The sequence below is a fragment of the Streptomyces sp. CC0208 genome (assembly GCF_003443735.1).
Taxonomy (GTDB): Bacteria; Actinomycetota; Actinomycetes; order Streptomycetales; family Streptomycetaceae; genus Streptomyces; species Streptomyces sviceus.
The window spans coordinates 7,700,548-7,815,890 of record NZ_CP031969.1; the positions used below are offsets into that span (position 1 = coordinate 7,700,548).

The following is a 115,343-nucleotide window of genomic DNA, read 5'->3' on the forward strand; positions in this document are numbered from 1 at the left end:
CCGCTGCGCCGCTCCGGCGCCTACACCCTCCCGGACTTCGCGGAGGCCCGGCTCGCCTCGCAGGCCGTCAGGCGGCTCGCGGGCGCCTTCGTCGTCGGCGTCGGCTGGCTCTATCTGCTGCCGCAACTCCAGGGCGCCGGGCTGACGTTGACCGTGCTCACCGGGGCGCCCCAGTGGCTCGGCGGAGTCATCGTCGCGGCCGTCGTGGTCGCCACGGTCGCCGCGGGCGGCATGCGCAGCATCACCTTCGTGCAGGCCTTCCAGTACTGGCTCAAACTCACCGCGCTGCTCGTCCCCGCCCTCTTCCTCATCCTCGCCTGGCAGGGCGACGGCGCCCCCAGCCACGCCTTCGAGGAACCGGCCACCTTCCGCGAACAGCGCGTGGTCCGCGTCGACTCCACCCTCGACCTCAAGCTGGAGAGCCCCCTGACCGTCACCGTCACCGGCACGGTCGACGGCCGCCGGCACGACGACCACAAGCTCGAACTCCCCACCGGCACCCACCACATCGAACGGGGCACCCGTCTCACCTTCGCCAAAGGCACCACGGTCCCCACCGCCGACCGCGGCACCAGCGACGGCATGTCGACCTCCCTCGCCGCGGGCCGCGAGGACCGGCCCCTGTACGCCACGTACGGACTGATCCTCGCCACCTTTCTCGGCACCATGGGCCTGCCGCACGTCGTCGTCCGCTTCTACACCAGCCCGCACGGCGTCGCCGCCCGCCGCACCACGGTCGCCGTCCTCGGCCTGATCGGCTGCTTCTACCTCCTGCCCCCGGTCTACGGCGCCCTCGGCCGCCTGTACGCCCCGGAACTCACCCTCACCGGCGACGCCGACGCCGCCGTGCTGCTGCTCCCCGAGCGCATGATCGGCGGACTCGGCGGTGACCTGCTGGGCGCGCTGGTGGCGGGCGGTGCCTTCGCGGCCTTCCTGTCCACGGCCTCCGGACTCACCATGGCCGTGGCGGGCGTCCTCACCCAGGACGTCCTGCCCGCGCGCGGCGTACGGCACTTCCGGCTCGGCACGGTCCTCGCGATGTTCGTCCCGCTCGCCGCGAGCGTCCTGGTCGGCGGACTGCCCGTCGCCGACGCGGTCGGGCTCGCCTTCGCCGTCTCCGCCTCCTCGTTCTGTCCGCTGCTGGTGCTCGGCATCTGGTGGCGGCGGCTGACCCCGCCCGGCGCGGCGGCGGGCATGCTGGTCGGCGGCGGCTCCGCCTTCCTCGCCGTGGCCGCGACCATGGCCGGCTTCCCGGCCGGCGGCCCGCTGCACGCCCTGCTCGCCTGGCCCGCGCTCTGGTCGGTGCCCCTCGGCTTCCTCACCATGGTGCTGGTGTCCCTGGCCACCGCGAGCCGGGTACCGGCGGGCACGGCGGCGATCCTGGCCCGCTTCCACCTGCCGGAGGAACTGCGGGCGGAGGTCAAGGCATGAGACGGGTGACGGCATGAGCGGATTCCTGGCCGGGCTGTGCGTGGCGATCCTCCCGCTGCTCGCCGCGGGCTTCTGGCTGGGCCGGCGCACGGCCCACCCGCAGACCCTGGGCGGCCTGGGCACCCCCGTCGAGCACGCCACCTTCGAGACCCTGCACACCGCCTCCCTGGCCGCGCCCCCGCTGCGGGCGGGGCTGACGGAGGAAACCGCCCGCAAGTCGGCGCGCAGACTGCGCTCCCTGCTCGGCACGGACGCGCTGTGCCTCACCGACCAGAAGCAGGTCCTGGTCTGGGACGGCGTGGGCAGTCACCACCGCACCGAGATCATGGAACGCCTCGCGGGCCCGCTGGAGACCGGCCGCGGCGAGGCCTTCCCGCTGACCTGCGACGCCCCGGACTGCCCGGTGCGCTGGGCGGTCGTCACCCCGCTCACCGTCGACGACCGCGTCCACGGCACCCTGGTCGCCTGCGCGCCCCGCGAGTCGGCCGTCCTGGTCCGCGCCGTCGGGGAGGTCGCACGCTGGGTCAGTGTGCAGCTGGAGTTGGCGGACCTGGACCAGTCCCGCACCCGGCTGATAGAGGCCGAGATCAAGGCACTTCGGGCCCAGATCTCCCCGCACTTCATCTTCAACTCGCTCGCGGTGATCGCCTCGTTCGTCCGCACCGACCCCGAGCGCGCCCGCGAACTGCTCCTCGAATTCGCCGACTTCACCCGCTACTCGTTCCGCAGGCACGGCGACTTCACCACCCTCGCCGACGAACTCCACGCCATCGACCACTACTTGGCGCTCGTCAGGGCACGCTTCGGCGACCGCCTCGCCGTCACCCTCCAGATCGCCCCGGAGGTCCTGCCCGTCACCCTGCCGTTCCTGTGCCTGCAGCCCCTGGTCGAGAACGCCATCAAGCACGGCCTGGAGGGCAAGACCGAGAAGTGCCGGCTGCAGATCACCGCCCAGGACGCCGGCGCCGAGGCCCTCGTCGTCATCGAGGACGACGGCGCCGGCATGGACCCGGTCCTGCTCCGCCGTATCCTCGCGGGCGAGGTCAGCCCCTCGGGCGGCATCGGCCTGTCCAACGTCGACGACCGGCTCCGCCAGGTGTACGGGGACTCCTACGGACTCGTCATCGAGACCGCCGTCGGCGCGGGCATGAAGATCACCGCCCGGCTGCCCAAGTACCAGCCGGGCGTGCACTCGGCGGGCCGTCTCACGGACGGCTGACGTCAGGTGCTGCGGGTGGCCACCATGCCGAGGGTGATCAGGCCCAGCACGACCCAGCCGAACCACAGCCAGCCGTTGCTGCCGAGCGCCACCGTGTAGGCCGTCACCGCGACGAGACCGCCGACGGTGAGCACCCCCATCGTTCGGGTCGAGCCGTCCGTGGAACCGCTACCGGGCATCGCAACACCCTCCTCAGGATTCGTCCCCCTCCATGGTGCCCCCGTTCTGCCTGCGCACAGTGCAGACGACGAAATGTGTGCCGTTCTTCCAAGGGCCCTCGCTGGTCCAGGAGCCCGCCGTGTACACGGACGGATCGAAGCCGTAGTCGCCCGGCGGCACGTCCCGCGCGCATGCCGTGTCCGACTCGGTCCGCGCCTCGGACAGCGTGACGTCGGGGGCCAATCGGGTGAACCCGAGCACCTGCTCGTCGTAGGAGCCCTCGCAGGAGACCAGCCGGGCGTCCCGGTTGGAGCGCACGTCCAGGCAGTCCCGCCGCTCCATGGTCGCCGTGTCCGCGAACCCCGAGCCCGTCCCGCGACGGCTGCCGATCGGCCCGTACAGCGGCCCGCTCCCGCCGAGCACCAGACAGGCGGTACGCCGTCCCGCGGCCTCGAACCCCCCGTCGGTCGGTACGACGGCCTGGCTGCGGACGTCCGCGAGCCGGCCCCGGATCTCCCGCGTCCGCTCCTCGCACTCCGCCGCCCCCGTGCGCCGCGCCTGGTCCGCGGAGGCGGCCGGGGCGAACGCCGTCACCTGGCCGTCCGGGGCGGTGCCGCAGGTGGGGTCCAGCCGCAGCCGGGGCGTCCCCCGGAACCGCTCCGAGCCCGGCCAGTCGGCGATCACGCAGTCGCCGTCCCGCAGGGGGCGTGTGAGCCCGACCGTCCCGCCGTACGGCTGCCGCGCGGCCTGGGGCCCGCCCACGCCGTCCGGCGACCGGTCGGCCATGGCGTACCACACACCGCCCAGGGCCAGCAGCAGCCCGAGACCGCAGGCGAGGACGGCCCGCAGGGCGTGCGAGCGCTCCCGCCGACGGCTGCCGCCCCGGGGCGGCAGCGCCTCGGTGTGCGGCCGGTGTCCGTCCAGGGGCGGCGACACAGGCGGCGGCGCCTGCACCGCCGCCCAGGGCGGCTGGGAACCGAGGTCGGTCTGCGTCCGGACGTACGGCTCGGCCTGCGGGGTCATGATCCGCGACAGCGCGGTCTCCGCCTCCGCGGCCGACAACCGCTGCCCCGGGTCCTTGGCGAGCAGCGCCCGCAGTACGGGACCCAGCGCACCGGCGCGCACGGCGGGCCGCGGCTCCTCCATGACCACCGCGGTCACCTCGGCGAGATGGGACTCCCGCTCGAAGGGACCCATGCCCTCCACCGCGTGGTACAGCGTGCAGCCCAGGGAGAACAGGTCGGCGGCCGGAGTGGGCGTGCCGCCAGTGGCCCGCTCCGGCGCCAGATAGCCCGCCGTGCCCACCAGCACCGACGCCAGCGTGTACCGGGGCTCGCCGGCGTCCGGCTGCACGGAGATGCCGTAGTCGGTGAGCAGGACACGGCCGTACGGCGATCCCGCGCGGTCCGGCGCCAGCAGGATGTTCGCCGGCTTCACGTCCCGGTGCAGCACGCCCCGCTGGTGCCCGGCGGTCAGTGCGTCGAGCACGGCGAGTCCGATGCGGGCGCACTCCGCCGGGGCGAGCGGTCCGTGCGAGGCGACCAGGTCGCGCAGGTCCACGGCGTCCGCGACGTACTCCATGACGATCCACGGCAGCCCCTCGTGCTCCAGCACATCGTGCACCGTCACCACGTGCGGGTGGCCGCGCAGCCCCGCCGCGTGCCGGGCCTCCGCGCGGGCCCGCGCCACCCGGGCCTCCCGCTCGTGGTCCGCCTCCACCGGGTCACGGAACACGATCTCCTTGAGCGCGACCTCACAGACGAGTCTCTGGTCGTGGGCGAGCCACACATGGCCCATGCCGCCGCTGCCGAGCGGGTTCAGCAGCAGATACCGGCCGGCTATGAGCCGGCCCACTCCCGACGTCGGTGATCCTGAAGGCATCCGGTGACTCCCCGGTTCTGCGGGACGCTAGGTGGCGAGGGTGGTGCTCGGTCCGTCCGTGGCGGGCTCGCTGGTCGCCGGACCGCTCGTGAGGGGCGCACTGGTCGTCGGCGGAGGCGGCGGAGGCGGCGGAGGCGGCGGAGGCGGTGGGGGCGGAGCGGGCGCGCTGCTGGTGACCGGGGCGCTGGTCGGCGGCAAGACGGTCGAGGGCGGTGGGCTAGGGCGGCTGCTCGACCTCTCGGGCGACGCCGAGCCGGGAGCCGTACTCGACGAAGGCGGTGACGGAGACACCGCGGGCCTGCCGCTCGACGAGGACGGAGCCGACGGTCCCGTCGGTCCCGACGACGGTGGCGTACTCGTGGGCGGTGTCCTGGGCCCGGAAGGCGGCGGTGGGGGAGTGGTCGGGGGCCCGCTCGTCACGCCGGAGGCACCCGTGCCACCCCCGGCCACGGTCAGCATCACGTACCGCCCGAACGGCAGCTCGGTTCCCGCGGGCGGATCGGTCGCCGTGACCTTCGCGTCCCCGGACGGCGCCCTCTGTCCGGCGTACCCGGCCGCCAGACCGGCGTCGATCAGTTCCCGGGCGGCCTGGGCGAAGCTCCGCCCGGCGAGGTCCGGCACCGTGCGCCGCTGCTTCGCGTCGAAGGGGGTGTCCTTCTCGCCGGTGGTGCCGACCGGGCGGTCGATGCCTCGGGCGGGTTCCTGGACATCGACGAGAGCGACCCGTTCCAGTTTCCGCGGCGCGGGTTTCACGGCCACCACGGACTCACGTTCGTATCCCGCCCACTTCTTGTTGCCGTCCTCGAACCGGACGGAAATCCGGCCGGTGTCCCCCTCGAAGGGCCGCAGTGGATTTCCGCACGAGCACTTCACAGCCGGAAGCCCTTGTTCATCGACGAGAATCGCGATTCCCGCCTGGAGCAAGGAGTTGTACGGGACGGCCTTTTCCTTTTTGTAGTCGTGGTTCTTGACGAGAGTGTCGTGACGCAACAGGACCGGTGTGAGCCGATCGAGATATTCCGGTATCTCTTCCGTGCCGATGTGCAGCACCCCGGCCCACGCCTGTGCCTTCGCGTGATTCCTGGTGTCGGTGAGGAATCGTTCGAGTCGGGTGACGTCACAGACGGTCGGCTTCTTGCTGCCGCCGTACAGGCCGGGCGTGTCCCCCTGCTGGAGACTTCCTCGCACGGGCTGCGCCCGCACGGCGACGGCGTCCTCGCCCAGTCCGCTGTTCTCCTCGAAGAACGGTGCGAGCGAGGGCACGCCGACGGCGACCGCCTTGACCACCGTCAGTGGATTTCCCCTCTCACAACCGCTCAGCAGCAGTGAGAAAACCGCCAGAACAGCGATCCTGTGCATAAACGCGCGAAGTGTCATGACCGCTCCCCCCGGCGGCGGTTCCCCCAACGCGCTTCATGCTACTGAATGCTCCGGAAAGGCGAAGCCTTTAACGTTCGTGGGTGCTCAATGAGGCCAAATATGCGTTGTACGCCTCGAGTTCCTTGTCGCCGTCCCGGTCCGCGGCCCGGTCGGTGCGTTTGGCCTGCCGCTGTTCGGAGCCGTACCACTGGAACAGCAGTGCGATCAGAACCAGGACGGAGGGAATCTCACTGAACGCCCAGGCGATACCGCCGGCGTAGTTCTGGTCGGAGAGCGCGTCGATGCCGAGCGAGGCGGGCGGGTTCTTGAACGTCTCCACCATGGGCTCGGACGCCATCATCAGCGCGATGCCGAAGAACGCGTGGAACGGCATCCCGGCGAACAGCTCCAGCATCCGCATCAGATAGCCGGGCCGGTGCGGCCCCGGGTCGACGCCGATGATCGGCCAGAAGAAGACGACACCGACGGCGAGGAAGTGGACCATCATCGCGACGTGCCCGGTCTTCGACCCCATCAGGGAGTCGAAGATCGGCGTGAAATAGAGGGCGTACAGGCTCGCGATGAACAGCGGAATGGTGAACGCGGGATGCGTGACGATCCGCATGTACCGGCTGTGCAGCAGCGCCAGCAGCAGCTCGCGGGGCCCCTTGCGTCCCTTGCCGGCGACGGGCAGCGCCCGGAGGGCCAGGGTGACCGGGGCGCCGAGCAGGATGAGGATCGGCGACAGCATGCTGATCACCATGTGCTGCACCATGTGCACGCTAAACATGACCATGCCGTAGTCGTTCAGCTTCGTGCACATCATCAGCCCGATGGACAGCACGCCGAGCACATAGGACACGGTCCGCCCCACGGACCACGAGTCCCCCCGCCGCCGCAGTCGCACGACTCCCCAGGCGTACAGGCCGAGCGCGAGGAGGCAGGCGACGAGGAAGAAGGGGTCGGCCGACCACTGAAGCCCTCGTCCCAGCGTGAACGGCGGCAGATCGTGCGTCATGCCGTGCCCGCTGTGGTCCATCGCGGCGGCTCCTGATTCGTGGGGGTTGTACGAGTCTGTCCGCCACACAGACTAGAACCGCCCCCGGCTGATCTTTCAGCCGGGGGCCACGGTCGCGGGAACTAGAGCACGCACTCGGCTTCCGCGTACCGGTCCTCCGGAACCGTCTTCAGCGTCTCCACGGCCTCCGCCAGCGGCACCATCACGATGTCGGTCCCGCGAAGAGCCGTCATGTGACCGAACTCGCCCCGGTGCACGGCCTCCACCGCGTGCCAGCCGAACCGGGTGGCGAGCACCCGGTCGTACGCGGTGGGCGTACCGCCGCGCTGCACATGCCCGAGGATGACCGGCCGGGCTTCCTTCCCCAGCCGCTCCTCCAGCTCGATCGACAGCTGGCGGGCGATCCCGGCGAAGCGCTCGTGCCCGTAGATGTCCTTGGCGCCCTCGTCGAAGGCCATGGAACCGGGCGCCGGCTTGGCGCCTTCCGCCGCTACGACGATGGCGAACCGCTTCCCGGCCTCGAACCGCTCGCCGACCCGCCGGGTCAGCTCCTCGATGTCGAAGGGACGCTCCGGTACGACGATGGCGTGCGCGCCGGCCGCCATCCCGGAGTGCAGCGCTATCCACCCGGTGTGTCGCCCCATGACCTCGACGACGAGCACCCGCTGATGGGACTCGGCGGTGGTCTTGAGCCGGTCGAGCGCCTCGGTGGCGACCCCGACGGCCGTGTCGAACCCGAAGGTGACGTCCGTGACCGCGATGTCGTTGTCGATCGTCTTCGGCACGCCCACGATCGGCAGACCGGCGTCCGACATCAGCCGGGCCGCCTTGAGTGTGCCCTCGCCGCCGATGGGGATGATCGCGTCGAGCCCGAGCTCCTCGACATGTCCCCTGGCCCGCTCCACGCCGTCCCGCAGATGCGAGGGCTGGACCCGGGAGGAACCGAGGATCGTGCCGCCGCGGGCCAGGATGCCGCCCACCGCGTCGAGGTCGAGCTTGAGGTAGTCGCACTCCAGGAGGCCCTTCCAGCCGTCCCGGAAACCGATGACCTCGTCGCCGTGGTCGGCGACGGCACGGTGCACGACGGACCGGATGACGGCGTTCAGGCCGGGACAGTCGCCGCCGGAGGTGAGGACACCAATGCGCATAGCCGCAAGAACCTTCTCAGCGAGTGAACGGGGCACGGGTCCGGACCACGCTGTCCGGCTCGAACCCCGCCACCCTAGCGGCAGGAGGGGGCGGGGCCGAAGCACGCGTCCGCCAGCTGGACGACCCCGCTCACCTGTGCGGAGACCTCGTCAGACGGGCTGGTGACACCCGCCTGGAACCGAGGTGAACTCTGTGCTCAGGCGGGCTGCTGAGCGGCCGTGATGCGTTCGTTGCGCAGGGCCTCGTACCAGCGGTCGTCGGTCGGCGGCAGCGCGTTCACGTCGAGCGCCAGCTTCAGCAGCAGGTCGGCGATCAGCGGGTTGCGCGCGAGCACGGGCCCGTGCATGTACGTGCCGAAAACCGTGTCGTTGTACGCCCCCTCCGTACCGTCCCCGGTGCCATTGCCCTTGCCCAGCTTGACGTTGGCGAACGGGCGGGCGGTGGGGCCGAGGTGGGTGACGCCCTGGTGGTTCTCGAAGCCGGTCAGCGGGGGCAGGCCGAGGCGCGGGTCGATGTCGGCGAGCACGTCACCGACACACCGCTCGCCCTCACCGCGCACGGAGACCACGTCGAGCAGGCCGAGGCCGGGCTCGCGCTGGCCGAGGTCGTTGATGAACTCGTGGCCGAGGATCTGGTAGCCGGCGCACACCGAGAAGACGATCGCGCCGTTGCCGACGGCCCGGTGCAGACCGCCGTCCCGGCGCAGCCGCTCGGCCGCCAGCCGCTGGGGCCGGTCCTCGCCGCCGCCGATCAGGTAGATGTCACCGGAGGTCGGGATCGGCTGGTCGCTGCGCACGTCCAGGCGGGCCACGTCGAGGCCGCGCTGGCGGGCCCGGCGCTCGATGACGAGGGCGTTGCCCTGGTCGCCGTAGGTGCTGAGCAGGTCGGGGTAGATCCAGACGATCCGCAGTTGGTTGTCGCTCACAAAAGTCCCCTGTGTCTCAGTTGCCGACGCGGCGGCGCAGGTCCTGGAAGGCGGTGTAGTTGGCGATGACCTCGATGCGGCCCGGCGGGCTCATCTGCACGGCCTGGTCGAGGTTGTCGCAGACCTGGAAGTTCTGGTTCGCGACCTCCAGACGGACCGCGAGGTCCAGCTTGCGGTCGCCGATCACGCAGATCGGGTGGCCGGTGAGGCGCGTGTAGTCGACGTCCCACAGCCAGGAGGTGTCGGTGCCGTCGGCGCCGCGGGCGTTGACGGAGAGGATCACGGGGGTCGGCGGCGGGTCGATCAGGCTGAACGTCTCGAGCCAGCCGGCCGGGTTCTTCGCGAGCAGCAGGCGCAGGTCGCGCTGCTGGAACTGGACCACGTCGTAGCGGCCGGCCACGGCCTGCACCTGGTACATGCGTTCCAGGGCGACCTGCGGCGGTACACCGAAGACGGCGGCCACAGCGGCGGAGGACGCGGCGTTGGCCTTGTTGGCGCGGCCGGGCAGCTGGAGGTGGATCGGCCAGGCGGAGCCGTGCGGGTCGAGCACATGGTCGCCGGAGAGCGCCCAACTGGGCGTGGGCCGCCGGAACCCGCACTCGCCGCAGAACCAGTCGTCGCCCGGCCGCTGCATCACGCCGCCGCAGGACGGGCAGGACCAGGCGTCGTCCTTCCACATCTGTCCGGCGGCGACCCAGATGACGTTGGGGGAGGAGGAGGCGGCCCACACGACGAGCGGGTCGTCGGCGTTGGCGACGACCACGGCCTTCGAACCCGCCAGCCCCTCGCGCCAGTTCTCCGCGAGCATGCGGGTCTCGGCGGCACGGTCCAGCTGGTCGCGGGAGAGGTTCAGCAGCGCGATGCACTTGGGGTCGGTGTCACGGGCCACGCCCGCGAGGTACTTCTCGTCGACCTCGATGACGCCGTACCGGGCCTCCGAGCCGCCGGCGAGCGCCGAGGTGATACCGGCGGGCATGTTGGCGCCGAGGGCGTTGGAGACGACGGGTCCGGCGGCGCCCAGCGCCTCCGCGATCAGCCGGGTCGTGGTGGTCTTGCCGTTGGTCGCCGAGACGAGGACGACGTCCAGGTTCTGGGCGAGCCGGGCAAGGAGGTCGGGGTCGAGTTTGAGGGCCACTCGGCCGCCGATGACCGAACCGCTGCCGCGACCCGCGGCTCGGGATGCCGCCGCGACGGCCTTGCCCGCCGTCACGGCCAGCTTGGCCCGCGGCGAGAGCGGGTCCGAGTTGCCTGTCATCAGATCTCGATCCTCCTTGCGTACGCGCCGCGCCTCAGCCTCCGGCCACGTGGTGTGGACCTCAGCCTATCGAGATCCGTAGGCAGTCCCGAATCGCCGTACCCTTGCGGCCATGCGAAACGGCTCCATTCCGGGCACCCGTGGCCGGGTCCGGCCCCTCTCCCTCCTCGGCAGCCCCGTGCTGCACGAACCCTGCGAGGACGTATCGGACTTCGGCCCGGAACTGGCGACGCTCGTGGAGGACCTGTTCGCGACGATGTACGCGTACGAGGGGGTGGGACTCGCGGCGAACCAAGTGGGCGTCCCTCTGCGCGTGTTCGTGTACGACTGCCCCGACGACGAAGAGGTCCGCCACCTGGGACATGTGGTGAACCCACGGCTGGTGGAGACGGACGGTGTGGTGCTGCGGGGCCCGGAGGGCTGTCTGTCCCTGCCGGGCCTGGAGGCGGGAACAGAGCGGTACGACCATGCGGTGGTGGAGGGTTTCACGGTGACCGGAGAGCCCGTGACGATCCACGGCACGGGCTTCTTCGCGAGGTGCCTGCAGCACGAGATCGACCACCTGGAGGGGAAGGTCTACGCAGACCACCTGACGGGGTGGCGCAAGCGAAAACTCATGCGCCAAGCGGCCCGGACTTCTTGGCACAGGGCAAGTGATCCCACCTAGGGGCGCGGGGAACTGAGCGACCAGCCCCCACCGGCCGGCAGCCCAGAGCACACCGTCAGAACCCCGGGCCCCCCACCCTGTCCCCCACCGCCGCGAGCCGCCCCCACAGCAGGTCAGCCATGTTCCGCACCAACTCGGCGCGGGAACACGGCCGTTCCCCGAGCCACCAGTCGCCCGCCGCGTACATCATCCCGACGATCCCGTGCCCCCACACCCGGGAGAGCAGCTGACTCATCGGGCCGAGATCCAGCCGGTCCTCGATGACCTGCCCCAACTCTTCACCCATTCTGCGCAGCAGGGGCGCGGAATGCTGGCCGACGTCGAACCCCTGGTCCCCGGCCTGGCCCCCGTCGGAGGGGTGCATCAGGAACCGGTAGACCTGCGGCCGGGCCTCGATCGCGGCCAGGTACGTGTCCAGGGTCGCCTCGACCCGCTCGCGCCGGTCCGCGGGAGCGTCCAGCGCCGCCCGCAGCGAGTCCAGCAGGGCGTCGGTGTGCCGCTTGGCGAGCGCGGCGTAAAGTCCCCCCTTGTCACCGAAGTGCCGATACAGAATCGGCTTGGTGATGCCGGCCTCCGCGGCGATGGCGTTCATGGAGGCCTGCGGGCCGTCGCGCAGCACCACTCTGTCCGCGGCCTCCAGCAGCTCGCGCCGACGGCGGTCGGCGGACCGCTGCTGATCGGTCCGCTGTGTGGTGTCCATGAGCTCTCCCCACCCGTGCTGAATCGGTAACGCCTGCGCAAACTAACACCCGACCGATGATGGACATCGAACAGGCTGCTGACTGGTCTGTGGGAGTTGACTTTTCCTACCCGTGGGTAACAGACTCGAGTTACCGCAAGTAACATGCACGTGCGTCGCCGCTGGAGGGGACATGGCCGAGTTCACCATGGAGCTCAACGACGAACAGAAGGAGGTCCGGGACTGGCTGCACGGCTTCGCCGCCGACGTCATCCGCCCCGCGGCCGCCGAATGGGACGAGCGTGAGGAGACTCCCTGGCCGGTCATCCAGGAGGCCGCGAAGGTCGGCATCTACTCCCTCGACTTCTACGCCCAGCAGTACTTCGACCCCACCGGGCTCGGTATCCCGATGGCGATGGAGGAGCTGTTCTGGGGCGACGCGGGCATCGCCCTGTCGATCGTAGGCACCGGACTCGCCGCTGTCGGCGTTCTCGCCAACGGAACCGAGGAACAGATCGGCACCTGGATCCCCCAGATGTACGGCGACGCGAACGACGTCAAGGTCGCCGCGTTCTGCTCGTCCGAGCCGGACGCCGGTTCCGACGTGGCCTCCATGCGCACGCGTGCCGTGTACGACGAGGCCAAGGACGAGTGGGTGCTCAACGGCACGAAGACCTGGGCGACCAACGGCGGCATCGCCAACGTCCATGTCGTCGTCGCGGTCGTCGACGCGGAGCTCGGCTCCAAGGGCCACGCCTCCTTCATCGTGCCGCCGAACACGCCGGGGCTGTCCCAGGGCCAGAAGTTCAAGAAGCACGGCATCCGCGCCTCGCACACGGCCGAGGTCGTGCTGGAGAACGTCCGGGTGCCCGGCTCCTGCCTCCTGGGCGGCAAGGAGAAGCTCGACCAGCGCCTCGCCCGGGCCCGTGAGCGGGCGAAGACCGGCGGGGAGCGGGTGAAGAACGCGGCGATGGCCACGTTCGAGGCCTCGCGGCCCGCCGTGGGCGCCATGGCCGTGGGCACCGCCCGCGCCGCGTACGAGGTCGCCCTCGACTACGCCAAGACGCGTGAGCAGTTCGGCCGGCCGATCATCGACAACCAGGGCGTGGCCTTCCAGCTCGCCGACATGCGCACCTCCATCGACGCGGCCCGCCTCCTCGTCTGGCGTGCCTCCTGGATGGCGATCAACGGCAAGCAGTTCACCGCCGCCGAGGGCTCGATGTCGAAGCTCTTCGCCAGTGAGACGGCGAAGACGGTCACGGCGCAGGCCGTACAGATCCTGGGCGGCAACGGCTACACGCGCGAGTACCCGGTGGAGCGCATGCACCGCGACGCCGCGATCTACACCATTTTCGAGGGCACGAGCGAGATCCAGCGCCTGGTCATCGCCCGGACCCTGTCCGGCATGTCCATCCGCTGACGTCCGTCACCACGTCACCGGGAGCGCCTCGGGGCCGCGGATCGACGTGCCCTTCTTGAAGGGCACGTGCTCCGGCGGCACCGCCGGCCTCAGGCCCGGCACCCGGTCGAGCAGCGCCTCGACCAGCAGCCCGGTCACCAGCCGGGCCAGGGTCCCGCCCGGGCAGCGGTGCGGACCGGAGCCGAACGTCATGTGCGGGTTGGGGCTGCGGGAGAAGTCGATCGTCTCCGGGTAGGGGAAGACGTCCGGGTCCCGGTTCGCGGACAGATACGACACGTAGATCGCGTCGCCCGCCCTGATCCGTACCCCTCGGATGCCCACGTCCTCCAGGGCGATCCGTGCCAGCCCGACCGTGTTGCGGTGCGGTATGTAGCGCAGTAGCTCCTCGACGGCCCGCGGGCGGATCTCCGGCTCGGCGCGCAGGCGTTCGGCCAGGGCGGGCCGGGCCAGCAGCAGGTGGAACAGCTGGCCGCTGTTGTCCGTCACCGCCGCGCCGCCGAGCTGGAGCAGCACCGCGAACCCCGCGGCCTCCTCAAGCGTCACCTCGCCGCGGCCCACGGCGGCCCCGAGGAGGCAGGCCACGTCCTGACCGGTGCCGCCCTCCCGGAGACCGATGAGGTCGGCGAAGTAGGCGCCCATCTCCTCCCTGGCCCGCTCACCGGCCTGGGCGCCGTGCCAGGAGGACAGGATCAGCCGGGTCCAGGCGTGCATGCGGTGCCGGTCGGCGGCCGGGACGCCCATCAGCTCGCAGAGCACCGCGGCGGGGAAGGGGCTGAGCACCGCCGCGGTCAGGTCGGCGGGCGGGCCGTCCTGGAGCAGCTCGTCGACCAGTTCGTCGAGCATCCTGCGGGACGTGTCCCGGACCCGCTCCACACCCTCGGCGCTGAAGGCTGCGGCCACGGAGCGGCGCAGCCGGGTGTGGTGGGGCGGGTCGAGGAAGGTGACCGCTCCGCGCCCTGGGGTGCCATGCCGGTCGAGCCGGGTGACCGGCTGGTCCGTGACGGCCTGGCGGCTGAAGCGCGGGTCCTCGGTCACCGTCCGTACGTCGTCGTACCGGGTGACCAGCCAGGCCCAGCCCTCGCCGTGCGGCAGCCGGATCCGGGTGACCGGCCCCTCGCGCATCAGCTCGGTCAGCACCGGGTCGAAGTCGACGCCCTTCAGGTCGAGCGCCGGCCAGTGCCGGATCGGGGGCAGGATCTCGGTGATCGTCTCTTCGCTCATCGCACGCCGTCCCGTCCCGGAACCGAAGACTGGTCCCGTCCACGATCACCTGACGGGCGGCCGACTTCGCGCCGGGTTGCGCCGAACGCGGGATGCCGAGGGACGCGCCGGTACCTCCTACGGCGCCCCGCCGCTGCTGTGCGCGATGCACGCGACGTCGATCCGGTCGGCGAGCTTCGCGAGCTCGATCGTCAGTGCGGCGACCGTATCCTCGTCCAGCCCGTCGGCGCCGGCCTCGACCAGGTGCAGCCACCGCCCGCCGAGACTGCGGAGCAGCTTGCTCACATCGGCCGCAGCCACCTGCAGGGTCCCGCGGTCGTCGACGATCAGAGGCAGAGTCACTTCGCGGTTCACACCCGGGATGTTAGCCGCGCAAGTGTCACGCTCCGTGCCAAACCGTCGTGATGTTGCAGAACTCCCTGATTCCGTGCCCGGACAGCTCACGCCCGTACCCGGACCGCTTCACCCCGCCGAACGGGAACGCCGGATGCGAGGCGGTCATCCCGTTCACGAACACCCCGCCGGCCTCCAGGTCCCGTACGAACCGGTCGACCTCGGCCTCGTCCCGGGTCCACACGTTGGAACTCAGCCCGAACGCCGAGTCGTTGGCGATCAGCACCGCCTCGTCGAGGTCGGCCGCCCGGTACAGCGTGGCCACCGGACCGAAGGTCTCCTCGCGGTGGATGCGCATCTCGCGGCTCACGTCGGCGACGACGGTCGGCGGGTAGTACCAGCCGGGTCCGTCGGGCCGCTGCCCGCCGCACAGCACGCTCGCCCCGCTGCGCCTGGCGTCGTCGACCAGTTCCTCCAGGTCGGTCCGTCCCTGCTCGCTCGACAGGGGTCCGACCTCGGTGTCCTCCTCCAGCGGGTCGCCGACCTTGAGGGCCCTCATGCCCGCGACGAACCGCTCGGCGAAACGGTCGTAGACGTCCGTGTGCACGATGAACCGCTTGGCGGCGATGCAGGACTGCCCGTTGTTCTGCACCCGCGCCGTCACCGCGACCTCGGCGGCCCGGTCGACGTCCGCGGACGGCATGACGATGTACGGGTCGCTGCCGCCGAGCTCCAGCACGGTCTTCTTCACCATGTCCCCTGCGGTGGAGGCGACCGCCCGGCCCGCGGGCTCACTGCCCGTGAGCGTGGCCGCCTTGACGCGGTCGTCGCGCAGGATCTCGTCGATCGCGCCGGACCCGACGAGCAGGGTCTGGAAGCAGCCCTCCGGGAACCCCGCCTGATGGAAGAGGTCCTCCAGGAACAGGGCGGTCTGCGGCACGTTCGAGGCGTGCTTGAGCAGACCGACATTCCCCGCCATCAGCGCGGGCGCGGCGAAGCGGATCACCTGCCACAGCGGGAAGTTCCACGGCATCACCGCGAGCACGGGCCCCAGCGGCCGGTAGCGGACCAGGGCGCGGGAGGCGCCGGAGTCCTTGACGTCGTGCGCGGCGGGCTCCTCGTCGGCCAGCAGTGACTCCGCGTGCTCGGCGTACCAGCGCATCGCCTTGGCGCACTTGGCGGCCTCCGCGCGGGCCTGCTTGACCGGCTTGCCCATCTCGGTGGTCATGACCCGGGCGATGTCCTGCTGGGCGTCGTCGAGGAGCTCGGCGGCCCGGTTCAGGAGACCGGCACGCTCGGCGAAGGACGTCGTGCGGTAGGTGCGGAACGTCGCCTGGGCGAGCTGGAGCCTGCGTTCGATCTCCTCCTCGCCCATGGCCTCGTACGTCTTGAGCGTCTCGCCGTTCGCCGGGTTCACCGTCGCGATGGGCATGACCGACCTCCTGAAGAGCTGACTGTGCTTCGACCTTCCCGCGCGGCGGGGGCGACCGCAACGCGTGGACGTCAGCCCGAGTGCTCAGCCAGCCGGTCGAGAAACGCGGCCTGCGCCTTGACGATCACGGTCCGGGCCCGGTCCAGGCCGAACCACTCGACGCGGTCCAGCTCGGGGAACTCCTGGGTCCGCCCGGACTTCGGCGGCCACTCCATGCTGAACACCCCCGGCACCACGGTCGCCGGATCGAGGTCGGCCTCGATCGCCCAGGCCGTGACGACCTTGCCGTTCGTCTGCCGGACCTCACCGAGCGGTACGGCCTTCCCGTCCGGCGGCGGCAGCCCCAGCTCCTCCTGGAACTCCCGGCGGGCCGCGTCCCAGGCCGACTCCGACTCGGGCCCGTACTCGCCCTTCGGCACGCTCCACGCCCCGGAGTCCCGGCGCGCGAAGAACGGGCCGCCCATATGGCCCAGCAACACCTCAAGGCCGTCGGACGTGTGCCGGAACAACAGCAGCCCGGCGCTGGTCTTCACGGCTTCACCTCCGGGTGTGCGGCCAGCAACGTCTCCACCGTGTCTGCCTCCTCCGGCCGCTTGTCCTCCCGGTAGCGGACCACACGGGCGAACCGGAGGGTGACCCCGGCCGGGTAGCGGGTCGACCTCTGGAGGCCGTCGTAGGCGATCTCGACGACGAGTTCGGGCCGTACGGTCACCACGAAACCGCTGCTGTCCACCGCCAACTCCTGGAGCCGCTCGGTCTGCCAGGTGAGCATCGCGTCGGTCATGCCCTTGAAGGTCTTGCCGAGCATCGCGAAGCCGCCGTCGGCCGTGCGGGCGCCGAGGTGCAGGTTGGAGAGCTTGCCGGTACGCCGGCCGTGGCCCCACTCAGCGGCCAGCACCACCAGGTCCAGGGTGTGCACGGGCTTGACCTTCAGCCAGGACGCACCCCGCCGGCCCGCGCTGTACGGGGCGTCGAGGGACTTCACGACGACGCCCTCGTGGCCGCGCTCCAGGGTCTCGGCGAGGAACTCCTCGGCCGTCCCCAGATCCTGCGGCCCGGACACCAGCGTGCGCCGCACCCGCATCGGCTCGGGCACCAACCGGGCCAGCTCCGCGTGCCGTTCGGCGAACGGCAGGTCGAGCAGGTCGCGGTCGTCGACGGACAGGGCGTCGAAGAAGACGGGGGAGACGGGCACCGCCTCGGCGGCCGTCGTCACGTCCACCCGGGAGCCGACCCGGCCCGCGGTCTCCTGGAAGGACCGCGGGCGCCCTGCCTCGTCGAAGGCGATCACCTCGCCGTCCAGGATGAACCGCTCACCCCGCAACTCCAGTGCGGCGGCGGTCAGTTCGGGCAGCCGGTCGGTGATGTCGTCGAGAGTGCGGGTGTACAGCCGTACGGCGTCGCCGTCCCGGTGGACCTGCACCCGGATGCCGTCCAGCTTCTCCTCGACCGCGCAGGTGCCGAGCTTGTCGACCGCCTCGGCCACCGAGGAGGCGCTGTGCGCCAGCATCGGCAGGACCGGGCGGCCGACGGTGAGGCGGAACCGGTCCAGGGCGGGCGGGCCGTCGGTGAGCAGGGCCTCGGCCACCGTCTGGAGCGAGCCCGCGAGCATCACGGCACGGCGTACGTCGGCGGGAGGTGCCTGCGTCGCCTGGGCGAGCCCCTCGACCGCCACCGCGTCCAGCGCCCCCTGCCGCACCTCGCCGGTGATCAGCCCGAACAGGAACCGTTGCTCGTCCTCGGTGGCCGCGCCCATCAACTCACCCACCAGCCGGGCGCGTTCGGCCTGCGAGCCCGCGCCCGCGACCTTGCCGAGGTCGCTCAGCAGGGCGTCCACCGCGTGCACGGTCAGGGTCGGCCCGGCGGCCGGGGCGACCGGGCGGCTCAGCACCTTCCAGCCGACACCGAGCCGGCCCTGCGGGAGCCGGCCCGCAAGATACGGGATGACGATCGGGACGTCGTCCGCCTCGGCCTCCCGGAACAGCTCGGCGAGGAGCGCGATCTTCCGGGACCGGGCCGAGGTGGCGGCGACCTCCTGGGACACGTGTGCCAGCCGGGCAAGCAGCATGCATCCAGGGTGCACCGCAGGGGCCGGGTCTACACCCCGGCGGCCGCGTCGAGGTCGCTCATCAGCAACTCCCCGTTGAGGGTGGCGGCCGCCCGGTACCCGGCGCTCGCCGCGTTGATCACCTGTTCCCCGAAGCCGGCCGCGTTGCCCACCGCGTACACGCCGGGCACGGTCGTCCGCCAGTTCCCGTCGACCACGGGATAGTTGCCGAAGGGCGTCTCCTGGAACCCGGCTCCGAGCCGCTCCAGCAGGTCGTTCCGCGGGACGGCCCGAGGGGCGGTGAAGACGACCTCGCGCGCGTGCGTCGTGCCGTCCTCCAGCCGTACGGCGGTGAGCCGGTCGTCCGTCACGACCAGCTCGGCGACCTCGCCCGGCACCACCCGGACGCCGGCCGCGGCCAGCCTGCGCAGGTCGTCGTCCGAGAGCTCGGACTCGGCGACCGTGTGCAGGAACAGGGTCACGTCCTTCGACCACTGGGAGACCATCAGCGCCTGGTGCACGCTGAGCGGGCTCGTGGCGAGCACGCCGAAGGCCTGGTCGCGGACCTCCCAGCCGTGGCAGTACGGGCAGTGCAGGACGTCCTTGCCGAAGCGCTCGGCGACGCCGGGCAGGCCCGGGAGCTCGTCCCTGAGGCCGGTCGCGACGACCAGTCGACGGGCCCGGACCACACGTCCGCCCGCCAGGGTCACGGCGAAGCCCGGGGCGATGTCGGTCACCCGGTCCCGGACCAGCTCGACGCCGTACTCCTTGATCTCCTCACGGCCGATGGCCAGGAACTCGGCGGGCGGCATGCCGTCCCGGGTGAGGAAGCCCTGAAGGTGGGCGGCGGGCGCGTTGCGTGGTTCGCCCGCGTCGACGACCAGGGTGCGACGCCGGGCCCGGCCCAGGACCAGGGCCGCGGACAGGCCTGCCGCGCCGCCACCGACAACGATCACTTCGTATGTCTCGCCGTAAGTCTCGCCGTGTGTCTCCGTCATGCCGCCACGGTCGCTCCGCGGACGCGGGATTGACAAACAACTTTGCCGATTCTGCAATACGGGTATGAGTACCGACGACGTTCTCGCCGAAGTGGGACCCAGGCTCAGGCGGCTGCGCAAGGACCGGGAGGTGACCCTCGCGGCCCTCTCGGAGACGACCGGCATCTCCGTGAGCACGCTCTCCCGGCTGGAGTCCGGTCTGCGCAAGCCCAGCCTGGAGCTGCTGCTGCCGATCGCGCAGGCCCACCAGGTGCCGCTGGACGAACTGGTCGGCGCCCCGCCGGTCGGCGACCCCCGGGTGCGGTCCGCGCCGCTCGAACGGCACGGACGCACCTTCTGGCCGCTCACCCGGCAGCCCGGCGGCCTCCAGGCCTTCAAGGTGCTGGTGCCGCGCCGCGAGGAGGAGCCGGAGCTGCGCACCCACGAGGGCTACGAGTGGCTGTACGTGCTGGCGGGGCGGCTGCGGGTGGTGCTGGGCGACCATGACGTGGTGATGTCGGCGGGTGAGGCGGCGGAGTTCGACACCCGGGTGCCGCACTGGTTCGGGTCGACGGGGGAGGGGCCTGCGGAGTTCCTCAGTCTCTTCGGGCCGCAGGGCGAGCGGATGCACGTACGGGCCCGCCCCCGGAAGGCGTGAAGAACTGAGACAACTCGACGACAGCCCAGGTAAGTTCACCGGGTGGACGAAATATCGCCCTGGGCGCACTCCGCTGCACGGCAGGCTGTTCGGTGACGAGCAGTGACCTGACCTCTTCCCCTGTCGTCGAGGCCCCCGCTCAGACAGCGCCCCGGGACTGGCAGGCGCGGCTTCGCCGGTTCGGGTACACGGCCCACCCGGCGACCGAGCTGCGCGAGCGTCTCGTTCCGCGTTTCCCGAAGGCGTCGGTGTGGGACTGGCTGGGCCCGTTGCTCGTCGCCGCCCTGGCCGGGGTGATCCGCTTCTGGCACCTGGGCCGGCCGCGGGCCGTGGTCTTCGACGAGACCTACTACGCCAAGGACGCCTGGTCCCTGCTGCGGCTCGGTTACGAGGGCACGTGGCCGGACCGCAAGATCGCCGACCCGCAGATCCTCGCCGACCCCCAGGTCGTCTCGCTCTCCGACACGGGGACGTTCGTCGCGCACCCGCCCATGGGCAAGTGGGTGATCGCCCTAGGGGAGTGGATGTTCGGCCTCACCCCGTTCGGCTGGCGCTTCATGACGGCGGCCCTGGGCACCCTGTCGGTGCTCATGCTGTGCCGCATCGGGCGCCGGCTGTTCCGTTCGACCCTGCTGGGCTGCCTGGCGGGCGCGCTCCTCGCGATGGACGGCCTGCACGTGGTGATGAGCCGTACCGCCCTGCTGGACCTCGTCGTCATGTTCTTCGTCCTGGCGGCCTTCGGTTCCCTGCTGGTCGACCGGGACCGCGCGCGGTCCCGCCTCGCGGCCGCCCTGCCGGTCGGCGAGGACGGCCGCGCGCGCCCGGACGTGCACACCGGCGACCACGCCGGGACCGGATCGCGTCCCTGGCGACTCGCCGCCGGCGTCTTCCTGGGACTGGCGGCCGCCACCAAGTGGAACGGCCTGTACGTACTGGTCTTCTTCGTGGTCCTCACGGTGCTGTGGGACGTCGGCTCCCGCCGCGTGGCCGGTTCCCCCCGCCCCTACCTGGCGGTGCTGAACAGGGATCTCGGCTGGTCCCTCCTGTCCCTGGTCCCGGTCGCCGTGGCGACCTATCTGGCGACCTGGACCGGCTGGTTCCTGTCCGACGACGGGTACGACCGCCACTGGGCCGACGGCCGCGACGGCACCTGGTCGTGGATCCCCGCCCCGCTGCGCAGCCTGTGGCACTACGAGACCAACGTGTACGACTTCAACGTGGGCCTGCACAACCCGCACAAGTACCAGTCCAACCCCTGGAGCTGGCTGGTCCAGGGCCGGCCTGTGCTGTTCGACTACCAGTCGCCGAAACCCGGACAGGACGGCTGCACCACCGCGGTCGACTGCTCCCGGACCGTCCTCGCCCTCGGCACCCCGCTCCTGTGGTGGTCGGCGTGCGGTGCCCTGCTCTATCTGCTCTTCCGCTGGGCGCTGCGCCGTGACTGGCGGGCCGGGGCCGTCCTGTGTGCGGTGGGCGCCGGTTACCTGCCCTGGTTCCTGTACCAGGACCGCACGATCTTCTCTTTCTACGCGGTCGTCTTCGTGCCGTACCTGTGCCTGGCCGTGGCGATGACGGTGGGCGCGCTCCTGGGGCCACCGGGGGCGGACCGCACACGGCGCACACGGGGCGCGGTGGCCGCGGGCACCCTCGTCCTGCTCATCGCCTGGAACTTCATCTACTTCTTCCCGCTCTACACCGGCGCGACGATCCCGTACGCCGACTGGCACTCCAGGATGTGGCTGGACACCTGGATCTGAGGGCGGGGGTTCCCTGATACGTTACGGAGCTTCTGCCGCCCGACGACAAGAGACCGAACCCAGTGACCACCGTCGCTTACCAAGGTGAACCCGGATCGAACTCGGCGACCGCCGCGCACACCCTCTACCCCGGGTGCGCCGAGCAGCCCTGCACGGGTTTCGAGCAGGCGCTGGATGCGGTGACGCTCGGCACCGCCGACGTCGCCGTGATCCCAGTGGACAACTCCGCCGCCGGACGGGTGGCGGACGTGCACCATCTGCTGCCCGAGTCGGGGCTGTTCATCATCGCCGAGCACTTCCTCGGCATCCGTTTCGACCTGATGGGCGTGCCCGGGGGGACACCGGACCAGGTGGAGTGCGTACGCAGCCATGTGCACGCCCTCGGGCAGTGCCGCAAGGTGCTGCGGGAGGGTGGCTGGCGCACCCTGGTCACCGACGACACGGCCGGAGCGGCGCGCGAGGTGGCCGAGCTGGCGGATCCCCGGCACGCGGCGCTCGCCCCGCCCGCCGCGGCCGGGCTGTACGGCCTCGACGTGCTGCGCTCCGGGGTCGAGGACGACCCCGACAACACCACGCGGTTCGTCGTCCTGTCCCGGGAGGCCGGCGTCGCCCCGGACGCCGGGGAGCCGACGATGACGAGCCTGTTCTTCTCCGTGCGCAACATCCCCAGCGCCCTGTTCAAGGCGCTCGGCGGGTTCGCCACCAGCGGGGTCAACCTCACGAAGATCGAGAGCTATCAGATCGGTGCGGGGCTGAACGCGAGCCGCTTCTACGTCGAGATCGAGGGCCACCCCGACGAGCCGCATGTCGCCCTCGCCCTGCACGAACTGCGGTTCTTCTCCACCGAGGTACGCATCCTCGGCGTGTACCCGGCCCATCCGCACCGGCTGGAGCACTGAGCGCCGGCGCGGGGCCGGGGCGGGTTCGAGGCCGTTCGGCGGACTCAGCCCCCGTGCTCGGCCTGGAACATCCAGCTCTGCTTCTCCAGCTCGGCGGTGAGGCCGATCAGCAGGTCCTGGGTCACGGCGTCCGCCGGGCCGGTCTGCTCGATGCGTTCCCGTACCCGTTCGACGACCGCGGAGAAGGCCCGCACCAGGGCGCCGACGGCGTCCACGTCCTTCGTCCAGCCGGGTGAGAACTCCGGGACGCCGCTGGTGGCCGCGACGGTGGCGGCCCGGCCGTCCGGGCTGACCCCCAGGGCCGCGGCGCGTTCGGCCACCGTGTCGGCGTATGCGCGGGCGGTGGTGACCACCTCGTCGAGCTGGAGGTGGATGGAACGGAAGCGCGGCCCGTACAGGTTCCAGTGCGCCTGCTTCGCTACCAGGGACAGGTCGAGCAGGTCGACCAGGGTCGCCTGCAGGGCGGTCCCCGCGATGTCGCGTTCCTTGTCCGGCAGCGGACTGTTGATGACCGTCATGTGCGCGGGTCCTTTCCGGGGATCGTCGGGGGCCGCCCGGTGGGGGACGGGTGCCCGACTCGTCCCTGTCACCCTGTTCAGGCTCACCGGGTCGCGCAACCGCTGCGCGGCCCCTCGGTGTGCAGGCCCACACTTTCCCCGCGGACTGTTCCCTGATCGGCAAGCGACCGCTTAGTATGCGGAGGACCCCGGTCAGACCCCGGCATGACGACGCAGTCCCGTGGAGGCCCCCCATGCAGGCTTGGCAAGTGCACGAGAACGGCGAGCCGAGCGAGGTGATGCGCCTCGCGGAGGTGGCGCGGCCCGTACCTGGCGACGGCCAGGTCCTGCTGAAGGTGCGCGCCGCGAACATCAACTTCCCGGACGTGCTGATGTGCCGCGGTCACTACCAGGTCCGCCCGCCGCTGCCCTTCACGCCCGGCGTGGAGATCTGCGGCGAGACCGAGGACGGCCGGCGCGTGATCGCCAACCCCGCGCTGCCGTACGGCGGTTTCGCCGAGTACGCCGTCGCGGACGCCGCCGCCCTGCTGTCCGCGCCGGACTCGCTGGACGACGCCGAGGCCGCCGCGCTGCACATCGGCTACCAGACGGGCTGGTTCGGACTGCACCGGCGGGCCCGTCTGGAAGCCGGTGAGACGCTGCTCGTCCACGCTGCCGCAGGAGGGGTCGGCAGCGCGGCCGTGCAGCTCGGCAAGGCCGCCGGCGCCACCGTCATCGGTGTCGTCGGCGGCGCCGAGAAGGCCGCCGTGGCCCGCGAGCTGGGCTGTGACGTGGTGGTCGACCGGCGGAGCGAGGACGTCGTCGCCGCCGTGAAGGAGGCCACCGGGGGCCGGGGCGCGGATGTGATCTACGACCCGGTGGGCGGCGAGGCCTACACGCAGTCGACCAAGGTCGTCGCCTTCGAGGGGCGGATCGTGGTCGTCGGCTTCGCAAGCGGCACCATCCCGAGCCCGGGCCTCAACCACGCCCTGGTGAAGAACTACGCGATCCTGGGCCTGCACTGGGGCCTGTACAACACCAAGAACCCGAAGCTCGTCCAGCACTGCCACGAGCAGCTCACCGAACTGGCCGCCCGGGGCGCGATCAAGCCGCTGATCAGCGAGCGGGTGCCGCTGGCCGGGGCCGCGGACGCCGTGCAGCGCCTCGGCGACGGGGTGACCACGGGCCGGATCGCCGTCGTACCCACGGGAGCGCAGGCATGACCGACGCAGCCGAACTCCAGCGCCGCACCGCAGAGTTGCTGGCCGCGCATCCGCCCGCGAGCACGGACCGGCTCGACTTCCTCAAGGCCCGCTTCGACGCGGGGCTCGCCTGGGTGCACTACCCGGAAGGCCTCGGCGGACTGAACGCGCCCCGTTCCCTCCAGGTGGTCGTGGACGCCGAGCTGGAGGCCGCGGGCGCTCCCGACAACGACCCGCGGCGCAACGGCATCGGCCTCGGCATGGCCGCGCCGACGATCCTCAAGTACGGCACCGAGGAGCAGAAGCAGCGCTATCTGCGGCCCCTGTGGGTGGGCGAGGAGGTCTGGTGCCAGCTGTTCAGCGAACCCGGCGCCGGATCCGACCTCGCCGCGCTCGGCACGCGAGCGGTGCGTGAGGATGGGGGCCCCTCCCGCTCGAGCGAAGCCGAGAGCGGGGGAGACTGGGTGGTCAACGGGCAGAAGGTGTGGACGTCCGGCGCCCACAACTCGCGCTGGGCCATCCTCATCGCCCGCACCGACCCGGACGTGCCCAAGCACGCGGGCATCACCTACTTCATCTGCGACATGACCGACCCCGGCGTCGACGTCCGCCCGCTGCGGCAGATCACCGGCGAGGCCGAGTTCAACGAGGTCTTCCTCACCGACGTCCGCATCCCCGACTCCCGCCGCCTCGGCGAGATCGGCGAGGGCTGGCGGGTCGCGCAGACCACGCTGAACAACGAGCGCGTCGCCATCGGCGGCATGCGGCTGCCCCGCGAGGGCGGCATGATCGGCCCGGTCTCGAAGACCTGGCGCGAGCGCCCCGAACTGCGCACCCAGGACCTGCACCAGCGCCTGCTGAAGCTCTGGGTCGACTCCGAGGTCGCCCGCCTCACCGCCGAACGACTGCGCCAGCAGCTCGTCGCCGGACAGCCCGGGCCCGAGGGCGCCGGCATGAAGCTCGCCTTCGCCCGCCTCAACCAGGAGATCAGCGGCCTGGAGGTCGAACTGCGCGGCCAGGAAGGCCTGTTGTACGACGACTGGACCATGCGCCGCCCCGAGCTGGTGGACTTCACCGGCCGCGACGCCGGCTACCGCTACCTGCGCTCCAAGGGCAACAGCATCGAGGGCGGGACCAGCGAGGTCCTGCTGAACATCGTCGCCGAGCGCGTCCTTGGCCTCCCGGCCGAGCCGCGCACCGACAAGGACGTCGCCTGGAAGGACCTGGCCCGATGAGCACACAGCCCGACCTGCTGTACTCGGAGGAGGAAGAGGCGGTGCGGGCCGCCGTACGGGACCTGCTCGCCGACCACTGCGACGCGCCGGGCGTGATCGCCCGCACCGAGTCGGACACCCCGCACGACCTCGCGGCCTGGAAGGCCCTCGCGGACGGCATGGGCCTCGCGGGACTCCTGGTCCCGGAGGACAAGGGCGGTCAGGGCGCCTCGCACCGCGAAGTCGCCGTCGTCCTGGAGGAGTTGGGGCGCGCGGTCGCTCCCGTTCCCTATCTCACCAGTGCGGTCGTCGCCACCGAGGCGCTGCTCGCCTGTGACACCGGCGACCTGCTCGCCGAGCTCGCGTCCGGGCGCCGGATCGGTGCCCTCGCCGTCGCGCTGAACGTCGCCCCGGGCGGCGCCTACCAGGTCGTACGCCATGAAGGCGGCGCCCTGCACGGGGAGTTGACCGCCATCGCGGACGCCCAGGCGGCCGATGTGCTGCTGGTGCCCGCGGACGACGGCGGGCTGTACGCGGTGGACGCCTCCGCCGCGACCGTCACCCCGCAGATCCCCTTCGACCTGACCCGGCCGCTCGCGACCGTCAGCCTCGACGGGATTCCGGGCCGCCTGCTGGGCGACGCCGAGGTCGCCGTGCACCGGGCCCTGCGGGCCGGGGCCGGGCTGCTCGCCTCCGAGCAACTCGGGCTCGCCGAATGGACCTTGACCGAGACCGTGCGCTACCTGAAGGAGCGCAAGCAGTTCAACCGGCCCGTCGGCGGCTTCCAGGCGCTCAAGCACCGGCTCGCCCAGCTGTGGCTGGAGGTCGTCAACCTCCGGGCCGCCGCCCGCAACGCCGCCGACGCGCTCGCGACGGGTGAGGACACCGACGTGGCGGTCGCCGTCGCGCAGGCCTACGCGGCCTCCGTCGCCGTGCACGCCGCCGAGGAGGCGCTCCAACTGCACGCCGGGATCGGCATGACGTGGGAGCACCCGATCCACCTGTACCTCAAGCGGGCCAAGGCCGACTCGATCGCCTACGGCACCGCGGGCGTCCACCGCGCCCGGTTGGCCGAACTCGTCGACCTCCAGGCGCCCTGAGCGTCACCCGGCGAACGACGGTGAAGCCCGCCCCACCTGGGGCGGGCTTTTCCGTGCGGCTGCGCGGAAGGAGTGAACGGGTGGCGGCGGTCCGGCCAACTCCTGGCACGTACAGGTCCATTGACGGCCGAAGGGCCCCATACTCCCTGTGGTTCCGACCCGCCCCACAGGGAGGCAGAACATGGCCCTCATCACCCGTCGCAGAGCCCTCACCACCCTCGGCGCCGCGGCCGCGGCGACCCTTGCCCCGCCCGCCGCCGGTGCGTGGGCCGCCAGCCCCAAGCACCGCCCCCGTCCGCTGTGGCGCGCCCACGCCCACAACGACTACGAACACCCGCGCCCCCTTTTCGACGCTCTCGACCACCGTTTCGGCAGCGTCGAGGCGGACATCTTCCTCGTCGGCGACCAGCTCCTCATCGGCCACACCGTGGACGACCTCGACCCGACGCGCACTCTGGAGTCCCTCTACCTCGACCCGCTGGCCAGGATCGTCAAGGCCAACCACGGGTCCGTGTACCGGGGTTACCGCCGTCCGCTCCAACTGCTCGTCGACATCAAGACCGAGGGCTCCTCGACCTACCTCGAACTCGACCGCCATCTGCGGCGGTACAGGCACCTGTTCACCACGTACGTGCACGGCAAGGTCGTCCCCGGTCCGGTCACCGCCGTGATCTCCGGCGACCGCGCCGCCCGCGTCCCGCTGGAGGCCCAGCGAGTGCGCCGGGCCTTCTACGACGGCCGGCTCGCCGACCTCGGCACCGCGGCGCCCGCCTCCCTCATTCCGCTGATCAGCGACAACTGGACGCTCAACTTCACCTGGCTCGGCGAGGGCGCCTTCCCCGACACCGAGCGGCAGAAGCTGCGGAGCATCGTCCGGCAGGCCCACACGCGCGGGCAGAAGGTGCGGTTCTGGGCCACTCCGGACCTGGCCGGCCCCGCCCGGGACGCGCTGTGGACCGAGCTCCTCGCCGCCGACGTCGACTACTTCAACACCGACGACCTGGCGGGCCTGGAGGCCTTCCTGGACACCCACCGATAGACGCCTGCGAGCGGGCGCGGACACCACTCGTTCGGAGGACACCTCAGCCGCCCGGACGAACCCTCCGCTACGCCACACTTGCGGCCGAACGCCGCGAAACGGACCCGGCGGCGTGGCGGAGGAGGCTGTCCATGGCGATTTCCATCTCGGTACTGGTGCTGCTGCTGATCCTGGCGGTGATCTTCCTGCGCAGCGGCGGACTCAAGTTCTCGCACGCCCTGGTGTGCGCGCTGCTCGGGTTCTATCTGGCCGGTACGAGCCTCGCGCCCACCATTCACAGCGGCGTCACGGCGACAGCCGACATCGTCAGCGGTCTGCGTCCCTGACCGGGGCCGCGTCAGGTCGTCGAGAAGACTCCGATGCCGTTCGGAACGGGCCGTTCGGCGCCGCCCGAGGGGTGGTTGAGGGCGGTGACCGTGCTGGTGCCCGGCTTGCGGGCGGCCATGGTCGTGGAGCCGCCCCCGTCCAGGCTGAAGGCGTCCACCGCGCCCAACGTCCGCATGGCGTCGGCGACTTCGGCGATCGTCAGCCCACTGCGATAGTCGGCCGCCCCGTCCAGCGCGAGGAGATACAGCCGCCGGCCGCTGTCCGCGATCCCCACCGCCGTGCGCACGGCCGACGTCGAGTCGTCGAGGCCGGGCAGCGGAAGGCCGCCGTACAGCACCGGATAGCCGCCGAGCGCGAAGCGGTACGCGATTCCCGCCGAGGCCGCGACCAGGCGGTGCTGCACGGTCACCGCCGAGCCGACCGAGAGCTTCCGCAGATGCTGAGCGCCCGCCTCCCGGCCCACGAGCACGGTGGTGCCGTCGGCGATCGGCCCGCTGCCCGGGGAGTCGGCCGCGGCGACGACCTGCCCGCCCCGGACCGTCACCTCGTAGGTGTCCGTGCTGCACGGGGCGGCCCGGTCCCGGTCCGTCCCGCAGATCGCGCGCACCCGGGACGCGCTGCCCCAGTCCGAGGTGAACGCCCCGACCGAACCGACGGGCAGCGCGTACTGGTTCAGCCCGCCGAGCGGCAGTTGCCCCTCGGGGGTGCGCACGGACCCGTCGAGCGCCAGGTCGTCGAGGCGGGCCCGACGGTCGGTGCCCACGCCGAACACGTCCCTGGTGCTCGTGCCGGGCGGCAGCGCGGGCCCGAAGCGCTGCCCTTTCGGCACCGCCGCCTTGAGGTCACGGCCCTGCGCGATCGCGGGGCCCACACTCGCGCCGGTGGCCTCGACGCCGGGATGCTGGGCCTCCGAGATGTTGAAGAAGTCGCCGTTCACCCCGGCGAGGGCGCCCTGTGCGGTGGCCAGCCGGGACACCGTGGCCCGCGCGGCCACCGCCCCCGGATACAGCAGCTCCACCCGCACCCCCGGCTCGCTCAGATCCACTCGGATCACATGGGCGTGCGCCGGCCCCGCGGCCGCGGAGATGTCGAACTGCTCGTACTGCACGCCCGTCGCGAGCCGTGTCCACCCCGGCGCGGCGCCGGCCGGGGCCGCCCCCACCAGGGCCGCGCCGGCCAGCGTGCCGAATGCCGCGAGAAACGTGAGTACCGATCTGCCTGCGCCGGAACGTCTTTGACGGTGCGTCACAGCTCTCCCCTGAGGTCGTGTCAACTGTCCCAGAACTCAGGGGAAGTGCACCAGACGACGGCGACCCGAGGGGCTACTCGGCGTCGACCACACGCGAACGGATGAGGAAACGCACCCCCTCGGGTGCCTCGAGAGAGAATCCACTGCCCCGGCCGGCGACCACATCGACGATCAGCCGGGTGTGGGCCCACACCTCGTACTGGCTCCTCGACATCCAGAAGGTCACCGGTTCCCCGACCCCTTCCACGTCCAGCTCGGCGAGCAGCACGTCCGAGCCGCCGGTGCGGAACTCGCCCTCCGGGAAGCACATCGGGGCGCTGCCGTCGCAGCAGCCGCCCGACTGGTGGAACATCAGCGGCCCGTGCGCCCCGCGCAACCGGCGCAGCAGTTCGGCGGCCGCGGGCGTGAGCTCGACGCGCGGCACCTCGTCGTACACGGCAGGTCCGGAATCCTCGTCCATGGTCGCCGAGTGCAGCACGGGGAAGGTTGCGAGGGGGTTGCACGGTCCGGTACTCGGGCGGCGGGCCTCAGGACAGGTCGACGGGCGCCGGGTTCCACTTGTACCGCGAGTCCTCCTCATCCTTGAGCAGAACTCCGGCCTGCGCCATCCGGTCCAGGATGTCCACCAGCATGTCGCCCAGCGGATACCCGTCCACCCAGAACATCCGCTTCACCGAGGAGAACTTCTGGTCACGCGGAAAGGCGCCCAGAAAGACACCGAGCCGGAACGCCGCGACGTCATAGTCGAGCCAGTCGGCCAGCACATCCTTGAGCTCGATACGGTCATCCGTTCTCATCAGGTTTCCTCTCGTCGGAGGCCTCACCGCGTGGCACGCACTAGCACGAGGCGAAGTCGCAGCCGAAGTCGAGGAGGAAGAAGAAGCCAAGAACGGGCCACAGGATGGCAGCTGCGACGAGACACACCGCCATCCGGCGCGACCGCTTGCGGCCGAGCTGCTGCAGGCGGTTCGGGTCCTCGCCCTGTGCCACGGCCGGCTGCCTCCACTTGGCCGACACTGACCAGATCACGAGTAGGCCGATCCAGACAATCGCATCGGACTCGCCGAACTTCTCGCTGAGTTGATAAACGGTCTGGCCGCCGGCGATGAAGAGCACGGACCGAGTGTAGGTCTCTGCTCCGTGAGCCCAGGGAGCGGGCGGGCCGCGACGGGGCGAGCGTCGCCCGTCACGGCGTCAGTGGGCGTACGGCGTGAAGTGGGCGGGTGTGTGGTCGATCGGCAGGTCCGGGCGCCAGGCGGTCAGACCCTGGGCGCTGCACACGAACAGGTTCTCCGGGAGCCGGTCCAGGGCGAACCAGCGCCAGTCGCCGACGCGTTCGTCCGGCTGGTCGCAGGGCTCGCCCCGCCACGCGGTGACCTGTGCGGCCACGGTCATCCGCACCACGCCGTCGACGTCGTCGAGGAGCGTGCCCAGCAGCCGGACGTCGGCCGGCCGGGCCCCGATCCCGGTCTCCTCCCGGAGTTCGCGTACGACCGTCTCCCGCAGCGACTCCCCGGGCTCCACCGTGCCGCCGGGCAGCTCCCAGGTGCCGCGCCGGTGCCGGCCGAGAAGCAACCCCTGGGGGCCGTGCAGGATGGCGCCGACCCCGATCGCCGCGTGCGGCACCGGACCCCGATCGGTGCGCGGACGGGAGGAGACCCGGACGGGCCGGGTCACCCGGAAGATCCGGTACGAGGCGTGGTTGCCGTCCTCCGGCGCGTCGAGGACGTCGACGCCCTCGACGCGCAGACCGTGCTCGCCGAGCAGGTCCGTCCAGAGCTCCGGAGTCAGCACCCACATCCGTACGGTCGTCTCGCCGCCCCCGGCGAGCCGCAGCAGCTCGGGCCGGGACTCGACGACGCGGGAGGGGCCGTCGCCGCGCGAGTTGGTGTGCAGCACGGTGAAGCACAGCGTCCCGCCGGGCCGGAGCGCGGTGGCGAGGGCGGGCAGCAGCCGCCGGGGATCGATGTACGGCACCGCGTTGACGGAGTAGACGACGTCGTACGGTTCCGCTGTGCCGAGGTGTTCCACGGCGTCGGACCTGATCAGGCGCAGACCGGACAGGGAGTCGTAGCGGGCGCGGGCGCGTTCGTGCTGGGTGGGGGAGGACTCGACCGCGTCCACCGAGGCGCCGTACGTCCGGACGAGGTGCGCCGCGTGCCGGCCCGGTCCGCAGCCGAGGTCCAGCACCCGCCGCCCGGCGAGGTCACCGAGGATCCCGGCGCCCGGGCCGGTGCCTGCCGGGCCCCAGTCGAACCGCTCCAGCTCCGGCAGCACGGTGCCGCGCCGCAGATGGTGGTCGCCGTAGGCGTGCCAGGCCTCGGCGTTGACGGCCTCGGGGTCGACGGGTCGCGTGGTCAACGTGCCTCCCAGGTGCGGTGGTCGAGGTTCGGAACCCTATGCGCGGTCGCGGCCCTTTGCCGTCGCGCATCTTGACGTGTACTTGACGGAGTGGCTCTATGGGAGCGCTCCCATGCTTTCCTCCCGACTGCCTCGCCCACCTCTGGAGCCGCAATGAGAAGAACGAGAACGAACCCCTTAAGGACCCTCCTGGCCCGGCTGGCGGCCCTCGTCGGGCTGGTGGTGCTCGGCGCCCTCTGTCCCGGCACGGCCCAGGCCGCCCAGGAGCCCGGCGTCCAGGCCGCCGGTCTGCACATCAGCAACGGCCGCCTGGTCGAGGGCAACGGCAACGACTTCGTGATGCGCGGTGTCAACCACGCCCACACCTGGTACCCGAACGAGCTGGGGTCGCTGGCCGACATCAAGGCGCAGGGCGCCAACACCGTCCGCGTGGTCCTCGCCGACGGCCATCGCTGGACCGCCAACACCGCCTCGGACGTGGCCGACGTCGTCGCCCAGTGCAAGGCCAACCGGCTCATCTGCGTCCTGGAGGTGCACGACACCACCGGATACGGCGAGGACAGCGCCGCCGGCACCCTCGACCAGGCCGCCGACTACTGGATCGGCCTGAAGAACGTGCTCGCCGGCCAGGAGAACTACATCGTCATCAACATCGGCAACGAGCCCTGGGGCAACACCGACCCGGCCGGCTGGACCGCCCCGACCATCGCCGCGATCCAGAAGCTGCGGAACGCCGGCCTCGCGCACACGATCATGGTGGACGCGCCCAACTGGGGCCAGGACTGGCAGCAGGTCATGCGCACCAACGCCCAGTCGGTGTACGCGGCCGACACCACCGGCAACCTGATCTTCTCGATCCACATGTACAGCGTCTACGACACCGCGGCGGAGGTCACGGACTACCTGAACGCCTTCGTGAGCGCCAAACTGCCGATCGTGATCGGGGAGTTCGGCGGGCCCGCCGACCAGTGGGGCGATCCGGACGAGGACACCATGATGGCCACCGCCGAGCAGCTCCACATCGGCTATCTGGCCTGGTCCTGGAGCGGCAACACCGATCCGGTCCTCGACCTGGTGCTCGACTTCGACCCGGCGCGGATGACGTCATGGGGTCAGCGCGTCTTCAACGGTGCCAACGGCATCGCCCAGACCGCCAAGGAAGCCACGATCTTCGGCGGCGGCTCCACCGACACCCAGGCCCCGACCGCCCCCGGCACTCCCACCGCCTCCGCGGTGACGGCGACCTCGGCCCGGCTGACCTGGACGGCGTCCACTGACAACGTTGGCGTGGCCGGGTACGACGTCGTCCGCGTCAGCGGGGGCACCGAGACCAAGGCCGCGGCCTCCACGACGAACTCGGTGACCGTGACCGGCCTGACCGCGGGCACGGCCTACTCCTTCGCCGTCTACGCCCGGGACGCCGCCGGCAACCGGTCGGCCCGCTCGGCTACGGTCGGCGTCACCACCGCCAACGCGCCCGCCGGGAGCTGCTCCGTCGGGTACCGGGTCGTCGGTGAGTGGCAGGGCGGCTTCCAGGGCGAGATCGTCATCCGCAACACCGGCACCGCCGCGATCACCGGCTGGAAGCTCGGCTTCACCTTCGGCGACGGGCAGACGGTCTCCACCATGTGGGGCGGGACCGCCGCACAGAGCGGTGGCTCGGTGACCGTCACACCGGCCTCCTACACCAACACCATCGCCGCCGGAGGTTCGGTCACCGTCGGGTTCATCGGCACCAAGGGCGCCACGAACACCGCCCCCGCCGCTTTCACTCTCAACGGAGCGGCCTGCGTGAACGGTTGATGACCCCCAGGTATCAGGTCAACTGTCCCGGACTCTTGACTCGGAACGCGCTGGGTCGCGATCCTCGACGCATCTATTGCGCCGGTCATGACAACTCCAAGGGCAGTCAAAACGCCCTCGGTCGACGGCGCCCCCGCCGACCGAGGGACGTGGGCCATGGCTGGACGCTCCTGCCGCAGAGGCAAGAACAGCAGACGCAAGAAGATGACCGTCGTCTCCGTGCTCTTCCTGGTGCTGGCCGCCATCCTCGGCCCCACGCCGAGTTCGGCGGCCACCGACTGGTGGACACCGACGGCCAGGCCCACCCCCGACGCCGGGGTCAACGTCACCGGAGCGCCCTTCACCGGCACCAACTCCGCCGGTGAGGTGAAGGGGTTCGTCGACGCCCACAACCACCTCTTCTCCAACGAGGCCTTCGGCGGGCGGCTGATCTGCGGCAAGGTGTACTCCGAGTCCGGAGTTGCCGACGCGCTCAAGGACTGCCCCGAGCACTACCCCGACGGCAGCCTCGCGCTCTTCGACTACATCACCCACGGCGGCGACGGCAAGCACGACCCGACCGGTTGGCCGACCTTCAAGGACTGGCCGGCGTACGACTCGATGACTCATCAGGCGAACTACTACGCCTGGGTGGAGCGGGCCTGGCGCGGCGGCCAGCGGGTGCTCGTCAACGACCTCGTCACCAACGGCATGATCTGCTCGGTCTACCCGTTCAAGGACCGCAGTTGTGACGAGATGACCTCGATCCGCCTCCAGGCCAGGATGACGTACGACCTCCAGGCCTTCGTCGACAGGATGTACGGCGGCACCGGCAAGGGCTGGTTCCGGATCGTCACCGACAGCGCGCAGGCCCGACAGGTCATCGAGCAGGGCAAGTTGGCGGTCGTCCTCGGCGTCGAGACCTCCGAGCCGTTCGGCTGCAAGCAGATCCTCGACATCGGCCAGTGCAGCAAGGCGGACATCGACAAGGGGCTCGACGAGCTCTACGGCCTTGGCGTGCGCTCGATGTTCCTGTGCCACAAGTTCGACAACGCCCTGTGCGGTGTCCGCTTCGACGAGGGCGGCCTCGGAACCGCCATCAACGTCGGGCAGTTCCTGTCCACCGGCACCTTCTGGAAGACCGAGACCTGTAAGGGCCCGCAGCACGACAACCCCATCGGTACGGCCGCCTCGGAGGCGGAGGCCGACCTGCCGGCCGGCACCGAGGTCCCGGAGTACGACAAGGCCGCGCAGTGCAACGTCCGCGGGCTCACCGATCTCGGCGAGTACGCCGTGCGCGGCATGATGAAACGCAAGATGATGCTCGAGATCGACCACATGAGCGTCAAGGCCACCGGCCAGGTCCTCGACATCTTCGAGGCCGCGAACTACCCCGGCGTGCTCTCCTCGCACAGCTGGATGGACCTCAACTGGACCGAGCGGGTCTACTCCCTCGGCGGTTTCGTCGCCCAGTACATGCACGGCTCCGAAGGGTTCGCCGCGGAGGCCAAGCGCACCGACGCACTGCGCGACAAATATGGCGTGGGCTACGGCTACGGCACCGACTTCAACGGCATCGGCGACCACCCCGCACCGCGCGGAGCGGACGCCGCGCACAAGGTGACGTACCCCTTCAAGAGCGTCGACGGCGGCTCGGTCATCGACAAGCAGACCTCCGGGCAGCGCACCTTCGACTTCAACACCGACGGGGCCGCCCACGTCGGCATGATCCCGGACTGGATCGAGGACATCCGGCTCGTCGGCGGACAGGGTGTGGTCGACGACCTGTTCCGTGGCGCCGAGTCCTACCTGGACACCTGGGGCGCCGCCGAGCGGCACCAGGCGTCGGTGAACCTCGCCGACGGGAGGACGGCGACGGCCAGTTCGTCGGAGTCCAACCCGTTCACCAGTTATCAGCCGGGACGGGCGGTCGACGGTGACGACTCCTCCCGCTGGGCGAGCGACTGGAGCGACGACCAGTGGTGGCAGGTCGACCTCGGCGCCACCAACCTGGTCTCCAGGGTCACGCTCGACTGGGAGCGGGCGTACGGGAAGTCGTACCGGATCGAGCTGTCGACGGACGGGACGAACTGGACGACCGCCTGGTCGACGACCGCCGGTGACGGCGGGCTCGACACGGCCAGGTTCGCGGGCACCCCGGCCCGTTACGTCCGGGTCCACGGTCTCGACCGCGGTACCGACTGGGGATACTCGCTCTACGAGGTGGGCGTCCACAGCGGCTGATTCACAGGACAGCGGGGGATCGCATGGCACGCATGCCGTCGGCCGAGCGGCGCAGACAGCTGACGGAAGCGGCGATCAGGGCGATGGCCCGGGACGGCGTCGCGAGGACGACGACCCGGTCCATCGCCGCCGAGGCCGGCGTGTCCCTGAGCGTCTTCCACTACTGCTTCGACTCCAAGCAGGCCCTGATCGAGGCCGTGATCACCACGCTCACCGATCAGTCGGTGAGCGTGGTCCAGGAGGCGCTGCGCCCCAGGGACACCCTGGAGGAGACCGTCGCCGCCGGTTTCCGGGCCTACTGGGACCACGTCCGCGCCCACCCCGAGGCGCACATGCTCACCTATGAGCTCACCCAGTACGCCCTGCGCGAGCCCGGCTTCGAGCACCTGGCCAGGCGGCAGTACGAGCTGTACGGCGAGGCGTACGCCGAGCTGATCGAGCAGCTGCGGGGGCACATGGATCTGGAGCTGCGCGTGCCCGTCTCCGTGCTTGCCCGCTATCTCGCGGCCATGACCGACGGGCTCACCCTGAACTACCTCGTCCTCGGCGACGCGGCCGCCTGGGAGGACATCCTCGACACCGTCACGGCGCACATCGCGGGCCTGGTGCGCTGAGACCGGCGGACCGGTCAGGATTCGAGAAGCGCGGGCCGGGGGGCCGTGGCTAGCGTGACGGACATGGACATCACGATCGGGGCGAGCTTCCTCCCGCACGACGACCCGGAGGCCTCCCTGGCCTTCTACCGGGACGTGCTGGGCTTCGAGGTGCGCGGTGACGTGGGCCAGGGGCCGGCGCGCCGGATCACTGTCGGCCCCGCGGGCCCGGCCGGCACCTCGGTCGTGCTGCGCCCGGCGGGCGAGGAGCCCGAGCTGCTGCTCGCCACCCCCGACCTCGACTCGGTCTTCGAGCGGCTCCAGGCCCGCGCCGAGGTGATCCAGGAGCCGATCGAGCAGCCGCACGGCATCCGGGACTGCGCCTTTCTCGATCCCGCGGGCAACGTGATCCGCGTCCAGGAGCTGCGCTGAGGCGCGCGCGCCGACGTAATGTTCGAAGCTGTCGAAAACGGGAGGACACGTCACCATGAGCAAGGCCACTGAGGGCGACCGGCACGCCGCTGACAGCCACGACCTGATCCGCGTGCACGGGGCGCGCGAGAACAACCTCAAGGACGTCAGCATCGAGATCCCGAAGCGCCGGCTCACGGTCTTCACCGGAGTCTCCGGCTCCGGCAAGAGCTCGCTGGTCTTCGACACCATCGCCGCCGAGTCGCAGCGGCTGATCAACGAGACCTACAGCGCCTTCGTGCAGGGCTTCATGCCGACCCTGGGGCGGCCCGAGGTCGACGTCCTCGACGGACTGACCACCGCCATCACCGTCGACCAGCAGCGCCTCGGCGGCGATCCGCGCTCCACCGTCGGCACCGTGACCGACACCAACGCCATGCTGCGGATCCTCTTCAGCAGACTCGGGACCCCGCACATCGGCTCGCCCAAGGCGTTCTCCTTCAACGTCGCCTCGATCAGCGGAGCGGGCGCGGTGACCATGGAGCGCGGCGGACAGACCGTGAAGGAGCGCCGCAGCTTCAGCATCGTCGGCGGCATGTGCCCGCGCTGCGAGGGCCGGGGCACGGTCAACGACATCGACCTCACCCAGCTCTACGACGACTCCAAGTCGCTCGCCGAGGGCGCGATGACCATCCCCGGCTACAAGGCCGGCGGCTGGAACTACCGCCTCTACAGCGAGTCCGGCTTCTTCGACGCGGACAAGCCGATCCGGAGGTTCACCAAGCGCGAGCTCCAGGACTTCCTGTACCGCGAGCCGGTCAGGATGAAGATCGCGGGCATCAACATGACCTACGAGGGTCTCGTGCCGCGCATCCAGAAGTCGATGCTCGCCAAGGACCGCGAGTCGATGCAGCCGCACATCCGTGAGTTCGTGGACCGCGCGATCACCTTCATGGTCTGCCCCGAGTGCGAGGGCACCCGGCTGAGCGAGGGGGCCCGGTCCTCGAAGATCAAGGGGATCAGCATCGCCGACGCCTGCGCCATGCAGATCAGCGACCTCGCCGAGTGGGTGCGGGCCCTGGACGAGCCGTCGGTCGGGCCGCTGCTGACGGCGCTGGGCGAGACCCTCGACTCCTTCGTGGAGATCGGGCTCGGCTATCTCTCCCTCGACCGGTCCTCGGGCACGCTGTCCGGCGGCGAGGCGCAGCGCACCAAGATGATCCGCCACCTCGGCTCGTCGCTCACCGATGTCACCTACGTCTTCGACGAGCCGACGATCGGGCTGCACCCCCATGACATCCAGCGCATGAACAACCTGCTGCTGCGCCTGCGGGACAAGGGCAACACGGTGCTCGTCGTGGAGCACAAGCCGGAGACGATCGTGATCGCCGACCATGTCGTCGACCTCGGCCCCGGGGCCGGTACGGCGGGTGGCTCGGTCTGTTTCGAGGGGACCGTCGAGGGGCTGCGGACCAGCGGCACCGTCACCGGCCGCCACTTCGACGACCGGGCCGGACTCAAGGACACGGTCCGCAAGGCCACCGGCGCGCTGGAGGTCCGCGGCGCGAGCACGCACAACCTCCAGGACGTCGACGTCGACATCCCGCTCGGGGTGCTGACCGTGATCACCGGGGTCGCGGGCTCCGGCAAGAGCTCGCTGGTGCACGGGTCGATCCCGGCCGCGGAGGGGATCGTGTCCGTCGACCAGGGCGCCATCCGCGGCTCCAGGCGCAGCAACCCGGCGACGTACACCGGACTGCTGGAGCCGATCCGCAAGGCGTTCGCGAAGGCCAACGGGGTGAAGCCGGCGCTGTTCAGCGCCAACTCCGAGGGCGCCTGCCCCACCTGCAACGGCGCGGGAGTCGTCTACACCGACCTCGCGATGATGGCCGGGGTCGCCACGACCTGCGAGGAGTGCGAGGGGAAGCGGTTCCAGGCCTCCGTGCTGGAGTACCGCCTCGGCGGGCGGGACATCAGCGAGGTGCTCGCGATGCCGGTGACGGAGGCGGAGGAGTTCTTCAGCACCGGTGAGGCGCGCACGCCGGCCGCGCACAGGATTCTGGAGCGGCTCTCGGACGTCGGGCTCGGCTATCTCACCCTCGGGCAGCCGCTCACGACGCTGTCCGGCGGTGAGCGGCAGCGGCTGAAGCTGGCGACCCACATGGGGGAGAAGGGCGGCGTGTTCATCCTCGACGAGCCGACCACCGGCCTCCACCTCGCCGACGTCGAACAACTCCTCGGCCTGCTCGACCGGCTCGTCGACTCCGGCAAGTCCGTCATCGTCGTAGAGCATCACCAGGCGGTCATGGCCCACGCCGACTGGATCATCGACCTCGGTCCGGGCGCGGGCCACGACGGCGGACGGATCGTGTTCGAGGGGACGCCCGCGGAGCTCGTCGCCGCGGGGGGCACGCTCACGGCGGAGCATCTGGCGGCGTACGTGGGGGAGTGACGGGGGTTCGGCCCCGGATCGGGGTTCGGGTCAGGAGCGGGGCACTCGCCCGGCCGGAACCGACCTCTTGACCCATGAGTCCTCCTCCTCGATGCTCGGTTGCGTATAGCGGCACGTGTCGCGAACTAGGCAACCGATTAGCGTCGTCGGAGGAGTGACCCATGGCTCATGAGGTTCGTGCTGTCGTCGCCCGCGGGAAAGGCGCCCCGGTCTCCCTCGAGACGATCGTGGTCCCCGACCCGGGACCCGGCGAGGCGCTGGTGAAGGTAGAGGCGTGCGGGGTCTGCCACACCGACCTCCACTACCGGGAGGGCGGGATCAACGACGACTTCCCCTTCCTTCTCGGACATGAGGCGGCCGGGCGCGTCGAAGCCGTGGGGGAGGGCGTCACCGGCGTCGAGCCGGGAGACTTCGTCATCCTCAACTGGCGTGCGGTGTGCGGCAAGTGCCGGGCGTGCGGCAAGGGCAAACCCTGGTACTGCTTCGCCACCCACAACGCGACCCAGCCGATGACCCTGCTCGACGGCACCCCGCTCGCGCCCGCCCTCGGCATCGGCGCGTTCGCGGAGAAGACCCTGGTCGCCGCCGGGCAGTGCACCAAGGTGGACCCGGCGGCCCCGGCGACGGCCGCGGGACTGCTCGGCTGCGGTGTCATGGCGGGCTTCGGCGCGGCCGTGAACACCGGCGCCGTCGGCCGCGGGGACTCCGTCGCCGTCATCGGCTGCGGCGGGGTCGGCATGGCCGCCGTCGCGGGGGCGCGGCTCGCCGGTGCGACCAAGGTCATCGCCGTCGACGTGGACCCGCGCAAGCTGGAGCGGGCCGCGGGGATGGGCGCCACCCACACCGTCGACGGCTCGACCACGGACGTCGTGACGGCGGTGCGCGAACTGACCGGCGGCTTCGGCGCCGACGTGGTCGTCGAGGCGGTCGGCCGCCCCGAGACGTACCGGCAGGCCTTCTACGCCCGCGACCTCGCCGGCACCGTCGTCCTGGTCGGTGTGCCGACCCCCGAGATGAAGCTGGAACTGCCGCTGCTCGACGTCTTCGGACGCGGTGGCGCCCTGAAGTCCAGCTGGTACGGCGACTGTCTGCCCTCGCGGGACTTCCCGGCGCTCATCGACCTCTACCTGGACGGGCGCTTCGACCTCGACGCGTTCGTCTCCGAGACCATCGGCCTCGGAGACGTGGAGAAGGCGTTCGAGAAGATGCACCGCGGCGAGGTGCTGCGCTCCGTGGTGGTCCTGTGAGAGGGGCCTCGGTGTTGTTCATCGTGCACGATGTTGCGCAGGGGGCAACACCGATGTTCGTGCGGGTCCGGCCTCTGGACGCCTTGACAAGGGTTTGCGGCCGCCCTCAAACTGACGTTGCGTTCAACGCAATCCGTTTCGCTATACGCACCGAGGTGTCATGATGATTCCCGCGTGCCGTCTCGTGGATCTTCCCCGAGGCGAGGCCTACCGGCTCGACATCGATCCGCCGGTCTCGGTGTTCCACACCGATGACGGCGAGGTCTTCGCCATCGACGACACCTGCACCCATCAGGACGCCTCGCTCGCCGACGGCTGGCTGGAGGGCTGCGAGGTCGAATGCCCGCTGCACGCCTCCAAGTTCGACCTGCGGACGGGCGCCGTGGACGCCCCGCCGGCCAAGCGCCCGGTCCGCACCCACGAGGTCCGTGTCGAGGACGGCATGATCTACGTCCGGTTGTCCCTGGACGCCCCCAACCTGCCGCCCTGCGTCACGGCCCGCCTCGCCGGCGGACCCGCGTGAGGACGGTCGCCGTGGTCGGCGCCTCGCTCGCCGGCCTGTCGGCGGCGCGTTCGCTGCGCAAGCAGGGCTTCGACGGGCGGCTCGTCGTCATCGGCGACGAACTCCACCGCCCGTACGACAGGCCTCCGTTGTCCAAGGAGTTCCTGGCCGGCGCCCTGGCCGAGGCGGATCTCGCGCTGGAACAGGACGACGAGGACCTGCGGGCCGAGTGGCTGCTGGGCGTTCGCGCCGTCGGCCTCGACGGCCCGCAGCGCGCCGTACGGCTCGCCGACGGCAGCGAGGTGCGGGCGGACGGCGTCGTCATCGCGACCGGCGCCGCCGCCCGGACCCTGCCCGGCACGGACGGACTGGCCGGGGTGCACACCCTGCGCACCCTGGACGACGCCCGCGCCCTGCGCGACGAACTGGCCCTCGGGGGACGGCTGGTGGTGATCGGCGGCGGGTTCATCGGCGCCGAGGTCGCCTCCACCGCGTACGCCCTCGGGCTCGACGTGACCGTCGTGGAAGCGGCCCCGACCCCCCTGGCCGGGCCGCTCGGCGAGACCATGGGCGGGATCGTCTCCGCCCTCCACGCGGACCACGGCGTACGGCTGTGGTGCGGGGTGGGCGTCAAGGGGCTGCGCGGCGAGAGCCGGGTCGAGGCCGTCCTGCTGGAGGACGGCCGCAGCGTCCCCGCCGACATCGTGGTCGTGGGGGTCGGCGCGCGTCCGTGCGTCGAGTGGCTCGCGGGCTCGGGGCTCGCCCTCGACGACGGCGTCACCTGCGGGGCCGACGGCCGCACCCGGCTGGCCGGTGTGGTCGCGGTCGGGGACTGCGCCTCCTGGTACGACCCGCGCGCGGGCCTGCACCGTCGCGTGGAGCACTGGACGGGTGCCCGGGAGCGGCCCGACGCGGCCGTGACCGCGCTGCTGGCGGGCGGCGCGGTGGAACCGAGCGCGCCGAGGCCGCCGTACTTCTGGTCGGACCAGTACGGCGTGAAGATCCAGTTCGCCGGTCACGCGGCCGCCGCCGACAGCGTGACGATCGAGGAGGGCGCCCGGGACGACCACAACGTCCTGGCCGTCTACCGGCGTTCCGGGCAGCCGGTCGCCGTGCTCGGGATGAACCAGCCGCGGCTGTTCACGCGCTGGCGCAAGCAGCTTGCCGCCGCGGCCTGACAGCACCGCCGCTGTCGCTCCGCGCAGAACGCCGTCCGCTCGTCGCGGCGTGCGTGCATCACCGGCCCACGACGTCCCTGAGGAGTGCACTGTGACCTCGACCAGCCTGCCGGACAGCCTGATCGCCACCCTCCCCGGCGCCTCCTACACGGATCCCGGAATCTTCGCCCAGGAGCAGGAGCACATCTTCGAAGCGATGTGGTTCTGCGCCGTGCGTGCCTCCGAGCTGCCCAAACCCGGCGCCTTCCGGACCGTGCAGGTGGGCCGGGAGAGCATCCTGATCACGCGGGCCCGGGACAACTCGGTGCGCGCGTACTTCAACGTCTGCCGGCACCGGGGCGCCAGGCTGTGCACGCAGGAGTCGGGGGAGGTCAAGCGGGCGTTCCAATGTCCGTACCACGCCTGGACGTACGACCTGACGGGCAAGCTCGTGGCCGCGCCGAACCTGACCAAGATGCCGGACGTGGGCCGGACCGAGTACGGCCTGGCGAGCGTGGCGGTGCGCGAGTGGCTCGGCTATGTGTGGGTGTGCCTCGCCGAGAACCCGCCGCCCTTCGACGAGGTCGTCCAGGAGGTGGTCACGCGCCTCGGCGACACCGAGTCGATCGAGCACTACGACATCGACAACCTCCAGGTCGGCCGGCGCATCACGTACGACGTGAAGGCCAACTGGAAGCTGATCATCGAGAACTTCATGGAGTGCTACCACTGCGCGACCATCCACCCCGAACTCACCGAGGTGCTCCCGGAGTTCGCCGACGGATACGCCGCCCAGTACTACGTGGGGCACGGCGCGGAGTTCGGTGAGGACATCCAGGGCTTCACCGTCGACGGCTCGGAGGGGCTGGACCGCATTCCGGGGGTCTCCGAGGACCAGGACCGCCGGTACTACGCGATCACCGTGCGGCCGCAGGTGTTCGTCAATCTCGTGCCCGACCATGTGATCTTCCACAGGATGTACCCGGTCGCCGCCGACCGCACCGTCGTGGAGTGCGACTGGCTGTACCTTCCGGATGTCGTGCAGAGCGGGAAGGACGTCAGCCGCTCGGTGGAGCTGTTCGACCGGGTCAACCGGCAGGACTTCGACGCGTGCGAGCGCACCCAGCCGGCCATGAGCTCACGGCTGTACGCCAAGGGCGGCGTCCTGGTCCCCAGCGAGCACCACATCGGCGCGTTCCACGACTGGGTCCAGGCCCGGCTGGGGGCTCAGCCCAGGTAACCCATCCGGTGGCTGATCTCCTCGGCGCCCTTGACCAGGACCGGGGCGAGCTCGTGCAGGCGCTCCTCGGAGAGCCGGTACGCGGGCCCTGAGGCGCTGAGCGCGGCGATGACCTCCCCGTCCCGGTCGCGGACCGGCGCGGCCATGGCGTGCAGGCCGAGCTCCAGCTCCTCCAGGGCCCAGGCGTACCCACGCTCCCGGGCCTCGGCGAGGTTCTTCTCCAGCTTCGTCTTCGCGGTGATGGTGCGCGGGGTGACCTTCTTCAGCCCTGTCTCCGTCAGCAGCGCGGAGCGCTCCTTGGCGGGCAGGTGGGCCAGCAGGATCTTCCCGCTCGACGTGGCGTGCAACGGGGTCAGCTGGCCGACCCAGTTCTGCGCGGTGACGGCACCCGGGCCGCGCACCTGGTAGAGGTTGACCGCGTAACGCTCCTGCATCACGGCGAGGTTCACGGTCTCGCCGATCTCCTCGGCGAGGTCCTCGCAGACCGGGCGGCTCTGCTGGGTGATGTCGATGCGTCCGGTGACCGCGCCGGCCAGGCGCACGATGCCGAAACCGAGCCGGTACTTGCCGCGCTCACCCGCCTGTTCCACCAGGCCGCGCGCCTCCAGGGCGCCGAGCAGACGGAACGCCGTGGACTTGTGCACGTCGATCTCGGCCGCCACCTCGCTGACCCCGGCCTCGCCGCGCTGGGCCAGGATCTCCATGACGTGAATGGCCCGGTCCACGGACTGCACTCCGCCGTTCGACGACCCTGTCGTTTCGTTATCCGGGTTGTAGTTGCTCACAACGCAACTATACGGGGGGTAAACAACAAGGACGTGAGTCTGTTTCGAGGACATGGTGCATGTGTCGTGCAAGTTGCGTGCTTCGCAACCTGGTGCGTATCACGCTACCCGTACTAGCATGCCGCGCGTATCGACGGCGCGAGCGAGACGAGGCACCATGGCTCCCCAGCAGTACGACTTCGTCATCGTCGGTGGTGGATCGGCCGGCAGCGCACTGGCCAACCGGCTCTCCGCCGACCCGGGCAACCGGGTGCTGGTCCTGGAGGCCGGCCGCCCCGACTACCCGTGGGACGTCTTCATCCACATGCCCGCGGCGCTGACCTACCCGATCGGCAGCCGCTTCTACGACTGGAAGTACGAGTCCGAACCCGAGCCGCACATGGGCGGCCGGCGCGTCTACCACGCCCGCGGCAAGGTGCTGGGCGGCTCCAGCAGCATCAACGGCATGATCTTCCAGCGCGGCAACCCCATGGACTACGAGCGCTGGGCCGCCGACCCCGGCATGGAGACCTGGGACTACGCGCACTGTCTGCCGTACTTCAAGCGCATGGAGAACTGTCTCGCGGCCGACCCCGACGACGAGTTCCGCGGCCACGACGGCCCGCTCGTCCTGGAGCGCGGCCCCGCCACCAACCCGCTCTTCGACGCCTTCCTCAAGGCCACCGAGGAGGCGGGGTACGCGCCGACCGAGGACGTCAACGGCTACCGGCAGGAAGGCTTCGCGAAGTTCGACCGCAACGTCCACCGCGGACGCCGCCTCTCGGCCTCCAAGGCCTATCTGAAGCCCGTCAGGAAGCGTCCCAACCTCACGGTCACCACACGCGCCCTCGTCACCCGCGTCCTGTTCGAGGGCAAGCGGGCTGTCGGCGTCGAGTACCGGCGCGGCAAGGGCGCGCCGCAGCAGGTGCGCGCCAAGGAGGTCGTCCTGTGCGGCGGCGCGATCAACTCCCCGCAGCTGCTCCAGCTCTCCGGCATCGGCAACGCGGAGGAGTTGCGCGCCCTCGGCATCGACGTCGTCCACGACCTGCCGGGCGTCGGCGAGAACATGCAGGACCACCTGGAGGTCTACATCCAGTACGCCTGCAAGCAGCCCGTCTCCATGCAGCCGTACCTCGCGAAATGGCGTGCCCCCTTCATCGGCCTGCAATGGCTCTTCCGCAAGGGGCCCGCAGCGACCAACCACTTCGAGGCCGGTGGCTTCGCGCGCAGCAACGAGGACGTGGACTACCCCAACCTGATGTTCCACTTCCTGCCGATCGCGGTCCGCTACGACGGCTCCGTGCCGGCCGGCGGGCACGGCTACCAGGTGCACGTGGGGCCCATGTACTCCGACGCCCTGGGCTCCGTGAAGATCAAGAGCAGGGATCCGAACGAGCACCCGGCGCTGCGCTTCAACTACCTGTCCACCGAGCAGGACCGCCGCGAGTGGGTCGAGGCGATCCGCGTCGCGCGCAGGCTGCTCAACCAGCCGGCCCTCGCCCCCTACAACGCCGGGGAGATCTCGCCCGGACCGTCCGTCGAGACCGACGAGGAGATCCTCGCCTGGGTCGCCAAGGACGGCGAGACCGCCCTGCACCCCTCCTGCACCTGCAAGATGGGCACCGACGAGATGGCCGTCGTCGACCCCGCCAGCATGCGTGTGCACGGGGTCGAGGGGCTGCGGGTCGTCGACGCGTCGGTGATGCCCTACGTGACCAACGGCAACATCTACGCGCCGGTGATGATGATCGCGGAGAAGGCGGCCGACCTCATCCTCGGGAAGGAGCCGCTCGCGCCCTCCGAGGCCGCGTACTACCGGCACCGGGACGCCCGGACGCAGGCGGGGTAACGCGGATTTTTCCCGGGACCGCTTGTCCCGGAAACCCGCCGGGTTCGAGCGGCGCGCAACGCGCCCGCGTGCCCAAACCGTCATCCCCCAACCCCTTGACGTGGGTTGCCGCAGTCTCCAGAGTGTTCCACCACAAGCAATGCGATGCGTCATGCGCAACGAAATCGCTCGAAGGGCTCCCGACGTGGCAGACCTGTACGTGGACGGTGAATGGCGGGATCCGGTGGCCGGAGGCCGCCGGGAGATCCGATGTCCCGCCGACGGAACGCTGTCCGCCACCGTGTCCGAGGGGACCCGCCCCGACACCGAGGCGGCCATCGCGGCCGCCCGCCGGGCCTTCGACGAAGGGCCCTGGCCGCGCACCCCCGAGCGTGAGCGGGGAGCCCTGCTGCTGCGCACCGCCGACCTGATCGAGCGCGACGCCAAGGAGTTCGCCCGCGCCGAGTCGCTGGACACCGGCAAGCGGCTGGTGGAGAGCGAGTACGACATCGCCGACGTCGTCTCCTGTCTGCGCTACTACGGCGGGCTCGGCGGCACCGACGCCGGCCGTGTGACCGACACCGGCCGGGACGACGCCGTCAGTCGCGTGGTCTACGAGCCGATCGGGGTCTGCGGACTGATCACACCGTGGAACTACCCACTTCTGCAAGCGAGTTGGAAGGTCGCCCCGGCCCTTCTCGCCGGCAACACGATCGTCCTCAAGCCCAGCGAGCTCACCCCCTCCACCTCGATCCTGCTCATGAGGGCTCTGGAGGAGGCCGGACTTCCCGCCGGTGCCGCCAACCTCGTCCTCGGCACCGGGCCCGAGGTGGGCGCGCCGCTCTCCGAGGATCCCCGGGTCGACATGGTCTCCTTCACCGGAGGCGTGGAGACCGGCAAACGGATCATGGCCACGGCCGCCGCGACCGTGAAGAAGGTCGCGCTGGAGCTCGGCGGCAAGAACCCCAACGTCGTCTTCGCCGACGCCGACTTCGAGACGGCCGTGGACTTCGCGCTCACGGCCGTCTTCCTGCACTCCGGGCAGGTCTGCTCGGCCGGTGCCCGGCTGATCGTCGAGGACTCCCTGCACGACCGCTTCGTCGACGAGGTGGTCCGCCGGGCCCGGCAGATCCGCCTCGGCGGGCCCTTCGACCCCGAGGCCGAGACCGGGGCGCTGATCTCCGCGCAGCACCTGGAGAAGGTCGAGGCGTACGTGGCGGCCGGTGTGGAGGAGGGCGCCGTCCTGCGCTGCGGCGGCGAACGGCCCGCCGGCCCGGCCCTCGCGAACGGCCACTACTACCCGCCCACTGTGCTCGACGAGTGCCGGCAGGACATGCGGGTGGTGCACGAGGAGTCCTTCGGGCCGGTGCTGACCGTGGAGCGCTTCACCGGTGAGGACGACGCCGTACGCATCGCGAACGACACCGAGTACGGCCTCGCCGGAGCGGTCTGGACGCAGGACGCGGGGAAGGCCCAGCGGGTCGCCCGCCGGCTGCGGCACGGCACCGTGTGGATCAACGACTACCACCCCTATGTGCCCCAGGCCGAGTGGGGTGGCTTCGGACACTCCGGTGTGGGCCGGGAACTGGGACCGACCGGACTCGACGAGTACCGCGAGCCCAAGCACATCTGGCAGAACATCCAACCCCGGCCGCAGCACTGGTTCCGCGGCTGAACGCCGAGAAGAGGTCGACCATGACCCCAACCCAGACCGAGGTGCCGCCGCGCCGCGGTACCCCCGAGGACGCGGCCCCCACGCCCGTCATATCCGTACGCGGGCTGTGGAAGGTGTTCGGGCCGAAGGCGGACCAGGTACCGGACTCCGAGGAGCTGAGCGGGCTCACCCGCCGCGAGCTCATGGACCGCACCGGCTGCACCGCCGCCGTGCGGGACGTGGACTTCGATGTCGCGCCCGGCGAGGTCTTCGTCGTCATGGGGCTGTCCGGCTCCGGCAAGTCCACCCTGGTGCGCTGTCTGACCCGTCTGATCGAGCCCACCGCCGGCGAGATCGTCTTCGAGGGCGAGAACATCCGGGACGCCGACGAGCGGCGGCTGCGCGAGCTGCGGCGCAGCAAGTTCTCCATGGTCTTCCAGCACTTCGGTCTGCTGCCCCACCGCCGCGTCGTCGACAACGTGGCGTTCGGGCTTGAGATCCGCGGCATGGGCCGGGCCGAGCGCACCAGGCGGGCGCTGGAGGTCGTCGAACTCGTGGGACTGTCCGGATACGAGAACTCCTACCCCGACCAGCTCTCCGGCGGTATGCAGCAACGCGTGGGCCTGGCAAGGGCGTTGGCCGGCGATCCGGACGTCCTCCTCTTCGACGAGCCCTTCTCGGCGCTCGACCCGCTGATCCGCCGTGACATGCAGAACGAGGTCATCCGGCTGCACCACGAGGTCGGCAAGACGATGGTGTTCATCACCCACGACCTCTCCGAGGCCCTGAAGCTCGGCGACCGCATCCTCATCATGCGCGACGGCAAGACCGTCCAGTGCGGCACCGGCGACGAACTCGTCGGCGCCCCCGCCGACGACTACGTACGCGACTTCGTCAAGGACGTGCCGCGCGGCGATGTGCTGACCCTGCGCTGGATCATGCGCCCGGCAACACCCGAAGACCCCCTGGACGGACCCGAGTTGGGCCCGGACGTGGTGGTGAAGGAGGCCACCCGGGCGGTGCTCGCGGCCGAGAAGCCCGTCAAGGTCGTCGAGAACGGCGAACTGCTCGGCATCGTCGGCGACGAGGAGATCCTCGCGGTGGTCGCCGGACAGGAAGGCGACGCGTGATGACCGTCGCCATGGAGAAACCCGAGACCTCGGGGGAGGCGCAGCAGTCCGTCCCGCCGCCACCCGTCGCCCCCGTACGCCGGATCAGCCGGGCCATGGTGGTCGGCGCGATCCTGGTGGTCTGGCTCCTCCTCTTCGCCGTACTGCGCGGACGGCAGACCCTGTCGCTGGCCGCGGCCGACCTCACCGATCTGCACCGCTGGCTCAACGACGTCAACGACTCCATCGGCGCCGACCGCAACTCCAACCCGCTGTTCCTGTACTTCTTCAACGAGATCCGGCTGGTCATCGACAACCTGGTGACCTTCGTCCAGGACCTGATCTCCCAGCCGTCCGGCGACCGCCCGGTCCCGCAGATCGGCTGGCTCGGCGTGGTGGGCCTCGCCGGCTATGTCTCCTGGGCAGTGGCCAACTGGCGGGTCGCGCTGCTGGCCGTGGCCGGCTTCACCTTCCTGGGGCTCCAGGGCCTGTGGCAGGAGAGCATGGACACCCTGTCGCTGACGCTCTCCGCGGTCCTCGTGGCGCTGCTGTTCGCGATCCCGCTGGGGGTGTGGGCGGGCCTGTCGGAACGGGTCAACCGGATCGTCACGCCCTTCCTGGACTTCATGCAGACGATGCCGACCATGGTCTACCTCGCGCCGCTCACTCTGTTCTTCCTCATCGGCGGCGCCTCCGCGACCATCGCCACCGTCATCTACGCGGCACCCCCGGCCCTGCGCATCACCGCGCACGCCATTCGCTCGGTGCCCCCGACGACGGTCGAGGCGGCCGAGTCCATGGGCGCCACCCGCAGGCAGTCCCTGCTGAAGGTGCTGCTGCCGATGTCCCGGCGGACCGTGGTGATGGGCGTCAACCAGACCATCATGGCCGCCCTCGCCATGGTGACCATCGCCGCTCTGATCGACGCCCCCGGCCTCGGCAAGACCGTCGTCCAGGCCCTCCAGTCCCTCGACGTCGGCACGGCCTTCAACGCGGGCCTCGCGATCGTCGTCATGGCGATCGTCCTGGACCGGGTCACCACTGCGGCGAGCGAACGGGCGGAGGCGGCCCGGCGGTCCGGCAACCCGCTGCTCAAGTGGCGGCGGCACCTGCTCGTGGCCGGGGGAGCGGTGGCGGCCGTGCTCGTGTACCTGTCCCACACCTACCTGTGGGCGGCCGAGTTCCCCGGCGACGGCGGCACCGGCAGCACCATCGCCAAGGCGGCGGACAACGTGACCACTTGGGCGCAGGACCACCTGTCCGGGCTGACCAACGGCTTCCGGGACGTCATCACCAACGGCCTGCTCAACCCGTTCCAGACGCTGCTCACCGACTCCCCGTGGTGGCTCGTCGGCGCCGCCCTGGTCGGGATCGCGGTGGTCCTCGGCGGGTGGCGTGCCGGGATCACCACCGCCGTGTGCGTGGGCCTGCTCGTCGCCACCGGCGTGTGGTCGGACGGCATGACGACCCTCGCCTCGACCGTCGTGGCGACCGTGCTCGTCATGCTGCTCGGCATGGTCTTCGGGGTGTGGATGGGCCGCAGCGCGCTGGTGGACCGGCTCGTGCGGCCCACCCTCGACGCGGCCCAGGTCATGCCGCCGTTCGTCTACCTTGTGCCGTTCCTCGCCCTGTTCGGTGCGACCCGGTTCACGGCCATCGTCGCCGCGATCGTCTACGCGGCCCCGGTCGCCATCAAGATCATCGCCGACGGGGTGCGTACCGTGCCCGCGGCCACCGTCGAGGCGGCCACCTCCTCCGGGTGCAACACCTGGCAGATCATCACCAAGGTGCAGCTGCCGATGGCCCGCAGCGCCCTGACGCTCGCGACCAACCAGGGCCTGATCTACGTGCTGTCGATGGTCGTCGTCGGCGGCCTCGTGGGCGCGGGCGCCCTCGGCTACGACGTGGTGGCCGGCTTCTCGCAGGGACAGCTCTACGGCAAGGGCCTGGCGGCCGGTCTCGCCATCGTCCTGCTCGGCGTCATGTTCGACCGGATCACTCAAGCAGCGGCTCGCCGCACCAGTAACTGAGGAGCACGACACGATGGCAAGACACTGGCGAGCCGGCGCGGCCGGCCTGGCCGTCCTCGGCCTCACCCTCACGGCCTGCGGCGGCGCGAAGGTCGGTGACTCCTCGGAGGCCGGCGGCTCGGGCAGCTCGGGCAAGTGCGGCACCTTCAACCTCGCGGTCAACCCGTGGGTGGGCTACGAGGCGGACGCGGCGGTCGTCGCGTACGTCGCCGAGCACGACCTGAAGTGCAAGGTCACCAAGAAGGACCTCAAGGAGGAGATCGCCTGGCAGGGCTTCGGCACCGGTGAGGTCGACGCCGTCCTGGAGAACTGGGGCCACGACGATCTGAAGAAGAAGTACATCACCCAGCAGAAGACCGCCGTGGCGGCCGGCTCGACCGGCAACAAGGGCATCATCGGCTGGTACGTGCCGCCGTGGCTGGCCAAGGCCCACCCGGACATCAAGAACTGGAAGAACCTCAACAAGTACGCCGCGAAGTTCAAGACCTCGGAGTCCGGCGGCAAGGGCCAGCTCCTGGACGGCGACCCGTCGTACGTCACCAACGACGAGGCGCTGGTGAAGAACCTCAAGCTGGACTTCAAGGTGGTGTACGCGGGCAGCGAGACCGCGCTGATCCAGGCGTACCGCAACGCCGAGAAGAACAAGCAGTGGGTGATCGGCTACTTCTACGAGCCGCAGTGGTTCCTGTCCGAGGTGCCCCTGGTCAAGGTCGACCTGCCCGCCTACAAGACGGGCTGCGACGCCGATCCGGCCAAGGTCGCCTGCGACTACCCCGTCTACGACCTCGACAAGATCGTCAGCGCCAAGTTCGCCAAGTCGGGCAGCCCGGCCTACGACCTGGTGAAGAAGTTCAACTGGACCAACGACGACCAGAACACCGTGGCCAAGTACATCGCGGTGGACAAGATGACGCCGGAAGCGGCGGCCAAGAAGTGGGTCGACGCCAACCGCGGCAAGGTCGACGCCTGGATCAAGTAAGCCTGACAGGGATCAGGCAAGCCTGTCAGGAAGCCCGGTGGGCGGCGCGCCCGGATGTGCGCCGCCCACCGGGCATTGCCGTTTCCGGAGCCGTTTCCCCGCCCGTTCCGCCACGTCACCGGGCCTCTTGACACCCACCCGCACGGCGGGCACATTGAGTTGCGCAGCCTGAATCGTGTTGCGCACAAAGCAACTTAACCGGAGGTGCGGCGATGGCGGGACCCCGAGTGGTCATCATCGGAGCGGGCGTCGTCGGCGCGGCACTCGCCGACGAGATCTCCGCGCGCGGCTGGACCGAGGTGACCGTGGTCGACCAGGGCCCGCTCCCGGCCACCGGAGGGTCGTCGTCGCACGCGCCGGGTCTGGTCTTCCAGGCCAACCCCTCCAAGACCATGACCGAGCTGGCCCGCTACACCGTCGAGAAGTTCTGCTCCCTCGACGTCGACGGACAGCCCTGCTTCCTCCAGGTCGGCGGCCTGGAGGTGGCGACCACCCCGGAGCGCGTCACCGAACTCCACCGCCGGCACGGCTGGCTCACCGCCTGGGGCGTCGAGTCGCGGATCCTGACCGCCGACGAGTGCGTCGAGAAGCACCCCCTGGTCAACCGCGACCGGGTCCTCGCCGGCCTGCACATCCCCACCGACGGCCTCGCCAAGGCCGTCCTCGCCGTCGAGGCGCAGATCCGCCGGGCCACCGAGCGCGGAGTGACCTTCCTGGCCCGCCACGAGGTCCTGGACGTGCTCCGGGCCGACGGCGAGGTCACGGGCGTCCGCACCGACCAGGGAGACCTGGCAGCCGACATCGTCGTGTGCTGCGCCGGCATCTGGGGCCCCAGGATCGCCCGCATGGTCGGCATGAACCTCCCGCTCACCCCGCTCGGCCACCAGCTCGCCTGGACCGGCCCGGTCCCGGCGCTCGCGGGCCAGAAGGAGGAGGCGGTGCGCCCGATCCTGCGCCACCAGGACGCCGACCTCTACTACCGCGACCGCCACGACACCCTCGGCATCGGCTACTACGGCCACCGCCCCATGCCCATCACCGCCGACGAGATCCTCTCCGTCGACGAGGCCGACACCATGCCCTCGGTCCTCAAGTTCACCGAGGACGACTTCGCGGACGCCTGGACCGAGACGCAGTCACTGCTCCCGGCCACGAAGGACGCCAAGGTCGAGGAGGGCATCAACGGCCTGTTCTCCTTCACCACCGACGGCCTGCCCCTGCTCGGCGAGTCCCCGGACGTCAAGGGCTTCTGGGTCGCCGAGGCCGTCTGGGTCACCCACTCCGCCGGTGTCGGCCGGGCCGTCGCCGAGTGGCTGGTCGACGGCCACTGCTCCTCCTTCGACCTCCACGAGTGCGACGTCAACCGCTTCGAGCCGCACCAGCTCTCCCCGGAGTACGTCCTGGCCCGCGACTGCCAGAACTTCGTCGAGGTCTACGACATCCTGCACCCGCTCCAGCCCTCCGGCGACCCGCGCCCGATCCGCACCACCCCCTTCTACGCCCGCCAGCAGGAACTCGGCGCCTTCTTCCTGGAGGCGAACGGCTGGGAGCGGCCGCACTGGTACGAGGCCAACGCGGGCTTGGTGGAAGGCCGTTCGATCGTCACCCCCAACGACTGGGCCGCCCGGTACTGGTCACCGATCGTCGGCGCCGAGGCCCAGACCACCCGCGAGACCGTCGCGATGTACGACATGACGGCCCTCAAGCGCCTGGAGGTGAGCGGCCGGGGCGCGGCCGCCTTCCTGGAGCGGCTGTGCACCGGCAAGGTCGCCAAGTCCGTCGGCTCGGTGACGTACACGCTGCTCCTGGACCACGACGGCGGCATCCGCAGCGACATCACCGTCGCCCGGCTGGCCCCCGATGTCTTCCAGGTCGGCGCCAACGGCAACCTCGACCTCGACTGGTTCACCCGCCACCTGCCCGCCGACGGCACCGTCCAGGTCCGCGACATCACTCCCGGCACCTGCTGCATCGGCCTGTGGGGACCGCTCGCCCGGGACGTCCTCCAGCCGCTCACGGACGAGGACTTCTCGGCGACGGGCCTGAAGTACTTCCGCGCCAAGCGCGCCCACATCGGGTCCGTCCCGGTGACGGCCATGCGCCTGTCGTACGTCGGCGAGCTCGGCTGGGAGCTGTACACCACGGCCGACCTCGGCCAGAAGCTGTGGGACACCCTGTGGCGGGCGGCGAAGCCGCTGGGCGGTATCGCGGCCGGGCGGGGCGCCTTCAACAGCCTCCGCCTGGAGAAGGGTTACCGCTCCTTCGGCACCGACATGACCTACGAGCACGACCCCTACGAGGCCGGGGTCGGCTTCGCCGTCAGGGCCGACAAGGAGGACTTCGTCGGCAAGGCGGCCCTGGAGCGGCGCGCGGCCGGCGTGCGGCGGAAACTGACCTGCCTGACCATCGAGGACCCGCGGGCCGTCGTGATGGGCAAGGAGCCTGTGTACGACGGACAGCGCGCGGTCGGCCACGTCACCAGCGCGGCCTTCGGCTACACCATCGGCAAGGGCATCGCCTACGCGTGGCTGCCGGCGGAGCTCACCGCCCCCGGGACCACCGTGCACATCGGCTACTTCGACCAGCGCGTGGAGGCGGTCGTGGCCGAGGAGCCGCTGTTCGACCCGGCGATGTCCCGACTTCGGGGGTGAGCGGGGCGCGGCGAAGGCGGGTCGTCAGCCCAAGTAGCCGAGTCGGCGGCTGAGTTCGTCGGCGCTCTCCACCAGCACCGGTGCCAGTTCGTGCATCCGCTCCTCGGTGAGCCGGAAGGCGGGGCCCGAGGCGGTGAGGGCGGCGACGACCTTGCCCTCAGCGGAACGCACGGGCGCCGCCATGGCGTTGAGGCCCTCCTCGTACTCCTCCACCGTCATGGCGTAGCCCTGCTCGCGGACCCGGACCAGCTCCGCCTCCAGCTCCTGCCGGGAGGTCAAGGTGCGTGCCGTCATCCGCTCCAGCCCGGCCGTGGCGACGAGTTCGTCCCGGCGCCGGTCGGTGAGGTGGGCGAGCAGGACCTTGCCGCTCGACGTGCAGTGCATCGGCGTCAGCCGCCCGACCCAGTTCTGCGCGGTGATGGCGGACCGGCCGCGCACCTGGTCGAGGTTGATCACATGATGGGACTCCAGGACCGCGATGTTCATCGTCTCGCCCAGCTTGTCGGCGAGGCGCTCGCAGATCCCGCGGCCGTGCTTGGTGACGTCGATGCGCCCGGTGACCGCGCCGGCCAGCCGCACGATGCCGAAGCCCAGGCGGTACTTCCCGCGCTCGCCCTCCTGCTCGACCATCCCGTGCGCCTCCAGCGCGCCCAGCAGACGGAACGCGGTGGACTTGTGGACGTCGATCGCCTCGGCCACTTCACTGACGCCTGCCTCGCCGCGCTGCGCGAGGATCTCCAGCACGGTGACGGCCCGGTCGACGGACTGCACCCCGCCGCCGGACGTGCCCCCGGACTCGGTGCCGTTGTTGCTCATGGCGGAACCTTATGCGAACAGGTCGCCGCTGGTCAGCGGAAGACCACCGTGCGATGACCGTTGATCATCACCCGGCTCTGGGAGTGCCACTCCACGGCCCGGGCGAGGACCTGCGCCTCGACGTCTCGCCCCAGGGTGACCAGACTCTCCGCGCTCTGCGCGTGGTTCACGCGGATGACGTCCTGCTCGATGATGGGCCCCTCGTCGAGGTCCGGGGTGACGTAGTGGGCCGTGGCCCCGACGAGCTTCACGCCCCGCTCGTGCGCCTGGACGTAGGGCCGCGCCCCCTTGAAGCTCGGCAGGAACGAGTGGTGGATGTTGATGGCCCGGCCTTCGAGCTGCTTGCACAGGTCGTTCGAGAGGATCTGCATGTAACGGGCGAGGACCACGAGGTCGATGTCCAGCCGGTCGACCAGTTCGAGCAGCCGCGCCTCCGCGTCCGCCTTCGTCTCCGGCGTCACCGGCACATGGTGGAAGGGGATGCCGTAACTCTCGGCGAGCGGTGCGAAGTCCCGGTGGTTGGAGACGATCGCCGGCACCTCGATGCCGAGCGCGCCGGTGCGCTGCCGGAAGAGCAGGTCGTTCAGGCAGTGGCCGAACTTCGACACCATGATCAGGGTGCGGGTGGGGGTGGCCGCGTTCCGCAGCTGCCAGGTGATGCGGTACGCCTCGGCGACCGGTGCGAAGCCGGACCGCAGATCCTCCAGGGTGGTGCCCGGGTCCGAGACGTCGAAGTGGACGCGCATGAAGAAGCGGTCCTGGAGCCGGTCGTCGAACTGCTGGCTCTCCTGGATGTTCCCGGAGTGCCGGACCAGGAAGCCGGTGACGGCATGGACGAGGCCGGACCGGTCCGGGCAGGACAGGGTGAGGACGAACTCGCGGTCGGGTAGCGGTCGAAGAGACACGAAGTCCTCCCGATGGCTGCGCATTACGCAACAGTGCGACTGATACGCAACATGGTCCCGGCTGGGGCGGCCCTTGGTCAAGGGGCGGCTTCCGCTGTGGCGGTCACACCGTGGGCCGCGCGGCGACCTCGGGATCGTCCGGGTCGGTGAGGGGGCGCCGAGGCACCCCGCTCGCCGGCTGTGTCGCCGTGCAGTCCGCCGCCTGGGCCGTCGACGCGCTCCTGCTGTACGTGGCCGCGTACGCCCTGGACACGTCGATCCCGCGCCGGTTCACCGCCCTGCCCGTCGAGACCTTTCGCCCGTCTCGGGTGCGCTGATCCGCGGTCCGGGGGTGAGCCGCCCTCCGTCGGGAGTTGGGCGTCGGGTGGGCGCGCCCGGGCCCCGCTCAGCCCTGCCACCCCCTCGATCCTGCGCGAACCCTTGACACGCCCCAGCCGACTGCGTAGATATGACTGCGCAGTCATGACAGCGCAGTCATAGAGGGCGGACAAGCCTTCGACGGACCGCTCTGGCTAGGATCTGAGCCGCCGACATCGGGAGACAGCAATGACGCCAGTGGGAGGACAGGGCGGCGGCCCCGGCGCGCCGCGCGCCGTGGACGTGGCCCGGCTGGCCGGCGTCTCGCAGAAGACCGTCTCCCGGGTGTTCAACGGCGAGCGGTACGTGTCCGCCGAGGTGCGCGAGCGGGTGCTCCGGGCCGCGGAGGGCGTCGGTTACCGGCTGAACGGCGCCGCCCGGGCCCTGGCCTCGGGACGCACCCGTTCGATCGGTGTGGTCACCCTCGGCACCGCCCTGTACGGTCCCGCCTCCCTGCTCATCTGCATCGAGCGGGCCGCCCGGGACGCGGGATACGCGCTCCGGGTCGTCAACACGCTGGAAGGCGACCCGGCGGGTGTCGCCGGGGCCGTGGAGTCGCTCCTGGAACAGGGCGTGGACGGCATCGTCGTGTCCGAGCCCATCGATGAGGGCTCGGTGTCACTCAGTGTCGACATCCCGGTTCTGGTCCTCGGGGCACCCGCCGCCTTCGGCGGTCCACGTGCCGTGGCCGCGGGTGTCGGCGCCGAGTCACTGGCCCGGGCGGCCACCGAACACCTGCTGGACCTCGGACATGTGACGGTCCATCACCTCGCCGGGCCGCAGAGGTGGTTCGCGGCCCGGGACCGGCTCCAGGGCTGGCGGGCGGCGCTCGCGGCCCGCGAGCGCGAGCAGCCACCCGTCATCGAGGGCGACTGGTCGGCCTCGTCCGGCTACACGGCGGGCCACGAACTCGCCGCCGCCGGTGACGTCACCGCGGTGTTCGCCGCCAACGACGACATGGCCGTCGGCCTGATCCGCGCCCTCCTGGAAGCGGGCCTGCGGGTGCCGCACGACGTGAGTGTCGTCGGCTTCGACGACATCCCCGTCTCCGCGTATGTCACCCCACCGCTGACCACCGTCCGCCAGCCCTTCGACGCCGTGGCCCGCGAAGGGCTCCGGCTCCTGGTGCAGGCCATCGAGAAACCGGACGCCGAGCCGGCACCGGCGGGCGACCCACCGGTCGAGCTCGTCGTACGCGCCTCGACGGCACCCCCGCCGACGGGTGGGGGGCGCCCGGCCCCCGGTTCGCGCGACTCGGCGCACGCGCCCCCGACCACCGCCGACTGATCCACGCTTCCCGGCCCGCGAGACGACTCCTCCCGGGCCGGGAGATGAGCCCGAACTGTGCTCGTCGCTTCCGAACCGCCTTCCCCGACCGTGGACTTCCGCCACGCGACACAGCATCCGCGTGCCCGTCCCGATCCCCGCGCCGCCTGCCCCAACCCCCGGTAGCGACGCCGGAGCCGTACTCCTCCCTTTCCCACCCTCACGACGCGCCCTCGCCAGGCGTGCCGTCCCGATGCCCTTTCGGCGGGAGTTCACCATGCCCAGAGACTTCGTACCCACGTCCGCCATGAGCCGTCGGCGGTTCCTCGCCGCGACCGGAGCCCTCTCCCTCGGCGCCGCGCTCACCGCCTGCGGTGGCGGCGACCCGGGCGGCTCCGCCGGCTCCACGAAGCCGGTCGGCCAGGCCGACATCGACAAGGCGATGAAGACGCCGACCCAGCTGACCTTCTGGACCTGGGTCCCGGACATCCAGCAGGAGGTGGCCCTCTTCGAGCAGAAGTACCCGGCGATCAAGGTCAAGGTCGTCAACGCGGGCCAGGGCATCACGCACTACACCAAGCTGCGCACCGCGCTGAAGGCCGGCAGCGGCGCCCCGGACCTGGCGCAGATCGAGTACCAGGCCATCCCCACCTTCACCATCACCGACAGCCTGCTGAACCTGAGCCCGTACGGCGCCTCCGCGCTCAAGGACAAGTTCGTCGACTGGACCTGGGGACAGGTCAGCGGCCCCGACGGCGAGGTCTGGGCGATCCCCCAGGACACCGGCCCGATGGGGATGCTCTACCGCAAGGACATCTTCGACAAGCACGGCATCGAAGTCCCCACGACCTGGGACGAGTTCGCCGAGGCGGCCCGCAAGCTCCACAAGGCCGGCCCCGATGTCTACCTCACCAACCTCGCGGCCAACGAACCCGCCGCCTGGCACGGTCTGTTGTGGCAGGCGGGCGCCAAGCCGTACGCCACCTCCGGCAAGAGCACCCTGACCGTCGACGTCGACGACGCGGTCTCCGGGAAGCTCGCCGACTACTGGAGCGGACTCGCGAAGGAGGGCGTCATCAGCACCGACCCCGACTTCGTCGACGCCTGGTACGCGGGCTTCAACAAGGGCAAGTACGCCACCTGGCTCACCGCCGCCTGGGGCCCCGCCTTCCTGTCCGGCTCGGCCAAGTCCACCGCGGGCAACTGGCGCGCGGCCCCGCTCCCGCAGTGGGACGCCGCCAAGCCCGCCTCCGGTAACTGGGGCGGCTCCACCACCGCGGCCATGCGCTCCACCAAGAACCCCGTCGCGGCGGCCCGGTTCGCCCAGTTCCTCAACAGCGACCCGGCGAGCGCCAAGATGTTCGCCACCAAGCAGTTCTTCTTCCCGGCCACCAAGTCCCTCCTCGCGGACCCGAGTTTCACCGGTGAGGCCCCCGCCTTCTACGGCGGTCAGAAGGTCAACCAGGTCTTCGCCGACATCGGCGACACCGTCTCGCCCTCCTTCCAGTGGCCGCCGTTCCTCGACCAGGCGGCCACCGACTGGACCGAGACCGTCGGCAAGTCCCTCGCCGACAAGTCCGACACCGCCGCCGCGCTCGGCCAGTGGCAGTCGCGCCTGACGACGTACGCCAAGAAGCAGGGCTTCACCGTCAAGGGGGCCTGAGATGACCGCCGTTCGGTCAAGGAGGGCCGGGCCGCTGTTCGTGGCCCCCTTCCTGATCCTCTTCCTGCTGCTCTTCCTCGCTCCGCTCGGCTACGCCGCCTACCTCAGCCTCTTCCAGCAACGCCTGGTCGGCGGCACGGTCTTCGTCGGCCTCGACAACTACGTCACCGCCCTCAAGGACCCCCTGCTCCTGCACGGCGTCGGCCGCGTGGCTCTCTTCTTCCTCCTCCAGGTCCCGCTGATGCTGCTGCTGGCCCTGGCGTTCGCCCTCGCCCTCGACAGCGGCCTGCTGCGCCTCGCCCGCGTGATCCGGCTCGGCATCTTCGTGCCGTACGCCGTCCCGAGCGTGGTCGCCGCACTGATGTGGGGCTACCTCTACGGCCCCGACTTCGGCCCCTTCGCGCAGCTGAGCCGGAAACTGGACCTGCCGGCCCCGGACCTCCTGAGCGGCGGCTGGATGCTGGGCAGCCTGTCGAACATCGTGACCTGGGAGTTCGTCGGCTACAACATGATCATCCTGTACGCGGCGCTGCGGACCATCCCGCACGACCTGTACGAGGCGGCCGCCATGGACGGGGCGGGCGCCTGGCGGATCGCCCGGTCGATCAAACTGCCCGCGCTGCGCCCGGCGTTGCTCCTCACCCTGCTGTTCTCGGTGATCGGCAGCTTCCAGCTGTTCAACGAGCCCAAGCTGCTGATGGCCATCGCCCCGGACGTCATCAGCAGCTCCTACACCGCCAACCTCTACGCCTACTCCCTCGCGTTCACCGGCGACCAGCTCAACTACGCGGCGACGGTCTCCTTCCTCCTGGGACTGGTCATCGTCATCGCCTCCTACGCCGTCCTCCTGACCGCGAACCGCAGGAGGTCCGCATGACGACCACCTTGCGGCAGCCACCGGTGGCCGCCAAGTCCCCGGCCGCACCCGTACGGCACCGGCCCGCCGCCCGGCGCCGCAGCACCCCGCTGACGATCGCCATGCTCGTGGCCCTGGCCTACTTCCTGCTCCCGCTGTGCTGGCTGCTGGTCGCCTCGACCAAGAGCACCCAGGACCTGTTCAACAGTTTCGGCCTGTGGTTCTCGCACACTCCGCAGCTGCTGACGAACATCGAGGCGACCTTCACCCAGGACGACGGCGTCTTCGTGCACTGGCTGCTCAACACCGTGCTGTACGCGGTCGTCAGCGCGCTCGGCGCCGCCCTGCTCGCGGCGGCCGCGGGGTACGGCTTCGCCAAGTTCCGCTTCCGCGGCGACCGGTTCGCCTTCAACCTCGTCCTCGGCGCCATCATGGTCCCGGCGACCGCCCTGGCGATCCCGACCTATCTGCTGTTCGCCAAGGCCGGCCCGGTCAACACGCCCTGGGCGATCATCCTGCCCTCGCTGGTCAACCCCTTCGGCCTCTACCTGATGCGGGTCTACGCGGCCGACGCCGTCCCGGACAGCCTCCTGGAGGCCGCCCGCATCGACGGCGCGGGGGAGGCCCGGATCTTCTTCCGGATCGCGCTCAGACTGCTGGCCCCCGGCCTGGTGACCGTCCTGCTGTTCACGCTGGTGGCGACCTGGAACAACTACTTCCTGCCGCTGATCATGCTGAACGACCCGAATCTGTACCCCGTCACGGTCGGGCTCTCGTCCTGGGCAGCCCAGGCGCAGAACGGCGGGGCCGGCGCCAGCAGCGACATGCTGCCGCTCGTCGTGACCGGCTCCCTGATCTCGATCGTGCCGCTCGCCATCGCCTTCCTCGTGCTCCAGCGCTACTGGCAGAGCGGCCTGGCGACCGGCAGCGTCAAGCAGTAACTCCCCCCTGTTTCCCTGGAGGTTCATCGATGGCGGTCCTGCCCGACCACGTCCTGTTCGGTGCCGCGTACTACCACGAGTACACGCCCGCCTACGACCCCGAACTGCGGCCCGACGAACGGCTGAAGACCGACCTCGACCTCATGGCCGAGGCGAACTTCACCGTGATCCGCGTGGGTGAGTCGGTCTGGTCGACCTGGGAGCCCGAGAACGGCCGCTTCGACCTCGACTGGCTGCAGCCGGTCCTCGACGGCGCCCACGAGCGCGGCATCGGCGTCGTCCTCGGCACCCCGACCTACGCCGTACCGCCGTGGCTGGCCCGCCAGTACCCGGAGATCACGGGTGAACGGCGGACCGGCGAACGCATTGGCTGGGGCGCCCGGCAGGAGGTGGACTTCACCCACCCCGCGTTCCGCTTCCACGCCGAGCGGATCATCCGGAAGATCGTCGCCCGGTACGCGGACCACCCGGCGGTCATCGGCTGGCAGGTCGACAACGAACCGGGCCTGCACCTCTTCCACAACCACGGCGTCTTCCAGCGGTTCGTCGACCACCTGCGCGACCGGTACGGCGACGTCGAGACCCTCAACCGCGAGTGGGGGCTGGAGTACTGGTCGCACCGCCTGTCCACCTGGGCCGACCTGTGGACCCCGGACGGCAACGAACAGCCCCAGTACGACGTCGCCTGGCGGGAGTTCCAGGCCCGGCAGGTCACCGAGTTCATCGGCTGGCAGGCGGACATCGTCCGCGAGTACGCGGCCCCCGAGCACTTCGTCACCACCTGTATCTCCTACACCCGCCAGGCAGTCGCGGACGACGAGCTGTCCGCCCGGCTCGACATCGCCTCCGGCAACCCGTACTACGACATGCAGGACGGCCTCCTGCTGCCCGACCCCACACCCGACGAGCACGAACAGCGCTGGAAGACCACCGGTGTCTGGTCGATGTACCAGACCGCCGACTGGATGTTCTCCTCCCGCCAGGAGCCCTTCCTCGTCACCGAGACCAACGCGAACTCCATCGGCTTCGCCTGGGACAACCGGCCCGGCTACGACGGCCAGTGGCGCCAGGCCGCGTGGGCGCACGTGGCCCGGGGCGCGCGGATGATCGAGTACTGGCAGTGGCAGACCCTGCGCTTCGGCGCCGAGACCTACTGGGGCGGAGTCCTCCCGCACAGCGGACAGCCGGGCCGCACCTACGCCGAACTCGCCCGCCTGGGAGCCGAGTTCACGAAGGCCGGACCGCTCGTCGCCGGACTCGAACCGGACGCCGACGTCACGCTGGTCTACTCGACGCCCAGCAAGTGGCTGATGCAGAAGCACCCCCCGCTGGCCACTCCCGACGGCAACCCCGACCCGACCGCCTACCACCGCATCTTCGACCCCTTCTACCGCGGCGCCTTCGAGTCCGGACGTCAGGTGCGGATCGTGCACGCCCGGCAACTGCACGAGGGCATGACACCGCAGGAGACCGCCCGCCGCCACCCGGTGCTGGTCGTACCCGCGCTGTACATCGCCGACGACGCCACTCTCGACCGGCTCGCCGCCTACGCCCACGCCGGCGGCCACCTCGTCCTCGGCCCGCGCACCGGATACGCCGACCACGAGGCCCGCGCCCGGCACGAGAAGGCACCGGGACGCCTCACCGAGGCCGCGGGGGTCTCGTACGACGAATTCAGCAACCTCGCGCACCGCATCCCCGTGGACTCCGTGGGCCCCCTGAGGCTGCCGGAGGGCGCGACGGCGACCCGCTGGGCCGACGCCCTGACCGTCGCCGACGCCGAGGTGCTGGCCACTTACCGGCACCCGCACTTCGGGAACTGGCCCGCGATCACCACCCGTCGGCACGGCGAGGGCCGTGTCACCTGTGTCGGCACGGTCCCGGACCGCGCCCTCGCGCGAGGACTGGCGCAGTGGCTGGCACCGGCCCCCCGCCACGGCTGGCAGGACCTCCCGGACACGGTCACCGCGACGACCGGCACCGCTCCCGGCGGGCAGCGTGTGCACATCGTCCACAACTGGAGCTGGGAGCCGACCCGTGTCGGCGCTCCCCTTGACCTGACCGACGTCCTGAACGACGCCCCGGTCCCCGCCGGAGCCGAACTGGAGCTCGGCGCCTGGGACGTGCGCGTGCTCGTCACCGCGGACAACTGAGCACCACCGCGGTCACCCTCAAAGGAGAGGCAATGCAGACAAGACGGCTGGGACAGACACTGGGCACCTTCGCCGCGGCAACCGCGCTGGCGACGATCCCCCTGAGCAGCGCGCACGCGTACAACCCGACCGGAGGAATCCTCTACCAGCTCGGCAGCGAACCCTGCCTGAAGGGGAGGGGCAACTGCGCCGTCTACCCCAAGTCGGCGCAACTGCCGAGCGGACGGCTGGTCGCGTCCTTCGAGAAGGCCACCGTCGTGCCGCAGTCGTCAAGCGCCGACGGAGAGACCCTCCCGGTCTACAAGAGCGACGACCGCGGCACGTCCTGGCAGCCGCTTTCGGAGGTGAAGGCCCCGGCCTACCTCTCCACCGACCCCAAGTACGCGAAGTACACGAGCAACTGGACCAACCCGTACCTCTACACGCTCCCGCAGGCCGTCGGAAACCTGCAAGCCGGCACCCTGCTGCTGGCGAGTGTCGTGTCGGGCGACGACTACTACTACAAGGAGCACAAGGCAGCCGACCCGAACTGGACGCCCTCCAACGACGGCGACCGCAAGGACCTGGCCATCGCCCTGTACTCCAGCACCGATGAGGGCAGCACCTGGAAGGTCCTCAACGTCGTCGCCACCGGCGGCTGGCAGGGCGGCAGCGCGGGCGCGGTCGGCCAGAACATCGCGGCCGCCAACACGCACCAACAGGTGGACCCCCTCTGGGAGCCCTACCTGATGGTCCACAAGGGCCAACTCGTCTGCTACTACTCCGACGAGAACGACTACCTCGGCGTCGACCCGGCCACCGGCGCCCCGATACCGGACCCCGCGAACGCCACCGCAACCGACTCGCACGGCCAGATCCTCGCCCACAGGACGTGGGACGGCCGTAGCGCGGAGTGGAGTTCGCCAGTCGTCGACATCGCGGGACTGACCGACGACATGGGCGGCGGCAAGACGGAGATCGGGGGCGGGCGGCCGGGCATGACGAACGTCGCGCCCACGACGGACGGCAAGTGGCTGCTGACGTACGAGTACTGGGGCGGCGGAGCGAACGTCCGGTACGCGCTCGCCGCCGACCCGCTGAAGTTCCGCGGCGGCTCCTCGGGCGCGGTCACCTCCCTGCCGGTCGACACCGGGTCGCACCCGCTCGCCACCGGTGGCAGCCCGGTGATCATCAGGCTTCCCGACGGGCGCCTGGTCTACAACGCGGCGGGCAGCGGCAACGTGTGGGTCAACGACAGCGGAAGCAGCACCGGCGTGTGGAAGGAGTACCAGACCACCTCGCGGGCGGGCTACAGCCGCAACCTCCAGTACGTCGCCGGCACCGGCCGTATCGCCATCCTCAACAATCAGGACACCTCGACGATCGCCTTCGCCGAGGTCGACCTGGGCCGGACCCAGGGCACCTACTACCAGGTGGTGAACCGGAAGACCGGCCAGGTGATCGGTACCGGCGGAAGGACCAACGACGCCAACCTCGGCAACGGCGACGTGTCCGACGTCGTCCTGGAGAACGCGGGCGCGTCGGCAAACAAGGACACCCAGTCCTGGCACGTGGTCACCGAGCCGAACGGCGGCACGACCCTGCTGAACAGGTCGGGCGGCCGCGCGGCGGCCATCTGGACGGGGAACGCCACCGTCGGGCAGCGGATCGGCCAGTGGGTCGACAACAGCGCCGGCGGAAGCTGGAACCTCGTCAGAACGGCCGACGGCTACTACCGGTTCCAGGCGGTGAGGAACACGAGCGTGTACCTGACCGGCGCGTCCGCGGGTGGCCCCCTGACCCTCCAGAACGCCGTCGCGGACGGTTCGCAGGAGTGGCGGCTCGTCCAGGTCGGCGGCTGAGAGACGGAGACCGGCGGCGCCTTGCGGCGCCGCCGGTGACGATCACCTCTCCTGTGAGTAGGGCGCCACGGTGATCCGGTCGATCAGCGGCGCGTACCGGGAGCGGAGCAGCACACCCGGGAAGGTGTCCGAGGCGTAGCTCGTGCCGCCGAAGTTCGGCAGCTCCTCGGAGCGGAAGGCGATCGTGTTCTGTCCCTTCTTCAGGGTGACCGGGACGGTCAGCTCCCAGAAGTTGTTCTGGTGGAAGCTGTGCGGGAAGCCGACCCGCCTCGTCTCGCCCCCGTTGACGGTGATGTCGGCGTGGCGGGCCAGCGGGTCCGGGTTGTAGTGGGTGGCCTCCGACTGCTCCGGGTTGGAGTAGCGGATCCGCAGCGCGTACAGCCCGGCCCGGTCCGCGGCGACCGTGAAGGTGGCCGTGTTGCCGTTGCCCGGGTCGCCGCCGACGCCGGTGATCGCCGTGCCGTCGGTGGCCAGGGAGAGCGGGGTGAGCGTGGCCGAGCCCGCGAGTACCGCGTCCTGGGCCTCGTACGTACGCGCCTTGAGCGCGCCCTTGCTCGGCGTGACCGTGAGACGGTCGAGCAGAGTGGTGGACGAACCGCCCGTCAGGGTCACCTTGTTGACTCCTCCGGAGAGGGAGACCGCGACACGGTTGCGGTCCTTGGCGAGGCGCAGCACGTCGTGTCCGTTGACGGAGAGCCTGGCCCCGGTGCCGCCGAGGGTGTCGACCTTGAGGGTGGCCTCGCGGTCGGCGGGGGAGTACACCCAGAACGTGGCCGTCTGGCCCTTGGCGAGCCGGGCCGCACCCGAGCCGGAGCCCGCCACGTTGTAGGCGGTCTGTGCTCCGCCGCCCAGCCAGGCCAGTTCGCCCTCGTACACCTGGGTGGTGGCCGAGGCGGCCGGCAGGGCGAGGGTGAGACGGTCGACGATCGCGTCACCCTTCGTCACACGCTTGCCGTCCAGGCTCTTCGCGGCGAGCGTCAGGGTGTGCCTGCCCTTGGTGAGCTTCACCGTGGTGTCGGTGTGGTCCCACACCACCCACTTGTAGCCGAGCGGCAGATACAGCTGCTGCTCGCTGCCCGCCTGGCCGTCCACGCGCAGGAAGACATTGGTGGGGCCCTGTTCCTTCACCTTGTCGAAGGTGTTGAGGGAGTTGGCGAACACGCTCAGGTCGTAGGTGCCGTCCTCGGGCACGTCCACCGTGAAGTCGAGCGTGACGTCCGAGCCGGTGCGCAGCCCGCCCACGTCGTAGCCGCCGGAGGTGTAGAACTTCGACACGTCGGAGGTGGAGCCCTCCGGACCGTTCTTCGAGTAGCCGGACCCGGTGTGGGCGGCGTCCTCCGCCTCGTAGGAGCCCTGCCAACGCACCGGCGGTGACTGGGGCTTCGCGGCCTTCCCGGTCTTCGCCGCCGGGCTGAGCACGATCTCGTACGCCGAGGACTCCTTCAGCTTCGGCAGCGTGCCGTCACCGAAGTCCACGGTGACCGTGCCGTCGTCCGCGACCTTCAGGTTCGTCTCGGTGAGCAGCTTCGGGCCGGAGTGGTCGCCGACCTGCCCGCTCCACTCGATCTCCCGCACCCAGGCGTGCACGTTCTCGCCGAAGAGCTTCTTCGGGACACCCGCGAAGGTGATGTGCCCCTTGCCGGTGGAGCCGCCGAAGAGCAGCCGGGCCTGCTTCTTCTTCTCGTCGAGGGTGGCGACGCCCTGCATGGTGTAGTTCTCGCCCGGGAACGGCGGGGTCACCGACACCGTGTGCCCGCTCATCGAGGCGTACGAGTTCAGCAGCCACCACTGGCCGTTGCCGCGGTTGGACTGCACCGCCGAGTCGGAGAGGTTTCCGTCGATGTTCCAGTAGGCGATGTCGGCGTCCACCTTGGACTCCTCGATCGCGGAGACCCACTGGATCATCTGGCCGGGGACGGAGGTGTGGTAGTTGAAGGCGTACTCGTTGATGTTGACGGGGAGTTCGATGCCCTCGCGGTCGGTGCCCTTGAACAGCTCCTTCTCCCACACCCGGTACTTGGCCACGCTCGCGCGCACCGCCTCCGGGTGGCTCAGCTCGTGCCAGGTGATGACGTCCGGGAGGGTGCCCGCGGCCAGGGCGTGGGTGAGGAAGCCCTTCACCTGGTCATAGAGGATGCTGGTGTTGGGACCGGCGATACGGGCGTCCGGCATCCTGGTCTTGATGAGCTTGTACGCGGAGTCCCAGGCGGCGAAGTAGTCCTTGGGGTCGCTGAGCCAGCTGACCTTGTCGTAGCTCCACTCGCCGGTGCCGAACATGTTGCCCTCGGGCTCGTTGAACGGCACGAAGACGATGTTGTCCTGGTACTGCTTCGGCAGCTTCAGTACCTGGTCGACCTGCCCCGCGATCTTCTCCTCGTAGAGCCTGAGCTTCTCCGCGGGAGTGTCACCCGGCCACTCGTACGGGAAGCCGCGGTGGATGTCGGTCATGTAGATGTACACATCGCCGTCGGTGGAGTCGGCGAGCGGCTTCACCACGTCCAGCGCGTCGGCACCGGGGTGTTGCGGGCCGTCCTGGGCCTTGGTGGAGACCGTGCGCAGGCCCATGCCCTCGATGAGGTTGTTGGTGGGGACGTCCGGTCCGTACACGCCGTAGAGGGTGCCGGAGGCGCCGCCGTGGAACGCGCCGGTGTCCGAACCGAGGTCGACGGTGAGCTGCCCCTCGCGGACCACGGTGACGTTCGCCTTCACGCCGCGTCCGGCCGCCGTGCCGGCCACCGTGAACGTCCCGGGCTTGGCGTACTTCTCGGGCGGCACCGCCTCCCAGACGACGGGTGTGTCGCGGTCGTAGCCGTCGGAGAAGGTGGAGCGGACGGTGGCCGGGAGGGTCGGGGCGGTCCCGTCGGTCGTCCGGACGTCGAAGGAGGTCTGCGACAGGTCCTCGAGGGTCGGCACGGTCCCGACCAGGCCGGCCACCTGCTCGGCACTGAGCGCCGAGTGCCATACGGCGAAGTCGTCGACGGCGCCCTTGAGCAGCGGGTCGGGATAGAGGGACTTGCCTATGTAGCCCGCGGCGGTCGCCGAACTGCCCAGCAGGTCCTTGGCCTTGATGGCGGTGGCCGCGGAGGACACCGCCACACCGTCGAGGTACGTGGTGAGCCGGCCCGCGGTGGTGTCGAGGGTGACGGTGACCGTCCGCCAGGCGTCCGCGGGCAGCGGCGCGTAGCCGCGGACCTGGTTCTCCGCGCCGCCTCCGCCGGTGGTCACGGAGGTCTGGAACAGCCCGTTGCCGTTGTACGGGGTGCTGAAGAGGTACCTGCTGGTGTCCGTGCCCAGGTCGAAGATGCGCTGCCAGGACGACTTGTCGCCGCTCCACTTCACCCGGGCGGAGACGGTCAGGTCGCTCGCGTCGCCGACCACCTCGCGGGGCAGCCGGACATAGGCGCCGTCGGAGGTGGGCGCCCCGCCGGGCAGGGCCAGCGCCCTGCCGCCGTCCGCGCCCGCCACGGACTGGGCCGTCGAGCCGTTCACCAGGCTCGCCGTCAGGCCGTTTCCGGAACTGTCGGTGATCTTTCCGGAGGCGAGGTCGTCCTGGTCGAAGGTGTAGCGGGCGGCGGGCCCGGGCGCCTCGGCCGCGTGCGCGGACACGGCGGGGGCGGCCAGCAGGCCCGCGCCGAGGGCCAGCGCCATGGCGGCCGGCGCCCGGCGGCGCGTGGATCTGTCGGGGGATGACATGGAGAACGTCCTCAATCGTCGTAACGGGTTCAGGTCGGCCCGCCTCGGGGCGCCGTCGAACCGATTCGATCCGGGCGGGTGCGGGGGAAGAGGCGTGTGCGGGGGGAAGGGGTGGGGCGGCTCTACGGCGGCGCGCGGCGAGGGAGCCGCGAGGGGCGACCGCGCCGAACCGGTTCGGCGAAGCTAGCACCGGGACATCCGGCCAGCAATGCCTACGACACAGGGATCTCACGGTCCCACGGGGCCCCGTCGGCGATTACGTCGAGAGTATTGACAGGCGCCCGGGCAGTTCCTACGTTCACTTCCACGCGAACCGGTTCGACAAGCCGGTCGCCCGTCCCGAGGAGTCGCCGTGAACATCGGTGAGATCGCCCGGCGGGCCGGTGTCTCGCGCAGCACCGTGTCCTACGCGCTGAGCGGCAAGCGCCCCGTGTCGGAGGACACGCGCCGGAAGATCCAGCGCATCGTCGACGAACTGGGCTACCAGCCCAGCGCCAGCGCCCGCGCCCTGGCCAACGGCCGGACCAGCACGATCGGTCTGGTGTTCCCGCCCGCCGGGAACCACTACACGGGCATGCAGCTGGACTTCATCGGCAGCGTGGTGGAGGCCGCCGCGGCCCACGACTACGACGTGCTGCTGTCGCCCAGCGGCGTCGACAGCGACCGTTCCTTCCAGCGGCTGCTGGGGGAGCGGAGGGTCGACGGCGCGATCCTGATGGAGATCCGGCTGGAGGACGACCGGGCCGATCACCTGGCCGCGCTCGGCTTCCCCTCCGTCGCCATCGGCCGCACCGCCCACCCGGAGGACGGCTGGTACGTCGCCCTGGACCACACCGCGCTGGCGGCGGCCTGCGTCCATCACCTCGCCGACCTCGGCCACCGCCGCATCGCCTTCGTCAACCGGCCCGAACAACTTTTGAGGACCGGATACGAGTCCGCCCACCGCGGCCTGGACGGCTTCACCAAGGCCGCGGCCGAACGCGGGCTGACGGTCCGCACGTACTGCTGCGGGGACGACGCCGCCGCGGGCCAGGCCTGCCTGGAACAGATCCTGCACGACGACCCGGCCACCACGGCCCTGGTCACCCTGAACGAGGCCGCGCTGGGCGGCCTGTACCGGGGGCTCGCGCACGCGGGCCGCCATGTGCCGCGCGACTTCTCCGTCACCGGGGTCGTCGCCAACCGCTGGGCGGAGACGGTGACCCCGCAGCTCACCGCCGCCGACGTACCGGCGGCCGAGATGGGCCGGCTCGCCGTCGACCTGCTCGTGGAGCGGCTGGACCACTCCGACGCGCCGCCCCGGCAGCACCTCCTCACCCCGCCGATCTCGCTGCGGGCCAGCACCGGACCCGCAGGAGTCCCGCAGACCTGATCAGGTCCTCCGAGCACTCGTCACCCCGCCGCACGCCCGAACGCCAGGTACCCGAGGGCGTGTTCGCGGTTTCCCCGCGCGACCCACCGCCGCGGCACCCGCATGCCACAAACCGAAGGAACCCGCCATGAACAGCTTCTCCGGACGACGCCGTCCGACCGCCGCGGTCCTGATCTCCCTGGCCGTCGCCACCGGAGTCACCGCCTGCGGCTCCGGCTCGGGCAGCAGCGGCTCCGAGGGCGCCGACGGCAAGACGTACACCGTCTGGGACCCGTACCCGCAGTTCGCCAAGGGCTCGGCCTGGACGAACCTGCTGGACAAGTGCGGCACCCAGGCGGGCGTGAAGGTCAAGCGGACGGCGTTCGACACCAGCGACCTGACGAACAAGGCCCTCCTGGCGGCCCAGCAGGGCAACTCCCCGGACCTCCTCATCGTCGACAACCCGGTCGTCTCGACCCTGGCCGAGGCGGGCGTCCTCACCACGACCGACGACAACAAGCTGGACACCTCGAAGACCGACCCCAACCTCCTTGCGGCCGGCCAGTCGGGCGGCAAGACGTACGGCACCCCGATCGGCGCCAACACCCTCGCCCTCTACTACAACAAGAAGGTCCTGAAGGAAGCCGGCGTCGACGTCGCCTCGGTGAAGGACTGGGCGTCCCTGACGGCGGCGCTGGAGAAGGTGAAGAAGGCGGGCAAGAAGGGCATCACCTTCTCCGCGATCGGCACCGAGGAGGGCAGCTTCCAGTTCCTGCCCTGGTTCTGGGGCGCGGGCGCGAAACTGACCCAACTCGACTCCGCCCAGGGCGAGTCGGCGCTCTCCCTGTGGAAGGGCTGGGTCAAGAGCGGCGTCGCCCCCAACTCGGTCCTCAACAACACCCAGACGACCAGCTGGCAGGAGTTCGCGACCGGCGAGTACGCCTTCGCGGAGAACGGCACCTGGCAGCTCGCGGGCGCCAAGAAGGCCGGCCTCGACTACGGCGTGCTCCCGATACCCGGCGCCTCCGGCGGCAGCGCGGCCGCCCCGACCGGCGGTGAGTTCGTCACCCTCCCGGTCCAGGACGACACCGGCCGCTACACCACCTCCCAGAAGCTGGCGACCTGCCTGACCAGCACCCAGAACCTGTACGACACCGACACCACCCTGTCCTACGTGGCCCCCACCACCGAGGTCCAGGACAAGCAGGTGGCCGCGAACGCCGAGCTGAAGCCGTGGGTCGACGCGGTCAAGGCCGCCAAGGGCCGCACCAGCGACGACCTGGGCACCAAGTACCCCAAGATCTCCGAGCAGATGTGGAAGGCCGTCCAGTCCGCGCTGAGCGGCTCCAAGTCCCCGAAGGACGCGATGGCCGACGCGCAGTCCGCCGTCAAGTGAGCACATCCCGGGGTCAGTTGATGAGTCAGACGACGACACGAGTACCGCGCCCGCGGACCGACTCCGACGGCGCGACCCCGGAGGCTCCGCGCCGTCCCGTCTCCCCGCAGTGGGCCGCCTGGGCCTTCCTCGCCCCGGTGACCCTCTACCTCGCCCTGTTCTACGCCTATCCGCTCTACCGCAACATCGACCTGAGCCTGCGCCACTACACCGTGCGCTCTTTCGTGCGGGGCGACGCGCCGTTCACGGGCCTGGCGAACTACCGGATGGTCTTCGACGACCCGACCTTCGCCCCGGCCCTCACCCACACCGTGGTGTTCACCGGCGTGTGCCTGGTCTTCCAGTACGCGATCGGTCTGGCGCTGGCGGTCTTCTTCCACCAGAACTTCCGGCTCTCGGCGACCCTGCGGGCCCTGTTCCTGGTGCCGTGGCTGCTGCCGCTGATCGTGTCGGCGTCGACCTGGTCGTGGATGCTCAACAGCGACTCCGGCATCGTCAACGCCGTCCTGCACGCCGTCGGCATCGGCCCGGTGAACTGGCTGACCTCGCCGTCCTGGTCGCTGGCCTCGGTGATCATCGCGAACATCTGGATCGGTGTCCCCTTCAACCTGGTCGTCCTCTACAGCGGCCTGCAGTCCATCCCCACCAGCCTCTACGAGGCCGCCGCCATCGACGGTGCGAACGCCTGGCAGCGCTTCTGGAGCATCACCTTCCCGCTGCTGCGCCCGGTCTCCGCCATCACCCTGCTGCTCGGGCTGGTCTACACGCTCAAGGTCTTCGACATCATCTGGATCATGACCAAGGGCGGTCCGGCCGACTCGTCCACCACCTTCGCCACCTGGTCCTACCAGCTCGGCTTCGGCAACCTGCTGCCCGCCTTCGGCCCCGGCGCCGCGGTCGGCAACCTGCTCGTCGTCGCCGCCCTGGTCTTCGGCCTGATCTACGTACGGGTCCAGCGAAAGCAGGCGCTGTCATGAGCACAAGGCCACTGAAGACCGCCCTCGGCCTGCTGCTGACCGCGATCATGCTCTTCCCGGTGTACTGGATGCTCAACGTGTCCCTCACCCGCGACCAGGACATGCGCAAGAGCCCACCCGACCTGTTCCCTGTGCACGGCACCCTGGAGGGCTACCGGGCCGTCCTCGACCAGCAGTTGCCCTACCTCGGCACCAGTCTCGTCATCGGTCTCGGCACCGTCGCCCTGACCGTGGCCCTGGCCGCCCCGGCCGGCTACGCGCTGGCCAAGCTCCGCCCGCGCGGCGGGGGAATGCTCAGCTTCCTCCTGCTGGTGGCCCAGATGATCCCCGGCATCATCATGGCGATGGGCTTCTACGCCATCTACCTGCAACTCGGCCTGCTCCAGTCGGTGCCCGGCCTGATCGTCGCCGACTCCACCCTGGCCGTGCCCTTCGCGGTGCTCATCTTCACCGCGTTCATGTCCACCATCCCCGGCGAACTCCTCCAGGCCGCGCAGATGGACGGGGCGCACGCCCTGCGCACCTTCTGGTCGGTCGTGCTGCCGATGAGCCGCAACTCCGTCGTCACCGTGTCACTGTTCGCGTTCCTGTGGTCCTGGTCCGACTTCATCTTCGCCAGCACCCTGGCGGGCGGCGGCGCCCACGAGCCGATCACCCTCGGCATCTACCACTACATCGGCAACAACAACCAGCAGTGGAACGCCATCATGGCCACCGCCGTCGTCGCCTCCCTGCCGGCCACGGTCATCCTCGTCCTCGCCCAGCGCTATGTGGCCGCCGGCGTGACCGCCGGCGCCGTCAAGGACTGACGTCCGCGGCGCCCCCCTTCCCCGATGATCACCGACGATCCCTGCTCGAGAAACGAGTGCCCCTTCATGACCGCCGACCGCCCCGGCCCGGCCTTCTCCGTCCAGGACATCCCGTTCAGCACGCACGGCTCCTGGTTCGGCATCTCCCCCGTGCTCGCGGAGAAGACCCGCGCCGAGGACCTCCACCTCGTCTCGCACCAGAACGGCATGCACCCCGTCCTGAGCCTCGTGCCGCTCGATCCCACGACCGGCGAGCGGGCCGAGACCCTGGTCGAGGCGACACCGGGCCTGCTGAGCTGGACCGGCGCGGACGGCCGTATCGACCTCGCCTACGAGACGCCGGACACCGTACGCCTGCGCGGTGCCGGTGCGTCGCTGCGGATCTCGGCGGCGGCCCGGACGCTGACCCCGTTCAGCGGGACGTACTTCTTCCGCGAACCGGCCGCCGACGCCTATGTGTTCACCTCGTACGAGACCGGCCGCCGTTACCGGGTCACCCTGCTGTCCGGCACGGTGGCCGAGGTGGCCGGTTCCCAGGCGCTGGGCGACGGTGAGCGCGGTCTCACGATCGGCGCCGAGGCGGACGGATCGTGGGAGATCGCGGTCGAGGAACTGGACACCGCCCGCCCCGCCTACGTGCCGGCGGCGGCCTTCGGCAAGGTCGTCGAGACCGCACGGAACTCCTTCGCGGACTTCGTCGACACCGTGGCCCCGTGGCGCTCCTCCGCCACCCCGGCGGCCGAACTCGCGGCCTATGTCCTGTGGTCGGCGACCGTACGTCCGGCCGGCCTGGTGACCCGGCCCGGCGTGCTGATGTCCAAGCACTGGATGGACAAGGTCTGGAGCTGGGACCACTGCTTCAACGCCCTCGCCCTGGCGCCCGGTTGCCCCGGACTGGCCTGGGACCAGTTCCAGCTGCCCTTCGACCACCAGGACGAGACCGGGGCGCTGCCCGACTCGGTCACCCACTCCGAGGTGCTCCACAACTTCGTCAAACCGCCCATCCACGGCTGGACGTTCGGCCGGCTGCGCCGTCGGCTGCCCACCCCCGTGGGGCGGGCGGAACTGACCGGGACGTACGACAGGCTGGCACGCTGGACGGAGTTCTGGCTCACCGCCCGGCGCGCACCCGGCGCCGCTCTGCCGCACTACCAGCACGGCAACGACAGCGGCTGGGACAACGCCACCACCTTCGACCCCGAACGGGTCGTCGTCACCGCCGACCTGGCCGCCTTCCTCACTCTCCAGCTGCACGAACTCGCCGACCTGGCAGCGCACTTGGAGAGGCCTGACGATGCCCGCCGGTGGACGCGGGCCGCCGAGGAGACGCAGCGGGCGATGCTCGACCAGCTGTGGACGGGGGACCGGTTCGTCGCCCGGGGCGTCGAGAGCGGCGACACCTGGGGCACGTCCAGCCTGCTCGACCTGATGCCGATCGTGCTGGGCGAGCATCTGCCGCCCGACATCAGCGACGTCCTGGCCGGCCGGATCGAGGCCCATCTGACCCCGTACGGCCTGGCCACGGAGCTGCCGACCTCGCCGCACTACCTCCCCGACGGGTACTGGCGCGGCCCGATCTGGGCGCCCGCCACGGTCCTCGTCGAGGACGGACTGCGCCGCGGCGGCCACCACCGGCTGGCGGACGAGGTCAGCGCCCGCTTCCGCGCCCTGTGCGAGAAGCACGGCTTCGCGGAGAACTTCGACGCCCTCACCGGCACGGGCCTGCGCGACCGCGCCTACACCTGGACGGCCGCGGCCTACCTCCTCCTCGCCGAGGCGCACGCACAGCGGGAGGGCCGGTGACGCCGCGGGACGGCCGGTGACGCCGACCACCGCTTGGCCCTCGACAAGTCCCGCTGACCGGCACCTGGGAGCTGCCGCTGGACCTCCTGGAGCGGCGGGTTCCCTGGGCGCGTGTTCAGTCGAGGACCGCGGTGGCCTCGATCTCGACGAGGTGGTCGGGGACGTCCAGTGCCGCGACGCCCAGCAGCGTGGCCGGCGGGACGGGGGTGACTCCCAGTTTCGCGGCCGCCCGCGAGATCCCCTCCAGGAGTTGGGGCATCTTGTCGGGCGTCCAGTCGACGACGTGGACGTTCAGTTTCGCCACGTCGTCGAAGGAAGCGCCGGCCGCGGCCAGGGCCGTCCCGACGTTGAGGTAGCTCTGCTCGACCTGCGCGGCGAGGTCACCCGCACCGACCGTGCGGCCCTCGGCGTCCCAGGCGACCTGACCGGCGACGAACACCAGCCTCGACCCGGACGCGACCGCCACCTGCCGGTAGACATCGATCTCCGGCAGTCCGTCGGGATTCAGCAAGGTGATGGACATTTTCTGCGCCTCCATGAGCGGGCACCCAAGGCCCTTGGTCTCTTCTGGTTACTGGAAAACCGTAAGAGAGCGATCGGTGACATGGAAGAACGCACTTTTCGGTGACTGGGGAACCCGTTGGTGACCTGGCAGCTCAGCAAGTGGAGCGCCGGTGAAAACCCTGTGGAAGCGGTGTCAGTGGGGCCGTTTATGCTGCACGGACGATCACGCGGGACCAGGGGAGGGCGCGGCATGTTCGGCAAGCTGTTCGGCAGGGATGCGGAGAGACCGGAGGCGAATCCGTACGCCCTGCCCGTCCCGCGCAGACAGAAGAACGGGACGTATCCGCTGCGCGCCCTCGGCGACACCCGGGTGCTCGCGCTGGTGGAAGCGGCCGACGCCGGTGACTGGGAGGCGGTGAAGGCGGCACTGGTCCCCTTCGATCTCGGCCGCGACCACGCGGTGCTCGGCGAACTCGCCGAGCTGGACGGTCTGCAGGACTGGATCGGCCGGGCTGTGGACGAGGACAAGGAACACCGGGCGACGGCCCTGCTGATGTCCGGGGCGCGCCACATCAGCTGGGGCTGGGAGGCGCGTACCTCCGCACGCGCCGTGAACGTCACGCAGGAGCAGTGGCGGATCTTCCACGAGCGGCTGGAGATCGCCGAGGAGCAGCTGCTCGAAGCCGCCGAGCTGCGGCCCGACTGGATCACCCCCTGGCGCCGCCTCCTCACCTCCGGCCGCGGCATGTCGCTCGGCCCCGCCGTCAACGAGACCCGGCGCGACGCCGCCCTGCGCCGCGACCCGCTGGACCTGGAGACCCACATCGAGTGGGTGTCCCAGTTGCAGCCCAGGTGGGGCGGCGAGCCCGGCCAGGCCCTGACGTTCGCCCGCGAGGCCTTCGCCGGTGCGCCCGACGGGCACCGCCTCGGCTGTGTGGTCGCCATGGCCCACATCGAGGAGTGGGTGGAGTCGGACAGCCGCGACCATCTCGACACCCCCCAGGTCCAGGAGGAGCTCAGAGAGGCGGCCCGGCGCAGCATTCTCCACCCCGCCTACGACAGGCCCCTCGGCTGGCAGGAGGACTTCAACATCTTCGCCATGGCGCTGGCCCTGTCCGCCGAGAGTGTCGTGGCCCCGCGGGTCTTCCACGAGCTGGGCGGCGCCTACACCTCGTGGCCCTGGACGTACATGGCCGAGCCGGAGAAGGCGTACGCCCGCTTCCGGCGCCGTGCCTGACCACGTCCCCGCCCGCCCCTTGCCGACGACCTCACCCCGGACTGCCCGATGACTCTGCCCGACACCCCTGCGAGCCCCGCCGACCGCACCTTCCAGGTGGACCTGCGCGGCCTCGTCGACCTCCTCTCCCACCACCTCTACTCCAGCCCCCGCGTCTACCTGCGCGAACTCCTCCAGAACGCGGTGGACGCGCTGACCGCCCGGCACAGCCTCGAACAGGGCGCCCCCGCCGACGTGTTCGGAATCCGCCTGTACGCCGACGGCTCCGTGGTACGCGTCGAGGACGACGGCGTCGGTCTCACCGAGGCCGACGTGCACACCTTCCTCGCCACGATCGGCCGCAGCAGCAAGCGCGCGGACCAGATCGCCGACCAACGGGCCGACTTCATCGGCCAGTTCGGCATCGGCCTGCTCTCCTGCTTCCTGGTCGCGGACGAGATCCACGTCCTCAGCCGCTCCGCCCGCACCCCCGACGCGCCCGTCGTGGAGTGGCGCGGTCGCGGCGACGGCAGCTACACCGTCCGCACCCTGCCCGCCTCCACCCGCCCCCGGCCCGGTACCACCGTCACCCTGACGCCCCGCGCCGACGCGGGCGAGTGGACCCGCCCGGCCCAGGTGCACGCGCTGGCCCGCCACTTCGGCTCCCTGCTGCGCCACCCGGTGACCTTCGACGACGGCACCGCAGGACCCGGCGACCGGGGCGCCCCCGTCAACCCCGAGCCCGCACCCTGGGCGCGCAGCCACGCCACCCCCGGAGCCCGCTCCCGCGCCCTGGCCGCGTACGGCGAGGAGGTCTTCGGGTTCACGCCGCTGGACACCATAGAACTGGACCTGCCGGCCGTGGGCCTGAAGGGCATCGCCTGCGTGCTGCCCGAGGCGGTACCGGCCGGGCGCCGCCACGGCCACCGCGTGCACGTCAAAGGCATGCTGCTGTCCGAGCAGGCCGAGGAGATCCTGCCCGACTGGGCGTTCTTCGTCCGCTGTGTCGTCGACGCCGAGAGCCTGCGCCCGACCGCGTCCCGCGAGTCCCTGTACGAGGACGACACCCTCGCCGCCGTCCGCGACGCGCTCGCCGAACGCCTGCGCGCGTGGATCGCCCGGGCCGCCGCCAGCGACCCCGAACTGCTCGGTCGTTTCCTCCAGGTCCACCACTTGGCCGTGAAGTCGCTCGCGGTGCACGACGACGAGATCATGCGGATGCTGCTGCCCTGGCTGCCGTTCGAGACCACCGACGGGCACGCCACCCTCGACGAGTTCGCGCGCACCCACCGCACGGTGCTCGTCACGTCCAGCGTGGAGGAGTTCCGCCAGGTCGCGGCGATCGCCTCGGCCGCCGGCCTCGGCGTCGTCAACGGCGGCTACACCTACGACCGTCAACTGGTCCACCGGCTGCCGGAGATCAGGCCCGAGGTCACTGTCGCGGACCTCGACCCCGGGACCCTCACCGCCCACCTCGACCCGGTGGACCGCGAGACGGAACTGGCCGCCTCGGCCTATCTCGCCCAGGCCCGTGACGCCCTCGCCGTCTTCGACTGCGATGTCGCGCTGCGCACCTTCCAGCCCGCCTCCGCCCCCGCCCTCCTCCTCGACAGCCGCGAGGCCCGGCACGAGCGCACCCGCTCCCAGCTCGCCCGCGAGCAGCAGGGCGGCGTGTGGGGCGACATCCTCGGCGCCCTGCGCCAGGAGGCCCCGCGCGCGCAGCTGATCCTCAACCAGCTCAACCCGCTGGTGCGCACCGCCGTCACCATCGACGAGCCCGAGCTGGCCCGCACCAGCGCCGAAGCCCTCTACGGACAGGCCGCGATGCTGTCCCGGCGCCCGCTCAGGCCCGCCGAGTCGAGCCTCATCAACCGCTCCTTCCTCGACCTTCTCGCCCACGCCCTCCGCAAGGACAGCTGACGATGCCCACCGCGATCCAGACCACCGACGAGCTGTACCAGGCGCTCCAGGACAATGACCAGCGTCCCTACGGCCGTACCCGCACCGTCACCGCCGAGGAACTCGTCGACGTCGCCGAGCAGTTCGAGGAGCCCGTCCCGCTCGTCCACGCGCTCCTCGAACTCCAGGAGGCGTACACCTACGGTTCCGAGCCCCGGAAGTCGCCCGTCGTCTTCGCCCGGCTGCTCACCCTCTTCGACGAGCAGCCCGACGTCTTCGACGAGCGCCTGCGCCACATGGTGTTCTGGCGGTTCAAGTGGGTGGGCCACGCCCTGCGTCAGCTGCCCGAGATACCGCTGGCCAGCCTCCGCCAGTGGCTGACGGAGATGCGCGACCGCTACGAGAAGGCCGGCCTCGGCCTCCAGCCCTACTACGGACAGGCGTACCAGCTCGCCGCCCACGTGGGCGAGGACACCACCCTCGCCTACGAGTTGTGGGCGGGCCGCACCCGCACCCGGCTCAGCGACTGCGAGGCCTGCGAGATCTGCGAGCGCGCCCTGTTCCACCTCGCGGCGGGCGACGACCAGCGGGCCCTGCGCACCTGGGAGCCCGTCCTGAACGGGAAGGAGTCCTGCCAGGAGGAGCCGGCCCGCTCCCTCTCGTACGCGCTGCTGCCCCTGCTGCGCACCGGCGCCGCCGACCGGGCCCGCGAACTGCACCTCGTCGGCTACCGCGGCTGCCGCCGCAACCCCTCGATGTCCGGGGAGGTCGGCCGGCACCTGGAGTTCTGCGCGCTGACCGGCAACGAGGCGCGCGGCCTGGAGCTGCTCGCCGAGAACCGGAACCTGTTCGACGAGGTCGACTCGCCGTTGGACCAGCTCGACTTCCTCACCGGTGTCGAGGTCCTCCTCCAGCGCGTCGAGCACCTCGGGCACGGCGAACTGCCGGCCGCCGGATACGCGGGCCGCACCTGGACGGTGTCCGGCCTGCGCGCGGAGGTGCGGGGCCGCGCCGACGACCTCGCCGCCCGCTTCGACGCCCGCAACGGAACCTCGACCCACACCGACCGCCGCAGGACCCGCCTCGACCGGGCCCCCCTCCTCGACGCGCTGGAACTGACCCTGCGCCCCCGCAGCCTCGACGACGTGGCCCCGGCCGCCCCGGTCACCGCGCCCGTCTCCCGTACGACCGCCGCAGTCCCCGACTCCCTGCCCGAACTCATCATCCAGGCACGGAAGTGGGAGGAGGAGGGGCACCCGGAGGCCCAGACCTGCTTCGCGCGCCTGCGCACCCTCGTCGCCGCCCGCGACTACACCCACCCCGACAACCCGGCCGTGGGCCCCCTGGTCCGGCTGCGCGCGGACCTGCTGGCCGACGAAGCGACCTCTGCGGCCAACAAGGACGACTTCGCCGAAGCCGCCGCGCTCGACGAGGAGGCCGCGGCTCTCTACGACGACGCCTCGGAGCCCGGTCACGCGGCGGTCGCCCGCGCCCGCGCCCTGCTCGCCGCCGCCCAGATCCCCGGCGAGGACACGGACCGAGCCGAGACGAAGGCGGCCGCGCTGACCGCCGCCCACGCGTCCGTGGTCCGCCTGCACGAGGAGACGACCGGCCTCCCTCCCTACCTGGAGGCCCGCCTGCTGCGGTTGCGGGCGACCGCGCTCGGCCTGCGTCTGCAGACGACGGGAAGCACGGAGCACGTCGCGCCGGTCTTCGCCGAGACCGACCTGCTGCACGCCTTCGCCACCCGGCACGACCTCGCCGGGCAGATCTCCGGCGCCCTGATGCTGCGGGCCAGCACCCACGCCCTCTCCGGTGACCTGCCCGCCGCCGTCACGGAGATCGACGCCCTCCTCGACCGGCTGAAGGCGCACGGCCCCGCCTGGCACGTGCCCCGCACCCTCGGACTGCGCGGCCGGCTCCAGCTCGCCCTCCGGGACCCCGAGGCCGCGCACACGGACCTCACCGAAGCGCTGCGACGGGCCGCCGACTGGCCGGCCGACACGATCGACATCACCCGCCTCCACGGCGATCTCGCCGAGGCCTGCATGCACCTGGGCCGCCCCGGCGAGGCCCTGCGGCACCTGACGCGCTCGGCGGAGACGGACCTGCGCCGCGGCAACCGGATCGACGCCTTCTGCACCTACAGCAACGCGGCCCAGCTCAGCCTCGACCTGGACCGCGTCGAGGACTGCATCGCCCTGCTCGACTCCCTGCTGGCCGAACCGGACGTCGCCGCCGGAGAGCTGGACGACCGGCTCACCGCCCAACTGCGCCTGACCCGCGCCCGCGCCCTGCGCGCGGGGGAGGACGTCAAGGCCGCCACGGCCGAGTTCGCCGCACTCGCGGCCGAGTCGGCCGGCTGGGACGACGACCCGGGCAGCCACGCCATGATCGCCGCGGAGACGGCCGTACTCCTCGGTGAGTCCGGCGAGTTCGGCCCGGCCCGCGAGGCGGCCGACCAGGCGATCGCCGCCCACGCCCGGGACCCGCGCTACGAACTGCTCAGCAACTGCCTGCGCGAACTCGCCCGCCTCCAGGCCCAGCAGGAGGGCGCCGAGGGCCTGGCCGATGCCCGCGCCTTCCTCGCCGACGCAGCCCGGATCGCCGACGAGGCCCGCGCCGCCGGATACGAGCCCCGCGGCCGCTCCCTGGACAGTGCCCTGGCCTACGAACACGGGCGGGTGAGCGCCTACGCCGGCGCGTACGAGGAGGCCCTGGCCGCCCTGGAGAAGGCCCTGGCCCTGCTCGGCGAGCCGGGACCGGAGGACGACCGGGCCGGTGAGTGGGCGGAGTGCGTGCGCCTCGCGGGCGCCGTGGAGGGCCTCTACCTGGAACGCCCCGCCCCCGCTCTCACCCGCCTCGACGCCGCGGTCTCCCACCTGACAGCCGTGGGCCACACCGAGGAGACCGAGCCCCTGATCTCCCTGGCGGCCCGGCTGCGCGACGAGGAGTGAGCCCGGTCCCCTAACATCGTTCAGGTAGACGTCAGTTGCCCTGCGGATCCACGTCGAGGAGGCAGTGGTGCTCGGAAAGGGCACGTGGTTGCTCGTGGGTGCCCTGGTCGTGGCCTGGATGGTGCTCTCCGGCCCCAGCGCGCCGAGCGGTGCCCTGGACGCCCGATCCGTGCCCGCCAAACCCGTCAGGGACGTCGTACCGAACCGCGTCATGACCTGGAACCTCTGCAACCCCTGCAAGACGGGCAACGACGACCGGGCGGCGGAGATCGCCACGTTCGCCCCGCAGGTCATCGGCCTCCAGGAAGCGTGCGTGGGTGACGTCGAGAAGATCCGGGACTATCTGGAGAACCTCCACGGACTCGTCTACCACGTCGAGTACGGGGCGGTTCTCCAGAGCTGGGGCCGGTGCGGGGGAGCGCCCTGGAACCCGGGCGGCTACGGCGAGGCGATCCTCTCGGCGGCCCCGATGACCGACGTCGTCACCGAGGAGTATCCCGACGGCGGCTCCGAGGACCGCGGATACATGGAGGTCACCACCACGGTGGGCGGCCGCCCGGTCCGGGTCTTCAACACCCACCTCGCCGAACGGCGTCAGGAGGCGGTCCGGGCGGACCAGGTCGGCGTCCTCGCCAAAGAGGTCGCCCGGCACGACCGCGCGATCGTCATCGGAGACTTCAACGCCGTGCCGGACGCCTACGAACTCACCAAGATGTGGAGACTGGCCACGGACGCGGACCCCCACTGCCGTCCCGGCGCCGCCACCACCTGCGAGCCGACCACCGACTGGCAGAGCAAGTTCGACTACGTCTTCCTCCGCGGCTACGTCCCCGCCAGACACCGTGTGCATCCGAACCAGGTCTCGGACCATCATGTGCTGTACGCCGACGTGAACCCGGCGTAGGCGGACACCGCAGCTCGGGCAGCGGCACCGGATCGAGCCACAGGGCGCCCGCGCGGGACGAGGTCGAGGGTGCCGCATCACGCCGCTGAGGACGTCGGCCTGTACCGCACCGCCGCGAGCGCGGCCAGGACGAACCTCCCGCTTGGATCCGACAGGCAGCGCACGCCCGCCAACAGCCCTGCTGGCCGGCCGCTCCACAGTTCCGCTAATCGTCGAGGCCGGTGATCAGGTCGCCGTCGTCGTCCGAGGCCGGGATCCGGGCCACGCCCCGCAGAACCGAGGCTCAGGGGTTCTGGGTGAGGATGAGGTCCAGCGCGGCGCTCACGTTGACCAGCCCGGGTCCGGTGGCTGTGTCGATGCCGATGTGGGCGCGATTGCCGAACCGCGGGTGATTGGTGCCGGTCGTGACGTCGGTGGCGGTCGTGGTGAGCGCCTTGGTCACCTGGGCGGGGGTCATCCCCGGCTGGGCTCCGAGGAGTACGGCCACCGCTCCCGCGATCTGCGGTGCCGCGGCCGACGTGCCCGAGAACATCGCCCAGCCGTCCCTTGGACCTGTGGTGTCGCCCGGGTCCCTGGTCGGGTCGCCTGGGCCTGGCCGGCTCTCGTCGACGTCGATCGCGCATCCGGGCGGCACCGGCAGCATCAGGTACTGGGCCCGGGGGAGCAGGCCGACCAGACCGCACACGGTCGGCACGCGGACGCCGTCGATCCAGGGGCTGACGTATCCGCTCGCGTAGTTCGATGCGCGCAGTCGGCCGTCCTGCGCTGCGAACACTCCGCCTGCGGCGATCACTCCGGGCACCTGGGGTTCGATGGCGAACTGGCCGTTGCCCGCGGAGAAGACGACGACGATGCCTTGCTCCACCGCGTCCAGGATCTCCAGCGCGAAGATCACGTCGGCCTGACTCGGGTCTCCGAGCGGAGGGAAGTCCCCGTCTCCGCCCCACGAGTTGGTGAGAACTTGCGGGTGGTCTGCCTTGGCACGCAGGAAGCCGGCCGTGGCGGCCGTGAGGTCGCCCCGGTGGTTGCTCGCGCGGTACGGGCGCAGTCGCGCGCCCGGAGCCACGGCGAAGATGTTCGCCGATTCCCCGGTGCCGTGCCCGATCGGATCCTCTGCGGGGCTGGTGCCGGGGACGAGCGCGACGGGCGGGGCGACGTCGTAGTCGTGGGCGGTGAAGAAGGCGTGCTCGGCCTGCCCCGTGTCGACCATGGCGACCCGCACACCGCGACCGGTGTGCCCCGCCTCATGTGCCGGGGTCGCGTTGAGCAGCCTGGCGATGTCGTCCGGGAGCGTGAGGTGGAACGCGTCGACGTCCGGTGGCCTGGCGTCGGCCGGGAGGAGACGCATGGGCGTGCGCGGACGCTCCAGGGCCACCGCCTCAATGGCGTCCTCGCCAGGTGCGGCGCCGACGCCGAGGGCGGCCGGTTGCCGGTCGCCGACGATGTCGAGGTGCGTGACGGAACGCTCCCGGTTCATGGGCCCCAGCTGCTGCACCTCGTAGCTGGCGATCCGCCCGCTGGTGAGCTGTTCGTACGCGGCCGGCGTACCGGCGACGGTGAAGCCCAGCCGGCTCTCGGCAGTCACGGTCAGCCCCGCTGTCCGTGCGTACTCCTTGGCGCGCTCCAGGGCGTCACCCTCGGCACGGAACGGCCTGGCCGAGGAGAAGGCGGTTGCCTGGGTCGCCGGCACCCCGCCCTGCGAGCGGGCGGAGACATAGCCGTACACGGTTTCCGGAACGTCCTGTCCGTACTGGGGCGTTGTGGGGTTCGTCATTTGTCCTCCAGAAGGGGAGGCCCGGACGCACGAGCCACGGCAGCCGGTCACGAACCCCCGTCGCGGGCTCCGGGCATGGGAATCGGCAGTACGGTGACGGACCTCGCGATGTTCGCGAGTGCCAGTGGTACGGGCAGCGTCTGCGGACGTGAACGGTGCTCGAGCGGCGCGATGCCGAACGCCTCGCAGAACTTCCCGCTCGACCCGGTGACCAGTGCCCCGGCGGTCATGGGCACCACGTCGATGCCATGACGGGAGCACCACGAGACCAGGTCATGCACCGTAGCCTCGGCCTGTAGCTCAACCAGAGCCTCGACGAACTCCTTCTCGGGCACGTCACCTTGCCCTGATGTCACCTGTTTCTCCTGATGACTCGCTTATCACTTCAATCCTCGCATTTACCGCATCGGCTGGCAAAACGTGCTAGCGATCGGGTCCTGAGCTGCTTCTTCACGTTGGCCGGTCGTGGAGGGGATTACTGAAGTCGAGTTCTGGGCTGCGGAGTTGGAGTCCGTCGCGACCCTGCTGGGCTGCAGCATCTGCTCAACGGAGATGGCCCGCCGCAGATCGGGCCGACCTCCACATCGGTCCTCTTCCCGGGGGTGTCCATGCGCGGGTCTGCTGTGACTTCTCCCACCTGCTCTTGCCGGGGCGAGAAGCGCTTGCCTACGTTCGGTCGCATGTCCTCCCATGGCCGCGCCCTTCCGGGCGAACCGGACGAAACCGCCGCGGAAAGCAGACCCGCGACGGACCGAACCGACCCGCTCCCGACGGTCGACCTCGATGTCGACCTGAGCTCGCATGAACTGCTCCGGCGCGCTCATGTCGTGGACGCTCTCGGCCCGGACTGGGACCCCGTCGCCGTGCTGCGCGGTGAGGAAGCGGCGTACGAGCTGCTGTATTCCGGCCTCAGCGCGGAGCAACAGCGCGTGTACGACGAGCTGGTCTCGGCCGGCGTGCTGCCGCGGAGAGGGGGCGGCGATGCTGCCGCTTGACCCGCAGGCGGACATCGGGCGGCGCGCCTGGGTGGCCTGCCCGAACTGCGACGATCATCGCGGGTGCGCCACCTGCGAGCAGGGGCGCACCTGTTCCGAGCACTGGCGCTACCTGCTTTCCCACGTCGGCAGTCTGCTTCACCTGCAGTGCCGGTCCTGCACCCACATCTGGGCACACGAGACCCACTTCGGTGCCACCCGCTCCCGGTGGGAGCGCATCACCAGCGGCCTGCGACGCATGTGATCATCAGTGGCGCCGTCGGTCGTGGCCTGCCAGTGAGGCCGGACGGCGGATCGGCGCCCGCTTTCGGATGATCCCCCCGCCTGTCGTCGGGAACGACAGGCCGCCTTGCCCGAGGATCGCGTCCGGCGGGCATCCCTGCCTGCCGTACGTCCGTCTCGGAGGCAGCGGTGCACATCCTGCTCCTGGCCAGTGCGTTCAACAGCCTCACCCAGCGTGTCTTCGCCGAACTGCGCGACCGTGGCCACACCGTGGCGGTGGAACTCGCCCTTCCTGGCAGCCCATTGCCCGAAACCGTGCGGCGGCACGCACCGCAGCTCATCGTGGCGCCGATGCTGAAGACGGCGATTCCCGAGGAGGTGTGGACAGCGCACACCTGCCTCATCGTCCATCCGGGGCCCGTGGGCGACCGTGGACCCTCCTCCCTGGACTGGGCGATCCACGAGGGCGTCGACCAGTGGGGCGTCACCGTCCTGCAGGCCGACGCGGAGATGGACGCCGGTGACGTGTGGGCCTGCGTGCCGTGCAGGGTCCCTCCCGTTCCCAAGAGCGAGCTGTACCGGGGTGAGATCGCCGACGCCGCGCTGGAGGCGGTCCTGCTGGCGGTGGAGCGCTTCGCCGAGGGGACCCACGTCCCACGCAAGCAGGACGCGGCACGCACGGCCGACGCCCGTCTGCGCCCCCGCCCCTACCTCGACCAGAGCGTCCGGCGCATCGACTGGGCCGAGGACTCCACGCACGACGTCCTGCGCAAGCTGAGAGCGGCGGACTCCCAGCCCGGTGTGCTGGACGTCCTGCTCGGCCGTGAGTGGTATCTGCACGGCGGTCATCCCGAGAGCGTGTTGCGCGGCCGCCCGGGCGAGCTGCTGGCCACCAGGGCCGGGGCGGTGTGCCGGGCCACCAAGGACGGCGCCGTGTGGATCCCCGAGCTGCGGCCCCGGCGCGTGTCCGGGCAGCCGCCCACGTACAAACTGCCTGCCGTGCGGGCACTGGGCGACCTGCTGCCGCCCCTGCCCGATCATGCCCTGCCCCTGCTGCCCGAGGTACGGCACCGTACCTGGACGGACATCCGCTACCGGGAGGAGGGGAACGTCGGGTTCCTCTTGTTCTCCTTCCCCGGCGGCGCCATGAGCACGGAGCAGTGCCGACGTCTGCTGGACGCCTACCGGGAGGCGTGCGAGCGGCCCACGTCCGTACTGGTGCTGGGCGGCGAACGGGACTTCTTCTCCAACGGGATCCATCTCAACGTCATCGAGGCCGCGGACGACCCCGCTGCCGAGTCCTGGGCGAACATCAACGCCATCGACGATCTGGTCGAGGCGGTCCTGACGACGACCGACCGACTGGTGGTCGCGGCGGTCGCGGGCAACGCCGCGGCGGGCGGGGTGATGCTCGCCCTGGCGGCCGACGAGGTGTGGTGCCGCTCGGGCGCCGTGCTGAACCCTCACTACCGCCTCATGGGCCTGTACGGCTCGGAGTACTGGACGCACACCCTGCCCCGCAGGGTGGGTCCCGCGACGGCGGAACGACTCATGCGTGAGGCTCTCCCGGTGAGCTCGGCGGCCGCCCTGCGCCTCGGTCTCGTCGACCGGGTGGTCGACTGCGGTCCGGACGCGTTCGCGGGGGAGGTCGGCGGCCTGGCGGCCCGTCTGGCGTCACTGCCGGCCACGGCGGCACGGATCACCGCGAAGAAGACGGAGCTGGACCGGCTGGAGAGCGTGACACCGCTGGCCGGCTTCCGTGAGCTGGAGCTGGCCCGCATGTGCCGGACCTTCGACGACCCGGACGCCCCGTACCACTCGCTGCGTCGTTCCTTCGTCCACAAGGAGCGGCCGGCGTGCACCCCGCCGCACCTCGGCCCCGCCCAGGTTGCGCAAACCGGTCCGACCCCCTCCGCCGCGGATGTCACCGGAATGGCCCTGCATGCCGTCGCGTCACGGACGAACGGCTGATACGAAGAAAAGCGATGGTCGAAATCTGGGCTTTCATCCCTTACCTCCCCAGGAGGCGGTCCCATGACTGAGGCGACGCCGGACACGGTCGGCGCTGCGGACGCGAGCGGCGCGCCCGCCGACGAGGCACCTACGATCCACATTCTCTGGATCAACGCGGGCCTGAGCTGCGACGGCGACTCGGTCGCGTTGACGGCGGCCATGCAGCCCAGCATCGAGGAGATCGTGCTCGGTGTGCTGCCGGGCCTTCCGAAGATCGCCGTCCACTGGCCGCTCATCGACTTCGAGTGCGGTCCGGTCGGCGGCTCGGACACGTTCATCGAGTGGTTCTTCAAGGGGGAGCGGGGCGAGATCGACCCGTTCGTCCTGGTCGTCGAGGGCTCCATCCCCAACGAGGCGATCAAGCCCGAGGGCTATTGGTGCGGCTTCGGCGACAACCCGGAGACCGGCCAGCCGATCACCACCAGCGAGTGGATCGACCGGCTCGCCCCGAAGGCACTGGCGGTCGTCGCCATCGGCACCTGCGCCACCTACGGCGGCATCCACGCCATGGCGGGCAACCCGACCGGCGCGATGGGCGTGCCCGACTACCTCGGCTGGGACTGGAAGTCGCACGCGGGCATCCCCATCGTGTGTGTCCCCGGCTGTCCGATCCAGCCCGACAACTTCTCCGAGACCCTCACCTACCTGCTCTACCAGGCGACCGGCGCCGCCCCGATGATCCCGCTGGACGACAAGCTGCGCCCGACCTGGCTGTTCGGGGCCACCGTGCACGAGGGCTGCGACCGCGCGGGTTACTACGAGCAGGGCCAGTTCGCCCTGTCCTACGACTCGCCGACGTGCCTGGTCAAGCTCGGCTGCTGGGGCCCGGTCGTCAAGTGCAACGTGCCCAAGCGCGGCTGGATGAACGGGATCGGCGGCTGCCCCAACGTCGGTGGCATCTGCATCGCCTGCACCATGCCGGGCTTCCCCGACAAGTTCATGCCGTTCATGGATGAACCCCCCGGCGCCAAGGTGTCGAGCAACGCCAGCGGAGCGTACGGCGCCGTGGTCCGCAAGCTGCGGTCGATCACCGCAAAGACGGTGGACAAGGAGCCCAAGTGGCGCCGTACCGGAGACAGGATCACCACCGGATACCGACCCCCGTGGTGAGCGTCCGCCGCAGATGATCCGCTCCCCGTTCTCGTGCATGCACCCCCCACCTGAACCTCCCGCGCAACGAAGGGCACGGCACACAGATGGCACCGACGACGAAGGCGGCCGGCGACGGCAGCGGCCTGGTGGAGATGGCCTGGGACCCGATCACCCGGATCGTGGGCAGCCTGGGCATCCACACGAAGATCGACTTCAAGCAGAAGCGGGTCGCGGAGTGCTACAGCACGTCGTCGGTCTTCCGCGGCTACAGCGTCTTCATGCGCGGCAAGGACCCCCGCGACGCCCACTTCATCACCAGCCGCATCTGCGGCATCTGCGGTGACAACCACGCCACCTGCTCGGTGTACGCGCAGAACATGGCGTACGGCGTGAAGCCCCCGCACCTCGGCGAGTGGATCATCAACCTCGGCGAGTCCGCGGAGTACATGTTCGACCACAACATCTTCCAGGAGAACCTGGTCGGGGTCGACTACTGCGAGAAGATGGTCAAGGAGACCAACCCCGGCGTCCTCGAACTCGCCGAGCGCACCGAGGCCCCGCACGCCGCGGAGCACGGCTACCGCACGATCGCCGACATCATGCGCTCGCTGAACCCCCTGGAGGGCGAGTTCTACCGCGAGGCGCTCCAGGTGAGCCGCTACACGCGCGAGATGTTCTGCCTGATGGAGGGACGCCATGTGCACCCCTCCACGCTCTACCCGGGCGGCGTCGGAACCATCGCCTCCGTGCAGCTCTTCACGGACTACCTCAGCCGGCTGATGCGCTACGTGGAGTTCATGAAGCGCGTCGTGCCCCTCCACGACGACCTGTTCGACTTCTTCTACGAGGCGCTGCCCGGGTACGAGGAAGTGGGCCGCCGACGTGTCCTGCTCGGCTGCTGGGGCGCGCTCAACGACCCCGAGTACTGCGACTTCACCTACGCCAACATGACCGACTGGGGCCGGCGTATGTTCGTCACCCCCGGCATCATCGTGGACGGCAAGCTCGTCACCAACGACCTCACCGAGATCAACCTCGGCGTCCGCATCCTGCTGGGCAGCTCCTACTACGAGGACTGGCAGGGCCAGGAGCAGTTCGTCACCCATGACCCACTCGGCAACCCGGTGGACCCGCGCCACCCGTGGAACCAGCACACCATCCCCACCCCGCAGAAGCGGAACTTCGACGACAAGTACAGCTGGGTCATGTCCCCGCGCTGGTTCGACGGCAAGGACCACCTCGCCCTGGACACCGGTGGCGGCCCCATCGCCCGCCTGTGGTCGACCGCCCTGTCCGGTCTCGTCGACATCGGGTACGTCAAGGCCACCGGCCAGAGCGTGGTCATCAACCTGCCCCGCACCATGACCAAGCCGGAGACCACCTTCGAGTGGAAGATCCCGAAGTGGTCCAACGCGCTGGAGCGCAACCGCGCCCGCACGTACTTCCAGGCGTACGCCGCCGCCGTCGCCCTGCACTTCGCGGAGAAGGGACTGGCGGAGGTCCGCGCCGGACGCACCCAGACCTGGGAGAAGTTCGAGGTTCCGGAGGAGAGCATCGGTGTCGGCTTCACCGAGGCGGTCCGCGGTGTCCTCTCCCACCACATGGTGATCCGGGACGGCAAGATCGCCAACTACCACCCGTACCCGCCGACCCCCTGGAACGCCAGCGTCCGGGACACCTACGGCACGCCCGGCCCGTACGAGGACGCCGTGCAGAACACGCCCATCTTCGAGGAGAACACCCCGGAGAACTTCAAGGGCATCGACATCATGCGCGCCGTCCGCAGCTTCGACCCCTGTCTGCCCTGTGGCGTCCACATGTACGTCGGCGGCGGCAAGACGGTGAAGTCGATGCACGTGCCCACCGGCCTGAGCGGACTGGGCGGATGAGCGCGGTCAGCTCCACGGAGCAGACCGGGCGCCGGGTCGAGGAAATCCTCGACAGGCTGGCCGAGAGCGGCGACCCGGCCGCCGCCGCGGCGGCGGAGGAACTCGTCCGGTCCCTCATGGACTTCTACGGTGCCGGCCTCGCCCGCATCCTCCACCTGCTGTCCGGCGCTCCCGGCGAGGCAGCCGCACGCCTCCTGGGCGACGACCTGGTCGCGAGCCTGCTCGTCCTGCACGACCTGCACCCCGAGGACCGCGACACCCGCATCACCCGCGCCCTCGACGGGGTCCGGGACCACCCCCTGGAGGTGGTCGGCTTCGACGAGGAGAGCGGCACCCTGACCGTGCGGGCCCGGGAGGCCGGCGGCTGCGGTTGCGGCTCCGGCACGGATGCCCGGGAGGCCGCGGAGGCAGCGCTCGCCTGCTTCGCACCGGAGGTCAGAGCGGTCGACGTACAGACCGCCCCCGCGGGGCCGACGCTCCTCCAGATCGGCACCGCACCGACGGGGGCCCGATGACGGCGTCCCCGGCGACGCGCCCGCCCGGCCTGCGGAGGTTCCTCACCGAGAGGCCTCCGCAGCCCGAACGGTGTGAGCTGTGCGCCGTGGCGGTGGAGGCGGGCCACCGTCATCTCGTCGACACCGAGAAACGCGCCCTCGTCTGCGCCTGCCCTCCGTGCGCGCTGCTGATGGAGCAGCCGGGCGCCGCCGCCGGCCGCTTCCGTACGGTCCCGGCCCGCTACCTCACCGACCCCGGACACCGCCTCGACGAGACCGCGTGGGAGGCGCTGCAGATCCCGGTCGGCGTCGCCTTCCTCTTCCGCAACGCGGCGCTCGACCGGCTGGTCGCCCTCTACCCGAGCCCGGCCGGAGCCACCGAGAGCGAACTCGAACCGGCCACCTGGACGGACGTCCTCGGCGGCAGCCGCCTCGCCGAACTGCTCGAACCCGACGTGGAGGCACTGCTGCTGCGCCGCACCGACGGCCGCTTCGAGTGCCACCTCGTACCGATCGACATCTGCTACGAACTCGTCGGCCGTATGCGCCTGTTGTGGCAGGGCTTCGACGGCGGAGCCGAGGCCCGCGCCGCGCTGGACGCGTTCTTCGCGGACGTCGCGCGACGCGTCCGGCCCCTGGGCGAGGTGGGTCACCCGTGACCGCGTTCTCCTTCGCCTGCACCGGCGTCCGCGCCGACCAGTACGCCGCCGGACCGACCCTCGTCTTCCGGCTGCGCGTCACCGCCGGCGACAACGCGCGCGTGCACGCCCTCGCGTTGCGCTGCCAGATCCGCATCGAACCCGCCCGCCGCGGCTACGAGCCCGCCGAGGCCGACGGTCTCGCGGACCTCTTCGGCGAGCGCTCGCGCTGGGGCAGCACGCTCCAGCCGGTGCAGTTCGCCCAGGTCGCGGTCATGGTCCCGAGCTTCACCGGAGAGATCGAGACCGACCTCGTCGTGCCCTGCACCTACGACATGGACATCGCCGCCACCCGCTACCTCACCGCCCTCACCGACGGCGAGGTCCCCCTGCTGATGCTCTTCTCCGGTACGGCGTTCACCGGAGACGGCGGCTTCCAGGTGGAGCCCGTCCCGTGGGACCGCGAGGCGGCCTTCCGGATGCCCGTCACCGCCTGGCGGGAGATGGTCGAGCAGCACTTCCCCGGCTGCGGCTGGATCCGGCTGCCCCGCGACACCATGGACGCCCTCCTCGCCTACCGCTCCCGGCACGCCCTGCCCTCCTGGGAGGCGACCGTCGCGGCGCTGCTGGAGGAGGGGGCCGATCCGCCCGCGCACGACCCGCTGCGCGCCCTCACCGCCACCACCGGAAGGACCGATCCGTGACCGTGACCGCGTTCGCCCCCGAGACCGAGGAGCGCCTCGCTCTCGCCCGGCAGGTGGCCGACGCCGTCCTCTTCGAGGGCTATGTGCTCTACCCGTACCGCGCCTCGGCGGCCAAGAACCGGCTGCGCTGGCAGTTCGGCGTGCTCGTGCCGCCCGGCTGGGGCGCCGAGTGCGAGGAACACGACTTCCAGCACACCGAATGCCTGATGGAACCGAAGGCGGGGGCGACCCTCTCGGTCGAGGTGCGCTTCCTGCATGCCCGACGGCGCACGGTGCAGCAGGTCCGCCCGGACGGCGGCTACGACACGGTTCCCGAACTCCGCCTCGACGACCGGGTGTTGGTGCCCTGGGACGAGGGAGGCCAGGAGCGCGTCGAGGTGGTCGCGTCGGTCGACGAACTCCTCGGCGACGGCGTCACGTACCCCTTCCGGCTCCCCGCCCGCGAGGACACCGAGCCGGTCCTGGACGAGGCCGGACGCGTCGTCGGCCAGCTGGTCCGGCGCTGCGAGGAGATCAGCGGGAGGGTCCGGCTGTCCGCCCGCGAACTCGACGGCCCCTACCGGGTGTTGCGGCTGACCGCCGTAGTCGAGAACACCAGCGAATGGACACCCGCCGAAGGCCGCGGCGCGGACCGGGAGGCGGCGCTGCCGCACTCCCTGGTGGCGAGCCACCTCCTCATGGCCCTCAGCGCCGGATCGTTCCTGTCGATGACCGATCCCCCCGAGTGGGCGAAGGGCGCGGTCGCCGCCTGCCGCAACCTGCACACCTGGCCCGTGCTCGCCGGCGAACCCGGCCGCGCCGACCTCGTGCTGTCCTCGCCGATCATCCTGGAGGACCATCCGGCCATCGCGCCGGAGAGCCCCGGCGCGCTCTACGACGCCCTGGAGATCGACGAGATCCTCGCGCTGCGCACCGCGGCCCTCACCGACGAGGAGAAACGCGAGGCCCGGGGTACGGACGAGCGGGCGGCCGCCGTGATCGAACTGGCGGACTCGATGCCGGCCGAGGTCCTGGAGCGGCTGCACGGGGCGGTGCGGAGCCTGCGCGAGGTGACCGGTCCCGGCCCCGCCGCCCCGGACGGCGGCTTCCCCGACGAACACGGGGTGATGCGGCCGGACACCCCCTGGTGGGACCCCGCGAGCGACGCGGGCTTCGACCCGGCGCAGGACCGGGTGGTCGTGGACGGCCGGTCGGTGGGCCAGGGCAGCCGCGTCGAGTTGCGTCCCGGGGCGCGGCGCACCGACGCGCAGGACATCTTCCTGCGGGGCCGCACCGCGAAGGTCGAAGCGGTGCTGCACGACGTGGACGGCGGGGTGCACCTGGCGGTCACCGTCGAGGGCGACCCGGGCGCCGACGTCCGCCGCGAGCAGGGACGGTTCCTGTACTTCCAGCCCGACGAGGTCACACCGCTGGAGGACGACGTATGAACCTTCCCCCACCGCCTGGTCCAAGGACGCTCGTGGCGGGCATCGGCAACGTCTTCCTCGGGGACGACGGCTTCGGCGTGGAGACCGTCCGCCGGCTCGCCGACCGCGACCTGCCCGGACACATCGAGGTAGTGGACATCGGGGTGCGCGGGGTGCACCTCGCCTATCAGCTGCTGGACGGCTACGACACCCTCGTTCTCGTGGACGCCACGGCACGCGGCGAAGCCCCCGGCACGCTGTACGTGATCGAGCACGACATCGGCGGAGGGAGCCCTTCACCCGCCGCCCCCGCGCTGGACGGCCACCGGATGACCCCCGACACCGTCCTGGCGCTGCTGGGCACCCTGTGCGCCGGGACCGGCGGCGAGCCACCACGCCGCGTCCTGGTCGTGGGATGCGAACCGGCCTCGGTGGACGAGGGCATCGGTCTCAGCCCACCGGTGTCCGATGCCGTACCGGAGGCCGTCCGGCTGATCGAAGAGCTGCTGCACGGGGAGCCGGGAGAGTCCGCGCCGCGGGCCACGGCCGATGGGATCTCGACATGAGGAGAGACGGGATGAAGAAGATGATCTTCGGTGGAGCGGCCCTCGCCGCCCTGGTCGCTGTCGTCGCCGAGGTGCTTCCCGACGTCCGGCGCTACCTGCGGATCCGACGGATGTGAACCGTGGGAGCCACCGGTGTGCCGAGCCATTGCGTCGAACGGCGTATCTGTCGGCCGGTGACGGCGTGCCGGGCCGTGCGACCAGGAGGCACCCGCCTCTAATGAAGCCCGGCGGGAGTCAGGCTGCGGAAGGACTCGGACCCATGCACGAGATGTCCATCGCGCTGGCCGTCGTCAACCAGGTGGAAGAGGCCGCCGCCCGGGCCAAGGACGTCACGGCGGTGCGATCGGTACGGCTCCAGGTGGGCGAACTGGCCGGCGTCGTACCCGACGCACTCGCCTTCTCCTTCGAACTGGCCTGCGCCGGAACCCTGCTGGAAGGCGCCGAACTGATCACCGAGGCGGTGCCGGGGCGGGCCCGCTGCACCCCCTGCGCACACGAATGGGCCGTCGGCATGCCGCCCCGGCTGACCTGCCCCGCGTGCGGCGGTACGCAGACCGACCTGCTCGCGGGCCGGGAACTGCAGATCGTCGACGTGCACTGGGAGGACGGCCTCGGCCCCGCGCACACGCCCACCCGCGAACCGATCTCCGAGGAGCGCTGAACCATGTGTCGTGTCGTCGACCTGCGGCAGGCCGTACTCGCGAAGAACGACGCGAGCGCCCACGAACTGCGCGCGCACCTCGCGGCTCGAGGCATCGCGCTCGTCAACCTGCTGTCCAGTCCGGGCAGCGGCAAGACCGCGCTGCTGGAGCGCGAACTGCTGCGGGCACGGGAGCGGGCCGTTCCCGTCGCGGCGCTGAGCGCCGATCTGGCCACCGAGAACGACGCGGCCCGGCTGGCGCGTTCGGGGGTCCCCGTCAAGCAGGTACTCACCGACGGACTGTGCCATCTGGAGGCGGGGATGCTCGCCGGGCACCTGGACGGGTGGCTGCCCGACGACACCCGGCTGCTGTTCGTGGAGAACGTCGGCAACCTGGTCTGCCCGGCCTCCTACGACCTGGGGGAGACCTTGAGGGTCACCCTCGCCTCCGTGACGGAGGGCGAGGACAAGCCACTCAAGTACCCCACCGCCTTCGGCCTCGCCCACCTGGTCGTCGTCACCAAGACCGACATCGCGGAGGCCGTCGAGTTCGACGAGGCGGCGTTCCGCGCGAATGTGCAGCAGGTCAATCCCGGAGTGGAGGTGATCCTGACGTCGGCACGCCGGGGGCAGGGAGTCGGCTCGCTGCTCGACCGGGCGCTGGCCGCCATGGACGGCACACCTGTCCACTCACCGGTCATGACCCGGCAGCCTCATCACCACACACACCCGCACACGCACCCGGAGGCCACCGGCACCATGGCCCACACCCACCCGTGAGCGGTCCGCAGGCTCCGACCGCCGTCGCCGAGAACACCCCACGACGGCGCCGGGTCACCGTCCGGGGAGTGGTACAGGGCGTGGGCTTCAGGCCCTACCTCTACGGCCTTGCCACCGAACTCGCCCTGGCCGGGCACGTGACCAACACCCCGGAGGGCGTCGTCGCGGAGGTCGAGGGCAGCGCCTCGGCCGTGGCCCGGTTCTGCGACCTGATCGCCGCCCAGGCACCGCCGCTGGCCCGCGTGGAGTCCGTCCACCACCGGGAGATGCCTCCCGTCGGCGGCACCGCGTTCACCATCCGCACCTCGCGCACCGGCGGACCGGCCCGCACCCTGGTCTCCCCGGATTCCGCCACCTGCCCCGACTGCCTCGCCGAGTTGGCCGCCCCGGCGGACCGGCGCTACCGGCACCCGTTCGTCAACTGCACCCACTGCGGCCCGCGCTTCACGATCGTCACCGGTGTGCCGTACGACCGGGCGAACACCACCATGGCCGGGTTCGCGATGTGCGCCGACTGCGCCCGGGAGTACGAGGATCCGGCCGACCGCCGGTTCCACGCGCAGCCGGTCGCCTGCCCGGCCTGCGGGCCTCGTCTGAAGCTGGTCCTCGCCCAGGAGGCAAGGATCGGCGATGTCGAGGGGGCGGACCCGGTCACCGAGGCCCGCGCGCTGCTGAAGCGGGGAGCGATCCTCGCCGTGAAGGGCCTGGGCGGCTACCACCTGGCCTGCGATGCCTCGAACCAGGAGGCGGTCGCCCTCCTGCGTCGGCGCAAGGCGCGCGGGGACAAGCCGTTCGCCGTCATGGCCAGGACCGCGGACGACGTCCGTCACCTCGTCCGGCTGAGCCCGGCAGAACGGAGCCTCCTCGAAGGCCGGGCCAGGCCGGTCGTCCTGCTGCGGCGGCGTCCGCACCCGTCGTACGCCCCCGGGGACCTCCGGCCCGCTGAGGCCGTGGCACCCCGCAGCCCCGACCTCGGCGTGATGCTGCCCTACACGCCCGTGCACCATCTGCTGCTCGGTCTGCCCGGCGACCCCGACGGCCCCAGGCTGCTCGTCATGACCAGTGGCAACCTGTCCGGTGAGCCCATCGTCACCGACGACAACGAGGCGCTGGAGCGACTCGCGCACCTGGCCGACGCCTGGCTCACGCACGACCGGCCGATCCACGTCCCGTGCGACGACTCCGTGGTCCGCGTCTGCGACGGGGAGCCGTTGGTGATCCGCCGCTCGCGCGGCTACGCCCCGCTGCCGGTCTCCCTCCCGCTGCCCGTGCGGCCGGCCCTCGCCGTCGGCGGAGACCTGAAGAACGCCTTCTGTCTCGGGGCGGGCCGTCAGGCCTGGCTGTCGGCGCACATCGGCGACATGGACGACGTAGGCACACAGCGGGTCTTCGAGCGCGCGGTGGCACAGTTGGAGTCCATCACGGGAGTGCGGCCCGAGGCCCTGGTCTCCGACCGGCATCCCGGCTACCGCTCCGCCGGATGGGCCGACCGGAACGCGGCGCACCGCCCCGTCGTACGCGTGCAGCACCATCACGCGCACATCGCCGCCGCCATGGCCGAGCACGGACTGGACGGCACCCGGCCGGTGATCGGCGTCGCCTTCGACGGCACCGGCCACGGCGACGACGGCGCCGTGTGGGGCGGGGAGTTCCTGCTCGCGGACTACGACCGCTTCACCCGGTTCGGACATCTCGCGTATGTTCCCTTGCCCGGTGGTGACGCCGCGGTGCGTCGGCCGTACCGCATGGCGCTGGCCCATCTGAGGGCGGCCGGGATCGACTGGTCCGACGACCTCGCCTGTACGACCGCCTGCCCTGCCGACGAACTCCATCTCCTGGAAAGGCAGTTGGAGCGCGACCTGAACTGTGTCCCCACGTCCAGCATGGGCCGCCTCTTCGACGCGGTGTCCTCTCTCGCCGGGGTGTGCCACCTGGCCGGATACGAGGCACAGGCCGCCGTCGAACTGGAGGGGGCGGCTCTGCGCGCACCCGCCGACGACACCACCGCGTACGCCTTCGCGCTGCACGCGTCGGAGGAGAACCGGGACGGCGCCGTACGGGCCGATCCGGCACCCGTACTCGCGGCGATCGTCGGCGACCTGCGCGGGGGTGTCGAGCCGGCCCTGGTCGCCGCGCGCTTCCACCGGGGTGTGACCGGCCTGGTGCACCGGATGTGCGCGCGGGCGCGAGAGCGGCACGGGCTGGACACGGTCGCCCTGACGGGAGGCGTGTTCGCCAACACGCTGCTCTCCTCGGCCTGTGCCGCCACCCTGCGCGAGGACGGCTTCACGGTCCTGCGGCACCACATGGTGCCGCCCAACGACGGTGGCCTGGCCCTGGGCCAACTGATGGTGGCCGCCCGCGCCACTCCCACCGACTGAGTAAACGCGCGACCCACAGCGAGGAGAGGCTCATGTGCCTGGCGGTACCCGGCAGAGTGCTGGACATCGAGGAACGGGACGGTACCCGGATGGCCACCGTCGACTTCGGCGGCGTGGTCAAGGAGGTGTGCCTGGAGTATCTGCCCGACCTCCAGGTCGGCGAGTACGCCATCGTCCACGTCGGGTTCGCCCTGCAACGGCTGGACGAGGAGTCGGCGCGGCAGACGCTCGAACTCTTCGCCGAACTCGGCCTGTTGCAGGAGGAGTTCGGCGACCCCTGGGAAACGGCGGCGGAGGCGGCGGGCTCGGAACCGGTGGAAGAGGTGGGCAACAAGTGAAGTACATCGACGAGTTCCAGGACCCGGAGCTGGCACGCCGGCTCCTCGACGACATTCACGCCACGGTGACCAGGCCGTGGGCCCTGATGGAGGTGTGCGGAGGGCAGACGCACAGCATCATCCGCCACGGCATCGACCAACTCCTGCCAGAGAAGGTCGAGTTGATCCACGGACCCGGCTGTCCGGTGTGCGTGACTCCGCTGGAGGTCATCGACAAGGCACTGGAGATCGCCTCCCGACCGGAGGTGATCTTCTGTTCCTTCGGTGACATGCTGCGCGTGCCGGGCACCGGACGGGACCTGTTCCAGGTCCGCGGAGAGGGCGGTGACGTGCGCGTTGTCTACTCACCGCTCGACGCGCTGCGGATCGCCCAGCAGAACCCGGACCGCGAGGTGGTGTTCTTCGGCATCGGCTTCGAGACGACGGCACCCCCCAACGCCATGACGGTCCATCAGGCCCGGAAGCTCGGCATCCCGAACTTCAGCATGCTGGTGTCCCACGTCCGCGTACCGCCCGCCATCGAGGCCATCATGTCCTCGCCGAGCTGCCGGGTGCAGGGCTTCCTCGCGGCCGGCCATGTGTGCAGCGTGATGGGCATGGGGGAGTACCCGGAGCTGGCGGAGCGCTTCCGGGTGCCGATCGTCGTGACGGGCTTCGAGCCGCTGGACATCCTCGAAGGCGTGCGCCGTACCGTTCAGCAGCTGGAACGCGGTGAGCACACCGTCGACAACGCCTACGCCCGTGCCGTTCGCGCGGAGGGCAACCCGGCCGCCCGGGCCATGCTGGAGGACGTCTTCGAGGTCACCGACCGCGCCTGGCGCGGCATTGGCGTGATCCCGCAGAGCGGCTGGCGGCTGGCACCGAAATACCGCGCCTACGACGCCGAGCACCGCTTCTCCGTCGAGGGCATCCGCACCCAGGAGCCGGCCGAGTGCCGCAGCGGAGAGGTCCTGCAGGGACTGCTCAAGCCGCACGAGTGCGAGGCCTTCGGCACGCTGTGCACGCCTCGTACGCCGTTGGGGGCCACCATGGTCTCCAGCGAGGGAGCCTGCGCCGCGTACTACCTCTACCGGCGGCTGGACATGCCCGCCACCAAGGCCCAGGAGGCGACCCCCGTTGTCTGACACCACCGATCTCCCCGTCCCCGCCCTGGACGTCGAGGCGTGGACGTGTCCGGCGCCCCTGCGGGACCGGCCGCGGGTCGTCATGGGCCATGGCGGCGGCGGAGTGCTCTCCGCCGAACTGGTCCAGCAGATCTTCGCTCCCGCTTTCGGGGGCGAGGTGCTCGCCCAGATGGGTGACGCCGCCGTCCTCTCCCTGGGCGGTGCCCGGCTGGCGTTCTCGACGGACTCCTACGTGGTGCGGCCGCTGTTCTTCCCCGGCGGCAGCATCGGAGACCTGGCGGTCAACGGCACCGTCAACGATCTCGCGATGAGCGGCGCCCGCGCCGCCTATCTCTCCTGCGGGTTCATCCTGGAGGAGGGCGTCGAGCTGGATGTTGTCTCCCGGGTGTCCGAGGCTCTGGGGGCGGCAGCGCGCACCGCCGGTGTGGAGGTGGCCACCGGGGACACCAAGGTGGTGGAGGCCGGTCACGGTGACGGGATCTACATCAACACCGCGGGCATCGGTCTCGTCCCGGCGGGCGTCGATCTGCGCCCTGAACGGGTCGTCCCAGGCGACGTCGTGATCGTCAGCGGCGCCATCGGCGTCCACGGGGTGGCGGTCATGAGCGTGCGCGAGGGACTGGAATTCGGAGTGGAGATCAAGAGCGACTGCGCGGCGCTCGGCGGTCTGGTCGACGCCATGCTCGCCGTCACCTCTGATCTGCACGTCCTGCGCGATCCGACCCGGGGCGGCCTCGCAGCCTCGCTCAACGAGATCGCGCAGGCCTCCGGGACTGGAGTGGTCATCCGGGAACGCGATGTCCCGGTCCCGCCGGCCGTGGCCAACGCCTGCGCCATCCTCGGACTGGACCCCATGTACATCGCCAACGAGGGCAAGCTGGTGGCCTTCGTTCCGCGCGAGCACGCCGACGCCGTCCTCGGGGCGATGCGCGCCCATCCTCTGGGCGCGGACTCCGTGATCATCGGCGAGGCCGTGGAGGAGCATCCCGGCATGGTCGTCGCGCGGACCGGCCTGGGAGGGACGCGGGTGGTCGATCTGCCGATCGGGGAGCAACTTCCGCGGATCTGCTGACAGGGGTGTCGCTCGACGAGGAGCCTGCCGTCCGGGCCCCGATCGGAGGGGTGATCCGGTCAGCGCCCGGACGACGGATCCTGGGGGTCCACGCCGGTCTTGGCGGCAGCGTCCTTCGTGCCGCTGGGGCGCTGGGAGCGGCCCTTGGGTCCGGTGTCGCGCCTGCCCTTCTCGTCCGCGTCGCCGTACTCCTCGCCGCTCGCGTTCGGGCTCTTGACCGTGTCACCGGGGACGGACTTCGTCTCCTCGGCGGACTTCGTCCGGCCCGGACCGGGCTTGCCGGCATGCTCGGCACGGAAGGAGCGTTCGGCGCTCGGGTTGTCCTGCTGGCGCGTCTCGTCCACGTCGGGTGACCAGCCGTGCTGTCCGGTGCCCTGGTGACGGCTGGGGCCCTTTCCGTGCGGTGGCTCGGACGAACGTGGTTTCTTCGACATGGTCGGATCCGCCTTTTCACGGTCAGTGGGGGACACCGGTGACGGTGTTCCCGAGTTACGTAAATTATCCCACCTTGCGATATTTTGGGCATTTCATGACCCATTTCCGGCGCTGTGCGGAACACGGGCTCCCGAACCGCGGACCGGCTCGCCCGTAGGCACGGTCGGCGGGGACCGACGCCGCGCGGTCGGCCGGCAGGCCGACGGCGGCTCCTGTGCCTGTGGGGTGAGACTTCCAGCCCTTCCCCAACGGCACGGGAGCCGCGCGCAACTATGCCTCCAGGCAACCGACTTCAGGCTCTAGAAGAACCCAAGCTTCTTCGGGCTGTAGGAAACGAGCAGATTCTTCGTCTGCTGGTAGTGCTCCAGCATCATCTTGTGCGTCTCCCGCCCGATCCCCGACTGCTTGTACCCGCCGAACGCGGCGTGCGCCGGGTACGCGTGGTAGCAGTTGGTCCAGACGCGGCCCGCCTGGATCGCCCGCCCTGCCCGGTACGCGGTGTTCATGTCCCGCGTCCACACGCCCGCCCCGAGGCCGTACAGCGTGTCGTTGGCGATCTTCAGGGCGTCGTCGAAGTCGTCGAAGGAGGTCACCGAGACCACGGGGCCGAAGATCTCCTCCTGGAAGATCCGCATGCGGTTGTCGCCCTCGAAGATCGTCGGCTGGACGTAGTAGCCGCCCTTCAACTCGCCGTCGTAATCGATGCGTTCACCGCCCGTGAGGACCTTCGCGCCCTCCTGTCGGCCGACGTCCAGGTAGGAGAGGATCTTCTCCAGCTGGTCGTTGGAGGCCTGCGCGCCGATCATCGTGTCGGTGTCGAGGGGATGGCCCGGCTTGATCAGCTCGGTGCGGGCGACGGCCGCCTGGAGGAACTCGGCGTAGTTGCCGCGCTGGATCAGAGCCCGGGACGGGCAGGTGCAGACCTCGCCCTGGTTGAGGGCGAACATCGTGAACCCTTCGAGCGCCTTGTCACGGAAGTCGTCGTCCCGCGCCCAGACGTCGTCGAAGAAGATGTTCGGCGACTTGCCGCCGAGTTCGAGGGTGACCGGCTTGATGTTCTCCGAGGCGTACTGCATGATCAGCCGCCCCGTGGTGGTCTCACCGGTGAACGCCACCTTGGCGACCCGCGGGCTGGACGCGAGCGGCTTTCCCGCCTCCACCCCGAAGCCGTTGACGATGTTCACCACGCCCGGCGGCAGCAGATCCGCGATCAGGCTCATCCAGTAGTGGATCGAGGCCGGGGTCTGCTCGGCGGGCTTGATGACGACCGCGTTGCCCGCCGCGAGGGCCGGGGCCAGCTTCCACACCGCCATCAGGATCGGGAAGTTCCACGGGATGATCTGCGCGACGACACCGAGCGGCTCATGGAAGTGGTAGGCCACCGTGTCGTCGTCGAGCTCGCCGAGTGAACCCTCCTGCGCGCGGATCGCCCCCGCGAAGTACCGGAAGTGGTCGATGGCCAGGGGGATGTCGGCCGCCAGCGTCTCGCGCACCGGTTTGCCGTTCTCCCAGCTCTCCGCGACGGCCAGCTGCTCCAGGTTCGCCTCCATGCGGTCGGCGATCTTGAGGAGGATGTCGGAGCGTTCGGTCACCGAGGTCCGGCCCCAGCCCGGGGCGGCGGCGTGCGCGGCGTCCAGCGCCCGCTCCACGTCCTCCGCGGTGCCCCGCGCGACCTCGGTGAAGGGCTGCCCGTTCACCGGGGACGGGTTCTCGAAGTACTGACCGCGCGCCGGCGGCACGTACTCGCCACCGATGAAGTGGTCGTAGCGCGCCTGGTAGGAGACGATCGCGCCCTCGGTGCCGGGTGCCGCGTAACGGGTCATGCTGGCCAGCCTCCTTCAGCAGCGCCGCCCGCCGTTGGGCGGCTCTGCGCGGGAGGCTAGGACCGCGGACGTTGCAACCACGTTGCCGTCGGCGCGGCCAGCTCCGACTCCAGCGCGGCCAGCCGGGCCAGCACAGTCGCCGTGGGCCGTACGGCCGCGAGCGCCCGCCACACCTCTACGTCGTCCTCGCCCCACGGAGCGTGTGCCCAGTCCGCCAGCAGGTCGGGATCCCGGCCGGCGATCAACGCCGTCCGCAGCCCGTCCGCGACCCGGCGTCTGAGCCGCGCCACCGCCGGAGCCTGCGAGGCCGGCAGCACCGGTCCGGCGTACCCCGCCGCGGCCGCCGCGACCGCCCCGCTCTCCAGCCGCCGCTCGACGACCGCCACGTCCGACTCGACCGGCACGGTCAGCCGGTACGGCCGCGAGGCCAGCAGCTCCGGTCCCAGAACCCGGCGCAGCCGCGCCAGTTCGGCCCGCAGCGTCACCGGCGTCACCGACTCGTCCTCGTACAGCGCGCACGACAGCTCGTCCCCGGTCAGACCCTCCGGATGCCGGGACAGCAGCACCAGGATCTCGCTGTGCCTGCGGCTGAGCCTGACCCTGCGGCCGCCGGCGACCACCAGTGCCTCGTCCCGGCCCAGTGCGCTCAGCTCAGGTGTGTCGGTGGCCCGGTGGTGGGGGAGGAGCAGCGCCAGCTGGGACTCGGCGGCCCGCGCCACCGCCTGGACGAAGCCCAGGCTGTGCGGATGCGCGAGCCCGTCCCCGCCGGTGATGTCCACGGCCCCCAGCACCCGCCCGGTCCGCGGATCGTGCACCGGCGCCGCCGCGCAGGTCCACGGCTGCACCCGGCGGATGAAGTGCTCGGCCGCGAACACCTGCACCGGACGGTCCACCGCGACCGCCGTACCGGGGGCGTTCGTCCCGACGGCGTTCTCCGCCCACCGCGCACCCGGCACGAAGTTCATCCACTCCGCCTGCTGTCGGGTCCTCGCGTGGCCCTCGACCCACAGCAGTCTGCCGTGCTCGTCGCACACCGCGAGCAGATGCTCCCCGTCGGAGGCGAAGGTCCCCATCAGCTCGCGGAACAACGGCATGACCCGTGCCAGCGGATGCTCGGCCCGGTACGCACCGAGGTCACCGTCGCTGAGTTCGACGTCCGCCGTCCCGTCGGGCCCGACACCGGCCCGCGCGGAACGCCGCCACGAGTCGGCCACCACCGGGCGCACCGGCCGCTGCACCGTGCCTGCCTCGGTGAATGTCTCATGCGCGCGCCGCAGCAACCTGACCTGCTCGGCAAGGTCGGTCCCCGGCTCCAGGGCCACCCATGGATCGGTCAACTCGGCCTCCCCGGAACGCGATGCGGTGGGAACATCGTCACTCCCGGTGCGCGCGCAAACAACCTCTTGGACCGGCCTCACCCGAACGATGCGCGGCTTACACGGCCTGGACCATGCGCAGGTAGCGGTCCCAGTCCCAGGAGGGGCCCGGGTCGGTGTGGTCCGTGCCCGGCACCTCGTAGTGCCCGATGATGTGCGCGCGGTCCCTGGGGATGCCGTATCTGTCACAGATCCCCGCCGTCAGCTTCGCTGACTCCTGGTACAGGGCCTCGGTGAAGTAGGCCGGCTTGTCCACCCAGCCCTCGTGCTCGATGCCGACACTGCGGGTGTTGTAGTCCCAGTTCCCGGCATGCCAGGCGACGTCCGCCTCCCGCACGCACTGCGCGATATGACCGTCGGCCGATCGCACGACGTAGTGGGCGGACACCGCCTTCGCCGGGTTGCGGAAGATGTCGAGGGCGTCGGTGTAGGTGGTCTGGGTGACGTGGACGACCACCCGGTCCACCCGGTAGGACCAGGGGCGGTCCGATGCCGTGAAGTTGGACGTGGTGGCCGGCTGCCACTCGGCGAGCGGATGGTCGACGGGCTGCGGGGCGGCCCCGGCGCGGGTCTCGGGAAGCAGTGCGTACGGTACGGCGGCCAGCACGGCCCCCTTCAGCAGGCGCCGTCTGTCGAGCGGTGGTCTGGCGCGTTCCATGGGTCAAGTGCCTTTCGCCTCAGCGGTGTTCAGCCAAGCGGGGTCACCGCGGTCTCACGGAGCCGGTCGTGCGCTCCGCGGTGAGTCTCGCGCGCCGACAGCCGTTCCTCGCGGATCTTCGCCACGGGGTGTGGTTGGTGTCGCGAACGATCAGGACCTCGCGGAGACCGATCGTGCACGGCAGCCGCATGCCTCGCGTGAATGACGGTACGGCGGACGCCGGTTGGGGGCAGGGGCACTGGACGTTCCGGTGGACGACGTCGGGAATGTGGATAACCCGATCACCCGATGGGGTGAGTTGACAGGGGGTCAGGCCCGTTCGCCCACAACCGCGGGGTCGTCCAGCACGGCCCGTACCACCGAGTGCGCGGCCCCCAGCAGCGGCCCCTGCGAACCCAGGCCGGACACGGACACCGGGCAGGCCGGACCCGCTGTGCGCCGGGCCAGCTCGTCCCGCAGGGAGGGCAGCAGCCAGGGCGCGAGCCCGGCCAGCGCACCGCCGAGCACCACGGCTTCGGGGTCCAGCAGATTGACCGCCCCGGTCAGCGCGATGCCGAGTGCCTGTCCGGCCTCGCGCAGGGCACCCCGTACGGCCTCGTCGCCGTCGGCCGCGTGCTGCGCGAGCAGTCCGACCCGGTCCTCGCCCGGCTCCAGACCGGCCGCCCGCAGCACCGCCTCCTCGCCGGCGTACTGCTCCAGACAGCCGCGCCCGCCGCACGGGCACCGGGGGCCGTCCGGGTGGACCGGGACATGGCCGAGCTCGCCCGCGAAACCGCGGGTGCCGCGCAGCAGTTGCCCGTCCACGACCAGTGCGGCGCCGATGCCGATCTCCGCCGAGACGTGCAGGAAGTCATGGGGGGTGCCGTCGCCGAGCCAGAGTTCGGCCAGCGCGCCGAAGTTGGCCTCGTTGCCGACGGTCAGCGGGAGGTCCTGGGGCAGCAGGGCGCCCAGGTCCGTGTCGTGCCAGTCGAGGTTCGGGGCGCGGACGACGGTCCGGACGTCACGCGCCACCAGACCGGGCACCGCCACCGCCAGGCCCGCGGGCCACAGGCCCTCGCCCTCCCCCTCCGCCACCACCTGGCTGACCAGGGAGGCCAGTTCCGCGATCACCGGCTCGGGTGAGCGGCCCCGGTTCGCGCCGTACCGCACGGCCCGGGAGCGCACCTGGCCGCGCAGGTCGACCGCGCACACCGCGAGGTGGTCCACGCCGACCTCGGCGCCTATCCCGGCAGGCCCGCGCCCGCTCACGGCGAGCGCGGAACCCGGCCTGCCCACCCGGCCGGGACGCTCGGGGCCGAGCTCCTCCAGCAGCCCCGAGCGTATGAGTTCGTCGACGAGGGTCGACACCGCGGCCCGGGTCAGGCCGATGCGCGAGGCGACCGCGGCACGCGACAGCGGCCCCTCGGCGCTCACGGTGTGCATCACACGGGCCAGGTTGCGGCGGCGCATGCCCTGCTGGGTGTCGGGCAGGCCGCGCCCTGGTCCCGCCGGGTGGGCGTCGTGCAGCGGTGCGGTCATGCCTCCCTCACTTCTCAGAGGTCCCCCGCTCCAGCAGCGGCGCCGCGTCGGAGAGTACCCCGGCGATCCTGGCCAGCGTTTCGTCGTCCCGCTCAACGGCTTCCAGCACCGGCCCGGCGGCCGTGTTCCAGCGCCGGGCGACCGCGCCCGGGTCCTCGCCGGTCAGCAGTCCCGCGGCCTGCGCGGCGGCGCCGAGGGCGACCAGTTCCTTGGCCTCGGGCACCTGGACAGGCCGCCCGGAGAGCCGCCTTACGGTCTGCTGCCAGGCGGTGCCCTGGGCGCCGCCGCCGATCAGGAGCAGCGGTGCCGAACGGTCCGCGTCCTCGTCGAGCACCAGGTCCAGCGCTCCCAGCAGTGCCTGTACGGCGCCGTCGTAGGCGGCCTGAAGGAGCTGGCCGCCGGTGGTGTCGTGGCGCAGGCCGTGCAGCAGCCCGGAGGCGTTCGGCAGGTTCGGGGTGCGCTCGCCGTCGAGGTAGGGCAGCAGGGTGACCCCTGAGACCGGCTCCACGGCCTCGCGGTCCAGGCCCAGCAGGGCGGCGACGCGGTCGACGGCGAGCGTGCAGTTCAGGGTGCAGGCCAGCGGCAGCCAGTCGCCGTGGGCGTCGGCGAAGCCCGCCACGGTGCCGGTCGGGTCGGTGGGGCGCCGCTTCGACACGGCGTAGACCGTGCCGGAGGTGCCGAGGCTCATCACCGGCGTACCGGGGCGCAGGCCGAGGCCCAGCGCGGCGGCCGCGTTGTCACCGGTGCCGGGGGCCACCAGAGTGCCCTTGGAGAACGGCAGGTCATGGCCGTCGCGCACGGTGCCGGCCACCTCGCCGGGCCGGACCACGCGGGGGAGCAGGGCGGGGTCGAGGCCCACGTGCGCCAGGATCTCGCTGTCGTAGGACTCCGTGGCGGACGCCCACCAGCCAGTGCCGGAGGCGTCGCCGCGGTCGGTCGTGCCCTCCCCGGTGAGCCGCTCGGTGAGGTAGTCGTGGGGCAGCCGGACGGCCTTCGTGGCGCGCAGGGCCTCGGGCTCGTGCTCGGCGAGCCAGGCCCACTTCGTGACCGTGAAGGAGGCGCCCGGCACGCTTCCGGTCCGCTCCGCCCACGCCTTCGGGCCGCTCAGTTCCTCGATGAGGCGCCTGGCCTGCGGCGCGGAGCGGACGTCGTTCCAGAGCAGGGCCGGGCGCACCGGCTCGCCCTGCGCGTCCAGCGTGACCAGGCCGTGCTGCTGGCCGCCGATCGAGACCGCGGCGGCCTCGCGCGCGGCGTCCCCGCACTGGCGCAGGGCCTCGGACAGGGCGTCCCACCACTGGCGCGGGTCGCTCTCCCGGCCGGCTCCGGAGGACACGGTGTGCGGTGCCTGGCCGCGCGCGACGACCTGGCCGGTGGCCGCGTCGACCACCAGGGCCTTGGTGGACTGGGTGGACGTGTCCACGCCGACGACGAGCGGACCCTCGGCTGCTGACATCGGGCTCTCCCTTTTTGCGCGGCTCATGATCTTGATGCGGCTGATGTCTCCCCTGAAGACACCTTGTCTCTTCCCGGAGACGTGTGTGCATACTAATTTGTAAACCGCCATGACGAAATAGTCCGGAGCAGCAAGGAGCCGCGTCATGAACTACCAGCCCACCCCCGAGGACAGGTTCACCTTCGGCCTTTGGACCGTCGGCTGGCAGGGAAGGGACCCGTTCGGCGACGCCACCCGCCGTGCCCTCGACCCGGTCGAGACGGTGCAGCGCCTGGCCGAGCTCGGTGCCCACGGCGTGACCTTCCACGACGACGACCTGATCCCCTTCGGAGCGTCCGACAGCGCGCGCGAGGGTCACATCAAGCGCTTCCGTGAGGCCCTGGACGCGACCGGCATGAAGGTGCCGATGGCGACCACCAACCTCTTCACGCACCCCGTCTTCAAGGACGGCGCGTTCACCGCCAACGACCGGGACGTGCGCCGTTACGCGCTGCGCAAGACGATCCGCAACATCGACCTGGCGGTCGAGCTCGGCGCCGAGACCTACGTCGCCTGGGGCGGCCGCGAGGGCGCCGAGTCCGGCGGGGCCAAGGACGTGCGCGTCGCCCTGGACCGCATGAAGGAGGCCTTCGACCTGCTCGGCGAGTACGTCACCGAGCAGGGCTACGACCTGCGCTTCGCCATCGAGCCCAAGCCGAACGAGCCGCGCGGCGACATCCTCCTGCCCACCGTCGGCCACGCGCTCGCGTTCATCGAGCGCCTGGAGCGCCCCGAGCTGTACGGCGTGAACCCCGAGGTCGGTCACGAGCAGATGGCCGGACTGAACTTCCCGCACGGCATCGCGCAGGCCCTGTGGGCGGGCAAGCTCTTCCACATCGACCTCAACGGGCAGTCCGGCATCAAGTACGACCAGGACCTCCGCTTCGGCGCGGGTGACCTGCGTGCCGCCTTCTGGCTCGTCGATCTCCTGGAGAGCGCCGGTTACGCCGGTCCGAAGCACTTCGACTTCAAGCCGCCGCGGACCGAGGACCTCGACGGTGTGTGGGCGTCGGCCGCGGGCTGCATGCGCAACTACCTCATCCTCAAGGAGCGTGCGGCCGCCTTCCGCGCCGACCCGCAGGTCCAGGAGGCGCTGCGCGCCTCGCGTCTGGACGAGTTGGCGCAGCAGACGGCGGCGGACGGCCTCAAGTCGCTGCTCGCGGACCGCAGTGCCTTCGAGGACTTCGACGTGGAGGCGGCCGCGGCCCGCGGGATGGCCTTCGAGCAGCTCGACCAGCTCGCCATGGACCACCTGCTGGGTGCGCGCGGCTGATCAAAAGCCCACGCGCGTGTGGCGTCGGCCGTGAGTGGCCTCCGCCGACGGCACGCGCGCGTGCGGACCGGCTGCGACCCCTGCGTGGAATGTTCCGGAATCATGCGATCCACGGCATGAGCCGGTATCAACCTCCGCGTGGGGGTCGCCCCATGACCGGTTCGAGGCGAGTCTGGACGGTATGGCCATGCCGCCGGTACCGCCCCAGCCGCCCGGACCGCCGGGTGACACACCGCCTCCGGGCGGTGGCTTCGGACCACCTCCTGACGACTTCGGGCGCAACGGCTCGAATCAGTACGGCGGTATGCCGTCGACCCAGCCGATACCGCCCGTCGGCCACACCCCGGCCGGCCGCGGCCCCCGCGCTCCTCGACCGCGCCGCGGCCCGTTGTTCGCCCTGCTGACCGTGATCGCGGTCGCCGTGGCCGTCGCCGTCGTGGTCCTCATGGCGTCGGGCAGCGAGGACTCGCCGGACAAGAGCCCGGCCTCCTCGCAGACCAGTGGAAGCGGTTCGCCCAAGCCGTCGTTCAGCCTGCCCACTCAGCTGCCCAGCGAGTTGCCGAGCCGGCTCCCGTCGCAGCTTCCCAGCGACATCCCCAGCGAGTTCCCGAGTGACCTGGAATCGCTGCTGCCGTCCCTGATCGGGTGAGTCGCAGGCGGCGGGGCGGGGGCGTGACACGGGGCACCGCCGTCCCGCCCTCGCTCACTCCGGGGAGCTGCGCGGCGCCCGGTGTGGTCCCAAGCCCTGAAGGACATCGCCGAGTTCGTCCGCGGTGAGCGCCGGGGAGGGCAGGGGGGCGACGGCGGGCGAGGCGCGCAGGCCGTCGAGGAGCAGGGCGAGGGGGCGGCGCCAGGCTTCGGGACCGGCGGCCGTGGCGAGGGAGGGCACGGCCCGGCCGAGCGCGGCCAGCGCGAACAGGACGTCCTCGGTGGTGGCGTCCGCGCGGATGCTTCCCTCTTCGTGGCCCCGACGCAGCAGCAGGTCCATCGTCGCCCGGTTGTGGGCGTGCACGGCCTGCAAGGACTCGACGCCCTCGAGGTGGGTGGTCATCAGGTCGTTCGTGCCGCGATCGGTGGCCAGCACGGCGAACACGGCCTCCAGGTAGCCGACGAGTCCCTCCCAGGGGTCCGTGGCGGCCCGGGCCTGCTCGCCGGCGGCCATGGTGCCTGTCAGCGGGTCACGGAAGACCGCGTCGACGAGTGCCGCGCGACTCGGGAAGTGCCGGTAGAGCGTGGCGTTCCCGACCCCCGCCCGCCGCGCGATCACGTCCAGAGGTGCCTCCAGCCCCTGCTCCGTGAACACCTCGTGAGCAGCCTCGACCAACAACTCCCGGTTGCGGCGCGCATCGCGGCGCCGTACCGGCGCCGTCACGTCGTCCGTCATGATCGCCCTCCCGCACTACTGGGGAGTGCTCCCCGGTTGATGCTATCGTCTACCAAGTAAATGGGGAGTACTCCCCGTTTCGAGGGAGGGGGTGGGGCGTGGGCAGTACGGCACTCGTCCTCGGCGGGGGTGGCCCCGTCGGTGGAGCCTGGATGACAGGAGTTCTCGCGGGCCTGTCGGACGCCGGTGTCGACCCGACCCGCGCGGACGTCGTGATCGGCACCTCGGCCGGTGCGATCTTCGGTTCGCGTCTCCTCGCCGGCGAGTCGGCGCGCGAGCTGTACGAACGCCAACTGGTCGGCGCCGACCAGGTGGACCTCCGCGTCAGCCTCGGCCAGACACTCCGCTTCCTGTGGGCCGCGCTGGGCTCCCGCGACCCGCAGCGCTCCGTACAGCGCCTGGGACGAACGGCGTTGAAGGCCCGTACGGGCCCCGAGTCCGAGGTGTTCGACACGCTGCGCTCCCTGCTGCACAACGCGGGGGACTGGCCCGACCACGCGCTGCGGATCACGGCCGTCGAAGCCCTGTCCGGACACCTGACAGCCTTCGACGCCGACTCGGGCGTGACTCTCCTCGAAGCGGTCGCCGCAAGCTGCGCGGTCCCCGTGATCTGGCCTCCCGTCACCGTGGCCGGGCGCCGCTGGATGGACGGAGGCAGTCGCGCCACGGCCAACGTCCACCTCGCCCGCGGCCATCACCACGTCCTGGCGATCGCCCCGGTCCCGGCCGCCGTGGGGCCCCATCCCGGCGCCGGACAACAAGCGGCGGCCCTTGCCGCCGAAGGCGCCCACGTCACTCTCGTGACCCCGGACCGCACCGCACGCCGTGCCATGGGCCGCGACCTGACCTCCGTCGCACGCGGTCCCGAGGCCGCCCGGGCCGGCCACGCCCAGGCGACGGAACTCGCAGCCTCGGTGAACGCGGTCTGGCGCGCCGAGCGATAGAGGCCGGACCGGGACGCCGTAAGCCTGACGACCACGACCGAAAGGAAGCACCATGCCCGCGCCCATGCTGGAGGAACCGGCCCCGGACGGCCGCGAATCGGCCTCGGACCCGTACCCGTTCTACGCCGCGCTGCGGGCCAAAGGCCCCGTGCATCGCGTCCTCGTCCCCGGAAGCGGTGAGAGCTGGCTCGTCGTCGCCCATGACGCGGCGCGAGCGGCGCTGACCGACCCCCGTCTGCGCAACGACATCCGGCATTCCTCCTCCTGGCGGAGCGACGGCGGACACGCGGTCGGCCGCAACCTGCTCCAGACCGATCCTCCGCAGCACACCAGGCTGCGCCGGCTGGTGGCGGCCCACTTCACGGCCGGGAGCGTCGCCGCGCTGCGCCCGAGGATCGAAGCCATCGCGCTCGACCTCCTCGCCGCACTGCCGGAGCGGGGTACGGCCGATCTGGTCGCCCGGTACGCGCTGCCGCTGCCCGTCGCGGTGATCTGCGGCCTGCTGGGCGTGCCCGCGGCCGACCGCGAGGTGTTCCACGCCTGGTCCGACGAACTGGTCAGGCCCACCTCGCCCGAGGCGGCGACCACCGCCGGAGCCGCACTGACCGAGTACCTCACCGATCTGATCGCCCGAGGACGCGAGGGGAGGGCGTCCGGCCTGCTCGGTGACCTCGTGGCAGCCGAGGACCTCACCTCCGAGGAGATCCTCGGCATGGCGTTCCTGATCCTCGTCGCGGGCCACGAGACGACCGTCGACCTGATCTCCGGAACCGTCCACGCGCTGTTGGCCCACCCGGACCAACTCGCCCTGCTCCGCGCCGAACCGGATCTGACCGGGCCGGCCGTCGAGGAGTCCCTGCGCTACAACTCGCCCGTCCACGCCACCGCGTTCCGCTTCGCGGCCGAGCCGCTCGATATCGACGGCACCCGGATCGAGGCGGGGGACTCCGTGCAGATCTCGCTCGCCGCGGCCTCCCGCGATCCCCTGCGCTATCCCGACCCCGACCGCTTCGACCTGCGCCGCGCCACGCGCGCACACCTGGGATTCGGCCACGGACCGCACCACTGCCTGGGCGCCCCGCTGGCCCGCGCGGAGGCGACCGTGGCCGTGCGTCTGCTGCTGAGCCACCGGCCCGCGCTCGCCTTCGCGACCGACCCGGGCAGCTTGGCCTGGCGCAGCAACACCCTCCTGAGGGGCCTGGTCGAACTACCGCTGCGGTTCGGCTGAGACGGGCTCCGCCGAAGCCAGAGCCGTCGCCGGGTCCAGGGCCGCGGAGCCCGCGAGCATCCAGCGTCCCCCTTCCTCGCGGTACGGCCACCACCGCCCGTCCCGGCCCAGGCGCACCTGGGCCGGGGCGCCGACGACCGTCCACCGGTTGCCGTCTGCCGTGAGCGACGGCCGTTCGTCCTCGTCCCAGGCCGAGTCCAGAGCCGCACGCGCGCGTGCGAGCGCGGCGCCCGAAGGCTCCCATTGGTCTTCCAGCACGGACAGTGCGTCCGCGCCCTCGAGCTCCCACGCGCGCGTGGCGTCCGCCAGCGACCGCGGGTCACGTCCCGATCCGCCGGCGAGCCGCTCCGTCAGTGCCTGGTCGGGCGCGGCAACGGCAAGTCGTACCGCGTCCTGGGCGGTCGTCAGTTCTGTTACGGGAGGAAGCGGTTCGGAGGACCGTTGACGCAGCGCCACCGCGAGCAGCCGATGTGCCTCTACGGCGGTCCGGCCGGCCAGATGACGGACGGCGACCGGGTCGAGTCCCGGACCCGGCGGGGCCTCGGTGTCCAAGGAGGGCGGCAGGCCGGGCTCCTCGGGCAGTTCAGGGGGCGCGGGCAGCGGCGGCAGGATGTCGCCGGCCGCGTACGCCTCGGCGGCATCCACCCCCTCCGGTCCCGGAGCTTCCTCCGCGGGCGCGGCACCGCGCGCCTGTATGTCTTCCAGGAGGGCGTGTTCGCCCCGGCCGCGCATCAGCAGCAGCACGAAGGGGTCCTGATCCAGCAGGCGGGCCACCTGATAGCAGAGGGCTGCCGTGTGCCCGCAGTGGTCCCAGGCGCCGCAGTCGCACTCCGGTTCCAGATCGCCCAGCCCCGGCAGGAGTTCGATGCCGGCGGCCGCCGCGTCCTCCACCAGATGCGGCGGCATCTCGCGGTCCAGCAGCGCCGCGACGTGCCCGGCACGTTCGAGGGCCATGTCGAGAAAGCGGTCCCACTGCTCGGCCGGCAGTTCGGCCAGCAGGACGTCGGCGCGGTGCGTGGTGCGATCACGGTTCTGCACGACGGCCGTGATGCGCCCGGGACGTACCGAGACCGCGCCCACCGCGCCCGCGCGGGCGAGTGCGCGGCCCGTCTTCACCTGCCCCGTGTCGAGCGCGGCGTCCTCCAGCGCACGCAACCAGGCCCGGCCCCACCACGTCTGCGCGAAACCCCGCCCCTGCGCGGGAGGCAGCGCCGCGAACGTGCGCTCCCTGTCACCCTCGTGCCCGGTCATCGTGCGCCCCCTCGCAGTTCCACCAGCTCGGCCAGCTCGGCGTCCGTCAGCTCGGTCAGTGCCGCCTCGCCGGAACCGAGCACCGCGTCGGCCAACTCCCGCTTGCGGCGCAGCATGTCGGCGATACGGTCCTCGACCGTCCCCTCGGCGATCAGCCGGTGCACCTGCACGGGGCGCGTCTGGCCGATGCGGTAGGCGCGGTCGGTGGCCTGCGCCTCGACGGCCGGGTTCCACCAGCGGTCGTAGTGCACGACGTGCTCGGCCCGGGTGAGATTCAGGCCGGTGCCCGCCGCCTTCAACGACAGCAGGAACACGGGCACTTCACCTTCCTGGAAGCTGCGCACCATCGCCTCGCGCCGGACGACCGGCGTCCCGCCGTGCAGGAACTGCGACGGCAGGCCGCGCGCCGCGAGATGCCGCTCGATCAGACGGGCCATACGCACGTACTGCGTGAACACCAGGACGCTCGCCCCTTCGGCGACGATGGTGTCGAGGAGCTCGTCCAACAGCTCCAGCTTGCCGGAACGGCCGACGACGACCGGCTCCTCCTCCTTGAGAAACTGCGCCGGGTGGTTGCAGATCTGCTTCAGCCCGGTCAGCAACTTCACGATCAGGCCGCGCCGCGCCATGCTGTCCGCCCCCGCGATCTCCGCCAGGGTCTCGCGCACCACGGCCTCGTACAGGCCCGTCTGCTCCGGCGTCAGCGACACGGCACGGTCGGTCTCGGTCTTCGGCGGCAGCTCCGGGGCGATTCCGGGATCCGACTTGCGGCGCCGCAGCAGGAAGGGGCGCACCAGCCGGGCCAGACGCTCCGCGGCGGCCGGGTCCTGACCGCTCTCGACGGCCTGTGCGTACCGGGCCCGGAAGGTGCCGAGCCGGCCCAGCAGCCCCGGAGTCGTCCAGTCGAGGATCGCCCACAGCTCCGACAGGTTGTTCTCCACCGGGGTTCCGGTGAGCGCCACGCGTGCGCGTGCCCCGATCGAGCGCAGCTCCCGGGCGGTCGCCGAGTACGGGTTCTTCACATGCTGCGCCTCGTCCGCGACGACCATCCCCCACGCGGCTTGGGCGAGCCGGGGCGCGTCCAGGCGCAGCGTGCCGTACGTGGTGAGCACGAACTCCCCGTCGGCCAGGCCGTCGAGCTCGCGGCGCGGACCGTGGAAGCGGCGCACGGGCGTACCCGGTGCGAACTTCTCGATCTCGCGCCGCCAGTTGCCCATCAGGGAGGTCGGGCACACCACGAGGGTGGGGCCCGCGCTCGCCGGGTCGGTCTGCCGGTGCAGATGCAGCGCGATCAGGGTGATCGTCTTGCCGAGTCCCATGTCGTCGGCCAGACAGCAGCCGAGACCCGAGGACGTCATACGGGCCAGCCAGTTCAGGCCCCGCCGCTGGTAGTCCCGCAGGGGCGCGG

At 71.1% G+C, this 115,343-nt stretch carries 99 protein-coding genes (2 of these 99 only partly in view); 63 read left to right on the plus strand and 36 right to left on the minus strand.

Annotated elements, in window-relative coordinates; translation table 11 throughout:
- Both D1369_RS35445 and D1369_RS35450 read left to right on the plus strand, forming a co-directional pair.
- Positions 1–1,431, plus strand: partial view of a cation acetate symporter gene (locus D1369_RS35445; protein ID WP_118082823.1) — the 3' portion only. Its footprint begins 282 nt before the window's first position; 1,431 of the gene's 1,713 nt are visible here — the last part of the coding sequence; its start codon lies off the left edge, out of view; the stop codon is at positions 1,429–1,431.
- Positions 1,432–1,444: 13 nt separating this feature from the next.
- Complete coding sequence (locus D1369_RS35450) at positions 1,445–2,650, plus strand: histidine kinase (RefSeq protein WP_007380402.1); 1,206 nt, start codon at positions 1,445–1,447, stop codon at positions 2,648–2,650.
- A gap of 2 nt (positions 2,651–2,652) precedes the next feature.
- On the opposite strand, the gene D1369_RS35455 is transcribed toward D1369_RS35450, so the two are convergent.
- From D1369_RS35455 to D1369_RS35485, 7 genes are all read right to left on the minus strand, one after another.
- A complete protein-coding gene (locus D1369_RS35455) occupies positions 2,653–2,829 on the minus strand; it encodes a membrane protein (protein ID WP_007380401.1) in 177 nt (58 codons plus the stop codon).
- A 13-nt stretch (positions 2,830–2,842) separates the two neighbouring features.
- Positions 2,843–4,690, minus strand: coding sequence for a serine/threonine-protein kinase (locus tag D1369_RS35460; protein WP_162951042.1), 1,848 nt, complete (start codon positions 4,688–4,690; stop codon positions 2,843–2,845).
- A gap of 27 nt (positions 4,691–4,717) precedes the next feature.
- Positions 4,718–5,977: a PASTA domain-containing protein gene (locus D1369_RS35465; RefSeq protein ID WP_346426746.1), complete on the minus strand. Its 1,260-nt coding sequence runs from the start codon at positions 5,975–5,977 to the stop codon at positions 4,718–4,720.
- A gap of 160 nt (positions 5,978–6,137) precedes the next feature.
- Positions 6,138–7,088, minus strand: a complete 951-nt coding sequence (locus D1369_RS35470) for a cytochrome c oxidase assembly protein (RefSeq protein ID WP_007380398.1) — start codon at positions 7,086–7,088, stop codon at positions 6,138–6,140.
- A 101-nt stretch (positions 7,089–7,189) separates the two neighbouring features.
- Entirely contained in the window at positions 7,190–8,215 is a 1,026-nt protein-coding gene (locus D1369_RS35475; protein WP_118082826.1) for a 6-phosphofructokinase, read from the minus strand.
- Between the two features lie 197 nt (positions 8,216–8,412).
- Positions 8,413–9,141 carry a glutamine amidotransferase gene (locus D1369_RS35480; RefSeq protein WP_007380395.1) on the minus strand — a complete coding sequence of 243 codons (729 nt, stop codon included), beginning with the start codon at positions 9,139–9,141 and terminating at the stop codon, positions 8,413–8,415.
- 16 nt (positions 9,142–9,157) lie between these two features.
- Positions 9,158–10,396, minus strand: a complete 1,239-nt coding sequence (locus D1369_RS35485) for a MurT ligase domain-containing protein (protein ID WP_007380394.1) — start codon at positions 10,394–10,396, stop codon at positions 9,158–9,160.
- A gap of 112 nt (positions 10,397–10,508) precedes the next feature.
- Here D1369_RS35485 and def point away from each other — a divergent pair, with 112 nt between their 5' ends.
- Entirely contained in the window at positions 10,509–11,063 is a 555-nt protein-coding gene (def, locus tag D1369_RS35490; RefSeq protein WP_037899156.1) for a peptide deformylase, read from the plus strand.
- A 55-nt stretch (positions 11,064–11,118) separates the two neighbouring features.
- On the opposite strand, the gene D1369_RS35495 is transcribed toward def, so the two are convergent.
- Positions 11,119–11,763 (minus strand): TetR family transcriptional regulator, encoded by a 645-nt coding sequence (locus D1369_RS35495; protein WP_007380393.1) that lies wholly within the window; start codon positions 11,761–11,763, stop codon positions 11,119–11,121.
- A gap of 172 nt (positions 11,764–11,935) precedes the next feature.
- Between D1369_RS35495 and D1369_RS35500 the strand changes: the two genes are divergently transcribed.
- On the plus strand, positions 11,936–13,162 hold the full coding sequence (locus tag D1369_RS35500; RefSeq protein WP_007380392.1) for an acyl-CoA dehydrogenase family protein: 1,227 nt from the start codon (positions 11,936–11,938) through the stop codon (positions 13,160–13,162).
- 6 nt (positions 13,163–13,168) lie between these two features.
- Here D1369_RS35500 and D1369_RS35505 read toward each other — a convergent pair whose 3' ends face one another.
- The 6 genes from D1369_RS35505 to D1369_RS35530 all read right to left on the minus strand — a co-directional run bounded on the left by D1369_RS35505 (position 13,169) and on the right by D1369_RS35530 (position 19,193).
- Entirely contained in the window at positions 13,169–14,383 is a 1,215-nt protein-coding gene (locus D1369_RS35505) for a cytochrome P450 (RefSeq protein WP_007380391.1), read from the minus strand.
- Positions 14,384–14,500: 117 nt separating this feature from the next.
- A complete protein-coding gene (locus D1369_RS35510; RefSeq protein WP_007380390.1) occupies positions 14,501–14,737 on the minus strand; it encodes a DUF6213 family protein in 237 nt (78 codons plus the stop codon).
- 25 nt (positions 14,738–14,762) lie between these two features.
- Positions 14,763–16,148, minus strand: coding sequence for an NADP-dependent succinic semialdehyde dehydrogenase (locus tag D1369_RS35515; RefSeq protein ID WP_007380389.1), 1,386 nt, complete (start codon positions 16,146–16,148; stop codon positions 14,763–14,765).
- A 71-nt stretch (positions 16,149–16,219) separates the two neighbouring features.
- On the minus strand, positions 16,220–16,681 hold the full coding sequence (locus tag D1369_RS35520) for an NUDIX domain-containing protein (RefSeq protein ID WP_007380388.1): 462 nt from the start codon (positions 16,679–16,681) through the stop codon (positions 16,220–16,222).
- On the minus strand, positions 16,678–18,216 hold the full coding sequence (locus tag D1369_RS35525) for an ATP-dependent DNA ligase (RefSeq protein WP_118082827.1): 1,539 nt from the start codon (positions 18,214–18,216) through the stop codon (positions 16,678–16,680). The genes D1369_RS35520 and D1369_RS35525 overlap by 4 nt, the downstream gene beginning before the upstream one ends.
- A gap of 29 nt (positions 18,217–18,245) precedes the next feature.
- The gene (locus D1369_RS35530) at positions 18,246–19,193 is read right to left on the minus strand and encodes an NAD(P)/FAD-dependent oxidoreductase (RefSeq protein ID WP_118082828.1); all 948 of its coding nucleotides are present in this window, start codon (positions 19,191–19,193) and stop codon (positions 18,246–18,248) included.
- Positions 19,194–19,257: 64 nt separating this feature from the next.
- Between D1369_RS35530 and D1369_RS35535 the strand changes: the two genes are divergently transcribed.
- From D1369_RS35535 to D1369_RS35545, 3 genes are all read left to right on the plus strand, one after another.
- Complete coding sequence (locus D1369_RS35535) at positions 19,258–19,830, plus strand: XRE family transcriptional regulator (protein ID WP_007380385.1); 573 nt, start codon at positions 19,258–19,260, stop codon at positions 19,828–19,830.
- A gap of 107 nt (positions 19,831–19,937) precedes the next feature.
- The gene (locus D1369_RS35540) at positions 19,938–21,587 is read left to right on the plus strand and encodes a phospholipid carrier-dependent glycosyltransferase (RefSeq protein WP_240436193.1); all 1,650 of its coding nucleotides are present in this window, start codon (positions 19,938–19,940) and stop codon (positions 21,585–21,587) included.
- Positions 21,588–21,649: 62 nt separating this feature from the next.
- Complete coding sequence (locus D1369_RS35545) at positions 21,650–22,486, plus strand: prephenate dehydratase (RefSeq protein WP_118082829.1); 837 nt, start codon at positions 21,650–21,652, stop codon at positions 22,484–22,486.
- 44 nt (positions 22,487–22,530) lie between these two features.
- Here the strand turns inward: D1369_RS35545 and D1369_RS35550 are convergent, their stop codons facing one another.
- On the minus strand, positions 22,531–23,004 hold the full coding sequence (locus tag D1369_RS35550) for a DNA starvation/stationary phase protection protein (protein WP_007380383.1): 474 nt from the start codon (positions 23,002–23,004) through the stop codon (positions 22,531–22,533).
- A 233-nt stretch (positions 23,005–23,237) separates the two neighbouring features.
- On the opposite strand from D1369_RS35550, the gene D1369_RS35555 reads away from it, so the two are divergent.
- The 5 genes from D1369_RS35555 (at position 23,238) to D1369_RS35575 (ending at position 27,864) form a co-directional block, all read left to right on the plus strand.
- On the plus strand, positions 23,238–24,206 hold the full coding sequence (locus D1369_RS35555; protein WP_007380382.1) for an NADPH:quinone oxidoreductase family protein: 969 nt from the start codon (positions 23,238–23,240) through the stop codon (positions 24,204–24,206).
- Entirely contained in the window at positions 24,203–25,420 is a 1,218-nt protein-coding gene (locus D1369_RS35560; RefSeq protein ID WP_007380381.1) for an acyl-CoA dehydrogenase family protein, read from the plus strand. The genes D1369_RS35555 and D1369_RS35560 overlap by 4 nt, the downstream gene beginning before the upstream one ends.
- Entirely contained in the window at positions 25,417–26,499 is a 1,083-nt protein-coding gene (locus D1369_RS35565) for an acyl-CoA dehydrogenase family protein (RefSeq protein WP_007380380.1), read from the plus strand. The genes D1369_RS35560 and D1369_RS35565 overlap by 4 nt, the downstream gene beginning before the upstream one ends.
- Positions 26,500–26,680: 181 nt before the next feature.
- The gene (locus tag D1369_RS35570) at positions 26,681–27,538 is read left to right on the plus strand and encodes a phosphatidylinositol-specific phospholipase C/glycerophosphodiester phosphodiesterase family protein (RefSeq protein ID WP_118082830.1); all 858 of its coding nucleotides are present in this window, start codon (positions 26,681–26,683) and stop codon (positions 27,536–27,538) included.
- A 131-nt stretch (positions 27,539–27,669) separates the two neighbouring features.
- Entirely contained in the window at positions 27,670–27,864 is a 195-nt protein-coding gene (locus D1369_RS35575; protein WP_007380378.1) for a hypothetical protein, read from the plus strand.
- A gap of 11 nt (positions 27,865–27,875) precedes the next feature.
- On the opposite strand, the gene D1369_RS35580 is transcribed toward D1369_RS35575, so the two are convergent.
- The 5 genes from D1369_RS35580 to D1369_RS35600 all read right to left on the minus strand — a co-directional run bounded on the left by D1369_RS35580 (position 27,876) and on the right by D1369_RS35600 (position 31,475).
- Positions 27,876–29,114, minus strand: a complete 1,239-nt coding sequence (locus tag D1369_RS35580) for a phosphodiester glycosidase family protein (RefSeq protein WP_007380377.1) — start codon at positions 29,112–29,114, stop codon at positions 27,876–27,878.
- A 73-nt stretch (positions 29,115–29,187) separates the two neighbouring features.
- Positions 29,188–29,574, minus strand: a complete 387-nt coding sequence (locus D1369_RS35585; protein WP_202476928.1) for a DUF779 domain-containing protein — start codon at positions 29,572–29,574, stop codon at positions 29,188–29,190.
- A gap of 67 nt (positions 29,575–29,641) precedes the next feature.
- Positions 29,642–29,911, minus strand: a complete 270-nt coding sequence (locus D1369_RS35590; RefSeq protein ID WP_037899149.1) for a hypothetical protein — start codon at positions 29,909–29,911, stop codon at positions 29,642–29,644.
- 40 nt (positions 29,912–29,951) lie between these two features.
- Positions 29,952–30,230 (minus strand): hypothetical protein, encoded by a 279-nt coding sequence (locus D1369_RS35595; protein ID WP_007380374.1) that lies wholly within the window; start codon positions 30,228–30,230, stop codon positions 29,952–29,954.
- Between the two features lie 78 nt (positions 30,231–30,308).
- Complete coding sequence (locus D1369_RS35600) at positions 30,309–31,475, minus strand: bifunctional class I SAM-dependent methyltransferase/NUDIX hydrolase (RefSeq protein WP_037899147.1); 1,167 nt, start codon at positions 31,473–31,475, stop codon at positions 30,309–30,311.
- 153 nt (positions 31,476–31,628) lie between these two features.
- On the opposite strand from D1369_RS35600, the gene D1369_RS35605 reads away from it, so the two are divergent.
- From D1369_RS35605 to D1369_RS35645, 9 genes are all read left to right on the plus strand, one after another.
- Positions 31,629–33,278, plus strand: coding sequence for a cellulase family glycosylhydrolase (locus tag D1369_RS35605; protein WP_007380372.1), 1,650 nt, complete (start codon positions 31,629–31,631; stop codon positions 33,276–33,278).
- Positions 33,279–33,434: 156 nt separating this feature from the next.
- Positions 33,435–35,501: a discoidin domain-containing protein gene (locus D1369_RS35610; RefSeq protein WP_106433476.1), complete on the plus strand. Its 2,067-nt coding sequence runs from the start codon at positions 33,435–33,437 to the stop codon at positions 35,499–35,501.
- 23 nt (positions 35,502–35,524) lie between these two features.
- A complete protein-coding gene (locus D1369_RS35615; RefSeq protein WP_037899145.1) occupies positions 35,525–36,115 on the plus strand; it encodes a TetR family transcriptional regulator in 591 nt (196 codons plus the stop codon).
- Positions 36,116–36,178: 63 nt separating this feature from the next.
- A complete protein-coding gene (locus D1369_RS35620; RefSeq protein WP_037903092.1) occupies positions 36,179–36,526 on the plus strand; it encodes a VOC family protein in 348 nt (115 codons plus the stop codon).
- A 55-nt stretch (positions 36,527–36,581) separates the two neighbouring features.
- Positions 36,582–38,957, plus strand: coding sequence for an excinuclease ABC subunit UvrA (locus D1369_RS35625; RefSeq protein ID WP_007380368.1), 2,376 nt, complete (start codon positions 36,582–36,584; stop codon positions 38,955–38,957).
- 161 nt (positions 38,958–39,118) lie between these two features.
- The gene (locus D1369_RS35630; RefSeq protein WP_007380367.1) at positions 39,119–40,204 is read left to right on the plus strand and encodes an S-(hydroxymethyl)mycothiol dehydrogenase; all 1,086 of its coding nucleotides are present in this window, start codon (positions 39,119–39,121) and stop codon (positions 40,202–40,204) included.
- Between the two features lie 160 nt (positions 40,205–40,364).
- Entirely contained in the window at positions 40,365–40,727 is a 363-nt protein-coding gene (locus D1369_RS35635) for a bifunctional 3-phenylpropionate/cinnamic acid dioxygenase ferredoxin subunit (protein WP_007380366.1), read from the plus strand.
- The gene (locus D1369_RS35640; RefSeq protein ID WP_037899142.1) at positions 40,724–41,884 is read left to right on the plus strand and encodes an FAD-dependent oxidoreductase; all 1,161 of its coding nucleotides are present in this window, start codon (positions 40,724–40,726) and stop codon (positions 41,882–41,884) included. Before D1369_RS35635 ends, D1369_RS35640 begins: the two co-directional genes overlap by 4 nt.
- A 91-nt stretch (positions 41,885–41,975) precedes the next feature.
- Positions 41,976–43,103 carry an aromatic ring-hydroxylating dioxygenase subunit alpha gene (locus D1369_RS35645; RefSeq protein ID WP_037899138.1) on the plus strand — a complete coding sequence of 376 codons (1,128 nt, stop codon included), beginning with the start codon at positions 41,976–41,978 and terminating at the stop codon, positions 43,101–43,103.
- On the opposite strand, the gene D1369_RS35650 is transcribed toward D1369_RS35645, so the two are convergent.
- On the minus strand, positions 43,091–43,837 hold the full coding sequence (locus D1369_RS35650; RefSeq protein WP_037899135.1) for an IclR family transcriptional regulator: 747 nt from the start codon (positions 43,835–43,837) through the stop codon (positions 43,091–43,093). The genes D1369_RS35645 and D1369_RS35650 overlap by 13 nt on opposite strands.
- 208 nt (positions 43,838–44,045) lie before the next feature.
- Between D1369_RS35650 and betA the strand changes: the two genes are divergently transcribed.
- From betA to D1369_RS35680, 6 genes are all read left to right on the plus strand, one after another.
- Positions 44,046–45,716 (plus strand): choline dehydrogenase, encoded by a 1,671-nt coding sequence (gene betA, locus D1369_RS35655; RefSeq protein WP_007380362.1) that lies wholly within the window; start codon positions 44,046–44,048, stop codon positions 45,714–45,716.
- A 184-nt stretch (positions 45,717–45,900) separates the two neighbouring features.
- Positions 45,901–47,370 carry an aldehyde dehydrogenase family protein gene (locus tag D1369_RS35660; protein WP_007380361.1) on the plus strand — a complete coding sequence of 490 codons (1,470 nt, stop codon included), beginning with the start codon at positions 45,901–45,903 and terminating at the stop codon, positions 47,368–47,370.
- A gap of 20 nt (positions 47,371–47,390) precedes the next feature.
- Positions 47,391–48,479 carry a glycine betaine/L-proline ABC transporter ATP-binding protein gene (locus tag D1369_RS35665; protein WP_007380360.1) on the plus strand — a complete coding sequence of 363 codons (1,089 nt, stop codon included), beginning with the start codon at positions 47,391–47,393 and terminating at the stop codon, positions 48,477–48,479.
- A complete protein-coding gene (locus D1369_RS35670; RefSeq protein WP_037899130.1) occupies positions 48,479–50,488 on the plus strand; it encodes an ABC transporter permease subunit in 2,010 nt (669 codons plus the stop codon). The genes D1369_RS35665 and D1369_RS35670 overlap by 1 nt, the downstream gene beginning before the upstream one ends.
- 13 nt (positions 50,489–50,501) lie before the next feature.
- Complete coding sequence (locus tag D1369_RS35675; protein ID WP_007380358.1) at positions 50,502–51,467, plus strand: ABC transporter substrate-binding protein; 966 nt, start codon at positions 50,502–50,504, stop codon at positions 51,465–51,467.
- 212 nt (positions 51,468–51,679) lie between these two features.
- Positions 51,680–54,118 carry an FAD-dependent oxidoreductase gene (locus D1369_RS35680; protein WP_118082831.1) on the plus strand — a complete coding sequence of 813 codons (2,439 nt, stop codon included), beginning with the start codon at positions 51,680–51,682 and terminating at the stop codon, positions 54,116–54,118.
- 24 nt (positions 54,119–54,142) lie between these two features.
- Here the strand turns inward: D1369_RS35680 and D1369_RS35685 are convergent, their stop codons facing one another.
- Together D1369_RS35685 and purU are read right to left on the minus strand one after the other, a co-directional pair.
- Positions 54,143–54,934, minus strand: coding sequence for an IclR family transcriptional regulator (locus D1369_RS35685; RefSeq protein WP_205574500.1), 792 nt, complete (start codon positions 54,932–54,934; stop codon positions 54,143–54,145).
- A 32-nt stretch (positions 54,935–54,966) separates the two neighbouring features.
- Positions 54,967–55,839, minus strand: coding sequence for a formyltetrahydrofolate deformylase (purU, locus tag D1369_RS35690; RefSeq protein ID WP_007380355.1), 873 nt, complete (start codon positions 55,837–55,839; stop codon positions 54,967–54,969).
- Between the two features lie 146 nt (positions 55,840–55,985).
- Between purU and D1369_RS44190 the strand changes: the two genes are divergently transcribed.
- The 7 genes from D1369_RS44190 (at position 55,986) to D1369_RS35725 (ending at position 64,916) form a co-directional block, all read left to right on the plus strand.
- A complete protein-coding gene (locus D1369_RS44190) occupies positions 55,986–56,156 on the plus strand; it encodes a hypothetical protein (protein ID WP_237557599.1) in 171 nt (56 codons plus the stop codon).
- Between the two features lie 277 nt (positions 56,157–56,433).
- Positions 56,434–57,483: a LacI family DNA-binding transcriptional regulator gene (locus D1369_RS35700; RefSeq protein WP_037903090.1), complete on the plus strand. Its 1,050-nt coding sequence runs from the start codon at positions 56,434–56,436 to the stop codon at positions 57,481–57,483.
- 256 nt (positions 57,484–57,739) lie between these two features.
- Entirely contained in the window at positions 57,740–59,125 is a 1,386-nt protein-coding gene (locus D1369_RS35705; protein ID WP_037899126.1) for an extracellular solute-binding protein, read from the plus strand.
- Between the two features lies 1 nt (position 59,126).
- On the plus strand, positions 59,127–60,002 hold the full coding sequence (locus D1369_RS35710) for a sugar ABC transporter permease (RefSeq protein WP_007380351.1): 876 nt from the start codon (positions 59,127–59,129) through the stop codon (positions 60,000–60,002).
- Positions 59,999–60,922, plus strand: a complete 924-nt coding sequence (locus D1369_RS35715) for a carbohydrate ABC transporter permease (RefSeq protein WP_007380350.1) — start codon at positions 59,999–60,001, stop codon at positions 60,920–60,922. Before D1369_RS35710 ends, D1369_RS35715 begins: the two co-directional genes overlap by 4 nt.
- Before the next feature lie 29 nt (positions 60,923–60,951).
- Positions 60,952–63,075 (plus strand): beta-galactosidase, encoded by a 2,124-nt coding sequence (locus D1369_RS35720; protein ID WP_037899124.1) that lies wholly within the window; start codon positions 60,952–60,954, stop codon positions 63,073–63,075.
- 32 nt (positions 63,076–63,107) lie between these two features.
- Positions 63,108–64,916, plus strand: a complete 1,809-nt coding sequence (locus D1369_RS35725; RefSeq protein ID WP_037899122.1) for an RICIN domain-containing protein — start codon at positions 63,108–63,110, stop codon at positions 64,914–64,916.
- A 42-nt stretch (positions 64,917–64,958) separates the two neighbouring features.
- Here D1369_RS35725 and D1369_RS35730 read toward each other — a convergent pair whose 3' ends face one another.
- Positions 64,959–68,564 (minus strand): LamG-like jellyroll fold domain-containing protein, encoded by a 3,606-nt coding sequence (locus D1369_RS35730; RefSeq protein WP_037899120.1) that lies wholly within the window; start codon positions 68,562–68,564, stop codon positions 64,959–64,961.
- Positions 68,565–68,961: 397 nt separating this feature from the next.
- Between D1369_RS35730 and D1369_RS35735 the strand changes: the two genes are divergently transcribed.
- From D1369_RS35735 to D1369_RS35755, 5 genes are all read left to right on the plus strand, one after another.
- Positions 68,962–69,981 (plus strand): LacI family DNA-binding transcriptional regulator, encoded by a 1,020-nt coding sequence (locus D1369_RS35735; RefSeq protein WP_007380346.1) that lies wholly within the window; start codon positions 68,962–68,964, stop codon positions 69,979–69,981.
- A 127-nt stretch (positions 69,982–70,108) separates the two neighbouring features.
- Entirely contained in the window at positions 70,109–71,356 is a 1,248-nt protein-coding gene (locus tag D1369_RS35740) for an extracellular solute-binding protein (RefSeq protein WP_118082832.1), read from the plus strand.
- Between the two features lie 20 nt (positions 71,357–71,376).
- A complete protein-coding gene (locus tag D1369_RS35745) occupies positions 71,377–72,333 on the plus strand; it encodes a sugar ABC transporter permease (RefSeq protein ID WP_007380344.1) in 957 nt (318 codons plus the stop codon).
- Positions 72,330–73,142: a carbohydrate ABC transporter permease gene (locus tag D1369_RS35750; RefSeq protein ID WP_007380343.1), complete on the plus strand. Its 813-nt coding sequence runs from the start codon at positions 72,330–72,332 to the stop codon at positions 73,140–73,142. Before D1369_RS35745 ends, D1369_RS35750 begins: the two co-directional genes overlap by 4 nt.
- Positions 73,143–73,208: 66 nt before the next feature.
- Complete coding sequence (locus tag D1369_RS35755) at positions 73,209–74,945, plus strand: trehalase family glycosidase (RefSeq protein ID WP_007380342.1); 1,737 nt, start codon at positions 73,209–73,211, stop codon at positions 74,943–74,945.
- A gap of 115 nt (positions 74,946–75,060) precedes the next feature.
- Here D1369_RS35755 and D1369_RS35760 read toward each other — a convergent pair whose 3' ends face one another.
- Positions 75,061–75,468, minus strand: a complete 408-nt coding sequence (locus D1369_RS35760; protein ID WP_007380341.1) for a RidA family protein — start codon at positions 75,466–75,468, stop codon at positions 75,061–75,063.
- 231 nt (positions 75,469–75,699) lie between these two features.
- Between D1369_RS35760 and D1369_RS35765 the strand changes: the two genes are divergently transcribed.
- The 4 genes from D1369_RS35765 to D1369_RS35780 all read left to right on the plus strand — a co-directional run bounded on the left by D1369_RS35765 (position 75,700) and on the right by D1369_RS35780 (position 82,425).
- A complete protein-coding gene (locus D1369_RS35765; protein ID WP_007380340.1) occupies positions 75,700–76,686 on the plus strand; it encodes a hypothetical protein in 987 nt (328 codons plus the stop codon).
- Between the two features lie 48 nt (positions 76,687–76,734).
- The gene (locus tag D1369_RS35770) at positions 76,735–78,585 is read left to right on the plus strand and encodes an HSP90 family protein (protein WP_007380339.1); all 1,851 of its coding nucleotides are present in this window, start codon (positions 76,735–76,737) and stop codon (positions 78,583–78,585) included.
- 2 nt (positions 78,586–78,587) lie between these two features.
- Complete coding sequence (locus D1369_RS35775; protein WP_118082833.1) at positions 78,588–81,521, plus strand: hypothetical protein; 2,934 nt, start codon at positions 78,588–78,590, stop codon at positions 81,519–81,521.
- 64 nt (positions 81,522–81,585) lie between these two features.
- The gene (locus tag D1369_RS35780; protein ID WP_007380338.1) at positions 81,586–82,425 is read left to right on the plus strand and encodes an endonuclease/exonuclease/phosphatase family protein; all 840 of its coding nucleotides are present in this window, start codon (positions 81,586–81,588) and stop codon (positions 82,423–82,425) included.
- Between the two features lie 283 nt (positions 82,426–82,708).
- Here the strand turns inward: D1369_RS35780 and D1369_RS35785 are convergent, their stop codons facing one another.
- A complete protein-coding gene (locus D1369_RS35785) occupies positions 82,709–84,199 on the minus strand; it encodes a S8 family serine peptidase (protein WP_106433475.1) in 1,491 nt (496 codons plus the stop codon).
- Between the two features lie 47 nt (positions 84,200–84,246).
- Positions 84,247–84,534, minus strand: coding sequence for a hypothetical protein (locus D1369_RS35790; protein WP_106433474.1), 288 nt, complete (start codon positions 84,532–84,534; stop codon positions 84,247–84,249).
- Between the two features lie 345 nt (positions 84,535–84,879).
- Here D1369_RS35790 and D1369_RS35795 point away from each other — a divergent pair, with 345 nt between their 5' ends.
- From D1369_RS35795 to hypE, 16 genes are all read left to right on the plus strand, one after another.
- Complete coding sequence (locus tag D1369_RS35795; protein ID WP_007380336.1) at positions 84,880–85,194, plus strand: DUF6400 family protein; 315 nt, start codon at positions 84,880–84,882, stop codon at positions 85,192–85,194.
- The gene (locus tag D1369_RS35800) at positions 85,181–85,438 is read left to right on the plus strand and encodes a hypothetical protein (protein WP_007380335.1); all 258 of its coding nucleotides are present in this window, start codon (positions 85,181–85,183) and stop codon (positions 85,436–85,438) included. Before D1369_RS35795 ends, D1369_RS35800 begins: the two co-directional genes overlap by 14 nt.
- 167 nt (positions 85,439–85,605) lie before the next feature.
- A complete protein-coding gene (locus tag D1369_RS35805; RefSeq protein WP_007380334.1) occupies positions 85,606–87,387 on the plus strand; it encodes an enoyl-CoA hydratase-related protein in 1,782 nt (593 codons plus the stop codon).
- 63 nt (positions 87,388–87,450) lie between these two features.
- Complete coding sequence (locus D1369_RS35810) at positions 87,451–88,539, plus strand: hydrogenase expression protein HypE (protein ID WP_007380333.1); 1,089 nt, start codon at positions 87,451–87,453, stop codon at positions 88,537–88,539.
- A gap of 86 nt (positions 88,540–88,625) precedes the next feature.
- Complete coding sequence (locus tag D1369_RS35815; protein WP_007380332.1) at positions 88,626–90,410, plus strand: nickel-dependent hydrogenase large subunit; 1,785 nt, start codon at positions 88,626–88,628, stop codon at positions 90,408–90,410.
- A complete protein-coding gene (locus D1369_RS35820) occupies positions 90,407–90,925 on the plus strand; it encodes a hypothetical protein (RefSeq protein ID WP_037899117.1) in 519 nt (172 codons plus the stop codon). Before D1369_RS35815 ends, D1369_RS35820 begins: the two co-directional genes overlap by 4 nt.
- Positions 90,922–91,563 (plus strand): DUF5947 family protein, encoded by a 642-nt coding sequence (locus D1369_RS35825; protein ID WP_007380330.1) that lies wholly within the window; start codon positions 90,922–90,924, stop codon positions 91,561–91,563. The genes D1369_RS35820 and D1369_RS35825 overlap by 4 nt, the downstream gene beginning before the upstream one ends.
- Positions 91,560–92,246 carry a DUF6084 family protein gene (locus D1369_RS35830; RefSeq protein WP_007380329.1) on the plus strand — a complete coding sequence of 229 codons (687 nt, stop codon included), beginning with the start codon at positions 91,560–91,562 and terminating at the stop codon, positions 92,244–92,246. Before D1369_RS35825 ends, D1369_RS35830 begins: the two co-directional genes overlap by 4 nt.
- Positions 92,243–93,673, plus strand: coding sequence for a hypothetical protein (locus tag D1369_RS35835; RefSeq protein ID WP_037899115.1), 1,431 nt, complete (start codon positions 92,243–92,245; stop codon positions 93,671–93,673). The genes D1369_RS35830 and D1369_RS35835 overlap by 4 nt, the downstream gene beginning before the upstream one ends.
- Entirely contained in the window at positions 93,670–94,218 is a 549-nt protein-coding gene (locus D1369_RS35840) for a hydrogenase maturation protease (RefSeq protein ID WP_118082834.1), read from the plus strand. Before D1369_RS35835 ends, D1369_RS35840 begins: the two co-directional genes overlap by 4 nt.
- 259 nt (positions 94,219–94,477) lie before the next feature.
- Positions 94,478–94,879 (plus strand): hydrogenase maturation nickel metallochaperone HypA, encoded by a 402-nt coding sequence (hypA, locus tag D1369_RS35845; protein ID WP_007380327.1) that lies wholly within the window; start codon positions 94,478–94,480, stop codon positions 94,877–94,879.
- Positions 94,880–94,882: 3 nt separating this feature from the next.
- On the plus strand, positions 94,883–95,638 hold the full coding sequence (gene hypB / locus D1369_RS35850; protein WP_007380326.1) for a hydrogenase nickel incorporation protein HypB: 756 nt from the start codon (positions 94,883–94,885) through the stop codon (positions 95,636–95,638).
- A complete protein-coding gene (hypF, locus tag D1369_RS35855) occupies positions 95,635–98,019 on the plus strand; it encodes a carbamoyltransferase HypF (RefSeq protein ID WP_007380325.1) in 2,385 nt (794 codons plus the stop codon). The genes hypB and hypF overlap by 4 nt, the downstream gene beginning before the upstream one ends.
- Before the next feature lie 32 nt (positions 98,020–98,051).
- Entirely contained in the window at positions 98,052–98,357 is a 306-nt protein-coding gene (locus D1369_RS35860) for a HypC/HybG/HupF family hydrogenase formation chaperone (RefSeq protein ID WP_007380324.1), read from the plus strand.
- Positions 98,354–99,481 (plus strand): hydrogenase formation protein HypD, encoded by a 1,128-nt coding sequence (gene hypD, locus D1369_RS35865; RefSeq protein ID WP_007380323.1) that lies wholly within the window; start codon positions 98,354–98,356, stop codon positions 99,479–99,481. Before D1369_RS35860 ends, hypD begins: the two co-directional genes overlap by 4 nt.
- On the plus strand, positions 99,474–100,553 hold the full coding sequence (hypE, locus tag D1369_RS35870; protein WP_007380322.1) for a hydrogenase expression/formation protein HypE: 1,080 nt from the start codon (positions 99,474–99,476) through the stop codon (positions 100,551–100,553). The genes hypD and hypE overlap by 8 nt, the downstream gene beginning before the upstream one ends.
- 59 nt (positions 100,554–100,612) lie before the next feature.
- Here the strand turns inward: hypE and D1369_RS35875 are convergent, their stop codons facing one another.
- The 6 genes from D1369_RS35875 to xylB all read right to left on the minus strand — a co-directional run bounded on the left by D1369_RS35875 (position 100,613) and on the right by xylB (position 107,816).
- Positions 100,613–100,987, minus strand: a complete 375-nt coding sequence (locus tag D1369_RS35875) for a hypothetical protein (protein ID WP_037899112.1) — start codon at positions 100,985–100,987, stop codon at positions 100,613–100,615.
- Between the two features lie 300 nt (positions 100,988–101,287).
- Complete coding sequence (gene adh, locus D1369_RS35880) at positions 101,288–102,811, minus strand: aldehyde dehydrogenase (RefSeq protein WP_007380320.1); 1,524 nt, start codon at positions 102,809–102,811, stop codon at positions 101,288–101,290.
- 56 nt (positions 102,812–102,867) lie between these two features.
- Positions 102,868–104,148: a GAF domain-containing protein gene (locus tag D1369_RS35885; protein ID WP_037899110.1), complete on the minus strand. Its 1,281-nt coding sequence runs from the start codon at positions 104,146–104,148 to the stop codon at positions 102,868–102,870.
- Positions 104,149–104,245: 97 nt separating this feature from the next.
- Positions 104,246–104,845 carry an N-acetylmuramoyl-L-alanine amidase gene (locus D1369_RS35890; protein ID WP_007380318.1) on the minus strand — a complete coding sequence of 200 codons (600 nt, stop codon included), beginning with the start codon at positions 104,843–104,845 and terminating at the stop codon, positions 104,246–104,248.
- Between the two features lie 309 nt (positions 104,846–105,154).
- Positions 105,155–106,363: an ROK family transcriptional regulator gene (locus D1369_RS35900; RefSeq protein ID WP_037899106.1), complete on the minus strand. Its 1,209-nt coding sequence runs from the start codon at positions 106,361–106,363 to the stop codon at positions 105,155–105,157.
- Positions 106,364–106,370: 7 nt separating this feature from the next.
- Complete coding sequence (xylB, locus tag D1369_RS35905) at positions 106,371–107,816, minus strand: xylulokinase (protein ID WP_118082835.1); 1,446 nt, start codon at positions 107,814–107,816, stop codon at positions 106,371–106,373.
- Between the two features lie 145 nt (positions 107,817–107,961).
- Here xylB and xylA point away from each other — a divergent pair, with 145 nt between their 5' ends.
- Positions 107,962–109,128: a xylose isomerase gene (xylA, locus tag D1369_RS35910; RefSeq protein ID WP_007380316.1), complete on the plus strand. Its 1,167-nt coding sequence runs from the start codon at positions 107,962–107,964 to the stop codon at positions 109,126–109,128.
- 187 nt (positions 109,129–109,315) lie between these two features.
- On the plus strand, positions 109,316–109,777 hold the full coding sequence (locus D1369_RS35915; protein ID WP_240436116.1) for a hypothetical protein: 462 nt from the start codon (positions 109,316–109,318) through the stop codon (positions 109,775–109,777).
- Between the two features lie 54 nt (positions 109,778–109,831).
- Here D1369_RS35915 and D1369_RS35920 read toward each other — a convergent pair whose 3' ends face one another.
- Positions 109,832–110,512, minus strand: coding sequence for a TetR/AcrR family transcriptional regulator (locus tag D1369_RS35920; protein WP_118082836.1), 681 nt, complete (start codon positions 110,510–110,512; stop codon positions 109,832–109,834).
- A gap of 98 nt (positions 110,513–110,610) precedes the next feature.
- On the opposite strand from D1369_RS35920, the gene D1369_RS35925 reads away from it, so the two are divergent.
- Both D1369_RS35925 and D1369_RS35930 read left to right on the plus strand, forming a co-directional pair.
- The gene (locus tag D1369_RS35925) at positions 110,611–111,456 is read left to right on the plus strand and encodes a patatin-like phospholipase family protein (RefSeq protein WP_007380314.1); all 846 of its coding nucleotides are present in this window, start codon (positions 110,611–110,613) and stop codon (positions 111,454–111,456) included.
- Between the two features lie 52 nt (positions 111,457–111,508).
- A complete protein-coding gene (locus D1369_RS35930) occupies positions 111,509–112,684 on the plus strand; it encodes a cytochrome P450 (protein ID WP_118082837.1) in 1,176 nt (391 codons plus the stop codon).
- Here the strand turns inward: D1369_RS35930 and D1369_RS35935 are convergent.
- Positions 112,664–113,935, minus strand: a complete 1,272-nt coding sequence (locus D1369_RS35935; RefSeq protein ID WP_118082838.1) for an SWF or SNF family helicase — start codon at positions 113,933–113,935, stop codon at positions 112,664–112,666. The genes D1369_RS35930 and D1369_RS35935 overlap by 21 nt on opposite strands.
- On the minus strand, positions 113,932–115,343 hold the final stretch of the coding sequence (locus D1369_RS35940) for a DEAD/DEAH box helicase (protein ID WP_118082839.1). 1,420 nt of this gene lie beyond the right edge of the window; the window shows 1,412 of its 2,832 coding nt (coding positions 1,421–2,832); its start codon lies off the right edge, out of view; the stop codon is at positions 113,932–113,934. Before D1369_RS35940 ends, D1369_RS35935 begins: the two co-directional genes overlap by 4 nt.

What these genes read in the sequence shown, in the direction of transcription:
- xylA (WP_007380316.1), top strand. Translation starts at nt 107,962, where the DNA reads ATGAACTACCAGCCCACCCCCGAGGACAGGTTCACCTTCGGCCTTTGG.
- D1369_RS35730 (WP_037899120.1), bottom strand. Translation starts at nt 68,564, where the DNA reads ATGGCGCTGGCCCTCGGCGCGGGCCTGCTGGCCGCCCCCGCCGTGTCC.
- D1369_RS35590 (WP_037899149.1), bottom strand. Translation starts at nt 29,911, where the DNA reads ATGAGAACGGATGACCGTATCGAGCTCAAGGATGTGCTGGCCGACTGG.
- D1369_RS35535 (WP_007380385.1), top strand. Translation starts at nt 19,258, where the DNA reads ATGAGTACCGACGACGTTCTCGCCGAAGTGGGACCCAGGCTCAGGCGG.
- D1369_RS35815 (WP_007380332.1), top strand. Translation starts at nt 88,626, where the DNA reads ATGGCACCGACGACGAAGGCGGCCGGCGACGGCAGCGGCCTGGTGGAG.
- D1369_RS35820 (WP_037899117.1), top strand. Translation starts at nt 90,407, where the DNA reads ATGAGCGCGGTCAGCTCCACGGAGCAGACCGGGCGCCGGGTCGAGGAA.
- D1369_RS35740 (WP_118082832.1), top strand. Translation starts at nt 70,109, where the DNA reads ATGAACAGCTTCTCCGGACGACGCCGTCCGACCGCCGCGGTCCTGATC.
- D1369_RS35715 (WP_007380350.1), top strand. Translation starts at nt 59,999, where the DNA reads ATGACGACCACCTTGCGGCAGCCACCGGTGGCCGCCAAGTCCCCGGCC.
- D1369_RS35770 (WP_007380339.1), top strand. Translation starts at nt 76,735, where the DNA reads ATGACTCTGCCCGACACCCCTGCGAGCCCCGCCGACCGCACCTTCCAG.
- D1369_RS35625 (WP_007380368.1), top strand. Translation starts at nt 36,582, where the DNA reads ATGAGCAAGGCCACTGAGGGCGACCGGCACGCCGCTGACAGCCACGAC.
- D1369_RS35525 (WP_118082827.1), bottom strand. Translation starts at nt 18,216, where the DNA reads ATGCTGCTTGCCCGGCTGGCACACGTGTCCCAGGAGGTCGCCGCCACC.
- D1369_RS35455 (WP_007380401.1), bottom strand. Translation starts at nt 2,829, where the DNA reads ATGCCCGGTAGCGGTTCCACGGACGGCTCGACCCGAACGATGGGGGTG.
- D1369_RS35585 (WP_202476928.1), bottom strand. Translation starts at nt 29,574, where the DNA reads ATGGACGAGGATTCCGGACCTGCCGTGTACGACGAGGTGCCGCGCGTC.
- D1369_RS35680 (WP_118082831.1), top strand. Translation starts at nt 51,680, where the DNA reads ATGGCGGGACCCCGAGTGGTCATCATCGGAGCGGGCGTCGTCGGCGCG.
- D1369_RS35750 (WP_007380343.1), top strand. Translation starts at nt 72,330, where the DNA reads ATGAGCACAAGGCCACTGAAGACCGCCCTCGGCCTGCTGCTGACCGCG.
- D1369_RS35460 (WP_162951042.1), bottom strand. Translation starts at nt 4,690, where the DNA reads ATGCCTTCAGGATCACCGACGTCGGGAGTGGGCCGGCTCATAGCCGGC.
- D1369_RS35685 (WP_205574500.1), bottom strand. Translation starts at nt 54,934, where the DNA reads ATGAGCAACAACGGCACCGAGTCCGGGGGCACGTCCGGCGGCGGGGTG.
- D1369_RS35800 (WP_007380335.1), top strand. Translation starts at nt 85,181, where the DNA reads ATGCTGCCGCTTGACCCGCAGGCGGACATCGGGCGGCGCGCCTGGGTG.
- D1369_RS35755 (WP_007380342.1), top strand. Translation starts at nt 73,209, where the DNA reads ATGACCGCCGACCGCCCCGGCCCGGCCTTCTCCGTCCAGGACATCCCG.
- D1369_RS35570 (WP_118082830.1), top strand. Translation starts at nt 26,681, where the DNA reads ATGGCCCTCATCACCCGTCGCAGAGCCCTCACCACCCTCGGCGCCGCG.
- D1369_RS35550 (WP_007380383.1), bottom strand. Translation starts at nt 23,004, where the DNA reads ATGACGGTCATCAACAGTCCGCTGCCGGACAAGGAACGCGACATCGCG.
- def (WP_037899156.1), top strand. Translation starts at nt 10,509, where the DNA reads ATGCGAAACGGCTCCATTCCGGGCACCCGTGGCCGGGTCCGGCCCCTC.
- D1369_RS35605 (WP_007380372.1), top strand. Translation starts at nt 31,629, where the DNA reads ATGAGAAGAACGAGAACGAACCCCTTAAGGACCCTCCTGGCCCGGCTG.
- D1369_RS35500 (WP_007380392.1), top strand. Translation starts at nt 11,936, where the DNA reads ATGGCCGAGTTCACCATGGAGCTCAACGACGAACAGAAGGAGGTCCGG.
- D1369_RS35450 (WP_007380402.1), top strand. Translation starts at nt 1,445, where the DNA reads ATGAGCGGATTCCTGGCCGGGCTGTGCGTGGCGATCCTCCCGCTGCTC.
- hypB (WP_007380326.1), top strand. Translation starts at nt 94,883, where the DNA reads ATGTGTCGTGTCGTCGACCTGCGGCAGGCCGTACTCGCGAAGAACGAC.
- D1369_RS35630 (WP_007380367.1), top strand. Translation starts at nt 39,119, where the DNA reads ATGGCTCATGAGGTTCGTGCTGTCGTCGCCCGCGGGAAAGGCGCCCCG.
- D1369_RS35720 (WP_037899124.1), top strand. Translation starts at nt 60,952, where the DNA reads ATGGCGGTCCTGCCCGACCACGTCCTGTTCGGTGCCGCGTACTACCAC.
- D1369_RS35505 (WP_007380391.1), bottom strand. Translation starts at nt 14,383, where the DNA reads ATGAGCGAAGAGACGATCACCGAGATCCTGCCCCCGATCCGGCACTGG.
- D1369_RS35760 (WP_007380341.1), bottom strand. Translation starts at nt 75,468, where the DNA reads ATGTCCATCACCTTGCTGAATCCCGACGGACTGCCGGAGATCGATGTC.
- D1369_RS35705 (WP_037899126.1), top strand. Translation starts at nt 57,740, where the DNA reads ATGCCCAGAGACTTCGTACCCACGTCCGCCATGAGCCGTCGGCGGTTC.
- D1369_RS35610 (WP_106433476.1), top strand. Translation starts at nt 33,435, where the DNA reads ATGGCTGGACGCTCCTGCCGCAGAGGCAAGAACAGCAGACGCAAGAAG.
- D1369_RS35675 (WP_007380358.1), top strand. Translation starts at nt 50,502, where the DNA reads ATGGCAAGACACTGGCGAGCCGGCGCGGCCGGCCTGGCCGTCCTCGGC.
- D1369_RS35860 (WP_007380324.1), top strand. Translation starts at nt 98,052, where the DNA reads ATGTGCCTGGCGGTACCCGGCAGAGTGCTGGACATCGAGGAACGGGAC.
- betA (WP_007380362.1), top strand. Translation starts at nt 44,046, where the DNA reads ATGGCTCCCCAGCAGTACGACTTCGTCATCGTCGGTGGTGGATCGGCC.
- D1369_RS35475 (WP_118082826.1), bottom strand. Translation starts at nt 8,215, where the DNA reads ATGCGCATTGGTGTCCTCACCTCCGGCGGCGACTGTCCCGGCCTGAAC.
- D1369_RS35575 (WP_007380378.1), top strand. Translation starts at nt 27,670, where the DNA reads ATGGCGATTTCCATCTCGGTACTGGTGCTGCTGCTGATCCTGGCGGTG.
- D1369_RS35615 (WP_037899145.1), top strand. Translation starts at nt 35,525, where the DNA reads ATGGCACGCATGCCGTCGGCCGAGCGGCGCAGACAGCTGACGGAAGCG.
- D1369_RS35825 (WP_007380330.1), top strand. Translation starts at nt 90,922, where the DNA reads ATGACGGCGTCCCCGGCGACGCGCCCGCCCGGCCTGCGGAGGTTCCTC.
- D1369_RS35710 (WP_007380351.1), top strand. Translation starts at nt 59,127, where the DNA reads ATGACCGCCGTTCGGTCAAGGAGGGCCGGGCCGCTGTTCGTGGCCCCC.
- D1369_RS35935 (WP_118082838.1), bottom strand. Translation starts at nt 113,935, where the DNA reads ATGACCGGGCACGAGGGTGACAGGGAGCGCACGTTCGCGGCGCTGCCT.
- D1369_RS35725 (WP_037899122.1), top strand. Translation starts at nt 63,108, where the DNA reads ATGCAGACAAGACGGCTGGGACAGACACTGGGCACCTTCGCCGCGGCA.
- D1369_RS35620 (WP_037903092.1), top strand. Translation starts at nt 36,179, where the DNA reads ATGGACATCACGATCGGGGCGAGCTTCCTCCCGCACGACGACCCGGAG.
- D1369_RS35530 (WP_118082828.1), bottom strand. Translation starts at nt 19,193, where the DNA reads ATGACGGAGACACACGGCGAGACTTACGGCGAGACATACGAAGTGATC.
- D1369_RS35915 (WP_240436116.1), top strand. Translation starts at nt 109,316, where the DNA reads ATGCCGCCGGTACCGCCCCAGCCGCCCGGACCGCCGGGTGACACACCG.
- D1369_RS35810 (WP_007380333.1), top strand. Translation starts at nt 87,451, where the DNA reads ATGACTGAGGCGACGCCGGACACGGTCGGCGCTGCGGACGCGAGCGGC.
- D1369_RS35670 (WP_037899130.1), top strand. Translation starts at nt 48,479, where the DNA reads ATGACCGTCGCCATGGAGAAACCCGAGACCTCGGGGGAGGCGCAGCAG.
- D1369_RS35485 (WP_007380394.1), bottom strand. Translation starts at nt 10,396, where the DNA reads ATGACAGGCAACTCGGACCCGCTCTCGCCGCGGGCCAAGCTGGCCGTG.
- D1369_RS35470 (WP_007380398.1), bottom strand. Translation starts at nt 7,088, where the DNA reads ATGGACCACAGCGGGCACGGCATGACGCACGATCTGCCGCCGTTCACG.
- D1369_RS35890 (WP_007380318.1), bottom strand. Translation starts at nt 104,845, where the DNA reads ATGGAACGCGCCAGACCACCGCTCGACAGACGGCGCCTGCTGAAGGGG.
- D1369_RS35495 (WP_007380393.1), bottom strand. Translation starts at nt 11,763, where the DNA reads ATGGACACCACACAGCGGACCGATCAGCAGCGGTCCGCCGACCGCCGT.
- D1369_RS35555 (WP_007380382.1), top strand. Translation starts at nt 23,238, where the DNA reads ATGCAGGCTTGGCAAGTGCACGAGAACGGCGAGCCGAGCGAGGTGATG.
- D1369_RS35785 (WP_106433475.1), bottom strand. Translation starts at nt 84,199, where the DNA reads ATGACGAACCCCACAACGCCCCAGTACGGACAGGACGTTCCGGAAACC.
- D1369_RS35875 (WP_037899112.1), bottom strand. Translation starts at nt 100,987, where the DNA reads ATGTCGAAGAAACCACGTTCGTCCGAGCCACCGCACGGAAAGGGCCCC.
- xylB (WP_118082835.1), bottom strand. Translation starts at nt 107,816, where the DNA reads ATGTCAGCAGCCGAGGGTCCGCTCGTCGTCGGCGTGGACACGTCCACC.
- D1369_RS35765 (WP_007380340.1), top strand. Translation starts at nt 75,700, where the DNA reads ATGTTCGGCAAGCTGTTCGGCAGGGATGCGGAGAGACCGGAGGCGAAT.
- D1369_RS35900 (WP_037899106.1), bottom strand. Translation starts at nt 106,363, where the DNA reads ATGACCGCACCGCTGCACGACGCCCACCCGGCGGGACCAGGGCGCGGC.
- D1369_RS35840 (WP_118082834.1), top strand. Translation starts at nt 93,670, where the DNA reads ATGAACCTTCCCCCACCGCCTGGTCCAAGGACGCTCGTGGCGGGCATC.
- D1369_RS35920 (WP_118082836.1), bottom strand. Translation starts at nt 110,512, where the DNA reads ATGACGGACGACGTGACGGCGCCGGTACGGCGCCGCGATGCGCGCCGC.
- adh (WP_007380320.1), bottom strand. Translation starts at nt 102,811, where the DNA reads ATGACCCGTTACGCGGCACCCGGCACCGAGGGCGCGATCGTCTCCTAC.
- D1369_RS35745 (WP_007380344.1), top strand. Translation starts at nt 71,377, where the DNA reads ATGAGTCAGACGACGACACGAGTACCGCGCCCGCGGACCGACTCCGAC.
- D1369_RS35515 (WP_007380389.1), bottom strand. Translation starts at nt 16,148, where the DNA reads ATGCCCATCGCGACGGTGAACCCGGCGAACGGCGAGACGCTCAAGACG.
- D1369_RS35565 (WP_007380380.1), top strand. Translation starts at nt 25,417, where the DNA reads ATGAGCACACAGCCCGACCTGCTGTACTCGGAGGAGGAAGAGGCGGTG.
- D1369_RS35560 (WP_007380381.1), top strand. Translation starts at nt 24,203, where the DNA reads ATGACCGACGCAGCCGAACTCCAGCGCCGCACCGCAGAGTTGCTGGCC.
- hypA (WP_007380327.1), top strand. Translation starts at nt 94,478, where the DNA reads ATGCACGAGATGTCCATCGCGCTGGCCGTCGTCAACCAGGTGGAAGAG.
- D1369_RS35795 (WP_007380336.1), top strand. Translation starts at nt 84,880, where the DNA reads ATGTCCTCCCATGGCCGCGCCCTTCCGGGCGAACCGGACGAAACCGCC.
- D1369_RS35665 (WP_007380360.1), top strand. Translation starts at nt 47,391, where the DNA reads ATGACCCCAACCCAGACCGAGGTGCCGCCGCGCCGCGGTACCCCCGAG.
- D1369_RS35930 (WP_118082837.1), top strand. Translation starts at nt 111,509, where the DNA reads ATGCCCGCGCCCATGCTGGAGGAACCGGCCCCGGACGGCCGCGAATCG.
- D1369_RS35635 (WP_007380366.1), top strand. Translation starts at nt 40,365, where the DNA reads ATGATGATTCCCGCGTGCCGTCTCGTGGATCTTCCCCGAGGCGAGGCC.
- D1369_RS35775 (WP_118082833.1), top strand. Translation starts at nt 78,588, where the DNA reads ATGCCCACCGCGATCCAGACCACCGACGAGCTGTACCAGGCGCTCCAG.